Source organism: uncultured Roseovarius sp. (assembly GCF_947489715.1).
Classification (GTDB): Bacteria; Pseudomonadota; Alphaproteobacteria; order Rhodobacterales; family Rhodobacteraceae; genus Roseovarius.
Window position 1 is genome coordinate 1,079,539 of the sequence record NZ_CANLER010000001.1, and the last position, 86,509, is coordinate 1,166,047.

The following is an 86,509-nucleotide window of genomic DNA, read 5'->3' on the forward strand; positions in this document are numbered from 1 at the left end:
GTATCGGAGTCAAATGTCGACGGTCGGGTCAGGCTAATACTCAGCGAGGTGTCCACCCCCTCTGTGTCTCCGCCCAACCCGGCAAATTCGGCCTCGATCCTCAGACGTTCCGCTCCTCCAAAAAGATTACGGTGCATCCAAAAGCCCGACAAGGTAACGCCTTCGGTCGATTCAACCTCTGCACCGAAGCCAAATCGACGGGGTTTGGCATCCACCAGATCCAATTCGATATCCATGGTGTCACCCGCACCAAGCGTCTCGGCCTCGCGAAGCGTGACTGAACTAAACGCGCCTGTTCGCCGCAAGCGTTTGGCCGCACGTTCGAGTTCCAAGGGATCAAAAGGCTTGCCGCGCGGAATCCCCGCAATACGACGAATACGATCCTTTCGAACCTTGCTATTGTTGGGCACATTAATTTGGCCGAATGTCACAGCAGGCCCGGGATCCAGCAACATGGAGACATTCAATTGCGCCTTGGCATGGTTGGCTGTGATGGATTGCTGCACGACCCGCGCCTTGGCGTAACTCAGGTCGCGCCAGCCATCGATGCCTGCGCCCGCAGCATCCGCGATCACACCGGTTCGCGCAGGCTGACCAGGGGCAAAACCCTCCGGCACCACCGTGTCGGGTGAAACTGGTGTGATCTGGGCCTGGCCTAGCTTGAAAGCCGGTCCTGTCTTGATCAGTATCATCACCCGCTTGACCGACTTCAACTGTGCCAAGGGCGGAATGGTCGCCGCTTCACGACCGTCAACCAGGATTTTGACTACGGGGCCGAAATATCCACGAGCATAAAGCTCCGAGACCAGATGACCATAATCTGCTTGTGCGGCTGACAGAATATCCAGTGGCGCAGTGATTTCTTCGCGCTTTGCGGTCAATACAAGAGAGCTCTGGGACAGGCTTTCTCGCAAATCGTCATTCTTCTGAGTTAGATGAAGCTGCGCATCAAAAGACCAGACGGGCATCCCGAAAGCCATGCAGAATACCACGAGTGCGCACCGACATCGGTTAAAGCACGAAACCCTGTCAATCATAAGCAGCCCGTTCTGGCAATCGTTTCGCCCCACACCCCCCAGAACCGTTCCCGGTCAGGTGGCCTTACACGCCAAAACTAGGCCAAGCACGGGGTGCCGTCCATGCGCAATGGTCGAAATACTGTGAAAGAGCGATGTCGCGCTACATTTCCAAGCGCTCAACACCCGTTTTCAGGTAGTGAACAAACAGCTCTTTCGGCCCTTCGACAGCATCAGCCTTCCAGACCACAACCGTCTGCAATTGCTCGGTGACATCCTCAAGCGGAATGATCACAAGGCCCGGCATCACCGATTTGCGCACACTGTCGCTCAGGATTGTCACGCCCATACCGCAAGCAACGAGGCCCAGAATACCTGCGGTGTTGAACGCTTCTTGCACGATCCGGGGAACAAATCCGGCCCGGCGGCATAGAGGTATCAGATAAGAATAGAATTGCTGCCAGTCTTTTGACGATCCGTGCACGAAATCCTCTTGAGCCAGTTCTTCCAGCCGGACGCTGGTACGCCCGGCCAATGGATGGCTTTCATAAAGCACACAGACAAAACTCTCCGACGCAATCGGCCATTGCGCATATCCCGAATGACTTATGGGGCCTGTGACAAAACCGATATCAAGCTCGTCGTCATCCAGTTTCTCTATTTGCGTCACCGTCACACCGTGATGGGGCTGTAAGACGATGTCGGGCTGTTGATCCTGAAACGCCTTCAACAAACTTGGCAGTGGCCCGGCAATTGCCATATCGGTATAGCCGATGCGCAAAGAACCCACCTGACCCAAATACGCGCGTTTCGTATTGTCTACAGCATGTTCGATGGAATTTACGATACCGCGGCATCCTTTGAGGAATGCCTCACCCGCTCGCGTAATCTGCACAGACCGATTGGTCCTATCAAAAAGAACAACCGCCAACTCTCTCTCAAGATATTGAATTGCCCGACTTAAGGCTGGCTGAGCAACACCCAACCGCTCTGCTGCGCGGCGAAAATGCAATTCCTCAGCAACCGCGATGAAATAGCGGATATGTCTTAAACCAAATTTCATGATGCTCTTTCGGTATCATTTCGTGCCAATCTAATATTATACCGGCACCAAAATTTATGCCACTCTTGCCGAATAACAATAAAATCCACGACCAACCCGGAGATCACCATGCGCCCTTTTAACATCTTTGCCCGCAGCGCTTTGGCTGCAACCCTTTCGATCGCACCCCTATCTGCCCTGGCGGCCGATGTGACCATAAACCTTGGCTATGCCGCGGCCGAGGGGAGCTCTTACAGCGTTCTGGCCAACAAGTTTGAAGAGCTGGCAGAAGAATATTCCGGTAGCAGCATTGACGTCAAAGTGCGTTGTTGTGGACAGCTTATGGGGGAGGATGAGGCGTTCAAGGCAATGCAGCTTGGCACTGTCGACATGCACGTGATCACCGGCAATAACATCTCCCCGCATTTCCCGCTTATGGATGCCTTTGTGCTGCCCTATATCTTCGAGGACAAATCACATGCCTACCGTGTCTTGGAAGGTGAGGTCGGACAGAGATTCGCCAGCCAGTTACAGGAAGCGACCGGCGTGCACTTGCTGACCTTCGGCTTTGTTGGCGATCGCGATTTCTACAACTCGCGCAACCCGATCACCAACATGGCGGATATGGCGGGCCTCAAGGTGCGAGTGCCCAAAAACCAGGTGATGATCGACACCTTTACTGAATTCGGCGCCGCCCCGATTCCACTGCCCTGGGCCGACACGCCAACCGCGCTGCAAACTGGAACAGTCGAAGGCGCGGACAATGGCACCTCCTTCATCAAGTCGCAGAAATTCTATGAAATCATGCCGCATTTCACCGCGCTCGAGCATTTCACCTATTTCTCACCCCTCTTCGCCAGCAGCAGGATAATGGGCAAGCTTGACGAGGATCAGCGCGACGCTGTGATGCGCGCCGCCCGCGATGCCGGAATTTTCCAGAAAGAGGAAATGACCAGACAGGTCGATGAAATCCGCGCCTTCCTGACCGGTGAAGGCGGTATGAAAACCGCCGAATTCGATCGCAGTGATTTCATCGCAGCCGGTCAACGCGTTCAAGACAAATACGCGGCCGACAAGGGAGAGGATTTCACTTCTCTAGTCAACGAAATCCGCGCAGCAGCAGAATAGCCACCACTCACTGAACTTTCGGATGGCATCCCAAGTATTGCCTTCCGCTTTCCCCCTCACTTCAAGGGCCGACCTATGCTGAGCAAGCTTGATCGCTATTTCGAAGAGGTGCTGTGCACTGTTTTTCTCAGCGTGGTGGTGGGGTCTGTTCTTATGCAAGTGGTGCTTAGGTTTTTCTTTCATTCTGCCGCTGCCTGGGCTGAGGAAACCGCCGTTTATGGCATGATTTTCGCGGTATATCTGGGGGCTACCATGGCGGTGCGCGATAGGGCACATATCCGGATCACCCTGCTAATAAGCCGCCTGCCCCGCGCATTTCAGATCTTTTCGGTCGTACTGGCCGATGCTCTCTGGCTGGGATTTGTCATTTTCATGATTGTGCAGACAACCACCTATACCCGGCTTCTCTTCAACGTCACCTATCAGACGCCGGGACTGGGGATCGAGCAACGCTGGGTCCAGATGTTCATCCCGATTTTGTTCGGCCTCATGCTGTTCCGCATCCTTCAGGTATACTGGCGCTGGCGCAATGACCGGTTCGAGGGGTTGCCGCTGTGACCCGGCCCGCAATCGAACAGGCCCGCTCCGGGCTGGTCCCCACCGTCATTCTGGGTGTCATGATCGTTGCCGTCCTGCTGGCTTTTGCAGTCGGCGTGAACGGCCCGATTCTCATGGCAGTGGTGTTTGTCGTCACCATGGCAATCGGCGTGCCCATCCCCTTCGCCGCCGGTATCGCGACGGTCGCGGGGCTGTACATCGCCGACATCCCGATGACCCTGATGGCGCAAGCCGCCTGGACCGCGTTCGAGCCGTTCCCGCTGGTTACCATCCCGCTTTTCATCCTGGCGGGCCAGTTGATGGAACAGGGCGGCATGTCGGAAAAGCTGGTGACCATCGCCCAACGCCTTGTCGGTGCCTACAAGGGGGGCTTAGGGTTGGTTACTGTTGTGGCCTGCATGTTCTTTGCCGCGCTGTCCGGTTCCGGCCCCGCCACCACCGCCGCCATCGGTTCGATCACCATCCCTGCGATGCAGGAAGAAGGCTATCGGTCGCGCTTTGCAGGTGCCATTGCCGCCGCGGCGGGGGCACTGGGCAGCATGATCCCGCCGTCGAACCTGCTCATTATCTTCGCACTGGTTACCGACGTGTCGATTCCCCGCCTTTTTCTGGCGGGCATCATTCCCGGTATTTTATTGGGTCTGATGCTGATGGTCGTTGTCTTCATCGTCTCGGTCAGAAACGATTACGGCGGCAGCGGACAAAAATTCCGCTGGGGTCCGCTACTTGAGGCGTTCTGGGACGGCAAATGGGCGGTCATGGCGCCGGTTATCATTCTGGGCGGCATCTATGCGGGCATCTTCACGCCGTCCGAGGCCGCAGGCGTGGCCGTCGCTTACGGGCTTTTCGTGGGCCTGTTTATCTATCACGGGCTCACCCTGGCAAAGCTCTTTCATGCCTTCAAATTCACTGCCATCGTAATTGGCACGGTTCTCTTCATTCTCGGCTCTACCAAGGCTTTCGGACAACTCGTAACTATCTTCGACATACCTGACGCGGTTCTGGGCCTTTTCCGGGGGATGGTTAACTATCCCTGGCTGGTGATGCTGCTGATCGGCGTTTTCTACATCCTTGTCGGCATGTGGCTGGAAAGCATTCCACAAATCATCATCTTCACCGCCGTTTTCTTCCCGCTGGTCACCAGCCTGGGCATCGACCCGGTGGTTTTTGGCATTTTCACAGTAATGACTTGTGAAATCGGCTTTCTTACACCGCCCATCGGTGTAAATCTTTTTGTCGCAGCGCGGATCAGCAAAATCTCGATCGAGGAGATATCGGTCGGTGTTCTACCCCTTCTAATCCCTTATCTGGCGATGATCTTATTGCTTGTCTTCTTCTCTGATTGGGTCACCTTCCTGCCCGATCTTGTTTACGGGCCGATGCGATGAATGAACACACCAAAGAACTGCCCTTGCTGGGCTATGTTGATCGCCTTTCAGCAAGTCCGGGCGAGACCATCGAATTCAAGGTCTCCTCACTTTCCGAGCAACCATTCACGGCACAGCTTATGCGCTCGATCAGCGCTGACCCAAACCCCGAAAGTCCCGGCATCGTGGAAAAAGATGCCACGGCCTACTTTCCGCGCCAAGAGTTCCCATCCGTTCGCCGCCCCTTCACCGCCGGATCGTATGGTATCGGACAAAAGGAAATCTCCGCGCCGCAAGATGCGTCACTCACCTTTGTGGCCAAGATCTATCCCACACTCTTAACTGGCCAGCCGCAAACAATTCTAGGCGCAGGTGACTACCAACTTTTCATCGACGCAAATGGCAGCATCTGCCTGCGCATCGGCTTCACGGTTCTTTCCACTGACAGCAAGATAAAATTGCGCCATTGGCACCAAATCGAAGCACATGTTGAAGGCACGAAGATCACGTTGCGCCAACAACAATTCGGACGCTACGCCGAACATCCCATCACGATTGAGGGCTTCACACCTGTTCCACCGCAACTCGCCGGCATACCGACCGTGGCTGCGGCGTTGAAGAACAACACTGTCACACAGCATTTCAACGGCAAGATCGAGGCCCCTGTTATAACGGCCAATGGTGCGGAAATTTGCGCTTGGGATTTTTCTTGTGACATTCCAAAACAAACCATTCCGGCAATCGCGGGTCCAGATCTCAACCTGATCAACTTTCCCACTCGCGCCACGACCAGCCACGCTTGGGATGGATCCGAGATGAATTGGTCGCACAGACCCGCCCACTATGCTGCCATCCATTTTCACGAGGACGACATCTATGACTTCGGTTGGGATACCGATTTCAGCTTTACTTTGCCAGATAACATGCCCTCGGGCGTTTACATCATGCGATTGTGCTGTGGCACACACAGCGATGCGATCCCGTTTTTCGTTTGCGCATCGAAAGAAAATGGACCTCAGGCCGATCTCTGCGTTCTGATCTCTACTTTCACCTATTCGATCTATGGCAACCACGCCCGCCCGGATTATCATCCCTCGTGGCAAGATCGGATAGACGATTGGGATGCATATCCATACAATCCAGCCAAGTATCCGCATTATGGTCTTTCGACCTATAACACCCATTCTGATGGCTATGGCATCTGCCACGCCTCGCATCACCGCCCATTGTTCAACCTGCGCCCGGGATACCTGACATTTGGTGACGCAACTTGCTCGGGCCTCAGACATTTTCCGGCAGATATGCACCTGATCTCATGGCTACATGCCAAGGGGATCGAATATGACGTTGTGACAGACCACGAATTGCACCGCGAAGGTCATGCCGCGATAGAGGGCTACAAGAGCGTGACCACAGGTAGCCATCCTGAGTATCACACATCTGTGACCCTAAATGCCCTACAAGACTATCGCGATGCGGGCGGGCACCTTATGTATCTGGGCGGAAATGGTTTCTACTGGCGCATTGCAGTTCATTCTGAAAATGACAGTCTTCTGGAGATACGTCGGGCCGAAGACGGCATTCGTGCATGGGCCGCAGAGCCAGGCGAGTATTACAATGCCTTTGATGGCAGCTATGGCGGTCTCTGGCGCCGCAATGGCCGAGCGCCACAGGAACTTGTTGCAATAGGTTTTGCCGCCCAAGGTGAATTTTTCGGTGACCCCTACCGCAGAACCTGTACCGATCCAGCCTATGACTGGGTATTTGAAGGTATTGAGCAGGAAATTCTCGGCGAATTCGGCTATTCCGGCAACGGCGCTGCGGGATTCGAACTGGATCATATGGACGCCCGCTTGGGCACACCTGAAAACACCGTCCTGCTGGCACGGTCCGTCACCCGCGAACAGGGCTTCATGCTGGTTCCTGAGGAACAGCTTACCCACCTGACCAACCTCACAGGCGGATCGGAGTCCGATGCCAAACACGCCGACATGATCTTGGCAGAATATCCCGGCGGCGGGTCTGTTTTCGCCACCGGTTCGATTACTTTCTGCGGAAGCCTGCCTTGGAACGACTACGACAACAATATTTCGCGACTTCTGGAAAATGTGATGCGGCGCAATCTAAACTGAACCCTTTTGGGCGACTTACATCAACCCCAGATCACGACCCAGCATTGCCGCATGTGTCCGGTTGCGGGCCCCAAGCTTGCGCGAGAGTGTTTTGACGTGCAGCTTCACCGTCACTTCCTGGATATCCAGATCGCGGGCAATTTCCTTATTGGACTTGCCCTCGGTGATCCCCAACAGCACATCGCGCTCTCTCGGGGTCAGATTGACATCCGTCTCGTTGGTCTCACCATTGTTAAGAAACTCCAGCGGCATGTAAACTTCGCCGGACAGCATGTGTCGGACCGCGCTGACCAGCGATTGCGGTGCAAGTGTCTTGGGTAAAAAGCCTGATGCCCCGGAAGATAAAGCTCGACGTGCTACATCCGGTGTCGCCGTACCAGACAGGATGGCAACCGGACACCCGGTCTGTGCCCGCATCCGGGCAAGCCCGGAAAGTGCATCCATACCAGGCATCGAATAATCTAGCATCACCAGTTCGAACGGGCCCTTTGCCCGCGCGACCGAGATCGCTTCGTCAAAAGACTGCGCCGTCACCACATCAAACCCGCCCTGTAATCTCAGGAAATCTGCGATGGTTTCGCGCACCAGTTCGTGATCATCTGCGAGTAACAGTTTTTGCATTCGACCCCTCTTTGGTTCAGTACGCATACCCAGACTTGGCTGTTAAATCAGCTAGCAATAGGCAGCCCTTCCCGTCCCGCGCGATGTGGTTCTTGTGAGGCAAATAACTTCTTAATACCAGAGCAATATTACGCGGTGACTATCCGTTTGCATAGGGGGATGGTGAATCGCACCGAAAGCAGTGTTGATAGAGTCGCCGAACGAGTTGGAAAGATTACATAATATGTTCAAGTTAAAAATTGCCGCTCTGGTGATCGTGGCGTTGTATCTGGTTTTCAGCACCCCATACAATTTCCGCGCTAATGCCGAAGAACCAATCCTACTGACAATCGAAATTGAACCTTCCAGCGATGTTGATACCACGGTCTTTACACTAGGCTACTCGGATTTGGTCGCACTTCCATCCGTGGAGTTTTCAACCACCAGCAACTGGACGAGTGGTGTGCAAAACTTCACCGGCGTACCGTTGCTAAGTCTGCTGGAACATGTCGGTGCAAAAAGCGGAAACTTAGAACTTGTAGCAATCAACGATTACAGCATCAACATGCCAATCGAAGACCCCACAAACAGCGGTGCTATCATAGCCTACCTCATGAACGGGCAAACCATGACCCCGCGTGACAAAGGGCCACTTTGGTTGGTCTATAATTTTGATTCCGATGCGATCTACCGAACCGAAACAATCTATTCCCGTAGCATCTGGCAACTGGACCGAATGGTTATTTCGCGTTAGCAAGCAATAGTTGTAACATAAAGGGGCGTATCTTTTGACTGCCCGCAAGATGATCCGACGCATCATGGCCCGTCGCGCACAGCTGACATTGCTGAGCGCAGCAGCAGCCTTTTGTCTTTTTGCGACAGCCATTCTGACAGCGCAGGTCTTTCTCAAGCTTGATGATTATCGCACCGCTTATAGCGACAATATCCAGTGGACGGTTGCCAAACTTGAAGTGGAACACGCCAAATATGTCCATGCCGTTGAAAGGCTGAGCATTGAGCCTGATACCGGTCTGGCTGAGATGCGGCGACGGTTCGATATTTTCTACAGTCGGGTCAACACGATTGAAACCGCGCAGACCTACCGCCAGGTACTCAGTGGTGAACGCGCCCGCAATCTGGTTGCTGTCCTAAGCAAAGGTGTTCGCGAACAGGCTGAGATCGTGGATGCAAGCGATGCGCTGGTTTTGCAAAACCAGCCAGAATTGCTCCGCCTGGCACAAAATCTGACCACATCGGTTGTTCGTCTTTCCAGTATTGGTATCGCCTACGATGTCTCCCGTCGCGAGGAGCAAAGAACCCAGTTGGTCAGCAAGTTAACGCAACTCATCTTGCTCAGTCTTGCGCTCCTAATTACGCTCGCCGCGCTTCTCGCACTCTTCTGGCAACTCTATATCCGGTATCGTCGGCGTGCGATGCAAAACCGCACGACCCTGAACCGTCTTGCGACCATCATCAACACCTCACAGGATGCCATTCTGGTTGTATGTCCAAGTGGCGCAATCCTTGAAGGCAATCGCGTGGCCCATGCCATCTTCGGCCTCCCGCATGACGGCAAGTTGCGTACAAACGTGTCCGATATTTTGTCAAAGTCCAATGAGGTCGGCATAGCAGAAGCGGTCACGGGCGATATGTTGATTGGTTCTTGTGCACAGGGTCCCAACCTCTGCACCAAACTGTCCGCACGTGACAAAACGGGCCGGACGTTCCCGATCGAACTATCGGCCAACATGGCCTCGCGATCCGGCGACAACGTCTGCGTCTGCTTTCTGCGTGATATTTCGCAACGCATCGCTACTGAAGCAGAAATGCACGCCGCCCGCGACAAGGCCCTTTCCGGTGAACGGGCCAAAGCACGTTTTCTGGGTATGATCAGCCATGAAATGCGGACACCACTCAATGGTATATTGGGCGCGTTGGATTTGCTTGATGACACACCACTGACACCTGAGCAGGCGCGCTATACTCAGATCATGCAATCCTCGGGGCAATTGGTACTGAACCAAATCAATGACGCGCTTGATGTGACACAGGCGGATGGTGAACATCTTAGCCTTGTAAGCAATCAGTTCGATCTGGACGCGTTGTTGAATGATCTGATCCAAACTCAGCAAGCGCAGGCCGAACTGCAAAACAGCCATCTTCAGTTGGTGCGCTCTCCAGTTCCATTAGGAACGGTTTTAGGCGACCAGAACCGTCTGCATCAGGTTCTCCTAAATCTCTTGTCTAACGCTATAAAGTTCACCCGCGACGGTCAGATCACCATCGAAGCCACACGCCTTGGCCCGGCTGATGCACTAAGGGACGAAATCGAGTTCCAGATCAGCGACACCGGCATCGGTATCGACGAAGATGACCTGCCCCGCATTTTCGATGATTTCGTTCGCCTTGAGGATCAGAATACTACCGAAGGTACTGGGCTTGGCTTAGGCATTGCAAAGCACCTCGTTACTCTAATGGGGGGCACGATCGGCGCAGAAAGTGTCTATGAAGAAGGCAGCCTTTTCTGGGTGCGCGTCCCGCTTCCACGTGCGCGAAGTACCGAAGCATTGCCACCCCATCACGAGTTGCACACGCTGCCACCACGCGCGCTGAGTGTGCTGGTGGTCGAAGATAACGATACCAGCCGGTTTGTTTTGAATGAAATGCTGTGCAAGGACGGCCATTTTGTAACTCTGACCAGGAATGGGTCAGAGGCGGTCGCCGCCGCCCATAACTGGTGCTTCGATCTGATTCTGATGGATATCAACATGCCCGGCATCGACGGGATTGAGGCCACGCGGCAAATCCGCAATGGAAACGGCGCTTCAAAAGAAAGCCGCATCGTCGCCCTGACAGCACATTTCCGGCCCGAACATAACGAGCGTTTCAAAGGCGTTCAAATTGATGCAATCTGCACCAAACCACTGCGCCGCGCGGCTCTCAGAGATATTCTGTCAGGCGGGCCGGTGCGTGAACGTCCTGCCGGAGCGCAAACCGGCATCGACACCCAGGTTTTGGATCAACTCTGCGCTGTGCTGCCCGCCCAAAATCTGACGCGCGTATTGGATGATTTTATCTCAGAAGGGCAGGATTTCATCGACGGGCTCTCCGATATCAAAGGCCGATCGAAGCCTGATTTTGCCGCGGAACTGCACCAATTCGCCGGTTCCGCTGCGACCTTCGGCGCTGTGGCGTTACAGACAGCCCTTTGCCGTGCGGAAAACGCCATTCTTTCTGGTGATCCCGCAGGTCTTGAGGAGGAACTCAAGGCCCTTCCCGGTTTGTGGAGCGCTACGACGGACGAAATAAACAACCGTCGTCACGCCGCCTAATCCAATCGCACACAAAAGCCCTGAAGGGCATCCCATCAAATCGACAGTTGTCTGCGATTTCAAAGGATCAATGATTGCAGTTTTTTCGAATTTATCGAATATCTAATTACGTAAATTAGAAATTTTCAATCAGCGGCGCATGAAAAAATCCAAACTCAGCCTCAAATGGGTAGAAGTTTTCCAACTGGTCGCGCGCGGTGGGTCTGTCCAGTCTGCTGCAGAACAGGCTGGACTATCGGTCAGCACCGTTTCGCATCATCTCTCAAAACTCGAAGAAACCTTGGGCACGCCCCTTTTCGATCACAGCCGCCGCCCGATGCCGCTGACCTCAGCCGGTGCGGGTTTCCTGCGCAATGCCGGCGCGGCCATGCGCCTTTTGCGCCAGGCCGAGATTGAGGCACAATCGCGAAGTTTTTCCGATACGCGCAATTTAACTCTGGCACTGGTTGAGGATTTTGATAGCGAGATTGCTCCGGAACTGGCCCGTATCCTTTACGCCCATATGCCGAATTGCGCTTTTCGCCACCTGACCCGGCCCAGCCATGAGATACTGACACTTCTGCGCGATCAGGACATCGATATCGGCGTAGCCACCCAACCGCAATTCGACCAACCGGGTCTGATCGGGAAACCTCTGCTGCGGGATCCGTTCGTGTTAGCCGTTCCACTTGAAGACTCTATCGCTCCCGAGGAATATCTGAACGGAAACAGCAAGCTGCCCTTTCTGCGCTACAGCCAAAGCCAGATCATCGGCTCTCTGATAGAGGCACAATTACGTCGCCTGCGTATTACGCTGCCCAACCGGTTCGAATTCGAGAGCAACCAATCAATCATGAACATGGTCGCCGATGGGTGCGGTTGGGCCATCACAACACCGACCTGTTACGCCCGAGCCCGCCGCTTTCATCGCCAACTGCGGCTGGTTCCCTTTCCCGGCAAAGGATTTTCCCGGACGCTTTCTGTATTCACTGCAGAAATTCACGACGAAACGGCAAAGAACACCGTTGTCGCCACATTACGCCAACTAATACAGACCCGCGCGATTGACCCTGCAGTCGCGCAACTGCCTTGGTTGAATGACCAATTCTGCTTGCTGAAGGATCAAGATTCTGTCCCTAGCGTAGACTTTTCAGTCAAGAGCAAGTGAACCACTACGGTGCCAACCTCACAACACTAGACCAAAGCGCACTTACAGACTGATCTCAAAACGCTTGCGGATCGCGGCATCCTGCGCTTCGGTCAAGTAGTTGGGGTGATGCGTGGCTAATACGTCTCTCGCTTTTTCCCGGGCCATGGCCCAAGCATCAGGCGCGCCCTTGTCTGCCCAGGATTTTGGATCATCGCGATCAGCCAGTTCGGGATAGAAGTAATCCCGTTCCATCGCTGCCATGGTTTGCGCTTCGCCTAGAAAATGCCCATCCCCAAGCACTGCCTCGCAGATGGCTTCATAGCCCAAATTTTCCTCACTCACTTCCACACCACGCAGCGCGCGATATGTGGCCGAATGCATCTCGTCATCCAGAATGAACGCCTCGAAACTGGCACCTAAAAGCGACGCTGTCATACCTGATGACTCATAGATGAGATTGCCGCCGGCTAACGCGGCCGCCAATGATGTGATCCCCTTTTCCACTCCGTATTGCGCGTCAATCGCCTTGGCGTCGCTCATCGAGGCGGCCACGCCCGAAGGCAGCCCCAGCCAGTTGCTGAGTTGCGCCGAAGCCGCGTTCAGCACCGCTATTTCGCCGCCGCCCCCAGCAAAGGCCCCGGTGCGCAGGTCGATGACCAGCGGCCAGTTGGAAAAAACCATCGGATGACCGGGCTTGATGGCGTTGACCATCACCAGACTGGCCAGCGTCTCGGCCAGCGACTGCGCCAAAAACCCCGCCAGCGTCGCCGGGGCGGTGGCCCCCGCCTGCGCCGCGGTTATGCAAGACAGGGGGATATTGTGTTTGAGACACTCAAAAGTCACATCAACCGCATCCTCGCCATAGCGCATCGGCGATATCACTGGACTGATATGCGCTTTAACGAAGGGCCGCGCGGCAAAGGCGCCTTTGCCCCCGGCGGCGATGTCGAACATCCCGACAATCGGATCGACATGTTCGGCCAGCGTGAACGCCGTCGCCACCGGCTTGCTGGTGTTCTTCAACAGTACATATGCCGTATTCACATCCAGGTCATACGGGTCCGGCACGTCTGTCGCGATACAGCAGCGGGTGAACCAGCTGACATTGGTCAGTGTGTCCTGCAACCGCGCGAAATCGTGCAGATCCAGCAGGGTCGAAGGGCGATAGGCGCCCGTACTCATGTCCAGCACCTGCACAGCGGCGCCGCCGGTTCCGAAATGCACCGATTTGCCGCCAACCTCGATGGATCGCGCCGGATCGCGGCCATGAAAGGTAAAGGTCTTGGCGGCCATGGCGATCGTTGCCTGAACCAGGGCGCGTGGCAGGCTGATCCGGTCGTTGCCCAGAGCGACCGCCCCTGCCCCGATCAGCACATCGGCCAGCCGGTCGGGAACCTCCCCCATGCCCAGATCTTCCAGCAGGCGCAGCGCCGTGGCGTAGATGCTGTGCATATCCGCCTCTCTCAGGGGAGTGTACTGCCCCCCCGGTTGCCCGGGTGCCGCCGGGTTCGCGGACGGCCCGGCAGCGCGCAGCGCCATCCTTTCACGCCGTCCTGATCTGCGGGTCTGCGATGCCATTGCCGTTCTCCACCATGCTTTCTCTTACTGGACGGCAAGCAGGGCGCGCTCGGCAAGCAGTTTCATCGGCTCCCAGATTATTCGAAAATCTCTTTCGCTAATATCGAAAATCCTATCTTCCCCATTGACCAAACTGCGGTTTCGCCTGCCTCTGATCGCAATCAAGCTAGGAGGTCGCCCATGAAGACCCAAACCCGTTGCGTCGTGATCGGCGGCGGCATTGCCGGCTGTTCGACCCTCTATCACCTCACGCAGGAAGGCTGGACCGATGTCGTTCTGGTCGAACGGGACGAGCTGACCAGCGGCACCACCTGGCATTCCGCCGCGCAGGTCACCAACTTCGGCATGAACCAGACCATGGTCGGCCTCAAGACCCATTCGATCAACCTTTACAAGGGACTTGCGGACGACCCCGAATACCCGATCAACTACCATCACGGCGATGGCGGCATCCGGCTGGCCAATACCGACGAACAACTGGACGGTTACCGCCATTTCGTCTCGATGGCGCGTGGCATGGATGTGCATTTCGAAGTGATCGACGCGCAAGAATGTGCCCGCCGCCACCCGCTGATCTCGACCGACAACCTTTTGGGCGGTCTCTGGGACCCGCTCGATGGCGATATCGACCCGGCACAGCTTTGCCAGGCGCTGGCCCGGCGGGCACGGCATGCCGGTGCCGAGGTCTATCGGAACACGCCGGTGACCGGCCTGACCCAGCACAAGGATGACAGCTGGACCGTGCACACCAGCAAGGGCGATATCCGCGCCGAAATCGTCGTCAACGCCTGCGGCTACCGGGTCAACGAAGTGGGCGCGATGATGGGCGTGCATCATCCCGTCATGTCGATGGAACACCAGTATTTCCTGACCGAGCCGATCCAGGCAATCATCGACGCAGGGCAGCGCATGCCGCTGCTGCGCTGCCCGATCAGCGACTACTACTGCCGGCAGGAAAAAAACGGGTTGCTGGTCGGCTTCTATGAGCAGGACTGCAAAACCTGGGGCATGGACGGGATCGACCCAAATTTTGTCAATGCGCTCTGCCCCGACGATCTGGACCGGGTGACCGACGTGCTTGAAGGCGCGTTCGCCCGCATGCCCGCCCTGATGGAGACGGGCATTCACACGGTGGTAAACGGCCCGATCACCTATACGATCGACGGCGCGCCGCTGGTCGGCCCGATCCCCGGCAAACGCAACGCCTTTTGCATCATCGGCCTGCGCGCAGGTCTGGGCGAAGGTGGCGGCCATGGCTGGCTGCTGGCGCAACAGATCGTGCATGGCGAAGCGTGTTACGACACGTGGCCGCTTGATCCGCGCCGGTTCACCGGTCACGGCAATGTCGAGATGTGCGCGCTCAAGGCAATCGAGGATTATCAGAACGAATTCCGCTTCCATTTCCCGCATGAACATCGCCCCGCGGGCCGCCCGGCCAAGACCACGCCTCTGACCCCGATCCTAGCGGCGGAAGGCGCGGAATTCACCGTTGTGAACGGCTGGGAACGCGCCGACTATTTCAAGCCGTCTCAGGACTTCACGGAAGTACATTCCTTTAAATTCAATGAAGTATTTGACGTTGTTAAAGCAGAAATCGCCACCGTTCAGACCGGCGTCGGCCTCTGCGAGGTGAACGGTTTCAACCGATATGAACTCACCGGCTCGGGAGTGCATGATTTTCTCGACCGGATGATTTGTGGCCGGGTGCCGCGCAAATCCGGCCGCGTCGGACTGGGCTACCTGCTCAACCATCACGGCATGCTCAAATCCGAGGCGACCATTGCTAATCTGCCAAATGGCAGCGTCTGGTACGGCTCCGCTGCTGCCGCTGAATGGCATGACATGGATTGGCTACAAAAGCACCTGCGCGCCGATGAGGACGTGACGATCCGGTCATTGACCAACGATCAGACAATCCTTGTGCTGGCTGGCCCTAAATCGCGCGAGGTGATGCGCGCTGTCAGTCGCGCCGACTGGTCGGATAACGCTTTTCCCTGGCTCTCTGTACGCGAGTGCTTCATCGGTATCGCCCCCGCAACGGTCATGTCGGTCAGTTTCTCGGGTGAACGTGCTTACGAAATACACGTGCCCAACAATCAGCTCTACGCGGCCTATCTGGCTTTGCGCAAGGCCGGTAATGATCACGGCCTCAAACTCTTCGGTGCCCGTGCGGTCGACTCCATGCGTCTTGAAATGGGCTATCTGCACTGGAAGGCGGACATCCTGACCGAATTCGACCCGTTCGAGACTGGCCTAGATCGCTTTGTCAAATTGGAAAAATCCGAATTCATCGGCAAATCGGCCCTTGCTGAGCGCTACGCCAACGGTCCAAGCCGGAAACTGGTGACGCTAGAAGTGCATGGCAATATCGCGCCGGCACATCCGGGGGCATCACTGATGGCGGGCGAAAAGGTGGTTGGCACGGTCACCTCAGGCGATTGGGGGCATCGTGTCGGCAAGAACCTGGCCTATGCTTTCGTCGATCCAGCACTCGCTTCGCCCGGCACGAAATCAACCATCGACATTATCGGTGAACTGACCCCTGCCACGGTGATCGAAACTGGCCCCCACCCGCGACAATTCTAGCGTCCCGGTCAAAAGCGCTTCCGACGCGTAAACCGGCAGATACAACAAGGGGTTAGTGCGCGATACGGCAGTGTTTGCGGTGGCAATTTGATCGATAGATTTCTCCACATTCAAGATGATCAAAAAGATCGGGCCTGACGCGAACGCCAGGCCCTTTTGATCAATGTCTGCACATCCAACTTGGTAAAAACAGAACCCGCTACCCCACCAAACCACCATCATTGCGTTCGATCACCAAGATGGATGATCTCGGTAATTTACCTTCGCCATCCGGAAACGGAGCATCCGGGTGCTGAATCCCGACGAACATCGCGCGTCTGTCTGCCGACCAACAGAGGCCTGTCACCTCACACCCGGTCGGACCAGTCAGAAACCGCTCAATCCGTCCAGTAACCGGATCGCCGACAAGCATCTGGTTGTTCCCCATACCTTCGAAGTCACCTTCATTGCTGTCCTTGCCGTCGGTTTGGATCCACAACAGGCCGGTGGTATCGAATTGCATCCCATCGGGCGAATTAAAGAGGTTCCCCTCGTGGATATTACCGGATCCACCATAAGCATCTTGATGCACCATTGGATTGCCCGCCATCACGTAGAGATCCCAGGTAAATTCAGCGTCCGCATGGTCATCATTCGCAGGATACCAACGCACGATCTGGCCATACTTGTTCTCTGCCCGAGGGTTCGGACCGCCGACAGGTGTTTCATCGCCACCAGCATTCGGTTTCACACCACGGTTCTTGTTGTTGGTCAGGCAGCAATACCCTTCAACGGCAACGGGGTTCACCGCCACCCACTCGGGCCGGTCCATCGTGGTCGCACCCACTTTTGAGGCCGCAACCCGTGTGAATACCGCGATTTCAGCCGCGTCCATGCCAGTCGCTTCGGGGGTCAGGGCAATCCAGGTACCGCTGCCATCCTCGGTAAATTTCGCCACGTGTAGCTGCCCGTCATCCAGCAACTCCTTGGTCGATGCTCCCGGCGCATAAACTCCATTCGAGACAAACTTATACAGGAACTCACCGCGTTCATCGTCGCCCATGTAAACCACCACGCGTCCATCCGGAGCCAGAACCACCTCAGCGTTCTCATGTTTGAACCGCCCAAGACCTGTATGTTTGACGGGTGTTGATTGCGGGTCCGCTGGATCGATCTCTACAACATACCCCATGCGGTGTGGCTCATTCGGGGTTTGCGAGATATCGAAGCGCGCATCGAAACGGTGGTAATCATAGCCCCAGCCGTCAATGCCAATACCATAGCGCTTGTACCCCTCTGGCAGTTCGACATCAGGGTTGGTGGAACCGAAATACCCATTGAAATTCTCCTCGCAGGTCAGGTACGTGCCCCAGGGCGTACGACCCGCACCGCAATTATTGAATGTACCAAGACTGGAAGTGCCGGTCGGATCATCCACTGTTTTTAAAAGATCATGACCTGCCGCCGGTCCAGCGATTGTCATTGGTGTCAGATGAGTGATGCGACGGTTCAGCGGGCTATCCAAAACGACTTTCCAGCCTTCCGCATCACGGGCAATTTCCATCACCGTAACGCCTTGTAGTTTTTGCAGTTTTTGGACATCTTCTGCATTGTCCGGCTGCCCCTCGGCGCGTTGCGGCAGATTGATGTCGCGATTGGCGTATTCGTGGTTGACGGCAATGACCTGGGCATCCCCGACCAGAAAGCTCTCCATCCCGTCGGTATTTTCGCCAAAGATACGATCCGCACCCTCGGCAGCACCGCCAGTTGCATTGTCGAATTTCGGTGCATCAGAAAACAGCGGATCACCCCAGCGGATCAGCAAATCCCAGTCGTACCCTTCGGGCACATGTACGGTCGGATCTGTGTGTATGCCAATCGGTGTGAAAGCAAACCGCCCTTCGGCGCGCGCCGCGCTCGATGACATCAGTACACCCATTGCCGAGGCACCGGAGCCCAGTGCCAAAACTCCGCCTAGAAAACCGCGTCGCGATATTGCCGTCTCAACCACCCGATCAAAATCATTCGTTTCGGGGCGCGGGTCGTTCAACTCGTCCCATTCATCGGCGGAAACATGGTTCAAATCGAAGTCTTTCATGGCGCTTATCTCCTGCAGAATGGTCTTACTTCAACTGTGGACCTAGCTGATTCCTGTAACAACCATGAGACGATGAATCCGGCCAAAATCCGCCTTTGGGAATGGATGCAGGGCATTTCGCGCAACAAATGAAAAGATTTAACCGTAGTTTGCGACATTAATTTCACAAAACACGCTTGACGCCCTTCACCGCCGCCCATAATGTCTCGCACACGCAGCATGAAGGAGCCGTCAGCGTGATCACGCTAGTCGTCATCGTGGGAAATAAGCGCATGGGCCGGTAACGGACACCATAACGGTACCCCATGCGCCCCCGAAAGATCGGGGGCTTTTTTATGTCGCGTAACAAAAGATGAATGTCATGAACGGAGCGAAACAATGACACGTCAGATGACCGGAGCGAAAATGGTAGTCCAGGCCCTTAAGGATCAGGGCGTGGATGTCGTATTCGGATATCCCGGCGGTGCCGTGCTACCGATTTATGACGAGGTTTTTCAGCAAAACGACATTCGCCATATCCTCGTGCGCCACGAACAGGGCGCGGTGCATGCCGCCGAAGGTTATGCGCGTTCCACCGGCAAGCCCGGCGTTGTGTTGGTTACATCGGGTCCCGGGGCCACCAATGCGGTGACCGGTTTGACAGACGCGTTGATGGACAGCATCCCGCTGGTGGTTCTGACCGGCCAGGTGCCCACCTTCATGATCGGCAACGATGCCTTTCAGGAGGCTGATACCGTGGGCATCACCCGTCCCTGCACCAAACATAACTGGCTGGTCAGCGACACCAAGACGCTTTCAGGCACATTGCACCAGGCCTTTCACGTGGCGACCTCGGGCCGCCCCGGCCCGGTTCTGGTGGACATCCCCAAGGACGTGCAGTTTGCCAGCGCCGACTATACGCCGCCGCAGAAGGCGCGGCTGGATCATTACCAACCGCAGGTCAAGGGCGACATGGACGCGATCACCGAACTGGTCGTCGCTTTGGAAAAGGCGAAACGGCCTGTTTTCTACACCGGCGGCGGCGTGATCAATTCCGGCCCCGCTGCTAGCCAGCTTTTGCGCGAACTGGTTGACGCCACCGGCGTGCCGGTTACCTCAACCCTGATGGGCCTTGGGGCCTATCCCGCCAAAGGCAAGAACTGGCTGGGCATGCTGGGCATGCACGGGCTCTACGAGGCCAATATGGCGATGCATGACTGCGACCTGATGATCAATATCGGGGCGCGATTCGACGACCGGATCACCGGACGCGTCGATGCCTTCTCGCCCGGGTCGAAGAAGGCGCATATCGACATCGACCCCAGTTCGATCAACAAGGTTATCCGCGCTGACATCCCGATTGTCGGTGACGTGGGACATGTGCTCGAGGATGTCCTCAAGGTCTGGAAATCACGGGGTCGTAAGATTAACCGCGAAGGGCTGCAAAGCTGGTGGGCCAGGATCGAGGATTGGAAGAAAGTCAATTGCTTAGCTTACTCGCAGACCGGCAAAACCATCAAGCCACAGCATGCGTTGGCGCGACTTGAAGCGTTAACCAAGGATCACGATCGCTATATCTGCACCGAAGTCGGCCAGCATCAGATGTGGGCGGCGCAATACCTGACCTTCGATGATCCCAACCGCTGGATGACCTCCGGAGGGCTGGGCACGATGGGTTATGGCTTCCCGGCCTCCATCGGCGCACAGATTGCCCATCCCGACGCCCTCGTAATCAACGTCGCGGGTGAGGCATCTTGGCTGATGAACATGCAAGAGCTTGGCACCGCAGCACAGTATCGCCTGCCGGTGAAACAATTCATCCTGAACAACGAACGGCTCGGCATGGTCCGCCAATGGCAGGAATTGTTGCATGGCGAACGCTATTCTCACAGCTGGTCCGAGGCGCTGCCTGATTTCGTCAAACTGGCCGAAGCCTTCGGCGCCAAAGGCATCCTGTGCAAGGACCCCGGCGATCTCGATGATGCGATCATGGAGATGCTGAATTACGACGGGCCTGTTCTGTTCGACTGTCTGGTCGAAAAGCACGAGAACTGCTTCCCGATGATCCCATCAGGTGAGCCGCACAACAAAATGCTTCTCGGCGAGGCGTCTACCAAGGACGCCATTGGCTCCAAAGGCGCGGTGATGGTCTAGCAATGGGCAGGTTATGCCCGTCCTTCAATTTGCCCTAAGGGTGGGAAAGACCCACCGCCCCTATATCAATATAAGGCTCTGCAAATGTCTGCGCTAAAAATCAAAAAAGGCTCCACCAAGCATTCCGCCTACAATCTACGCCCAACCTTCTCAGACAAGATCGAATCCCACACACTGGCGATCGTGGTGGATAACGAACCTGGGGTGCTGGCGCGGGTGATCGGGCTTTTCTCGGGGCGTGGCTACAATATCGACAGCCTCACCGTGGCCGAAATCGACCACCAAGGCCACCAGTCGCGCATCACCATCGTCACCACCGGCACACCGCAGGTGATCGAACAAATCAAAGCGCAGTTGGGCCGGATCGTACCAGTGCATGACGTGCATGACCTAACGGTCGAAGGCGCTTCTGTGGAACGCGAACTGGCTCTGCTGAAAGTCGCCGGTGAGGGCGAAAAACGGGTCGAAGCACTAAGGCTTGCCGATATCTTCCGCGCCAATGTGGTCGATAGCACGCTCGATTGTTTCGTGTTCGAGATCACCGGCACACCGGACAAGATCGACGCCTTCGCCGACCTCATGCGCCCCTTGGGATTGGCCGAGATTGCCCGTACGGGTGTGGCCGCCCTGCCAAGGGGGCGCTAATCCGCGTCAGATGGACGTCAGGCCGTATCAGACCTGACCCAAATCAGATCACACGACGTGCGGGTTTGCGAATTCCGATGGAATTTGCAGGCTTTTGCTCGAACGCAATGATCTTTGCGTCACCTGGCTTGTTGGCTTGCACGACCGGCTTTACCGGTTCCGTACGCGCCTCCTTAAGATCTCGCGCCAAGGTTGGATATTCATCTGTAGCTACCAGCCTGGGATTGCAGGCCAGGCGCATATGCCTGTCTACACGCACCTCGAAATGGACAAGATCACCCGGATCCATATCCGCACCATCCAGTGCCCCATTACTGTCGCCATTGAAAAAAGCCAAATCACCATGGTCTTCGCACCAGATCACAGCCCGATTACGAACTTGGTCACTCCACAATACTACGCCAAACATGTCTTCCCCAAAATTGCTGTCTTTGGCCCCCCGATACCGATATTGCGGCCTTAAGAAGGGTTACGACACTTTTAATTTAACCTTGCATCCGAATATCTTGTGTCAGTTAACCAAAAATCTGACGCTAATTAGCATCATTTTTGCTATAACTGCAAAATAGGCAAGGTATTGCCGACTCAATTCAATTTGACCACAAGTCCTACGAGGCTTTTTTACCATGAGGTCAACTTTGGAACGCACGGTTCAACCTAAAGGTCGCGACAGCACCCCTGATCCAGCGGAGTTGCGCGGTATCTTCGGTGACAATCTGCGCAAGCTCAGTGCCGCCTACCCATCGGTCGCGGGCCTTTGCCGTGATCTTGGTATCAACCGCACTCAGTTCAATCGCTATCTTTCCGGTGAGAGCTTCCCGCGCCCGGACGTGCTGCATCAGATTTGCAGTTTCTTCAGCGTCGACGCCCGTATCCTGTTGGAGCCGGTCGGTGACATTGGTCCCGCCGCCCACGATTTGCTGAACCACCCCACGCTCACCGAGTTTTTCGGGCGTGAACCTGTCACCGTCGACGAACGTCTCTTTCCCAGTGGGTTCTACCGCTTTGTCCGGCAGGCCTTCATTGGTGCGGATGATTTCATGTCGGGGCTTGTCTATGTGACGCGCGAAGGTGGCTATACCTTTCTGCGCGGATATGAACCGCGTCAGGCAATCCGTCAGCAGGGCCTGTCCACCAACCCCAAGGCACGCGAATTCCGGGGCATCGTCATGCGTCAGGAAGAAGGTGTGATGGCAATCGTCACCCACCGTAACGCGCTGGCAGCATCCTTCAACTTCCTGACGCCCGAAACCTCGTTCCAATCGAACCTATGGGAAGGCTACGCGACAAGAACTGCCCGCGAGAAGGTGACTGGCCGTCGCGCGACACGGATGGTCTACGAACATCTTGGTAATGATATCAAGGCGGCCTTGCGCACTGCCCGTGCGGCAGGCCTGATCACGCTTGATGACGTGCCGCCTTTCCATGCCCGGTTGCTGCAACCTGACCAACCCTTCATGTAGATCTACCCACATACCTGCCTGTCGCAACGGGAAAACTTACGTCGCGATTTGTCGGTCGATGTTATCCAGATTCAGGCTACGAGATGGTAACCAGTTTCAGGAGCCTGCCATGACACGACCCACCACCGACCTCTCGAATGTCCGCAACAGCATAGAGGCCGCCAACGGTCTGCCCAACGCTCATTATATTGATCCGGGCGTCTATGCCGAAGAGCGTCAGGCGTTGCTTTATTCGCAATGGTCTGGTCTGGCCGTGGCCGCCGACGTGCCCGAGCCTGGCGATGCGATCCCGCTCGAATTCCTCGGCATGCCACTCTTGCTTATTCGCGACAAGGAAGGCCAGGTGCGTGTTTTCCAGAACATCTGCCGCCATCGCGGCATGATCCTGGTGGAAGAACCTCGCAAGATCGAAGGCGCCATCCGTTGCCCCTACCATTCCTGGTGCTACTCGACCAAGGGCAAACTGGTCAGCACCCCCCATGTGGGCGGCCCCGGCCAAAACACGCACGAAGCAATCAAACGCGATGAGCTGGGCCTCAACGAAGTCCGCTCACATATCTGGCGCGACGTGGTTTGGGTCAACGTTTCAGGCACCGCACCCGCATTTGAAAAGGTTCATGCCGACCTGATCAAACGCTGGGCAGATTTCGACAAACCGCTCTACCACGGCGGCGGCGACAGCCGTTTCCAGCTTGAGGTTCAGACCAACTGGAAGCTCGCGGTGGAGAATTATTGTGAGAGCTATCACCTGCCCTGGGTTCACCCGGGCCTCAACAGCTATTCCCGGCTGGAAGATCACTACCACATCGAAGAGCCCGGCCAGTTTTCCGGCCAGGGCACCATGGTTTACCGGCAGCTGACCAACGAAAACGGCGATACGTTCCCCGATTTCGACGACGTCGGGTCCAAGTGGAACGAACAGGCCGAATATATCGCCGTCTACCCCAACGTCCTTTTGGGCGTGCACCGTGATCATGCCTTCACCATCATCCTCGAGGCCAAGGGCACCGAAAGGACACTGGAACATGTCCATCTCTATTACGCGACACCCGACAGCGACGGCGGATTGCGTGACCGCAATACGCGGCTGTGGAAATCGGTGTTCGAAGAAGACGTGTTTGTGGTCGAAGGCATGCAGAAAGGCCGCCATGCGGACATGTTCGACGGTGGACGATTTTCTCCGGTGATGGACAGCCCAACACATGTCTTCCACCAATGGGTTGCTAGCAAGGTCGACGCGCATCGTGCTATGGCGCACGCTGCTGAATGAACGATCTTGACGCGCAAATGATCGCCGCCCACGAGGCAGAGGATCAAGTCGCGCTCATACGGCTTTACACACAGGCGGCGGATCAGGCCAACGACCTGACCGCAGCCTGCTTTTATTTGACCCATGCCTATGTCTTCGCACTTGAGGCTGGTGCGCCCGAGGCCCCTGGCCTCCACGCGCGGCTCAAGGCGCACGGGCGCGAGGAATAAGTTTCACTCCAGCAAGTTACTCAATTCGAACTGTAATGTTGCTCCGCCCCCTCGGGAGCGGGTCTTTTCTGTGTGCTGAAACTCAGTCCAGCGCTGGCGTATCTTGACTGAAGATATTGATCCAGCCAGCAGCCGACCGCCGCCATATCGAACTCACATACATAGCTTCGGGGTCGGCACAATTCGTTCGTACAAAATCGGCGCGATATGCAAAAACCGCATGCTCTTTGTTCAAAGGCAGAATTCTGCAATTCGAAAATTCATAGGAGGCGATCGTTGGACCCTCCTCAAGTTGTCGGACGTGGTCCTCCTTTGCTGCAAAGCCATCTGGATACACGCCAAGGAATCCCTCCGCTAAAGCCTTTGCATCGGCCTCTTTGTCACCCTGAACCAGTGCTTCCCAAACACCTACTTCCTGATTTCGCAATTCTTCCAGAAGACATTCTTCCGGCAATGGAACTTCTTTCAAACCCGCCCCCTCAATTTACCGAAACCTACAACGCGCAAACTTGCCACTGAATAACACGCCAATGATTTCTAAATGACAACATCGCAACAACAAATTCGGAGCCAAAAACAAGAAAGGCGCACCCAAGGGTGCGCCTTTAAATTACCTGATCCTGAGAGAAATCAGTGCGCCGTAGCGCCCGTCCCCTCGCCATCGCCTTTTTTCAGGGCGGCTTCGGCGGCAGCAGCCTCTTCGGCGGCCTCGTCCCAATCCACCGGTTCAGGCGTATCGGTCAGCGCGTATTTCAGAACTTCACGAACATGCTCTACAGGGATGATCTCCAGCCCTTCCTTCACGTTGTCCGGTATCTCTGCCAGGTCCTTTTCATTCTCTGCCGGGATCAGCACGCGTTTGATCCCGCCGCGCAATGCCGCCAACAGCTTTTCTTTCAGGCCGCCGATGGGCAATGCATTGCCACGCAATGTAACCTCGCCGGTCATGGCGATATCCTTGCGCACGGGAATACCAGTCAGCACCGACACGATGGAAGTTACCATCGCAAGCCCTGCGCTTGGCCCATCTTTCGGCGTCGCCCCTTCGGGCACATGCACATGAATGTCCCACTTTTCAAACTTCGGCGGCTTAATCCCGATGGCCGGTGCAATCGACCGGACATAGCTTGATGCCGCATCAATCGATTCCTTCATCACATCGCCCAGCTTACCGGTGGTCTTCATCCGGCCTTTGCCCGGCAGGCGCAGCGCCTCGATGTTCAATAGTTCCCCACCGACCGAAGTATATGCCAGCCCGGTCACGACACCGACCTGATCTGCCTCTTCCGCCAGACCAAATTTGTGCTTTCTGACACCTAGGAAGTCATTGAGATTTTCAGATGTCACCTTGATGGCCTCGGCCTCTTTCTTGATAATCTTGGTGACAGATTTACGCGCCACTTTGGCGATCTCACGCTCAAGGTTCCGCACGCCCGCCTCGCGGGTGTAGTAGCGGATCATATCGGTCAACGCCTCATCGGTCAGCTCGAACTCATTGGCTTTCAGCCCGTGGTTCTTGATCTGCTTGGCCAGCAGGTGCTGCTTCGCAATCTCGCGCTTCTCGTCCTCAGTGTACCCCGCCAGCGGAATGATCTCCATCCGGTCAAGCAGCGGACCCGGCATGTTATACGAGTTCGCCGTGGTCAAGAACATCACGTTACTCAAGTCATATTCGACCTCCATATAGTGGTCGATGAACGTGCTGTTCTGTTCCGGGTCCAACACCTCAAGCATCGCCGATGCAGGGTCGCCCCGGAAATCTTGGCCCATCTTGTCGATCTCATCCAACAGGATCAGCGGGTTGGTTGATTTCGCCTTTTTGAGCGCTTGAATGATCTTACCTGGCATGGAGCCAATATAAGTCCTGCGATGTCCGCGAATTTCGCTTTCGTCGCGCACGCCACCCAGAGAGATGCGAATGAATTCACGCCCCGTAGCCCGGGCTACGGATTTACCAAGTGATGTCTTACCCACGCCCGGCGGGCCGACAAGGCACATGATCGGCCCTTTGAGCTTCTTCGAGCGTTGTTGCACAGCAAGATATTCGACGATTCGCTCTTTGACCTTTTCAAGGCCATAGTGGTCGGCATCAAGCACCTCCTGCGCGCGGTGCAAGTCCTTCTTCACCCGAGATTTGACACCCCATGGGATCGACAGCATCCAGTCAAGGTAATTACGCACCACTGTAGCTTCGGCGCTCATCGGGCTCATATTCTTGAGTTTCTTCAGCTCGGCGTCGACCTTCTCGCGGGCCTCCTTGCTCAGCTTGGTCTCTGCGATCTTGGCCTCCAGCTCGGCCACTTCGCCTTCGCCCTCCTCGCCGTCGCCCAACTCCTTCTGAATGGCCTTCATCTGCTCATTCAGATAATATTCCCGCTGGGTGCGCTCCATCTGCGACTTCACTCGCGTTTTGATCTTCTTCTCGACCTGAAGAACGCTCATCTCACCCTGCATCAGGCCATAGACTTTCTCCAGCCGCTCGCTGACCGAAAGCGTCTCCAGCAGTTCCTGCTTCTGACCCACTTCGATGCCCAGGTGACCGGCCACCAGATCAGCCAGCTTGGCCGGCTCATCGGATTCGCTGACCGCCGCCAGTGCCTCCTCGGGGATATTCTTCTTGACCTTGGCATAGCGCTCGAACTCGTTGGTCACAGTCCTCAACAACGCCTCGATGGTCGTGGCATCGCCCGGCATCTCGGTCAGATACTCAGCGCGCGCCTCGAAAAACTCTTCATTTTCAAGGTATTCTGTGATCCGCACCCGCGCCACGCCTTCGACAAGCACCTTCACGGTGCCGTCGGGAAGCTTCAGCAGTTGCAATACATTGGCCAACACACCTGCCTTATAGATACCGGCGGTGTCGGGATCGTCCACACTTGGGTCAATCTGGCTGCTCAGCAGGATCTGCTTGTCGTCCTGCATCACCTCTTCCAGCGCCCGTACAGATTTCTCACGGCCGACGAAAAGTGGCACAATCATATGGGGAAATACCACGATGTCGCGCAGCGGCAGCACCGGATACGAGGCGTTCAATGGGTCTTGCATGCTCGTTTTTCCTGTTCTTGGCAAAAAGGCACCGGCCCCGATCATTCAGCAGCCCCGACCTTCTCCGTTTCACCAGTCTAATCTGGGTCGCACCCGACCTGATTTCAACCGCGTGGAAAGCACAATGCCTCGCTCACCCAAAAGGGGCAAGCGGCAAATCCGTTAGAAATGATGTAAATGCGCGTCTCTCAGTCCGCGATCAGGCCAGCGTCGTCGCCGCCAACGTCGCAACGGAAAACCAGCCAACGGCAAACATAGCAAATTTTAACATACCAAAACCCCAGATTACTCACACAAACTAAAACCCCTCCCAAAAAAAACCTATGCCGGTTTTCCTGACCTTTTGATAAGAATCCCGGCGTGGGAGACCTCTATTTCACACGATTTTGGCCAAAAAACGAAACATTAAGTCGAAAACAATTTGTTTCCGCATTGAAAAGATCGCTGAAACCAGAATGGGATGGCGGGCGGGGCGACCCGCGCATGCGAGAGCGACGGACCGACATCGCCCTCAAACCGGCTCGATATCCCCTTCAGCCCGCGCTTGATGAAATTCCGCTTCCCAAACGGCAAAATCCCCGTCGGAAATCGCTCGGCGCATCCCGGCCATCAACTCCTGATAATAATGCAGGTTATGCCAGGTTAGAAGCATGCCGCTGATCATCTCCTGAGCGCGGAACACATGGTGCAAATAAGCGCGTGAATAGTTCCGGCAGGCGGGACAGGCGCATGCCTCATCCAGCGGTCGCGGGTCATCCGCGTGGCGCGCATTCTTGATGTTGACCACCCCGTGACGCGTGAAGACCTGCCCCGTACGCCCCGATCGCGACGGCAAGACGCAATCCATCATGTCCACACCGCGCTTGACCGCGCCCACTATATCGTCGGGCTTGCCCACGCCCATCAGGTAACGAGGCCGGTTTTCGGGCAAGAAGCCCGGCGCATAATCCAAAACGCCGAACATCGCCTCCTGCCCCTCGCCCACCGCCAACCCTCCGATGGCATATCCGTCAAAGCCTATTTCGCGCAGCGCCACGGCGCTCTCCTCACGCAGTTCAGGTGTCACCCCACCCTGCATGATACCAAACAGCGCATGGCCGGGCCGATCCCCAAACGCCTCTTTCGACCGCGCCGCCCAGCGCATCGACAACCGCATGCTCTCCGCCACCGCCTCGTTATTCGCAGGTAGTGCCGGGCATTCATCAAAACACATGACGATATCGCTGCCCAGAAGCCGCTGGATCTCCATCGACCGCTCCGGTGTCAGCTCGTGCTTAGATCCGTCAATATGCGATTTGAACGTCACGCCTTCTTCGGTCAGCTTGCGCAGCCCCGCAAGACTCATCACCTGAAACCCGCCGCTGTCGGTCAGGATCGGTCTTTCCCAGTTCATAAAGCGATGCAATCCACCCAACCGGTCGATCCGCTCGGCCCCGGGGCGCAGCATCAGATGATAAGTATTGCCCAGAAGGATGTCCGCCCCGGTCTCGCGCACGCTTTCGGGCATCATTGCCTTGACAGTTGCTGCGGTGCCAACCGGCATGAAGGCAGGCGTACGGATCTCTCCCCGAGGGGTCGAAATCACACCAGTGCGCGCCACGCCATCTGTCGCCTTCAGCTCAAATTCAAACTTCGCGCTCATTTCGCAAGGACCTTATTTGCTTTTGCCCTTCCTTAATCCCAGTTACCATATCTTGTAAAACAGATGATCTGCACCCACATGTATACTATTGCATACAAAAATAAGGAGCATATATGACCGAAGACCAAATCCTGAACCTGCTATCGTCGAACGTACTTTACCTGTTGCTTGCGGCGCTAGTGATCATTGTTATTCTGCGCGCGGTCAAAATCGTACCGCAATCCGAACAATTCGTCGTCGAACGCTTTGGCCGCCTGCACGCTGTCCTGAAACCCGGCATCAACATGATCGTACCTTTTCTGGACAACGCCGCCCACAGAATTTCCATTCTGGAACGCCAGCTGCCCACGGCCACACAGGATGCCATCACCAAGGATAACGTGTTGGTTCAGGTCGATACGTCTGTCTTCTACCGCATCATTCAGCCAGAAAAGACAGTCTACCGTATCCGCGATGTGGATGCTGCCATCGCAACAACTGTCGCCGGGATCGTCCGGGCCGAGATCGGCAAAATGGACTTGGATGAGGTTCAATCGAACCGTGCGCAACTGATCGGCACCATCAAAACCTCGGTCGAAGATGCGGTCGACGATTGGGGAATCGAAGTGACTCGCGCCGAAATTCTTGACGTGAACCTCGATCAAGCCACGCGAGACGCGATGCTGCAACAACTCAACGCGGAACGCGCCCGCCGTGCCCAGGTGACCGAAGCCGAAGGCCAGAAACGCGCTGTCGAACTTAACGCCGACGCCGAACTCTACGCCGCTGAGCAGATCGCCAAGGCCCGTCGCGTACAGGCGGATGCCGAAGCTTACGCCACCAGCGTCGTTGCAGCGGCCATTGCTGAAAACGGGCTTGAAGCCGCGCAATATCAGGTGGCTCTGAAACAGGTTGAGGCCCTTAATGCGCTGGGCAACAGCCCGTCTGCCTCTACCATCCTTGTGCCTGCCAACGCGCTCGAAGCCTTTGGTAATGCCTTCAACATGCTGAAAGGAAAAGCATGATGGAAGATATGGCTCTCTGGTCGCTCTGGTGGGTCTGGCTCGCTGCCGCGCTGATCCTCGCCATACTCGAGGTGCTGGCACCGGGCTTCATCTTCCTGGGCTTCGCCATCGGCGCCGGCATCGTGGGCCTGATGTTGTTGACCCCTTTCAGCCCCGGCCTGCCCGCTTTACTGGCAGTCTTTGCTGTCCTGTCTCTGGTGGCCTGGGGGGGCTTGCGCACGGCATTCCGTCGCGACGACGGTGCCGCCCGACGCATCGACCACGACATCAACGACTGATACACGCAAAGGCTTGACCGAACCCGTTGTTTGCCGGTCTGAATGGCGGGCACTCAAAACTGGGGTTCAAAGCCAAGAGCCTGCACCATCCCGTATTGCAGATCATTTCCCCTCGGAGAATACCGCCTCGAAAGCGCAGACGGCGCCTGCCTCAGAGGCCCAATGCGATACCCTCAATCTTTGATTTTGCATCTACCTATCTGCCAATAACACTTCCAGATGACTGGCATATTTGATTTTTAGACAGAGTGCGGGCAAGCTGTGGTTGATTATACCACAAGGCCTTTCTTCGAATGAGCGACCTGCCCGCAGAAATCCAGCGCGTGAATGCCCTTACCAGCAATGCGCGCAACACCTGGTTTGCCATGTTGGGCGTGCTCGTCTTTGTTGGCATCACGCTCATGGGGGTCAAGCATGTTGATTTTTATGGCGTCAATCGCGCAACCAAATTGCCGCTTGTCGATGTCGCTGTACCAACGCGCTATTTCTTCTACGCCGCCCCAGTTCTGACCGCGGCGATCTACGGCTATTTCCACCTATATCTGCTGCGCCTCTGGGACGCCCTTAGCAAGGCAGAGCCGGAACATGACAACCGACCGCTGGGCGATGTCATTTCGCCCTGGCTGGTAACCGATGCCGCTTTGTTTCAGCGGCGCTGGCTGCGTAGAAAAGAAAAACCCTGCACCACACCGCGCGCCATGGAAACACCTGCCATGCTGCTCAATTTCCTGCTGGCCTGGCTTTTCGGTCTTATCATTCTGGCGCTGCTCTGGAACCAGTCCCTGACAGCCCGCAGTTTCTTCATGTCCGCGATCGCAAGCCTGTCCTTTGCAATCTCAAGCGTGGTCGGGCTGGCAAGCTTCGTGATGCTGTTCCGCAGGATGCGCAGCAAGATCGTGCCGTCGCTGCCGCGGGCCTGGTGGGTGATGACCCAGGCGATCCTGATCTTTATCTGGTGTGGCATTTTGCTCTATTTCAGCCATCTGCGCACCGAAGGCACGCTTGAAGAGCTTGCCGAAATCGACCTCTCGGGCAGAGCATTGGTAGAAAAGCCGTCCGACTGGCTGCCCTATGACGTGGCGCAAAAGGACTTCCTCGCCAAATGGTGCGGACGGGAAAAACCGCAGGATTGCAAATCGCTCACGCCGGACGAAGCCAGCAGGCTGACAGAAGAATGGCGACTTCGCCGCAAAGCGCAAATCGACACGCTGGCCAAACCGGACGTCAACCCGATCTTCCTGGTGCGTTACCGCGGGATGAACGAAGAACAACGCCATATGGCCATCGCGAACAATCTGGACCTGCGCGGTGCCATCCTGCATGACGCCTTCCTGCCCGGCATGAACCTCGCCGCCGCCGACCTGACCGAAGCACAACTCAGCAACGCCATTCTAGAAGGGGTCGACCTCAGATGGGCGATCCTCGAAGAGGCCACGCTGTTCCGGGTCGACCTGAAACGCGCCGATCTCAGCGGCGCTAAGTTTTACGACACCACCTTCCACCGCGCCGACCTGCGCGAGGCTGACCTGGGCCCTGCCTTCATCACCGGCACTCCAAAATCCAGTCTCAAGCTCTTCAAGACCGATCTCCGGGGCAGCGATAACGACAACGGTGCGTTCAGGTTCGTCACGTTCAGACAAACCAAATTCGATGCCAGAACCGATTTTCGCAACGCATTCCTGGATGGGTCGGTCATCCGTCCGGCTGCGTTTGACCGGCAGATGGGATACCCCTGCCAATGGTCACGTGACCCGATCACCGTCGACAAGGAGTTTTTCGGTCGCTGGCGCGGATGGGTCCAACAGAAAGGCAGCCCGCACAGGAACCTCTGGCACGATATCTCTCCGCCCGAATGGCGTGACGTCACCGCCATCCCACCGCCCGAAGGCTGCACCCGCCAAACCGGCCCGATGCAGATCTCAGATGAGTGACCTCCCCGACGAAATCGCCCGCATCAACGCGCTGACCACCAACGCCCGCAACACCTGGCTGGTCCTGCTTGGCGTCCTGGTCTTCGTCGGTATCACCATGATGGGTGTCGAACACATCGACTTCTACGGCGTCGACCGCGCCACCAAGCTGCCGCTTGTAAGTGTAGATGTCCCCACAAGGCTATTCTTTGTGGCCGCCCCGATCCTGACAGCCGCGATCTACGGCTATTTTCATCTCTACCTGATCCGTCTCTGGGACGTGCTTGGAGCTGCCGATGCACGTCACAACGGACACCCGCTTGGGGAGGTCATCACCCCGTGGCTCGTTTCAGACGCCGCTCTGCATTATCGCGCCCGGAAGCGACGAGACTTCTGCGTCACCGCACGCGCGATGGAAACTCCTGCCATGCTGCTCAATATCGTGCTCGCATGGCTGTTCGGCCTGCTGATCTTGCTGTTCATGTGGTGGCAATCCATGCCTGCTCGAAACCTGCTCATCACCGGCATCGCCGCGCTTAGCCTGCTGGCCTCACTTGGCGTAGGCACCGCCAGTTACATCATGCTCACACGTCGCATGCTGCGAAAACCCGTGGATCCGCCTGACCTGAACCGCTCGGTCCCCTTTCTGGCGCTGGTGATCACAGCCGCCTGCCTGATCCTGCCGCTCACCGTGCTGCGTATCACCGGCATCTACGAAAAAAGTCCCTTCGCGTTCTTAAGAATCGCAACACTCTCCATGGTCGACGAAGCCATCGTAGAACGTCCGAAAGACTGGCAACCGTTTGAGTTCGCCCGCAAACAATACCGCGCCGAATGGTGCGATCGGCAAAACATAAATAAATGTAGCGATCTTGGTGAAAGGCAGAGCGACTTTGCACGCGAATGGCAAAGCCGCCACGATACTGTTCTCGAAAGCATGCGCCGCCCGGATTGGCACAAATTCGGTCGAAGTAAACCCAATTTTCGAGAAGCTGATTTAAGAGGAGCCTTCCTCTCAGGCGCAAACTTCTTTGGTGCGAATATGGAAAGTGTTCAGTTTCGTAAGGCACAGATGGAAGGCGCCGATTTCCGTAATGCGAATTTGAGTAGGGCCAACTTTCGTAAGGCCAAATTGCAGCGTGCAAATTTCCGTGCGGCGACGATGGATAGAATTGACCTTCGCCATGCGCAGTTGGATGGGGCGAATTTGAGCTACGCAATACTCAAAGGGGCAAAACTTGAGTACGCGAGAATGGAGGACGCAGTCCTCAACTTTTCCCTTATAACTGGGCAAGACGATGACAAGAGCGATTTTAAAAAAGTTGAAATAAACGCTGTCACAAACAGTGGAGGCGCGTTGAGAAATATTGACCTCTCACGTGCGATCTTCGGCGCTCAGACTGATTTCAGGAATACATTTTTGGATGGCACTGTGAAGCATACCGAAAGGTTCAGAAATCAGATGCAAAACCCGTGTCAATGGATCGAAGATGATTTGAGTGATGTGGAATTCTACGCCTACTGGCATTGGTGGATAGAAATGAACCCCGGAAAAAACTCTCACAACAATTGGGCAACGATAGCCCCACTAGAATGGCGCAACGTGCCCCTGCCCACCGAAGAACAACTCGCCAAGTACAACCTTACAGATTGCGAATGGAAAACTGGGCCAATGCCCGGGGCCACTGACTGACAGCCCTTGCACCTTCCACCGCCACCCGCGATGATGGCCAAAAAGCGGATCAACACGCATTCCGGAGAGGACATTCAATGAACGACGACACCCCCCAGCCTACGCTGCAATTCGGCTGGGAGGAGTGGATTGGCCTGCCTGACCTCGGCGTACCAGCCTTGAGGGCCAAGGTGGATACCGGGGCGCGGACCTCGGCGTTGCACGCCTTCGACATCGAAACCTTCGGCTCGAACGCCAAGCCCAAGGTGCGCTTTACCGTACACCCGATCCCCGGGCGCGATGATCTGGTCATCCCCTGTTCGGCCGAAATCGTCGACCGGCGCGAGGTGACCTCTTCGAATGGCGACAAGGAGTTGCGCTATGTCATCTCCTCGACCCTTTCCGTCAATGGCCAGAGCTGGCCGATCGAGATTACCCTGACCAACCGCGCCAACATGACCTCGCGCATGCTGCTGGGCCGCCGCGCGCTCAAGGATCATATCACCATCGTCGCCACCGATCGTTTCCTGCAGCCCGAGCTTAGCTATGACGTCTACCACACCGCCAAGATGCGTCAGGCTGCGCCAAAACGGGCTCTGCGCATCGCCGTGCTCAGCCGCGAGGATAACTACTCCACCCGCCGTCTTGTCGAAGAGGGTGAAAAACGCGGCCATACGGTTGAGGTGATCAACACCACCCGGTGCTACATGGCGATCAACGCGCTGGCCCCCGAAGTGCATTATGACGGCAAGCGCCTGCCCCGGTTCGATGCCGTGATCCCGCGCATCGGTGCCTCGATCACCCCCTACGGCGCCGCGATCATCCGACAGTTCGAAACCATCGGCACCTATTGCGTCAATGGCAGCGCCGGGATCACGGCCAGCCGCGACAAACTTTATGCCCATCAGTTGATGGCCCGCGCCAAGATCGGTATGCCCAACACCGCCTTTGCCGCCTCGCCCCGCGACACCGGCAATATCATTGGGCTGGTGGGCACCGCGCCGCTAATCGTCAAGCTGCTGGAATCGACCCAGGGCAAGGGTGTGGTGCTTGCCGAAACCAGGAAAGCCGCCGAGTCTGTGATCGACGCCTTCCGCGGGCTCAAGGCCAATTTCCTAGTGCAGGATTTCGTCAAGGAAGCCGCCGGAGAGGACATTCGCTGCCTGGTGATTGGCGGCAAGGTCGTGGCGTCGATGAAGCGTACCGGGGCCGAGGGCGATTTCCGCTCCAACCTGCATCGCGGCGGGTCGGCCAAATCGGTGCGCATCTCAAAAACCGAACGAGACACGGCTATCCGCGCCGCCCGTGTCTTTGACCTGAACAAGGCGGGCGTCGACCTGCTGCGATCAGAGGCCGGGCCGAAAGTGCTTGAAGTCAATTCGTCACCGGGATTCGAGGGGATTGAGAATTCCACCGGCAAAAACATCGTCGGCGCGCTATACGAGATGATCGAAGCCCGTGTCCGGCCAACCCCGATCCGACGCCGGAAATCCACCGCAAAATCCTGATCCAAAAAGCATAAATCAGCAGCGCTTTACGGCGGCAGACAGCATATCATCTGGAAACCCCGACCGATTTGCCGATCCCCACATCGGAATCGGCGCGACAGGATGTGCTCGAAACCTGCATTAGGAATACCCTAACCAAAGCTAAGAAAGACCATTCTTTCGCCGAAGCTACTCTTCGTTGTTTCTTCAAGCAGAGGATCGGACGCCGTTCGCCAAGTGTTGGCATACGTCAGATCAATCCGCATCCGGCGACGCACAGGCTGCGCCCGATTTCAATTGCAGACGACCATAAAGAGAGGCACGAAATGGCGACCGAAACAATAGACACGCTTGTTGTTGGCGGCGGTCAGGCTGGCATCGCGATGAGTGAACATCTCGGCAATGCCGGTATTCCGCATCTTGTTCTGGAAAAAAGCCGCATCGCCGAACGCTGGCGCAGCGGGCGATGGGACGCATTGGTTGCCAACGGCCCGGCCTGGCATGATCGGTTTCCCGGCCTGGAATTCCGCAATATCGACCCCGAGGCCTTTGCCCCCAAGGAGATGGTCGCGGATTACCTGGTGGAATACGCAGAAAAGATCAAAGCCCCCATTCGCTGCGGGGTCGAGGTCAAATGCGCCGAACGGATCGACGGGCGCGCGGGCTTCCGGGTGGAGACATCAGAGGGTGTGATCGAGGCCCGAAACATCGTCTCTGCCACTGGCGCGTTTCAGAAGCCCATCATTCCGCCGGTCGTGCCACAGGATGCGCCCTTCACCCAGATCCATTCCTTTGACTACCGCAACCCCGATCAGTTGCCCGAAGGCGCAGTGATGGTCGTGGGCGCCGGATCCTCTGGCGCGCAAATCGCCGAAGAGCTGATGAATGCGGGCCGCAAGGTGTATCTATCGGTCGGACCTCATGACCGCCCTCCCCGCGCCTATCGCGGGCGCGATTTCTGTTGGTGGCTGGGCGTGTTGGGCAAATGGGATATCGAGGCGATGGAGCCGGGCACTGAACATGTCACGATCGCAGTCAGCGGCGCACATGGCGGCAACACCGTCGATTTCCGCATCCTCGCAGCGCACGGTATGACGCTGGTCGGGCGAACGCAGGGTTATGTCGACGGCGTGCTGTCCTTTGCGCCTGATCTTGCAGCGAATGTCGCGGCCGGGGATGAATACTACCTGTCCATGCTGGACGAATGTGACGCCTATGTCGCCCGCAACGGCATCGACCTTCCGGCAGAACCAGAGGCCCGAGAGATCGCCCCGGACCCGGATTGCCTGACCAACCCCTTGAGTAGCCTGAACCTGCAAGAAGCCGGTGTGACCACGATTCTCTGGGCCACGGGATTTGCGCGCGATTACAGCTGGTTGAAGGTCGATGCCTGCGATCAAGACGGTGTACCGCTCCATCAGCGTGGCGTCTCGGTCGAGCCGGGGATCTATTTTCTGGGGCTGCCGTGGCAATCGCGCCGGGGCTCGTCTTTCATTTGGGGTGTCTGGCACGATGCCAAGCATCTGGCCGACCACATTACCACCCAACGCAAATACCTCGAATATCATGCCGCCGCCCAGCGGCAAGCCGAAGACGCATAGAACGGAGCGCCCGATGACCCATACCCGCATTCGCAAATTCAACACCAGCGATACCTACCCCGAGCAAAATCTGGACAATGATCTGTGCCAGGCGGTGGTGACACAGGGTGGCAAGACCGTCTATCTGCGCGGCCAATGCCCACAGAACCTGGACGATGCCGTCAATATTGACAGCCACGATCCGGTCGAACAGACCCATAAGGTGATGCAGAACATCCGGCAATTGATCCAGGAGGCCGGGGGCGAGATGCAGCATCTGGTCAAGGTCGTTGTCTACATCACCGATGTGCGCCACCGCGAGGCGGTGTACCGGACGATGGGGGAATACATCAAAGGCGTGCACCCGGTTTCGACCGGTCTGGTGGTGCAGGCGCTGGCACGTCCCGACTGGTTGGTTGAAATCGACGGCACCGCCGTCATTCCGGGGTAGTCCGCGATGACATTCTCGCTTGTTGCGCGGTGCAAGGACACCGGGATGTTCGGCCTGGCGATCTCGTCTTCCTCGCCTGCCGTCGCGGCGCGCTGTTCCTACGCACGGGCGGGCGTGGGGGCAGTGGCGTCGCAGAATATCACCGACCCCACACTCGGACCGCTCGCACTGGATTTGATGGAAAATGGCATGAACGCTGTTGAGGCGGTTGCCGAAGTCACCAGGCGCGGCAAGTTCATCGAATACCGGCAGGTGCTGGTTGTCGACAAGACCGGGCAGACCGCAATCCATTCCGGTCCCAACTCGCTGGGCATCTGGACACAGGCGCAAGGGCCTGATGTGGCCTCGGGGGGCAACCTGCTGGCCAACGACGGGGTGCCGCAGGCCATTGTCGATGGTTACCTCTCGGCAAGCGGGCATATCGGGGATCGGCTGATTGCTGCAATGCGCGCGGGTCTTGCCGCCGGTGGCGAGGCCGGACCGGTGCATTCCGCCGGAATGAAGATCGTCGATACGGTCAGCTGGCCCGTGGCCGATCTGCGCTGCGACTGGTCCGATGAGTGCCCGATTGAAAACATCGCAACCGCCTGGGACGTCTACAAACCGCAGCTTGAGGCCTATGTCCAGCGCGCGCTCGACCCGCGTGAAGCGCCATCTTACGGCGTACCGGGCGACCAGTGAAATCAGGGAGATAATGATGCTGGACTATACCCATGAAGATTGGAAAACGCGCGCTGCCGCGCTGAAATTCCGCCATCAGGCCTTTATTGACGGCCGGTTTGTCGACGCGGCCTCAGGCGAAACATTCGACTGCATCAACCCGGCAACCAGTGCCGTGCTGGCTCAGGTGGCATCGTGCGATGCCGAAGATGTGGACCGTGCCGTCACCGCAGCCCGAGAAGCGTTCGAAGCTGGTAGTTGGTCGCGCGCTGCCCCCGCCGATCGCAAGGCTGTACTTCTGAAACTTGCCGATCTGATCCGCGAAAACCTTGAAGAGATGGCCCTGCTCGACAGTCTCGATATGGGCAAGCTGGTCACCGATGCGGTCACGGTGGACGCGCCCGGCTCCGCCCAATTTTTCCAATGGTACGCCGAAGCCATCGACAAGATCTATGATGAGGTCGCTCCCACGGGCCCCGGTGATCTGGCGCTGGTCAGGCGGGTGCCCTTGGGCGTAGTCGGCGCGGTCACGCCATGGAATTTCCCGCTGGACATGGCCACCTGGAAATCGGCAGCAGCACTTGCGGCGGGCAATTCTGTGGTGCTGAAACAGGCCGAACAATCGCCGCTGTCAGCCTTGCGGCTGGCGGAGCTGGCCGCCGAAGCCGGCCTGCCCGATGGCGTGTTCAACGTGGTGCCGGGCTTTGGCACAACAGCGGGCAAGGCCTTGGGGCTACACATGGATGTGGACACACTGGCCTTTACCGGCTCAACCGCGGTGGGCAAGATTTTCATGCAATATTCGGGGCAATCGAACCTGAAATCCGTCTGGCCCGAAACCGGTGGTAAAAGCCCCAACCTGATCTTTGCCGATTGCGAAAATCTGGATGCGGCGGCGGATATGGCGGCCTTTGGCATCTTCTTCAATCAGGGCGAGGTCTGTTCCGCCAATTCCCGGCTGTATGTCGAACGCGCCATCAAGGACGAATTCGTCGAGCGGATGATCACGCGGGCCAAGGGCATGCAACCCGGTGATCCGCTTGATCCGGACTCGAAAATGGGGGCCATCGTGGATGAGGCTCAGACAGCAGGCATCATGTGCCATGTGGAGGCTGGCAGGAAATCGGCCAATCTGGTGGCTGGTGGTGACCGGGTGACCGTGGATGGTAAGGGCTGTTTCGTGCAACCGACGGTCTTTGATGACGTCAGCCATGACAACCCGCTGGCCCGCGATGAGATTTTCGGCCCCGTCCTGTCGATCATCCCCTTTGACACAGAAGAGGATGCCGTGCGGATGGCCAATGACAGCATCTATGGCCTAGCCGCGTCGGTCTGGACCGATAACCTCAACCGGGCGCACCGGGTATCGGACGCGCTGCATGCCGGGACCGTATCGGTCAACACCGTCGACGCCTTGTCGGCCCAGACGCCCTTTGGCGGGATGAAGCAATCGGGTTTCGGGCGCGATTTGTCGCTGCACAGCCTTGACAAATATACCGCCCTCAAAACCACCTGGATCAAGTATCAGGCTTGATATCCAAACGTTAGCAAAGGCATAGTCAGGTCATGCCTTTGCGTTTCACACTTCGACAGCTGGAATATTTTGTTGCCGTGGGAGAGGCAGGATCAATCGCGCTGGCCTCAGAAATGGTGAATGTCTCCTCACCGTCGATTTCCGCCGCGATATCGCAACTCGAACAGGAATTCGGCCTTCAACTCTTTGTCCGCAAACATGCCCACGGCCTGTCACTGACCCAGGCCGGGCGGCAATTCATGGTTCAGGCCAAGATCGTTCTGCAAGAAAGCGAGGCGCTCAACCGGCTGGCCGATAATATCTCGGGCTTCGTTCAGGGGCCGCTGGCCGTGGGCTGTCTGCTGACCTTTGCCCAGATGGTCGTGCCCGGGCTCAGGCGCGCGTTTGAAACCCGCTACCCCGATGTCAGCGTCACCCAGGTGGAACGCGACCAATCCACCCTGATCGAGATGCTGCGCCGCGCCGACATCGACGTCGCCCTGACCTATGATCTTGATATCCCGACCGATCTGACATTCCTGCCGCTGGCCGAACTGCCGCCCTATGCGCTCTTTTCCGAAAACCACCCGCTCGCGCAGCGCGCAACTGTTTCGATATCCGACCTTCAGGAACATCCGATGGTGCTGCTCGACCTGCCGCTGAGTGCCGAGTATTTCCAATCGCTCTTTGCGCAGCTCGGAACCAAACCCATCATCGCCGAGCGGTCGCGCGATCTTGCTGTTCTGCGCAGCCTTGTTGCGAATGATTTCGGCTATTCCCTGCTTAACATCCGGCTCAATTCCGACATGGCCCCGGATGGCCGCAAGCTGAAATACGTCCCGCTCTCAGACAAATTGCGCCCCTTGCGCATGGGGTTGGTGACCTCGCAGGGCGCGCAAAATGTACTGACAGTGCAGGCCTTTATCGAACTCTGCCGTGAAACCATCTCGGGCGAGACCGTGTCCGGCATCAAGTTAAGGGCCTCCGTAGGATCCTGCTAATGCCGACCCGAGCATTGCTTAGACCCACCCTAACCCAAGCTTCCGCAGTGCCGACTTTATTGACCGGTTCAAATCTGGAACCCTAGTGTCAAAACAAAACTCGGGAAGGGAGCTGAACTTGCGCGACCCACGTTATGATATTTTGTTCGATCAGGTGCAGATTGGCCCTGTCACCGCAAAAAATCGGTTCTATCAGGTGCCGCATTGCAATGGCGGTGGGTACCGCGACCCGTCAGCAGCCGCCGCCATGCGCGGGATCAAGGCCGAAGGCGGCTGGGGGGTGATCTTCACCGAACAATGCGAGATGCACCACACTTCCGAAATCACGCCCTTCATCGAACTCCGCCTGTGGGAAGACAAGGACATCCCGCAATTGCGCAAGATGTCCGAGAAAATGAAGGAACATGGCGCGTTGGCAGGCATCCAACTGGCCTATTCCGGCATCAACGGGCCGAACCTTTACACCAAAGAAGTGCCGCTCGCCCCGTCGGCCCTGCCGATCCGTACCTTTACCAATGATCCGGTGCAGGCGCGCGCGCTATCGAAATCTGAGATCAGGGATCTGCGCCGCTGGTTCGTCAACGCCGCCAAACGCTCGAAAGAGGCCGGCTTCGACCTGATCTGCCTTTACGGCGCCCATGGCTTTGGCATCTTCCAGCACTTCCTCAGCCGCGCCACCAATCAGCGCAGCGACGAATACGGTGGATCGTTGGAAAACCGCTCTCGCTTCGCGCGCGAGGTCGTGGCCGATATGCGCGATGCGGTCGGCGATACGATGGCCCTGACCCTGCGCGTAAGCCTGGATGAAACCATCGGCGACCTGGGTTTTTCCAATGCCGAGGTCCGTGATTTTGTCGAGATGAACAAGGATCTGCCCGATCTCTGGGATCTGGCACAAGGCACCTGGGAGGATTGCTCGGGTCCGAGCCGTTTCAAGGAAGAGGCCGCACAGCACGAACTGGTCAAGGGCATTCACGAACTGACCGACAAGCCCATCGTCGGTGTTGGCCGCTTCACCTCGCCCGATGTGATGGTCAAACAGGTCAAATCCGGCGTGCTGGACTTCATTGGCTGTGCCCGGTCGTCGATTGCCGACCCTTTCCTGCCAAAGAAGATCGAGGAAGGCCGGATCGAGGATATCCGCGAATGTATCGGCTGCAACATCTGCATCACCGGCGACATGACCATGTCAATCAGCCGCTGCACCCAGAATCCGACTTTCATGGAGGAATGGCGCAAGGGCTGGCACCCCGAGAAGATGAATACCAAGGGCGACAGCAACAACGTGCTGGTGGTTGGCTCCGGCCCGGCCGGGCTTGAGGCCGCCTGGGCGCTCTGTCGTCGCGGCTATGACGTGGCGATTGCCGAGGCAAAAACCGAAATCGGTGGGCGGGTGACACGCGAACGGCAACTGCCCGGATTATCGGCCTGGGGCCGCGTTGCGGATTATCGTGAATACCAGTTGCAACAGCGCCCCAATGTCGAGATCTATTTCGACAGCGCGCTGGATGCCGACAGCATTCTTGAATTCGGCTTTGAAAATGTGGCCATCGCCACCGGCGCCATCTGGCGGCGCGATGGCGTCTCACGCCAGCACGTGGTGCCGATGCCAATCGCCGAAGGGGCCAAGATCTATACACCCGATGACCTGATGGACGGCACTGTGCCCGGCGGCAATATCGTGCTCTACGATGACGACCACTATTACATGGGCGGCGTTCTTGCCGAGCTATTGGTAAAAAACGGCGCCAATGTCACCCTGATCACGCCCTCGGCTTATGTCTCGGACTGGACGAATAACACGCTGGAACAGGGCTCCATCCACGCCCGACTGGTCGAAATGGGGGTTGAGATCGTTTTAAACCGCGGCGTTTCCCAGATTGCCGCCGATCACGTGGTCAGCAATTGCATCTACACGGGTCGCACCCAGACCTATGCCGCCGATGCGGTTGTCATGGTTGCCTCGCGCACCTGCAATGACACGATCTACACCGATCTGACCGCATGTCAGGCCGATTGGGCCGATGCGGGTATCAAATCCGTCAAGATCTTTGGCGACGCCGAGGCCCCGGGGCCGATTGCCTGGTCCACCTATGCCGGCCACCGCTATGCCCGCGAACTCGACGGTGCCGATATCGGGGACGATCTGCCCTTCCGCCGCGAAATCACCGAACTGGCAGTGGATTGAGATGTCTCGAAATACCTGGGTTCAGCTATTGCTTCGCACTACCCATAATAGATTAGTCTGAACCTAATGTTCGCTAAGGGACTCATTTCTTAGCTTAGACAGGTACAGGCAGTATCGTTCATCCAAGGGACAAAAAACAGCGGGAGAGGACATGTCGGACAAGGATACCATCGCCGTCGACGTGCGGGATGCGGTCAAACGCTATGGCGATTTCACCGCACTTCAACGAATTTCGCTGTCGATCTACGACAATGAATTCTTCACCCTGCTTGGCCCCTCGGGCTGCGGCAAGACCACCCTGCTCAGGATGATCGCCGGGTTCGAGGATGTCACCGAAGGGGCGATTTTCCTCTTTGGCGACGAGATCGAGAAACTGCCGCCCAACAAACGCCCGGTCAACACGGTGTTCCAGAACTATGCGCTCTTTCCGCACATGACGGTCACTGAAAACGTGGGCTTTGGTCTTGAGATGCGTGGCAAATCCAAATCCGAGGCCCGCCAGCGCGCGGGCGAAATGCTTGAACTGGTGCAGCTCTCGCAATTTGCAGACCGTAAACCCGCCCAGCTCTCCGGTGGTCAGCAACAGCGTGTGGCTCTGGCCCGTGCGCTGGCGCCACAGCCCAAGGTACTTTTGCTGGATGAACCCCTCTCGGCGCTCGATCTGAAACTGCGCCAGGCAATGCGGTTCGAACTGAAAGAGTTGCAGCGCGAGACCGGCATCACCTTCATCTTCGTCACACACGATCAGGAAGAGGCACTGACCATGTCGGACCGGATTGCGGTGATGTCGGCGGGCAAATTGCAGCAACTGGGCGAGGCCAAGGAAATCTATGAACGGCCTCACAACATGTTCGTGGCCGATTTCATCGGTGAAACCAACCTGCTCGAAGTTTCCGTCGACAAGATCGCGGATGGCCGCGCCATCTGCCATCTGGGCGGCGGGCATGAACTGACCTGCAATGAGGTGCCGGGCGTCGGCGTCGGATCCAAGGTGCATATGTCGGTGCGTCCCGAACGCCTGTTCCTATCGGATGAACCTACCGAATCCGAAAGCCTCAAGGGGCAGGTCCGCGACAACATCTTCGTCGGCACCGATATCCAGACCATCATCGACCTGGCCGACGGGCCGCAAATGATCGTGCGCACGTCGAATTCCGATCGCGGCAACAAACGCATTTTCGAACCCGGTGCACAGGCCTATGTCAACATGGAGCAGGAGGCCGCCCGCCTCCTGGTTGACTGATGGCAGCGGGGGCGGCAAGCGGCGGCAGCGCCAAATCCGACACCTACGCCGAGGCACGCACCTGGCTGTTGCTTCCGGCCTGGGCCGTGCTGGGCATATTCGTGCTGGCACCGGTGTTGATGATGCTGGTCTATTCTTTCCTGACCAAGGAATTTCGCGGCGGCGTGATCTGGGACTTCAGCTTTGCAGCCTATGATCAGTTCTTCTGCAATCGTGGGCTGTTCGGGGATGAACCCTGTAGCATTGAATGGACCTATATCAACATCTTCTGGCGCTCGATCTGGCAGGCCGGTGCGGCCACGTTGCTAAGCCTGGTGATCGGCTTTCCCACCGCCTATTTCATCGCCACCCGGCCCGAAAAGGTGCGCCCGATCTGGGTGTTCCTGATCACCATCCCCTATTGGGTCAACCTGCTCATTCGCACCGTCAGCATGAAATTCATGCTGCGCGATCAGGGTCCGCTCAACGATTTCCTGATCTCGACCGGGCTGATCGACACGCCGATCCACATCGTGAACACCAATTTTGCGGTGCAGCTTGGCCTGTTCTACTCCTACCTGCCCTTCATGGTGCTGCCGATCTATGCATCGGTCGAGCGATATAATTTCAACCTTTCCGAGGCTGCTGCCGATCTTTACGCCAGCAAATGGGTCACGCTTCGACGCATCCTGCTGCCCGCGGTCAAGCCCGGCGTGATTGCCGGCTGTATTCTGGTCTTCGTGCCTTCACTGGGTTCGTTCCTGGCGCCGGACCTGCTGGGCGGGGCCAAGAACTTCATGATCGGATCGCTGATCGAAGAGCAGTTCAAGGGCAATGCCGGGAACTGGCCCTTCGGTGCGGCCGCATCAATGATCCTGCTGACGATGGTGCTGATCATCCTGCTGATCTTTGCCCGGCAACAGGCCAAAGCGGAAAAGGGGACAGGCTGATGGCACGCGGAAAAAACGACATCAAATCCTTCCCCGGTTTCCTGCCAATGACAATCCTGTGTCTGGTGATCCTCTATGCGCCACTGGTGGTGGTGACGATCTACTCGCTCAATGACAGCAACTCGATCACCAATTGGGAAGGCATCAGCTTTCGCTGGTACGCGGATGTGTTCACCGGGCCTGAATCCGAAAAATTCAAGATCGCCGCCTGGAACAGTTTCACCATTGCCATCATCGCTGCCACCGTGTCGACCACCATTGCCACACTGGCAGCCACGGCAATGGTGCGCGGGGGGCGGTTCAGACTACGCACCGTGTCCTTCGGCCTGATCTCCCTGCCCCTCATGGTGCCCGAGATCGTGACCGCCGTCGCCACGCTGATCTTTTTCAACTCCATCGGCTTCACTCGCGGCTACCTGACCATCCTCATGGCTCATATCGCCTTTTGCATCCCGTTTGCCTACATGCCGATCTCGGCCCGGATGCAGGGGATCGAGGACAGCTATGAACAGGCGGCAATGGACCTTTATGCCACCAAGCGGCAGGCCTTCACCAAGATCCTGATGCCGCTGATGCTGCCGGGCATCATCTCGGGCTATATCCTGGCCTTCATCATCTCGCTTGACGATTTCATCATCACCAACTTCGTCAAGGGTGCGGGCGTCGAAACCCTGCCCACCGCGATCTTCGGATCGGTCAAGCAAGGGATAAAACCCAATATCATGGCCATTTCGACCATGCTGCTGGCGGTGTCGATCATCATGGTCACGATCTCATACTTCGTCAGCAAATCGGACAATACCAAATGACACGGCATCCGCCTTGCGACATTCTCTTCGAGCCCGTGAACATTGAACCTGTCACACCCCAAAAACAGGTTCTTTCAGATACCCCTTTGCGCGGTCATTTAGGACAATGCGCCAGATACAAATACGCAACCGAGTTTCTGGACGCGGGCATCAGATTGATCTCGCGCATTGGCGATTGTGGAGCGTCAGGTAATACTGCGGCAGCGGTGCATTCCGACAGCACATGGGCTCACAACCTTGATCAGGACGGTGTTTCAGGTCCACCTTACCTTCCAATGCCACTGGCATAACTCAAAAAAACCAACAGAGGAGAACGCAAATGAAATCGATTGCTAAACTGGGGGCGACGGCCATCGCGCTTGCACTGGCCGCCAATGCCGCCAGCGCCGACGGCAAACTGGTGATCTATCACTGGTTCGAATACATCCCGCAGGAATTGCTGGACAAGTTTGCCGAAGAACACGGGGTCGAGGTTGTCATGGACACTTACGATTCCAACGAGGCACTGCTGGCCTCGCTCAAGGCCGGTGCCATCGGCACCTATGACGTGGCCGTACCGGGCGATTACATGGTGTCGATCATGGCCAATCAGGGCCTGCTGGATACGATTGCCGAGGGCGAACTGGCCAACAAGGGCAATATCGCCGATGAATGGGCCGATCCCAGCTTTGATCCGGGTCGCAAACATTCGATCCCCTATCAGTGGGGTTCGACCAGCTTTTCGGTGAACCGCGATGTCTATGATGGCGACATCAACACCACCGATATCCTGTTCAATCCCCCCTCCGAGCTTTCGGGCAAGATCAACATGCTCGACAGTCAGGGTGAGGTGCTGGCCATGGCCTCGCTGCATATGGGCATTCCGCAATGCTCGACCGACCGCGAACAGCTCAAGGCACTGAACGCGATGTTGCAGGACGCCAAGGGCCACTGGGCCTCCTTCAACTCCGACACGGCCAAGGAAGTGCTGGTCTCGGGCGATGCCGCCGTGGGCCAGATCTATGACGGTTTCGGCGCCAAGGCGCGTGAGGAAGGCGCGAACCTGGAATACGCCTTTCCGGCACAGGGTTACGTGGTCTGGATGGACAATGTCGTCCTGCTCAAGGACGCGCCAAACCGCGACAACGCCCTCAAATTCATGGATTTCCTGCTGGAACCTGAAAACATCGCCGCCGTGTCGAACTATGCGCGCTATGGCGCGGGGGTGAAGGGCGTGTCCGATCATCTTGACCCGGCTTTGGCAAAACTGCCGGAATCGAACCCGCCCGCCGATGCAGGTACCGGCGTGTTCATCGAAGTCTGCGATCAGGAAACCCAGGCCGTCTACGACACGATCTGGACCAACCTGAAAAAATGAGGGGCTGATCACCTCAACAATGTTCCGGGGCGTTGCAAAATGCCCCGGAAGCCGGACTATGCGGCTAGTGCCGCAGACCTGCCAGCTGCTCTCATCAAGCTCCGTTCCCTTGCCATGGATTCCGTCCAGAGCCGATTTCACCTGCCAGAAATCAACGGTTTTCAAGTGATAGCGCCGAAAAATCGGCCCGGCGGCACCCGGGCGGGTTGCCCTTCGCACCGGACGGAAAAACCGACCACAGGAGGTTCTGCGATCGGCGCACCCCTTACCACACTCCCGTTATCACTTCTCTTTCGGTGCTTCGAAGTTCACGGTCTTCATGTCGTAATTCGGGTCGTTTTCGCATTCTTCCCGAATGACTGTAACCGTTTCGGTGAATTCATCGCCGCGCGGGGCATCGACATTCGTCACCTCGTCGGTTTCGACCTGAACCGTGCCGTCACTGCTGGCATCTTCCTCAAGTGGGGTGTCTTCGCGCACAGCGGCTCCGGCCTCGTTTGCCATGTCGTTCACGGCCTGCATCTGTCCTTCCTCATCCAAAGCCTGAAAGTCAGCGCAGGTCATTGCCGCTGCCGGTTGCGCCAGAAGGGCGACGGTGCCAATCGCGGTCAGTTGTGACAGTACGATTTTACTAAAGTTCATATTTACTCTCCTATCAGAGGCTTCTCCGGACATCAGCGACACGCTGACATCGCCCGAGCCCTGACTGGGAAAACATTGTCGCCCGGGAAAGGTTCCCGACTACCTTGTCAATCACGGCTACGTGATGCGCCACTCAGCCAACGCAGCGACCACGGATCATCGGTCCGGCTCCGGTAATCCGAGACCCTAATCCGAGCATTCACCCGCATTCCCGTCCCGGGTGCGACAAAATAATTGATCTGCGTCAAATTCTGACATTGCCCCGCCCCCCTCCTCGTTCTAAAACCAAAAGGGATCACGGGCGTGTGAAAGAATGTTGCGCGCCTCGCAAATATTAAGTCAGCAGGAGGCACCAATGGCAGATGCAGCCATTCACGGCCACGATCATCATGACGAACGTGGGTTCTTTACCCGCTGGTTCATGTCCACCAACCACAAGGATATCGGTATCCTCTACCTGGTCGTTTCGGCATTTGTCGGTCTGATCTCGGTCGCGTTTACCGTTTACATGCGCCTCGAGCTGATGGAGCCCGGCGTGCAGTACATGTGTCTCGAAGGCGCGCGCTTCTTCGCGGCGGCCGCGGGCGAATGTACGCCAAACGGGCATCTCTGGAACGTGATGATCACCTATCACGGCGTCCTGATGATGTTCTTCGTGGTGATTCCGGCGCTTTTCGGCGGTTTCGGCAACTATTTCATGCCGTTGCAGATCGGCGCGCCCGATATGGCCTTCCCGCGGATGAACAACCTCAGCTTCTGGCTCTATGTCGCCGGGACGTCGCTGGGCGTCGCCTCGCTGCTCAGCCCGGGTGGTAACGGACAGCTTGGCTCGGGCGTGGGCTGGGTGCTCTACCCGCCGCTTTCCACGACCGAACAGGGCATGTCGATGGACCTGGCGATTTTTGCCGTGCACGTGTCGGGCGCCAGCTCGATCCTGGGCGCGATCAACATGATCACCACCTTCCTGAACATGCGCGCACCGGGCATGACACTCTTCAAAGTGCCGCTATTCTCGTGGTCGATCTTCGTGACTGCATGGCTGATTCTGCTGTCGCTGCCGGTTCTGGCGGGCGCCATCACCATGCTGCTGACAGACCGCAACTTCGGGACCACCTTCTTTGATCCCGCAGGCGGTGGCGACCCGATCCTCTATCAGCACATCCTGTGGTTCTTCGGCCACCCCGAGGTATATATCATCATCCTTCCAGGCTTTGGCATCATCAGCCACGTGATCGCGACTTTCTCGCGCAAACCGGTCTTCGGCTACCTGCCGATGGTCTGGGCTCTGATCGCCATCGGCTTCCTGGGCTTCGTCGTCTGGGCGCATCACATGTACACCGTCGGCATGTCGCTGACCCAGCAAAGCTACTTCATGCTGGCGACGATGGTGATCGCGGTGCCCACCGGCGTGAAGGTGTTCAGTTGGATTGCCACCATGTGGGGCGGCTCGATCGAATTCAAGACGCCGATGCTCTGGGCCTTTGGTTTCCTCTTCCTCTTCACCGTGGGCGGCGTAACCGGCATCGTTCTGTCGCAGGCCGGTATCGACCGCGCCTATCACGACACCTACTACGTCGTGGCGCATTTCCACTATGTGATGAGCCTGGGGGCCGTCTTCGCCATCTTCGCGGGCATGTATTTCTACTTTCCCAAGATGACCGGACGGATGTATCCCGAATGGGCTGGTAAGATGCATTTCTGGGCGATGTTCATCGGTGCGAACCTGACCTTCTTCCCACAGCACTTCCTGGGACGTCAGGGCATGCCGCGCCGCTACATCGACTACCCCGAGGCCTTCGCGCCCTGGAACTGGTGGTCGTCGATCGGCGCCTTCCTCAGCTTCGCGTCCTTCGTGTTCTTCTTCGGAATCGTCGCCTACACGCTGCTGCGTGGAGCACGCGTAACCGAGAACAACCCGTGGAACGAATACGCAGACACGCTGGAATGGACCCTGCCCTCGCCCCCGCCCGAACACACGTTCGAAATCCTGCCCAAGCAGGAAGAATGGGACAAGGGCCACGCCCACTAGGCAAAGGTCTCATGAAAACGAAAAGCCCTCGGTATCACCACCGGGGGCTTTTTTCATGCCAATTTCTGTCGGATCTGATCCGAATGTGGTCCCGGTGCAGGCGGAATTAATGCCGTTCTTCAGGACGTCATAAGCCAAAAGCGACACGCCCGTCGAATTCGCGCGCGCTACAAGCGAAGTCTTCGTATTACGTTGGACTATCCTACCAACTGCGCGAAATTTATTTGACACAAGCAACCTCAGAGAACCAGGGAACGGTCCCAGGCGCGACAATGCGTGGAAATGCCATTTGCATGATGGCAGTGGCGCTTTTCGCAACAGGATTTCCCGCCGCTGAGGTGCTTTTGGAAACCTGGGGTCCGATTTCACTGATTACGGCGCGGATCGTGCTTGCATGCGCCCTGTTGGCGCCTTTTTGGCTTCTGGTGGATGGATGGCAGAGGGTCGTCAATGCACCCTGGCTGCGGGCGCTCGGGATCGGAGCATTGGGCTTTGGTACCGGGACCGTATTGCTGCTGGTGCTTCAGGATTTCACAGATCCGATTACCGCTGTGCTAATTGCCGCCACCATGCCGGTCAGTGCTGTCGCTCTTGAGATATTGTTCGACGGACGGCGGATAACAAGAAACTTCCTACTGGGAACAGTTATGGTCTTGGTGGGCGGGTTTCTGGCAACCGGGGCTGATCTGCGCCAAGGAACATTCAGCGGTGGTGTGCTCTTTGGCGTACTATCCTCCGTGACCTTTGCCTGGGGGTCTCGAAAGACGGTCAAAGGGTTGCCGGAAATGTCTACATTCGGGCAAGGCACGTTGACGCTGATCGGGGCGATGCTGTTTTGCCTGGCCACGTTTGCAGTTTTTTGGGCGCTCGGTTTGTCCGGCACCGAGACGTCCAAACTCGGGCTTAAAGGCTGGTCAATGCTCCTGACCTACTCCTGGGCGGCGATGGCTGTAAGCCAGGCATTCTGGATTTTTGGTGTAACGCGCTTGGGCGTTGGCGTCGCTTCATTTCATCTCAACGCAGCGCCCTTCTACGTAATGCTCATCATGCTTGCCATTGGTGGCAGTTGGGACTGGAACCGAGCCTTCGGCGCGGCAGTGCTGGGTCTTGGTGTCATATTGGCGCAACGGCAAAGAGCTGGGTGAAAATCAACCAGAATAGACGAATGGCAGTTCTGCGCCCCTCGCGGACAAGTTAGCTTTCGTCTTCAAATGCCATTGCCATGCCATCAGCCTCACGTGTTAGTCTTGTTTTGGCTGACATTCATAAATAGGAGCCCACAACGTGCTTTGGCTTGAAGCAATGAGTTACATCGTTACGATCTTGGGTTTTCCAGCCGCAGTATTCGTGATTTGGCGCGAAGAACGGCTGCGCCGAAAAAACGAAATGAGCGAACTTCACCGAAATCTTTCCGAAGAATACGACAATTTCTTGCGGCTAGTGATGGAAAACTCTGACCTCCTTTTGCTGAGCCGTTCGAGTTTGCCAGAGCCTGTCTCTGATGAGCAGCAGGAACGGACTGAGGTGATTTTCAGAATGTTGGTCTCGTTGTTTGAGAAGGCATTTATTATCCTGCACACGGACGACATGGAGGGTGACGCCAGAAGGCGTTGGTCATCGTGGGAAGATGATATGATCGAATGGTGCCAGCGACAGGATTTTCGACAATCATTGCCCGGTTTGTTGGAGGGTGAAGACAAAGAGTTTACGCGATATCTGCTGAAGTTGTCCGAAACGTATGCCAAGTGAATTTTGGCGACGGTTTCGATAGCGAATTGATCGTTTAACGGCAGCAAAATCCGCATCGCTGACATGAGGAAACAACCGGTCGAGGTCCAAAGCGGGCATAATTGTTTGCTAGCCGGTTAGGGACGTTCAGGGTTATTTTGCGAGCACATCTATGACGGCAGTGAGAGCCTTGTCTTCAAGACCTTCATCCATGCCCTTTTGCGCCATCTCAACGAATAGACGAGGCAATTCGTCCCGAGCGCCAAGTGCCTCAAAACTAGCGAGAACATCCTCTAGCGCTGCGGCATAGGTCCGCATCGTTGCAGGTGGATCGTCATAGGTGGCTTGCGGCGCTGTTGCAGCGAAGTAGTCATAATAAGGCTTCATCATTCCCATAGAAATGGGCACGAGGTCTGCGAAGGTTTGAATTGGAATCCCCGCCTTCTTTGCGGCCAATGCGCCGTAAATCATGCCCCACATGAACCCCTGGCGAACCGTGAAAAGGCCTGCGAAAAGAGCCGCCAGCATTCCGGCTTGATCGCCTACATGGACTGAACCGCCGCCCATGGCTTTGATGATTGGGCCATGCGTCTCCCATTGTTCATCCGTTCCAACGACCGAGAGCACGGTGTCCCCATCTCCGATCATATGAGGGTAGGCGTTAATGATCCCGACCATCCATTGAGCGCCCGCGTCTTCTAGCAGTTGCGCCAAGTCTTCCGCTTCCTTGGCACCTCCGGTTGAGAGTTCAATTATGGTTTTACCCGGCAGAGCATTCGCGGCATTCGCCAGCAGTTCTATCGTCTGCGGATGCGACTTAACGCAGGTGATTGTGACGGGGCTGGCAGATATGGCCTCAGAAACTGTGGCAGCGGCAGTTGCTCCTTCAGAAACCAGAGCGGTCGCTTTTTCGGGTGTCCTATTCCAAACCGTTACTGAACGGCCTGCCTTCATCTGTGCTCGTGCCAGTGCTGTACCCATGGCCCCCAAACCGACTACTGAAATGTCCGTCATGCTCAACTCCCCAAGATAAATTACGCACCAAAAGCGGCGCGGTTTTGAATTACTGAGACGCCGTAAGTGTCTCTAAAAGGATCACCCTATTCGACAAATGGTTTGATTTCCTAAGTGTTTCTGTAGCGAGCCCCATCTAGAAACAGTGTACCAATTAATTGATATCGTCCTGAACAACTACTCTTTCCGCAAAGCAGAAGTCAGACTGGCTTACGGGTACGGCACTGCGGCGAACGCCAGCAAAACCCGCATAGCAGTCAACGGCTACAATGAGCCCATTTTGACAAATGCTGCATCAGGCACAAAGATCCGCTTCCAATCTAAATCAACAAGTGGACGGCTCTTTGGCACAAGGTGGATACTCGGATACGGGCTATCCAGCGCCACTTTCAGATTGAGATGTTTCGCGCTTTTTCGCGCAGGGCGAATTTCTGGATCTTGCCTGTCGATGTTCTGGGCAGATCCTGAAACACGAAGCGTTTTGGCGCTTTGAATCCCGCCAGGTGTTCCCGGCAAAAACCGATTAGCGAAGCTTCTTCGACGTTCGCGTTCTGCTTCAATTCAACGAATGCGCAGGGCACTTCGCCCCATTTGTCATGTGGCATGGCGACAACGGCGGCAACCGCGACAGCGGGATGACGATAGAGCGTTTCCTCAACTTCGATCGACGAAATATTCTCGCCACCTGAATTGATCACATCCTTTGAGCGGTCCTTGAGCTGGATATACCCATCAGGGTGTATCACCCCCAGATCGCCCGAGTGGAACCAGCCACCGGCAAAGGCGTCCTCGGTGGCAGCGAGATTGCGGAAATAGCCTTTCATCACGACATTGCCGCGAAACATGACTTCGCCCATGGTCTGACCATCGCGTGGCGCGGGCTGCATCGTTTCGGGGTCCAGAACGTCGAGCCCTTCCAGCGGCAGATAACGCACACCCTGGCGGGCTTTCAGCGCGGCCTGCCGTGCGGGTGGCAGATCCGACCAACCTTGGTGCCAATCATTGACGACCGCAGGGCCGTAGGTTTCCGTTAGCCCGTAAAGATGGGTGACATCGAACCCGGCCTCTTTCATATCCGCCAGCACCGATTCCGGCGGGGGCGCTGCGGCGGTGAAAAACTGAACCGGTTGATCAAGGTCGCGTTTGACGTCATCGGGTGCCGTGATCAGCAGCGACATCACGATGGGCGCGCCGCACAGATGGGTGACGCCTTCTTCGGCCAGCGCTGCCCAGATCGGTGAAGCCCGCACCTGACGCAGACACACATGGGTGCCGATGAGCGCCGACAGGGTCCAAGGGAAGCACCAGCCGTTGCAGTGGAACATCGGAAGGGTCCACAGATAGACTGCATGTTTGCGCATCGAGGTGGTTAGCGCATTGCCCTGTGCCAGCAGGTACGCGCCGCGGTGATGCGAAACAACACCCTTGGGGTCGCCGGTGGTGCCTGAGGTATAGTTGATCGAGATCGCATCCCATTCGTGAAGCGGCATCAACCAGTCGAAATCCGGGGTGCCTCGGGTCAGGAATTCCTCGTAATCGACGGCCTCGGCATCCGCCCGCTGACCGTTATATTCCGGATCGTCGTACTGGATCAGGATGGGCTTGACCGTGTTCAGCGCCAGAGCTTCTTGCATCAGCGGCATTAGTTCGCTGTCCACGATCACCAGTTTGGCCATTCCATGGTCAAGCTGGAACGCGATGATCGCTGCATCCAGCCGGATGTTGATCGAATGCAGCACCGCGCCACACATCGGGACGCCGTAGTGGCATTCCAGCATCGCGGGCGTATTGTGCAACAACACCGAGACCGTGTCACCGCGCCCGATCCCGTTCTTGGTCAAGGCCGAGGCAAGTTGCCGTGAGCGCGTGTAGAATTCCGCATAGTTGCGCCGCAGGCCCCCATGCACAATTGCCGCGTCGTCGGGGAAAACGCTGGCCGCGCGCTCAAGAAATGTCAGCGGTGTCAGCGGCTGGTAATTCGCCGGGTTGCGGTCCAGGCCGGTGTTGTAGGGGTTTTCAATACTCTGACTTACTTGTCCTGCCACAGGGGTGCGCGTTTTTCGATGAAGGCCTCGATACCTTCGGCGGCGTCTTGGGCCAGCATGTTTTCCACCATCACGCCCGAGGCGTAATCATAAGCCTCTGACAGGGGCATTTCGCGTTGCGCATAAAAGGCACGTTTGCCGGTGGCCAGCGTCATGCTCGATTTCGACGCGATCTTGCGCGCCATCTCCAGCGTGGCATCCTGGAGGGCTTCGGGCGCGACCACGCGATTGACCAGTCCGATTTCTGCAGCACGGGAGGCAGATGTCATGTCGCCGGTCAGCAGCATTTCCATCGCGTGTTTGCCGCTCACATTACGCGACAATGCGACCATCGGAGTCGAACAGAACAGCCCGATATGAACACCCGGCGTGCTGAACTGCGCCGTATCGGCAGCAATGGCCAGATCGCTGCTGGCCACCAGTTGGCATCCGGCTGCGGTGGCCACGCCTGTGACCTCGGCGATCACTGGCTTGGGGCAGTTGACAATCGTCTGCATCATCGCTGAACACATTGTCATGACCTTGGTGAAATAGGCGCGCCCACGATTCGAACCTGCCCGCCCGGCGGTCATTTCCTTGATGTCATGCCCAGCACAGAAAGCCGGGCCATTTGCGGCCAAAATGATGACCCGCACCGCTGGATCGGCGCCTGCTTCAACAAGCGCGGACCCGAGTTTTGCAAGCATCGCCTCGGACAGCGCGTTGCGCCGCCCCACATCGTTCAGGGTCAGGCGCAGGATGCCCTGGTCGTTCAGTTCACGCAGCAACATCTTGTGCGCCCTCTCGGAAATGCCTGACGGTCGGGCTGTGCAGGATGTTCACCTCTACGCTGTCGGCAAGCGTGTTGGCGATGAAACAGTATCGATGCGCGCGGTCCTGCATCTGCTCCATTTCCGCGTCACTGACCCGAAAACCGGTGTCGAACCGCACCACAGGGTGCAGGTCGATGCGGTTCACCGACATCTGCCCTTTCGGGTTCTTGCCCAGATGGGCCACGGCATAGTCGTGATAGCTGGCCACCGGCCAACCAGCCTTGGCGGCCAGCGCGAGGAAGGTCAGCATGTGACAGCTGGACAGCGCCGAGGCGAGGGCCTGTTCGGGGTTGGTACAGGCAGGATCGCCACCGTAATCCGGGGCGGCATCCACCTGAACGTCATAATTGTTGTTGAACTGAACCGAATGCGCGGCAGTGTAGGCGCCGGGCTTCAGATCGGGCTCTATGCGCTGCCAATGTAGCTCTATCGAGATATCGGACATGTCTTTGGTTCCTTGTCCCGGCCATCAGGCAGCGGCGAGCGATTTCTTGGGGTCGTAGAACGGGCGCTCCACGATGGTGGCGCGTTCCGTTCCGGCGTCGTTCACAACGCCCGATCTGTTCACCACTTCGACTTCGGCACCCAAATTGACATGCTCTGCCGCGACCATCGCCAACGCGATGTTCTGTCCAAGACGCGGCGAATAGACGGCAGACGTAACCTTGCCGATGATCACGCCATCCTTCTTGATCGCCCAGAACGAGGTGTTCGGCCCTTTCAGCGGTTCGCCGTCGATGATCAAACCGACCTGTTTGCGGCTCACGCCTTCTTCTTTGATGCGGCGCAGCGCAGACTTTCCGATGAACTCCGCGTCGATATCAAGGTTCACCAGCCGGTCGAGGCCCAATTCATAGGGGTTGGTGTTGATGTCGGCATCCGCATGATAGGACAGCATGCCGCCCTCAATCCGGCGGATCGAAGAGGTATGGCCGGGTTTCAGATCGAAAGGCGCACCTGCCGCCATGATCTTTTCCCACAGCTCATCGCCGCGCGATCCGTCCTGCAGGTAGAGCTCGTAGCCCAGTTCGCTGGACCAGCCGGTGCGTGACACGATGAGCGGGATACCGTCGAGTTCAACTTCGCGCAGCCAGTAGTATTTCAGATCCATGATGCTGTCGCCGAAAAGTGCCTTCATCACCTCGCCCGATTTTGGACCCTGCAGTTGCAGCGGCGAGACATCCGGTTCGCAGATTTTGACATCCATGCCAGAATGCACTGCCACGCCCTGCGCCCAGAGCAGAATGTCGCTGTCGGCCAGTGAAATCCAGAAATGGTTTTCCGCAAGGCGCAGAAGGATCGGGTCATTCAACAGGCCGCCATCGGTATTGGTGATCAGGATGTATTTGCATTGCCCGACAGACATTTTCGACAGGTCACGCGGGGTCAGCATCTGCACGAAACGCGCCGCGTCCGGGCCGGTGATCTCGACCTGGCGCTCGACGGCAACGTCACACAGGATCGCATCATTCACAAGGTTCCAGAAGTTCTGTTCCGGATTGCCGAAATCACGCGGAATATACATGTGGTTGTAAACAGAGAACCCCTTGGCACCCCAGCGAACAGTAGCGTCGAAATAGGGGGATTTACGGATCTGTGTGCCGAAGCCGAAGTCTTCTGAATTGGTCATGATGTTCGCCTTAGAAATCGCGTGGTCCGTCCGGCCATCGCATGTTGGAAACTGGCGATTATCTATGCCGGGACGATGCAAAAAAGTGGGCTGAAAACGCGTGGCTTTCAGACCGAACGGACCAATTTTGAGGCTTCGGAAAGACCGTTTGGACGCTTGGTGTTACTTACCTGCGTTGGCCACTAGTGTTGCAAGATTCGGCTGGCTGGATTTGACCTGCCTGGTGGCGATGTATGTCATGTAGCGGTCAATCTCGACATCCGCCGACAGCAGGGTCTCCATCAGAGTCTGAAACGCCGCAAGACTGGGAGTCGCCGTCTTCATCACATAGTCCATCCCACCCCCCGTGGCGATGCATTCCGTCACCTCGTCCAGACCCCTGATAGCCGCCTCGAAACGATCAAAATCCGCCTTGCGGTGATGGGTCAGAGAAACGGTCACGATAACTTCGGTGAAATCAACGATCTGGTCCAATGCGAGGTCTGCGTGATATCCGCGGATGTACCCCGCAGCCTTCAACTTGTCCAAGCGCGCCCAGCATGGCGTTGGCGACAGGTTCACAAGCTCAGCCAGTTTGGTCTTGCTCAGCTGCCCATGCTGTTGAACCGCGTTTAGGATGCGAATATCCGTCGCGTCAAGGCCGGTCTTTTTCATTCGCTCTCAACTTTCGCTTCGTCTCTCGACAACCGAGCCCACCGACAGACCACGGCTTTGATAATCTAATCTTCGCTGCAGATAAACTGTGATTCGACATTCGAAGCTTCTACAGAAAGTGCCGACAATCGTGCAATCTCAATAACAGCGCGCCTCGGTTCCAAATAACTGCCATTGGGGCTTACGCAGCGAACAATCAGTTTGTCCCGCAAAGCCGGCACCCGATGATCGAAGCTACGACGTTAGCGCGTTCTACCGTTGCCCCAATTGAACGCTGGCAACGGCCCGGACGTCCACGTTCCGTATCTGACCCAACGGTCCGGAGCTTATGTCCGCCACGCCTGTGCCCTCGTTCAGCTATCGCCCGCACCCGGTCCGCCGGGGCGGAACCAGACCCGCGGGCCACCCAACCCGAAACCGCCATGGGATTCGTCATTCACGATCTGGCGCGGGAAATGGATCACCGGCGCCAGCGTGGCGTCGCTCGCGCGCCAGGGCCGCTTGGTCACGGTGCAATTCGCCTCTTGCCCAGCGTAATCTGCCGCTGGATCAACCCGCCTCATATAGAGGAAATTACCCAGGATACGCTCGCGCCCCATATAGATCGACCCGGTGCCCAACACCTGATGTTCGGCCAGCTTGGTCAATGCCGATTGCTCGCGGCTCATTGCCCAGACGCCACAGACCTGGGTCAGCCCGCCCGCCTCGCGCACATCCGCCGCCACGCTCAGGCCACCCCCGGAAGTATAGGTGCCGCCACCGACCGAGGGCGTGCTGCTCAGACGCGCGACCGAATCCATGCGCGGGCTGGCGCAGGACGCGCCGATCAGCGCAATCGCACAAAATACTATGCTGCGAAGTCTCATCCGATCCCTCTGGTCCACACGGCATCATCGCCACGTTTCAACCTAACGCAATTGGCGTGATCTTCAATCGGATCAGCAAACACCGGACCCCCCGGGGCATCGCCGCCTCTAGGGGCACATGATCGGCACCATGTAGCCCGCCGGCATGCGCTTGTGCCCCATCACCGAGGCCGGGCGCGAGGTATCGACCACGCAACCGGTTGAATCGCGCATATATTCCGAAAACCCACGGCTGTTGAGGTGGCGCAGCCGGGGCAAATCCGCCCCGCGTCCTGCCGGAGACACGCTCATATAGGTCGAATAGGGTGACGGGTGCGTGAGTTTCAGATCGTAGGAGCGGAACTGAGGCTCTTGCGATGTGCCAGCACAGGCCGATACCGCGAAAAGAGCGGGATAAACGATATGCCGGGCCGAAATCACCAGTCACCTCCGAAACAAGCTGAAACTACGCTTCAAGGCTACGGCATCCCCCTGCCCCGCACAACGACTAGGTAAATACATCGTTAACGCCGACAGACCGGCCAGAGGCATGCATCACCCCTCTTGCCTTTTGGTAAGTAATTACTTACGGTAAGTTATGACTTACGTTAATACATTCACGGCCCTCGCCGACCCGACCCGCCGTGCGGTATTCGAAGCGGTGGCCAGACAGCCGCAAAGTGTCGCTGAGCTGGCGCGCGATCAACCGGTCAGCCGCCCGGCCGTGTCACAACACCTTAAAGTGCTGGTCGAGGCCGGGCTGGTCAAAGCCACGCCGCAGGGCACAAGGCGCATCTACACGCTGGACCGGACCGGGCTGACCTCATTACGCAACTACCTTGATCAATTCTGGACAGACACGCTTGGCGCCTATGCCGCCGAAGTGCACCGCCAATCCACCAAACACTGAAAGGCCATTTCATGCTCGACCCCGTTGTCAAAACCATCGACGTCCCCTGCCCGCAGCAACGCGCGTTCGAGATCTTTGTGGACATACCTTCATGGTGGCCTCTCGATAAACGCTCGATGTCGCTTTACCAGGCCGGCGGCCCGGCCAAATCGCTGAGTGTCGAGGCGCATCAGGGCGGCCGGATTGTCGAACTGGCGGCGGATGATGTCGAACATCACTGGGGCACGTTCCGGGTGTTCGACCCGCATGCCCACCTGCAACTGGATTTCCACATGGGGCTTCCGGCCGATCAATGCGGGCAGGTCGATGTCACCTTCACCCCAATTGATACCGGCACCACGCGCGTCGAACTGGTGCATAGCAACTGGGAGGGTTATGGCGACATGGCCGAGATGATGCTCAACGGCTATGGCAGCAGCTGGGGCATGCTCTTTGGCGAACATTACGCCGCCGCCTGCACAGGCTGACGCGGCCTTATTCCACCGTCACATGGCCGCTGAAACGGTCGCGCGCCACGCTGCGAATGACGTCTGCCACCCGCGCGATCACCGCACCGTGGGCCGAGCGTCTGCGCCAGACCAGTCCGATCGACCGGGTGAACCGATTCCGGCGGAACGGCAATACCGCCACATCCCCCAACTCTAGCGGAATCTCCGACAGCACGTACAGTGATGGCAACAGGCAGACGCCCATATTCAGCGCCGTCATCTGCCGCAGCGCATCCAGACTGGTGCCCTCGTAATCCTGCCGCAACGTGGCACCCACCTCGTCACACAGGCCGCGAATTTGCTCATGCAGCACATAGGCGTTCGACAGCGCCAGAACATCCTGCCCCGACAGGTCGGCATCTTCGGCAGATGTCCGCCCCGCCAACGGATGATCCTGCGCCACCACCAGTTTGAGCGGTTCGCGAAACAGCCGCCGGGCCTCCACGTCTCCGGAATTCACCGGCAGCTGCGTCAGGATCAGATCGTGCCGTCCCGCCAGCAACTCATCACGCAGGACCAGCGGGGCGGCATCCCGGATAATGATCTTGAGGCCCGGAAATTCCCGCCGCAGCCGCCGCACGGCAAAGGGCAGGATGTACGGCCCCAGCGTCGGCGTCGAGCCCAGCCGGATCGTGCCCCCGGCCCCGTGCCGCAGCGCCTCGGGCACGGCCTCCAGCGCTGAAACCTCGTCCAGCACGCGGCGCGCATGGGTCAGCACTTCGCGCCCCGCCGGGCTCAGCACCGCACCGCGCCGGCCCCGTTCGACCAGCTCCAGCCCCATCGCCGCCTCCAGGTTGACAATCTGCTGGCTCAGCGACGGCTGACTGACCCCCATCCGCTCGGCCGCACGCCGATAATGCCGCGCCTCGGCCAGCGCCGCGAAATACCGCAACTGCCGCAATGTGATCTCATCTGCCATGCTGTCCTCCGGCCACTTGCCAGTAAGATAGGTTTTTCAAATCAAACTTTCACGTTCAATAGGATTAAAAAATTCCAAATCATCCCGATATCTACTGCACAAGGGCGCAATCCCGCGCCCCACCCCAAGACAGGAGACTGCCGATGCCCGAGAGGAAAATCTCACACCGTTCCCTTGCCACCCGGATCGAAGCGCTGCGCCGCCGCCACCGCGAACTGGATGACAAGGTTTCACGCGAACAGGTGCGAAACTGGTCCGACCCCTCTCTGATCAAACGCCTCAAACAGGAACGCCTGCACCTGCGTGACGCGATCCGGGGCGCACAGGCGCTCTTGTCACGGGCAACATCACGCCCTCCGCAGACGGCCATCTGATCGCAACCACGATCGGTCCAACAGGGAGAACGACACCGATGATTTGGCCCTTCTACATGGGCGTGATGTCTGCCCGTTTCTTTCAAAGCCGCGACATCGACGGGTTGTCCGAAGCACTGACCGACCCACCCGACCCTCTGCCCGGTAAGGTATAGCCCTCACTTCCCCGAACCGGGTCGGACCGCGCGGGTGCTGACATATACTGCGGACATCGCGCCGCCTGCCGGACAACCCGGCGCACATGCCAGCACCCGCGCTCTCGCGCAAACCGAAATTCATGTCCCCCCTGACCCCGGTACTCCGGGGTCTTTTTTTGTCTGCCCCCGCCGCCAAAACAGCCGCAGACACCTGCATACCTGTCGGAAATCGCCTTTTACGTGCCCCCCGCCCCATGCTAAGCCGCGCAGGCACCATGAGTGGAGTGGGCAAGATGAGCAATGAAATCAGACTGGCGTTCGAACATCCCGCCGAACGCGCAGACGCCACGGCCCCCGACGGACCGCTGGATCGCATCTCCTTGCGCGACCACATTGTCGAGGTCGAGATCGGCGCGTTCCAGGCCGAACGCGGCACCACGCAGCGCATCTGCTTTAATGTCGTGGTCGAGGTACGCCCGATCACCGGTGCCGTCGATGACGACGTCGATCGTATCCTGTCCTATGACCGGGTGACCGAAGCCATCGCCGCCGAACTGGCCGAAGAGCGTCTGAACCTGCTCGAAACCCTTGCCGGTCGCATCGCCGAACGGATCCTGCTGGAACCGCAGGCCGTGCGCACCTTCGTGCGGATCGAAAAACTCGATCGCGGACCGGGCGCGTTGGGCGTTGAGATCGTCCGTTCCGTGGATGACCTCGCAACCAAGCCGGTGGCGCATCACGCCGATACCACGCCGCACCCGCATGTGGTGTTTCTAACCAATACCGCGATCCGCTCGCCCAATCTGGCCTCCTGGCTCGATCAGCTCGAAGCCCGAGCTGAACCGGTGATCCTCTGCGTCGGCTTGCCCGATGTCGAAAGCCCGAAAACCGGCCACAAGATGACCCAGCGGCGGGTTGATCTGCTGGCCATCGAACAAAATGCCTGGGTGCTGGCAGGCCGCGATGACCGCTGCGTGGTGGTCGACACGCGGACAGAGCTGGACTGGGCGATGAAAAACGGTCAGATCAGCGTCTGGGCCCCGTCAAAGATCGTGCTGGATGCGGTTGACGGGCCGACCATAGGCCCCAACGACCCGGTCGCACTTGCCGCATGGTTCTCGGGCCATATCGAGGCATCCGACTTGCTTCTGATCGGTGAACGCCCGCCCATGCAATCGCCCGTGCCCGTGCTGGTGCAGGACATCGCCCAATCGGGGCTATGAAAAATCTCTGGCACCGTTTGCCCGGCTTGTCCGTCTTGTCCGGGTCGCGGCCTTCCTCTCTGCGCGCGGCTGATAAATGATGACCTACTACCGACCCATTGCCCGCACCGATCACGCCCGACCAGATGGTGCCCTTTCGCTTGCCGGGGGCTGGACCTGGTTCGACATGGCCGAGGCAATCACCCGTGATGCCCCCTCGCGTCTGATCCCTGCGTCCAGCTTGCCCGAAAAGGTGCGCCAGCGTCTGACTGCCGCGCGTGCGCCGATCTGCGGTCTCAGTTTCGGTCGGCCGCGCCTGATGGGCATCCTCAACGTCACGCCGGACAGTTTCTCGGATGGTGGCCGCCACAACGCTCCCGATCAGGCCATCGCCCATACCGGTATGATGGTGGCCGCCGGGGCCGATATGATCGACGTGGGCGGCGAATCCACCCGCCCCGGGGCCGAACCGGTGCCGATTGACGCCGAAATCTCCCGAACCGCGCCGGTGATTGCCGCCATCCGCGCGGCACATGATGTGCCGATCTCCATCGACACCCGCAAGACCCCGGTGGCGCAGGCCGCATATCAGTCAGGCGCCGCGCTGGTCAACGATGTGGCGGGCTTCACCTTCGACGACACGCTTGCCCCCTTCTGTGCGGCGAATGACCTGCCGGTCTGCGTCATGCATTCCCAGGGCCGCCCCGAAACGATGCAGATCGACCCGCGCTACGATCATCCCGCGCTCGATATCTACGACTGGCTATCCGAGCGGGTCGAGGCGTTGGTGGCCACAGGTATTCCCCGCGATCAGATTATCGTCGATCCCGGCATCGGCTTCGGCAAGACCCGTGCGCACAATCTGACGCTGCTGCAAAACCTGTCGCTTTTTCACGGTCTCGGCTGCCCGGTTCTGCTGGGCGCGTCGCGCAAACGCTTCATCGGCGATCTCTCTGGTGTCAGCGAGGCATCGGAACGTATTCCCGGCTCACTCGCCGTGGCCCTTGCCGGGGTCGCTCAGGGGATGCAGATACTGCGTATCCACGATGTCGCCGAAACCGCCGCCGCGATCAAACTCTGGCGTGCCGCGACCCAAGGCGTTAGCGAATAGTTACCCCCACCGCACGGTTAGGGCCTAATCCGGGGCCCGAGTTACAACAATCCGCGTACACAATGTACACAGTTGCAACTTCAGCCGCGCCCGAAGAGCCGCCGAAGCTTGCCCAACTGGCTCAGTGCCACACCACCCAGAATCAGCACCATCCCCAACAGCAGGCTGGGTGGCAACGGCTCGGCCAGAACAAGGGCGCCCAGCACGACCGACCAGAGCGGCACCTGGTAATTCACAAGGCTCATAAAGACCGGCCCGGCATCGCGGATCACCTGCGTCAACAGCAATTGCGCCACGCCCGTGGGCAGGATACCCAGGTAAAGAAGTGCTAGAATAACTTTTAAATTCAACGCACTAGGCGAACCCTCGTAGATCAGTGCCAGCGGTAATGAGACGACGCTCGCGACGCAAAGTGCGGCGGCCGACAGCGACAGCATGTTGACCTCGGGGCACAGCCGGGTCGAGATGGAACCGATTGCATAGCAGGCCGAAGCTGCGACACAGGAAAATCTTGCCAGTGATTCCAGATCATTACCGGTCGAAGCGAAGGCATTTGGGCCGATCAGGATGATCACCCCTATTGTGCCGATGGCAAAGCCGATCGACCGCCGCAATGTCATGCTTTCTCCTGGCACGAACACATGCGCCAGCGGCAGAACCAGCAGCGGTACCACAGCCATGCAGACCCCGGCGAAACCCGAGGCAACCGAAAGCTGCGCCCAGGACAGCATCGTGAATGGGATTGCGTTTGAAAACAGCCCCATGACGATTGCGAAAATCCAGATTTTACCGCCATTCTCGGCCCGTGGAGATGGCAGGCCGATCCCCTTAACACCACATAAGATAACAAGAAAAACAGCACCCAGGGTCAGGCGCGTCGCCACCAGCGTTAAGGGCCCCACCCCCTCCAGAGCGATACTCACAAACATGAAGGACGCGCCCCAAATCATGGCCAGCACGACGATTTTCAACCAGTTGATGGGACGTATGGGGATCATTTACTCGGCTCACCTAAGACGGAAAAGACCCCAGCCACAGGCCGGGGTCACTCCAATTCGCTTCGATACAGATAGAACTATTGTCAGGTGGGTGAAACCACCAAAATCAGTTCTTTTCCTGATCGACGAGTTTACCGGCGGAAATCCAAGGCATCATCGCCCGCAGCTTGCGGCCAACCTCTTCAATCTGATGTTCGTCATTCAGGCGACGCGTCCCCTTGAAGAACGGCTGCCCAACCGCATTTTCCTGCATGAAATCACGTACAAACGCGCCTTTCTGAATGTCGGTCAGGATGGCTTTCATCTCTTTCTTGGTCTGCTCATAGGGCAGAACGCGAGGACCGCTGACATATTCGCCATACTCGGCCGTGTTCGAGATCGAGTAGTTCATGTTGGCAATGCCGCCTTCATAGATCAGGTCGACGATCAGCTTCACCTCGTGCAGACATTCGAAATAGGCCATTTCGGGCGCATAACCTGCCTCAACCAGCGTTTCAAAGCCACAGCGGATCAGTTCGACCAGGCCGCCACACAGAACCGCCTGCTCACCAAAGAGGTCGGTTTCGCATTCCTCGCGGAAGTTGGTTTCGATCACGCCCGAGCGTCCGCCACCGATGGCCGAACAGTAAGAAAGCCCTATTTCCAATGCCTTACCGGACGCATCTGTGTTAACCGCTACAAGGCAAGGCACGCCGCCGCCTTTGACATATTCGCCGCGCACGGTGTGACCGGGGCCCTTGGGCGCCATCATGATCACGTCAACGCCTTCCTTGGGTTCGATCAACCCGAAATGCACGTTCAGACCGTGGGCAAAGGCAATCGCCGCGCCGGGTTTGATATTGTCATGTACGTATTTCTTATAGGTTTCGGCCTGCAATTCGTCAGGCATCGTGAACATGATGACGTCGCACCACGCCGCCGCCTCGGCAATGCCCATGACGGTCAGGCCTTCGCCTTCGGCTTTCTTGGCACTGGCCGAACCTTCACGCAGGGCAACAACAAGATTTTTTGCCCCTGAATCCCGTAGGTTAAGAGCGTGGGCGTGGCCTTGGGAACCATAGCCCAAAATAGCTACTTTCTTGTCCTTGATCAGGTTGATATCGCAATCGCGGTCGTAATAAACGCGCATCGGTGTCTCCTTCAGAGTGTGTCTGACGTCAATCTACTCTTCGCCACAGGATTTTCTGGACAAAAGACATTTAAATTTTCGATTTTGTGTAATATTCATTCGTCAAATTGCTAATTTGGTAAAATTACATGCTTGATGATACGGATCGACGCATATTACGGCACTATCAGCATGACGCCAGCCTCGGCCCTGCCGAACTGGCCGAGCTTGCCGGTGTCACGCCCGCCACCTGCACACGACGGCTGGACCGGATGGCTGACGCGGGTTTCATCAAGGCCAATCGTGCAGTGATCGACTGGCGCGCGTTGGGCTATGAGGTCGAGGTTTCCCTGCGCGTCACGCTGGACAAGACTCAGCCCCGTGCCTTTGATGAATTCATGTCCGCCGCTCGGGATGTCCCGGATGTTATTGAGATTCAGACATTTTTGGGACGGGTCGATGTGCGTTTGTCAGTCATTGCCCGCGACATGGCGCATTATCAGCAGATCTATCGCAGCGCCATCCTGACCCTGCCCCATATCGCCGATATCGAGGCGCTGATGCATGTCGCACGCATCAAGTCGGACGAGGTTCTGCCCCTATGATCGAGCTGGACACAACCGACCGCCTGATTCTGCGCGCGCTCACTCAGGACGCCACCCAAACCGCCAGCGCCCTTGGCCGCAGCTTGGGTCTGTCACAGCCCGCCACCTGGCGGCGCATCCGCAGGCTTTACGATAGTGGTGTGATCAATGGTCAACGCCTGGATCTCGATCGCGAAAAACTGGGATTTGGTGTCACTGTCTTTCTGGGCGTGAAGCTGGCCACCAAGGGCCGGGTCAGTCTTGAAGATTTCGAACGCGCCGTCACAGCCATCCCCGAGGTGCAAACGGTGGAACATATACTGGGCGTTTATGACTATCGCTTACGTATCGTTGCTCGCGACATCTCTGATTTCGAACGTATTTTGCGTCGCCGTATCATGATGTTACCGGGCGTTGGTGATGTTGAGGCAAACGTGCTTCTCAGCGAAGAACGCCGCCCGGGTCCCATCGGCTGAATTGTCGAAAACTTGGCTCAATCTGGCGGCTTTTCGGGGTGCCCCTACAAGCGCAGTCTGATATGCGAAGTAAAACGCCTGCGTGTAGGAGAAACCGCCATGACCGCCCTTCTTGACCACATCGACCCCGACGGATTGCTGGAATATTCGGTGGTATTCACCGACCGCTCGCTCAATCACATGTCCGCCAGCTTTCAACAGGTCATGCGGGATATCTCGGGCATATTGAAGGATGTCTATAACGCCGATGCAGTTGCTTTGGTTCCCGGTGGCGGCAGCTATGGGATGGAAGCTGTCGCCCGTCAATTCGGCGCCGACGCCCATGCGCTGATCGTTCGTAATGGATGGTTTTCCTACCGCTGGACCCAGATTTTCGACGCTGGTCAGTTCACCGCCGATACCACGGTCTGCATGGCCCGTCAGACTGGCAACGGCGATGTCGAACCCTTCACCCCTGCCCCGATTGAGGAAGTCACCGCCAAAATCCGCGAAGTGAAGCCCGACGTCGTCTTTGCCCCGCATGTGGAAACTTCGGCCGGACTTATCCTGCCTGATGATTACGTGACCGCGATGGCGGACGCGGCGCATGAGGTCGGCGCGTTGATGGTGTTGGATTGCATCGCCTCGGGCTGCGCTTGGATTGACATGAAGGCCACCGGCGTTGACGTTTTGATCTCGGCCCCGCAAAAGGGTTGGTCAGCCTCACCCTCAGCCGGGTTGGTGATGATGTCCGACCGTGCTGTAAAGCGCATGGAAAGCACCAGTTCCAACAGTTTTGCGATTGATCTGAAAAAATGGCATTCGATCATACAGGCTTATGAAAACGGCGGCCATGCCTACCATGCCACCATGCCCACCGACGCGCTGCGCGCTTTCCGTGATACGATGCTGGAAACCCGCGAATACGGGTTCGACAAACTGCGCGATGCCCAATGGGCATTGGGGAATGGCGTGCGCGCTATGTTGGCCGGGCGCGGCATCAGATCGGTCGCGGCAGAGGGCTTCGGCGCACCGGGTGTTGTGGTCAGCTATACCGATGATCCCGACATTCAGAACGGCAAAAAATTCGCTGCTGAAGGAATGCAGATCGCCGCGGGCGTTCCACTGCAATGTAACGAGCCTGAGGGTTTCCGCACCTTCCGTCTGGGCCTGTTCGGGCTAGACAAGCTTTATGACGTGCCCGCAGCCCTGAAGCGTCTCGAAGACGTTTTCGACAAGGTGCTTTAGCCCCGCGCGCCAAGCCCCAGTTGCATGATCGTCTTGCGCACCGGCGCCAGAGAATAGATCGCGTTCAACGCCATCGCACGCGCATCTCGCAAGGGCTGCGCGCGCATCATCGACGCCCGGTTCAGAAGGTCGATCCCCGTGACCCGCGCCAGTATTTCAGCGTGGCGGCGGCGATGATAGGTCTCAAGCATGGTCAGATCACCCAAACGATCTGGTGCGGCCTCGGCCAATTCCAGCAACACCCGCATATCCCCCAACGACATGTTCAGCCCCTGCGCTCCGATGGGCGGCACCACATGGGCCGCCTCGGCCACCAGGGCCAGGCGTTCCGCATAAAGCGTCGAAGCGATCTGACTGATGATCGGCCAGACCGTACGACGCGACGCCAATGTGAGCGGACCGAAAAGGTGACAGGACCGCTGGTTCATTGCGCCCTCGAAATCAGCCTGCGGCAGAGCGGAGAGGCGTTGCACTTCTGCCCCTTCCTCCATCCAGACTACTGCCGAGGACGGGCGCCCTTCATAATCAGGTAGCGGGACCAGCGTAAAGGGCCCACCTGAGCGGTGGATCTCGGTTGAGACATTGCCATGCGGAATTGGGTGCGTCACGGCAAAGGCCAGCGCCTTTTGCCCGTAATGGGTTGTTTTCACGTCAATTCCCGCTGCTTCGCGCATCGGCGAATTCCGACCATCAGCGGCAATCACTAGACGGCAGCGCACCCGGCGGCCATCGCTCAGGCCTACACGAGCCTCACCCTCCCTGGTGAAAAGCGATGTGGTGCCCTTACCGGGGAGAAAGCTAACATTGGGCAGGCTTTCCAGATGGGCGACCATCTCACGCCGCAAAAGCCAATTGGGCAGGTTCCAGCCAAAGGGCTTGTCCGAGATATCGGAGGCGTCGAATTCCTTGGTGATGCGCGGCTCGGGCTCGATCCCACCGGCATCAACGATCCGCATCACCTGCAGATCGGCAGCATGTGGTTCCAGCCTTGCCCACAACCCCGACTTTTCCAGCAACGCCTGCGCCGGTTGTAAAAAAGCCGTTGTGCGCAGATCCGATCCGGCCTGATCACGCGTCGTGACCGGAGGTGCCGGATCAAGGCACAGAACCGTAAACCCCGCCGATCCAAAGACGCTGGCCGCGGTCAGCCCTGCAACCCCGCCGCCCGACACGACGATATCGTATTCAAAACCGATCATTGCGCGGCCCTCCTGTCAGACAGATAGGCGTGAACCTGGACGATTTCCAAGTGGCAGCGCGTCACAGCAGCCTCTCCAGAAAACGGGCCAGATCATCGGTGTGATGGTGGATATGCGCGTGATCCTCTGCCTCGGGTGCCACATGAACGGTGCGCATTCCCATTGCATGCGGCGCCTTGAGGTTGCGCGCTTCGTCTTCGAACATGGCCGACCGGCGCGGGTCTACACCGTCTCGCGCGAACACGGCATCGAACGCCTCTTGCTGCGGTTTGGGTAGAAACCCTGCGTGTTCAACGCCATAGACCGAATGAAATACACCCGCAAGACCACGCTGTGCGATGACACGCTCGGCATAAGGCGCGCAGCCATTGGTGTAGACAATCTTGCGCCCCGGCAAAGCGTGGATGCAAGACCTGAGTTCTGGGTCGGGATCCAAGTGATCCAGCGAAATCTCGTGCACCGCGACCAGATAAGGATCGGGGTCGATATCATGCTCATTCATCAGCCCGGCCAGGGTTGTGCCGTGTTCATGCCAGTATTTGGTGCGCAACCGGTCCGCTTCGGCCCGGTCAACGCCCAACGCACCCATCACGTATTGCGTCATTTTCACCTCGATCTGATCGAAAAGACGCGCCCGGGGTGGGTAAAGCGTATTGTCGAGGTCAAAAACCCAAGTGTCGACGTGGTTGAAATACTGCTTTGGCATAGCCTCAAACTAGGCACCTGCGACAAGAGTCGCAATCGCCAAGGCTTGATTGCGGCACCAAAGCGCGGCTAGGGTCGTGGAATCATAGTGCATGAGGGATATCCACCGCATGAAAACACCGCAAAAAGACGCCTATACGCTGATACTCGAAGCGATTGACATGGGAACCTACAAGCCCGGCGACCGCTTGGTGGAAAGCGATTTGGCTGATCAGTTCGGCGTGTCCCGCACCCCCATTCGCGAGGCGCTTCAGCGGTTGGAAACACAGTCATTGCTGACCCGGGACGGACGCAGCCTGATCGTGTCATCGCTGGATCACAATCAACTTGCCGAACTTTATGTCGTACGCGCTGAACTTGAGGCGCTGGCCGCCAATCTGGCCGCCCGGCACGCCACCGACGAAGAGGTGCGCGTGTTGCAGGACATGGTGGAGGATGATCGTGCCCTGATGGGCAATCCGACGGCACTGGCGCGCGCCAACCGACGGTTTCACAAACAAATTCACCTGGCGTCTCACAACCGCTTTTTGGTGCAGCAGTTGGGATTGGTACATCAGTCGATGGCGCTGATGGCAACCACCTCACTGGCCGCCGCGGGCCGTGATCAGGACGCATTGGATGAGCATCAGGCGATTGTAACCGCCATTGCCGAACGCAATCCCGAAGCGGCTGGCAATGCTCTCAAAGCGCATATTTCAAAAGCTTTCGTGACGCGGCTCAAGCTCGATTCCGGAGAGGTCAGCAGCATCGTCTGATCTCGGTGGCGCCACTGCAACAAGCGACAACCCGTGCGCGGTCTTATCCCAGAAAAATGGTTTTAGAACAAGCTCGTAAAGGGCTTTGTACGCCGCTATTGCGCCCAATGGAGAGTAAAAATGCATGGTTGGAGCCCAAGCAATAAGATGCTTGTGCCTGCGTCCCGAAACAGCGGTTGCATGGATTGCGATATTCAGCACCTCAACCGATAGGAACATACTCCCCAAAGCGACCAGAGCCGAATAAGGCAAAATGGCTTCCAACGGGTGATAGAAGCCGAAAAGAACCAGCCAGAAGGACCAAAGGAACGGTGCCAGAATGAACTGTGAAAGCGCTGTCAGGAAATGTGCCTGAAATCCCCAGAATTTCCACGCGCCAAGCTGCCGATATAACAACCCGGGCTGCCGCATATGCACAAGATATGTCGTCATATAACCCTTCAACCATCGTGACCGCTGCTTGATCCAGGGCCAAGGGCGGCAATTGGCTTCTTCCTCGGTCACGGTGTCGATCATCTCGGTCCGGTAGCCGTGGCGCGCCAGTCGGAAACCCAAATCGGCATCTTCTGTCACATTATGCGCATCCCAACCGCCCAGCTCTTCCAGCACTTTACGGCGGAAATAGAGAGTCGTGCCGCCCAATGGGATGGCGAAGCCAAGCCGTGCCAAGCCCGGCAGCATCAAGCGGAACCATGTCGCATATTCAATGGTAAAGCAGCGCGCCAGCCAATTCTGACGTGGATTATAGTAATCCAGCACCCCTTGCAGGCAGACAACATCCGGCGGGGCGGATTGAAACCTGCGGGCGACAATGGTGATCTGATCCGGATCAGGCGCATCTTCGGCGTCAAAAATACCGATGATATCCCCCTGGCAGAAATCCAGTGCATAGTTCATCGCCCGCGGCTTTGTTCGGGGTGAACCTTCGGGCACGATGACAGGGCGGATCCAGGGTGGCAGGTCGATGCCAGCCAGTGTTTTACGCGTGGTCTCGTCCTCCTCTTCCATCACCAGGATCACATCCAGAAGACACTTGGGATAGGTCAACCGCGTCAGACGGGCAATGAGAGCATGGGCGATTTCGGTCTCCCGGAAAAGCGGCACGAGGATTGATACCTTGGGCAGTCGTTGCTTGGGTTTGTTAACCACTTCTGGTTTTTCACGATTGGTGACACTGGCAATGAAGGCGGATGTTTTCAGCACGGCGGCTACGGCAAGGGTAAACGCAGCCCATAAAACAAAGGCGATTATATACTTAACAAAGCAGGCCGAAAATGGTAGAGAAAAACGGACAGGCCGGTATAGATGATCCCTTTGAGAGGGCGGTGTGGAGTTGGTTTGGTGAAGTCGAGTCCGACTACGCCAATGATGGACACTTGGATGTTTCATTGCTTCGCGAGCGCCTTGAGGATTTTGGCGTAGTCATCAATGTCGCGGTTGGTAATGCCAGCAATCTCTTGGAACGCGATAGCGGCATCAGTTAGGTCATTGATGCGGTCACGAAGTTTTTCGGCATCCATATCACGCCCTTTGACTTTGAGGCCGTTCGAAATATCTCGCTTATCGAATTCCACATAGGTCCAGTCGTTGTTGCAGCCAATGATGCTGTGAAATACGTGATTGCGTGCTGCGATGTTCAGAACTTTACGCAGCGCCTTTATGATTTCGTCGTGGTTCTCAGGTTTTATGTCTAAGGTAAGCGATATGGCAATCTCATGCTTTGCCTTGGCGCCCAGGGATGCAAATATGATATGGTTGTGTTTAGGTGAGATACCGAGCAGCCGCATGCAGTGGACCTCTACGGCAATCTCAAAAGATGACCACGAGATATGGAGTAACCCGATGAATGGCGGTACGTCCAAGGGCTTTGAAGATACAGTCAAGAGCCTTCTCCGAATGAAGCCTAAACCCCACAAGGGAAAGGCGGATAACGAGAAGGAGGGCGACGGAGCAGACCGCCGCCCTCCCGCTAGCAGCACCTCAAAAGAGGATAACTAGCACTTACGGGGCTTCCGACGGGTATGTTTAGTAACCTTCACCGTCTTAGTCCCGCCTTTGGGTTTGGTTTTGCAACCGCACCCACCTTTGCGTTTAGTCGCCATTGGATTTGCTCCATAGGTTTCTAGGGTGGAAACAGCCACCCGCTCCGAGGGTGCCGGATTGCACCGTCAATCCATAAACCGATGCGAATCGGCTCTCGGAGAACGCAAAGGGAACATAGCAGATTGTGGGCGATATTAGGAGTCGCCCGCATCATCTAGTAGGGATTTGAGAAATTTCTGAAACGCTTTGCGGGACCAGACCTGATTAGGTACTCGCCCGTGCGTCAGTCCGCCGATAGGTGAGGCGCTTGCCTTCTGCACCTTTCAGGATCGAATTAGCGCGCGTCGTATCGTCAATATCGTTGGCAATACGGTTGTTGTAACGGAACTCAAACTCAGCCGCGTAACGGTGCAGGTGTTGACGGCCACAGTGCTGATAGACGCCTTTCATGCCACGCTTGAAAACGGAGAAATAACCCTCAATCGTGTTGGTGTGTACGTCACCGCGAACGTATTCGCCTTTGCCGTGGGCCGTGAAATCATGGTGCGCAAATTCATTCTTGAGATTGCGATACTGACCAGCCTCATCGGTGTAGACTACGGCCTCTTTGGCAATGTTCTCACGCAGGATAGGCAGCAACGTAGTTTGCTTAAGGTCATCTACCACGATTGAACGTGCTTTGCCGGTGGTGCGATCCACCAGCGACAGGATTTTGTACTTGTGGGCGTATCCGCGTCCCTTCTTGGTGCCTACGGGCTTCCTGGACTTGTCGCGGCCAATGAATGTCTCATCGACTTCGACAGTGCCACCACCGCCGCCAAACGACACGGGATCGTCATTGCGCATTGCCTCACGGATGCGGTGGAACATGAACCACGCGGTTTTATACGTCACACCTATGGTGCGATGCAGTTGATGGGCTGAAATGCCCTTCTTGGACGAGGCCATAAGGAAGGTGGCCAGCAACCACTTATTGAGCGGAACCTTGGAGCGCTCGAAAACAGTGCCGACAGTCACGGTGAATTGCTTGCGGCAGTCACCACACTGGTAGAGGCCGGGGCGGTGCTTGGAGCCTTCCAGCTTCTTACACTTCTCAGTCCCGCCACAATGGGGGCAGAACACGCCGTCAGACCAGCGCGAGGCTTCAAGATACTCGCGGGCTACGTCTTTGTCGGTAAAGATGGGGTCGGTTAGGTTCATGACTTCAACTCCTTGATACTTATATGGGAATCAAGGGTTGCTTTGTCAAGTATATAATCGCCAAAACAAACGCCCCCAACATGATTGTAGGAAACGCCAGGGCCAGCCCCACCAAGCCCATCAGAAAAGTGATCGTCATTCCCAACCTTCTACCAAATGTATTTCCCCAGGTGCGGCAGCTTTCGATGGTGGGAACGCGGGCCTGAGCGGCCTCTGTCAGCACCTCGCGATGGCGCTCTGCCACCGTTTCAAGGATGGTATCGCGCGGTCCGATGACCAGGTTTGCACTTGCTATTTCAATCGGTAAATCCGGCGCGACAGCTCTGAACTCTTCAGGATTACTGACCGCAACCGCTGTCCGGCCCTTGCCCTCGGCAAAAGGTAGAATGCCATATTTCAGTAATTTTTGTGGCTCCAGCGACGTAATGGCTGGCTTTGTTTCAGCCAGTTCGCTCGCGCTTAGCGTTCGGGTTGTTAAACGTTTGGCATGGATTTTCAACAAATCCTGTTCCGACGTCAAACCCTCGGCGCGCAGAATACGATCAAGTGATGTGTCACAATGCCGGCCAACCAGTTGCGCAAGTGCGGCATCCGATTGAGATATCGCGCCGGCCTGCACCAAATCACTTTCCAATGAATTGTGCGGGCCGGCAACCTTCAGCGACTGCGTGTCCAGCTGCCGCAGCTCCGAAATACCCATAGGTTACTCCTTACCGACTTCACCGGCGAGGAGTTTCGTTCACGTAGGTTAATGACGCGTAAACAATAAGTTAACCGAACCTTAAAAATTTTCGGAAAACTCAGTTCATAGATGCAGCAAACCGTTCAAAAAGGTAAAAGCTGTCCTGTGGTCCGGGGCTGGCTTCGGGGTGGTGCTGGACCGAAAAAACCGGGCGGTCGCGCATCCGAATTCCACAATTCGATCCATCAAACAGTGACACATGGGTCTCGACCACATCATCTGGCAGGGTCTGACTATCGACGGCAAACCCATGATTCATCGACGTGATCTCGACCTTGCCGGTCTCGACCTCCTTCACCGGGTGATTGGCCCCGTGATGGCCGTGGTTCATCTTGATCGTCTTGGCCCCAAGCGCCAGTGCCAGCATCTGATGACCAAGGCAAATGCCAAAAACTGGTATGTCCTTGTCCAACACGCCCTTGATCATCGGCACAGCATATTCGCCGGTTGCCGCCGGATCGCCAGGACCGTTTGAAAGAAACACACCGTCGGGCGCGTGGGCCAGAACATCCTCAGCCGTTGCCGTAGCGGGCAATACCGTCACTTCGCATCCAGCACTGGCAAGGCAACGCAGGATGTTGCGTTTTGCACCATAGTCCACCGCTACCACCTTGTGTTTGGGACTCTCCTGACGGGTGTAACCCTCGGGCCAGGCCCACCGCATTTCATCCCAACGATAGGATTGCGCGCAGGTAACCTGTTTGGCCAAATCCATGCCTTCCAGACCGACAAAGCTGCGTGCTTTTTCAACCAATCCGGCAGCATCGAAATTGCCGTCAGGGTCATGGGCCAAGGCCACATGTGGCGCGCCCTGATGCCGGATGGCGCGGGTCAGGCGACGTGTATCCACCCCACCGATGGCGATCCGGCCGCGGCCCGCCAGCCATTCAGACAGATTTTGCGTTGCACGCCAGCTACTTGGCTCGGTCGGGTCCCATTTTACCACCATCCCTGCCGCAACCGGATCGGCGGTCTCGTCATCTTCGGCGTTGACGCCGGTATTGCCGATATGGGGAAAGGTGAAAGTGACGATCTGACCGGCATAGGATGGGTCGGTCATAATCTCCTGGTAGCCAGTCATGGCGGTGTTGAAACAGAGTTCCGCGGTGGTTTCGCCCGTCGCGCCAAAGCCGCGACCAAAGAATAACGTCCCGTCCGCGAGGGCCAGACAAGCGGTCGGGTGAGGCTGCGGGGCATGCGCCATGATAGGGAATCTCCGGATGTGCAAATTGTCGCGAAACTAAGGGGGTGCCCGGCGCGGGTCAAGAGCCAAGATACATTGGATAAAGCCAATAAAATAAGGGGTAACGTTAGGTGACAGGTGGTTGCCTCTTTTCTCGGATTTCGATAGGGTGAATGACTTATGACCAACCATGGGGATGGAACGGTATGGACATGCGCGAACGCGTCAACTCGGCCCTGAAACAGGCCATGAAGGACAAGGCGGCCGACCGTCTTACGACGCTGCGGCTGATCAACGCCGCGATCAAGGATCAGGAGATTGCCCTGCGCGGAGCAGATGGCGACACACAGATCGGAGATGCGGAAATCCTTGCAATCCTTGGGAAAATGACCAAGCAGCGCAAGGAAAGTGCCAGTGCCTACGAAGAAGGCGGACGTTTGGATCTGGCGGAGCGGGAACGGAATGAGATCACGGTGATCGAGGAATTCCTGCCGCGCCAGATGGATGACGAGGAAGTCGACGCGGCGATCGAAAAAGCCATCAGCGACATCGGCGCAAGTTCGATCCGGGACATGGGCAAGATCATGGGCACGCTCAAGGAAAGTTACACCGGCCAGATGGATTTTGGTGCGGTGGGACCAAAGGTCAAAGAGAAGCTCTGCGCGAGCAGCGCGTAAGCTTCGACGCCCCCGGACACGTTTTCAGGAAAGAACAGCAATACGTACAAAGCGTACGTGTCGTACGCTGATTGCGTACGTTTTCCATCATTGGTGTCCGGATGCGCAGCCCGACCTGTCAAGAGGCCTCTGCCGGGCGCAATGCGTCGGTGAGTTCACCGAAGAGCGCCACACGCTCCTCTTCGGACAGGAACGATCCGATCTCGACCTCGCGGTCACTGCCCTTAAGCGTCAGATAATGATCGACCGGCCCACCAGTGGGATGCATCAGAAGGCGCGTCCAATACCGGTTGCAATCCCATTCCTGCCGATCGCCCTTGGGATTGGTCCGCACCAGATGGACCTGAGTTTCGCCGATTGTCAGCTCTTCGTGCAGACGGGCATCGCGGTAGGATTTTTCCAGCGCCCACCACAGCCCCGCCACCGCCAAAAGCAGGAATGGCAAGAGACCCCAGAGCACAACAGTGCCCAACAGGGGGTATAGCGGGATGGTAATCAGGGTGAATGTGCCCAGAATGAACGCGGCAAATCCACGTCGGGGTAACGACCGGTGCGGCCAGAGCGTCAGACACGTCTGCGGCACCGGATCGGAATGTGTGGTCCATTCGTAGGGCATAACTCTATCTTAGCGCAGTCCGTCGCTGAAGGAAGTGCGGCCAAACGAAACGTGTCCGCAATTTCTTGCGAACACGTAAATCATCGGGCCTTAACCCCTAGGTTCTGGCGTGTGTCAGATCAGTTCAGGGTAACGCGCGTCGGCGGACGATAGAAATGGTGCTGTCCGATCGACGTGGTGCGGGTGAACTTGCGCGACCAGCGCGGGTTGACGGCGCGGGTGTGATAGAAGGTGGCACCATCGGTCAGTTTGCGCGGTGCGCCGCTGACCATCATTTTCGCGACCTTGCCGACCCGTTTGAAGGCACGCGGTTCGTTGATGATTTCCTTGAAACCATCGCAAGTATAGGTGAACTGACACTGGTATTTGCGGCCTGTGCCCTGATTGATCACGTCACAGACGGTATCGGGGAAGCGCGGGCTGTCGACGCGGTTCAGGATCACCTCTGCCACGGCAAACTGACCCTTCACGCTTTCACCGCGCGCTTCGAAGTACAGCGCTTCGGCGAGGCAGGCCCATTCATCGCCGCCTTTGACGGCAGGTTGTGCATCCAGCCATTCGCGGGAATACCCGATTTTAGTGTCTTCAACATAAACATAAGTGGCAAGGCGTGTTTCGGAATAAAGATTTCCATTGGCATGCGCTTTCTGCTCCAACTCATTGGTTGGGGCTTCGGCCGACGCGGCGGTCGCAGATGCCATAAAAAAGGCTAAAAGAATTCTAAACATTGACTTCTCTCCGTGCACTTTAGGCTTTACGCCCATAAGCATCCGGGGCAATTAACGAAATCTTAGGCCTGCGTCCACCCCGACACAGGGCCCGGTTTCGTGCCGAGAAATTTTCGGAAAGGTTTTGTGGCCAAAATGTGGCCGATGTTGCGCGGGATTGCCCGTTCGCTACCCGATCTTGCTATGGACCGCAAGCTGTGCGGCAGCAAGTCGCGCCACCGGAACCCGGAACGGAGAGCAGGATACATAGTCAAATCCTGCTGCACGGCAAAATGCGATTGATTCGGGGTTACCGCCATGTTCCCCACAGATCGACATGACCACATCCGGATTGGCCGCGCGGGCACGATCTGCGCCGATCTGCAACAGCTCTCCCACCCCATCGACATCAAGCGTATGGAACGGATCTTCGGGGTAGACGCCCTGGCGCACATAATCCGACATAAACCGGCCCGCGTCATCGCGCGACAGCCCATAGGTCATCTGGGTCAGGTCATTGGTGCCGAAGCTGAGGAAGGACACCAGCGGCGCGATTTCGGCGGCGCGCAGGGCAGCACGCGGGGTTTCGACCATGACGCCCAAGCGGTAGGTGAAATCCTCGCCGGTCTCATTGCGCACGGCGGCGGCGGCGGAATCGATCCGGGTCTTGACGATCTCGACCTCCCGCCGGGCTGAAACCAGCGGGATCATGATTTCGGGCACGATCGGATCGGGGCCTTTCTGACTGGCCTCGACCGCGGCCTCAAAGATTGCACGGGCCTGCATGTCGTAAATCTCGGGCACGGTAATACCCAGACGCACCCCGCGCATGCCCAGCATGGGATTGTATTCACCCAAGGCCTCGACCCGGCGGGTCACGGTCGAAAGCGGCAAATCAAGCGCCTCGGCCAGTTGCAGGTGCCCCGTGCGATCTGTGGGCAGGAATTCGTGCAAGGGCGGGTCAAACAGACGGATGCAGACCGGTTTGCCCCGCATGATGCGGAAAAGCTCGATAAAGTCGGCACGTTGCATCGGCAGCAGCAATTCGAGCGCTGCGGCCCGGTCGGCGCTTGTGTCGGCAAAGATCATCTCGCGCATGACTGTCAGACGATCTTCTTCGAAGAACATATGCTCGGTCCGGCAAAGGCCGATGCCCTGCGCCTTGAAGCTATGGGCCAGATCGGCGTCAGCGGGCGTATCGGCATTGGCCCGTACCGAGATGTCGCGGATATCGTCGGCCCAGGTCATCAGTTTTTTCAGCGCGTCGTCGCGGGCGGATTCCAAGAGCGGCGTTTCGCCTGCCAGAACCTCGCCGTCGGTGCCGTTCAGGGTAAGGGTCTCACCTTCTTTCACGATCCGCCCATCGGGGAAGGTCAGTTGTTTCTTGCGTGGTTGAAAGCGGATATCCGAGGCCCCTACAACGCAGGGCAGGCCGATGCCGCGCCCGATCACAGCGGCGTGGCTGGTGATGCCCCCGCGTTCGGTCAGCACGCCGACGGCGGCATGCATGCCGCGCACATCTTCGGAACTGGTTTCGCGGCGCACCAGGATGCAAGCCTCGCCCCGTGCGTCATAGGCCTGTGCCTCGGTCGCGGAAAAGACGATGGCACCGGCGGCGGCCCCCGGGCTGGCGGCGATGCCCCGGGCCAGCACGTCACGGTCGGCCTCGGGATCGACCTGCCGGTGCAGAAGTTCATTGAGCGCGCGCGGTTCGACCCGCATCAACGCCTCTTCGCGCAGGATGATACCGTCATCGGCAAGCGCCACGGCGATGGCCACGGCGGCACGGGCGTTACGCGCTACACGAACGCCATCCAGCAGGTAGACCTTGCCGTTCTCGATGGTGAATTCGGCCTGCATTTCCTCGCGCAGCTTGGTGCGCATCAGGTCGGTATGCTTGCGCAATTCTTCGAACGCATCGGGGCACTGATCCTCAAGCGAGGGGCCTCGCGGATCACGGGTCAGGTAGATGGCATCGCCATTGGCGGTCAGCGCCTCGCGCCCCTGGGATTGCGACAGGTAACGCCCGGTAATCTGGCGCACGCCGGTTTCACTGTTAACCAGTTGCATCACGCCCGAGCCGCATTCGCCCGCGCCCAGCCCAAGTGCCAGCGACTGCACCACAAGGCCCAGTCCGGCATCGGCGGGCGCCCCCTTGGCCTGACGGAGCAGCCGGGCGGTCGTGCCTTCCCAGGCGCGGGCCATCGAGCGCAGCACCTCGGCCAATTGAGTGGCGGCGTCTTGCGGGAACTCTTCGTCGGTTTCTTCGGCATAGGCGTGCAAAGATTGCCTGAGACCCCTGACCGGATCCTCGGAGACATCATCGAACATATCGGGGTCGAGCCGGGCCACGTGAATGGCGTAGGACTGGATGAAGCGCAGATAGAGCGTGGCGGCGGGTTCTTTGCCGATGCTTTCGCAGAGCTGGCGGTAGAGCGTATCGTTCATGCCGATGTTGAGAACGGCACCGGGACCGCCCCAATCCGGGCTTTCCGAGGATGGCCGCACACAAAGCAGCGGCGCTCTATCAAAATGGGCCAGCAGGGCCAGCATATCGGGCATATCGCCTGATGCGATACCATGCACCGCGTTGAAAGAGAGCGCCACCGCTCGCGGCACCGGCAGTTCAAGCCGCGCCAGACGTTGCAGACATTTAGCCCGGCCGCCATGGGTTTCGGCCGCCATCGGCGCGTCTGGCGTGATCAGGGTGATATCCGGGTCGTTTTGCTGCACTGCGGCACCTTTTCTGCTTCGGTGCAGCATAAGCCGGATGCCGCACAAGGCAAGCCCCACAAATCAGCCAGAGTTACCCCGGCGGCACCCTGCCCCGCGCCTACCCTTCGATCCGGGTCAGATCGGCGGCTTGCAGGCAGATTTGCCGGATGCGGGACAGCAGGTTCAATCGGTTGCGGCGAATGATGTCGTTTTCTGTATTGACCTGGACACCCTCGAAAAAGGCATCAATCGGCGCGCGCAGGGCGGCCATCGCAGCCATCGCCCCGGCAAAATCCTCGGATTTGAGCGCAGTTGTGATCGCCGGTTCGCCGGTGTCGAGGGCCTTGAACAGCGCTTTTTCCACGTCCGTCTCGGCAAATTTCGCATCCGCGCCATAGGAGTATTCGACGCCGTCCTTCTCTTCCGCCTGCGTGAGGATGTTGTTGGCGCGTTTGAAGCCTTGGAGAAGGTTCTCGCCATCCTCGGTCTTGAGGAAATCACTGAGCGCGGTGGCGCGTTTGACCAGCAGGGCCAGATCGTCATTTCCCGTCATCGTGATGCAGGCGTCGATCACATCGTGACGGATACCCTTGTCACGCAGATAGACCTTGAGACGATCATGGAAGAAAGACAGCAGGTCCGTCGCCACCATGCTAGCATCCGCGGTGGTGATGCCGAGATCCTGGTAGATAATCTGCGTGACTTCTTCCGGCGCATGGTTATCGCCCTTGAGCGATTCAGCGACCTCTTTGATCTTGCCCAGGAAACTTGCGGGGTCTGCGGGCACCGGGTCCGAGCGCCCCCGGATCCAGTTGGCCAAAACGCCACCCTGATGGCTGTTGTTATCGCGCGCAGCATCAAGCCAATGGCGTTGTGCTGCGGCCTGCGCGTTCTGGACATTGCGGGCAAGAACCGGCGTCAAGGGCAGGGTCAGATTGTTTTCCAGGATCAGGCGAGTGGCGCCAAGGGCGGCACGGCGCAGGGCAAACGGGTCTTTCGAGCCGGTTGGCTTTTCGTCGATGGCCCAGAAACCGGTTAGAACATCAAGTTTGTCTGCCAAAGCCACGGCGACTGAAACCGGCGCGGTGGGAACAACATCGGACGGGCCCAACGGCGAATAATGTTCTTCGCTGGCCTGCCCCAAATCGTTGGGCAGGTCGGCCGCGTCGGCATAATAGCGGCCCATGAGGCCCTGAAGTTCGGGGAATTCATAGACCATCTCGGAACTCAGATCGGCCTTGGCGACGCGGGCAGCCTGCTGCGCCAGATCGGCGTCGGCCCCGACCACGGGTGCGATCTCACGGGCAAGTGCGGCGATGCGGTCGATGCGCTCAGCCTGAGAGCCCAGTTTGTTGTGGAAGGTGACGTTGGCGAGGCTGTCGGTCCATGTCTCCATCCCCGATTTGGCCACGCGCAGATCATTCTCCCAGAAGAATTTGGCATCGGCCAGCCGGGCCGAAAGCACCTTCTGGTTGCCCGCCAGAATGGTCGCGCCATGATCGGCGGTCTGGGTGTTGGCGACGGTGATGAAGCGCTCAATCTTGCCGGTCTTGGGGTTCTTGACCGAGAAGAATTTCTGATGCTCGCGCATGCTGGTTTGCAGCACTTCGGGCGGCAGGTCGAGGAATTCAGCGTCAATCGTCCCCATCAGAACCACGGGCCATTCGACAAGTCCTGCAACCTCAGCCAACAGTCCCTTGTCCTCAACCACCTCCAGCCCGGCGGCGAAAGCCTGATTTGTGGCGTCTTGCCAGATGTGATCGGCGCGTTCGGTAGCATCAAGCACCACATGCGCGCGTTTGAGTTTTGACTGATAGTCATCGAAACTGGTGACAGCGACGGTGTTGGGTGCAAGAAAACGGTGACCCCGGGTGGTGTTGCCCGCGATCAGCGTGTCGATCTCAAGCGGGACGGTCTGTACCTCACCAGCGTCATCGGTGAGAATGCAGAGGATCGAATGAAGCGGGCGAACCCATCGCAGACTGCCCGCGCCCCAGCGCATGGATTTAGGCCAGGGAAAGTTGCGGATTACCTGCTCCAGCACCTCGGCCACGATGTCCGAAGCGTGCCGACCGGGTTTGGTGATGGTGGCAAAATAGACCTCGCCCTTCTTCTCGGCGCGCACTTCAAGATCGTCGCGGGAGACCCCGGCCCCGCGCAGAAACCCTTCGATCGCCTTTTCCGGCGCGTCGGTGCGGGGACCTTTGCGTTCTTCCTTGACCGTGGGGCTTTCTGCCAAGAGGCCCTGGACCGTCAGCGTCAGGCGGCGTGGTGTGGAAAACGCGGCGACCCCTGCATAGGTCAGGCCGGCCTCGACCAGACCATCGGTCATGCGCGATTGCAGGTCCGCCGCCGCGCGCGATTGCATGCGGGCGGGAATTTCCTCGGAGAAGAGTTCGATCAGAAGATCAGGCATATCGGTCAGTACCCATTTGGTGGTTCGGGGCAGTTTTCAGGGGCGCGGTTGCCGTCAAAGACGACCTCGCCGCATTCATTGATCTGGTGCCAAGCATAGCCGCGGCCATCGTCGGTGATGGCAACGACCCGGTCGATGCCATACTGGACATCCTTCTGGCCAAGAAAGGCCAGTGCGGTGCCGGCCTCAAGCTCGGCCCCCAGGGCTTCTGCATCGAAACACTCGAACCAGTCGGGCGCGGTCAGAGGTTCGGCGGCCTCATAAAGCTCGTAGGTTTCGGTCAACATCGCGGTGCTCATGCTGGTGGTGAAGCAGGCGCGATAGCGAATGGGTGAGCTGGTGGCGTCGATGGCCTGAAAACCCTCGTAAAGCACCGGCTCGGACTGGCCCGTGACCAGCGAGACCATCTGCACGTCATCGGTGCCGGTCGCTGCGACCTCATCATAGAAATGATACACCTGAAGGTAATACATGGCCGCTCCGGCCACCAAGGCTGTAATCAAGATCGCCCCCGCTAGGATTTTTCCGGTCACGCTGCGGCGCCCCCGGCATCGGTCTGAACGAAGGCGTCGGCGCATTGTTTGGCCAGCGCACGGACGCGGCCAATATAGGCCTGGCGTTCGGTGACCGAGATCACGCCACGCGCATCCAGCAGATTGAAGATGTGGCTGGCCTTGATGCACTGATCATAGGCAGGATGGGCCATTATGATGCGCTTGCCGGTTTTCGGATCGTTATGGTCCTGTTCAAGTATGGCCTTGCACTCAGCCTCTGCCTCTTCGAAATGCCTGAGCAGCACCTCGGTATTGGCGACGTCGAAATTCCAGCGCGAATATTCCTGCTCGGTCTGACGGAAGACATCGCCGTATTTGAGGGCAATCGGCGCGTCAGGGTCGTTGAAGGGCATGTCCATCACGTGGTCGATGCCAAGCACATACATCGCCAGACGTTCCAGCCCATAGGTCAGCTCACCCGAGACCGGGTGGCAATCATGTCCGCCGACCTGCTGGAAATAGGTGAATTGGCTGACTTCCATACCGTCGCACCAGACCTCCCAACCCAAGCCCCAGGCGCCCAGGGTGGGGCTTTCCCAGTCATCCTCGACAAAGCGGATATCATGCATCTCCATGTCGATGCCGATGGCGCGGAGCGAGCCAAGATAAAGCTCTTGCAGATCGGGCGGGCTGGGTTTGATCAGCACCTGATACTGATAGTAATGCTGCAACCGATTGGGGTTTTCGCCGTACCGCCCGTCGGTGGGGCGGCGTGAGGGCTGGACATAGGCCGCGGCCCAGGGTTTGGAGCCCAGCGAGCGCAGGGTTGTCGCGGGATGGAAGGTACCGGCACCGACCTCCATGTCGTAGGGCTGCATCACGGCGCAACCTTTGCCGGCCCAATAGGATTGAAGCCTCAGGATGATTTCCTGAAAACTGCGTGGTTTGTCGGTGGTCCCAGACATGGCTGCCCCTTGGGTTTTCCCCTGAAATTGCCGCCCTTACCTACGGTCCCGGCGCAGAAGGGTCAATTGCGCGAATGTGCATATTTTGGGTGCGTCTGCTGGTAGATTTGGTAAAACTCTGTCAGTGAGGAAAACAGGACGTTCCGGGCAAGGACAAGAGTAGGTTATGACGCGCATTTTTATCGCGGTAGTTTTCGCCATAGGTCTGGCGGTGCCGGCAGCATTTTCACAAGGTCAGAACCTGGCCTGGGTACAGATCGAGGCGCAGCCCAGTCTGGCGCGGGCGCAGGCCAGTATCCGGCGTTACGCGGCAGAGTTGCAGGATGTGAGTGGTTTCACCATTCGCGGCGGCTGGTACGCGATTGCCCTTGGGCCATATACACCTGAGGATGCCGAACGTGTGCTGGAGGTCTATCGCTTTGAACGTGTGATCCCGCGTGACAGCTATATCGCGCGCAGTTCCGATTACGGGCAGCAATTCTGGCCCGTGGGGGCGAATGTGCTGAACCGCCCTGCCCTAACAGCCCCTGAGGCGGCCCCTGATCCCGACCCACAGATCACCATCGCCGAGCCGGATACGATGCCCGACCCGGTGATCGAACCTGCGCCAGCAGACGAAACCCTGCGCGAAGCGCGCGCCAGCGAACGCCTGCTGAGCCGCGAGGAGCGCGCCGAGTTGCAGGTGGCGCTGAAATGGGCCGGGGTTTACGAGGGCCGGATCGATGCCGCCTTTGGCCGTGGCACCCGCGCCTCTATGGAGCGCTGGCAGGAAGCCAACAATTATGACCCCACGGGCGTGTTGACGACCAATCAGAGGGCCGAGCTTTTCCGTCAGTATAATGCGGTACTTGAAGGGCTGGATCTGAAATATGTGCGCGACGAAACCATGGGCATCGAGATGAAACTGCCGATGGGTGTCGTCGAATTCACCAGATACGAACCTCCGTTTGCCCATTTCAACTCCACCGGTGACGTTGATGCGAGGGTCTTGCTGATCTCGCAGGAGGGGGATGAAAACACACTGATCGGTCTTTACGATATCATGCAGACGCTTGAAATCGTCCCTGAGACCGGGCCGCGCAATCTGGAGCAGGACAGCTTTACGCTGATCGGTGAAGGGGCGCTGATGATCTCGCACACGCAGGCCTGGCTGGAGGATGGCAAGATCAAGGGTTTCACGCTGATCTGGCCTGCCGGAGACGAAGAGAGGCGCACTCGTCTGCTGGCAGAGATGCAGGCCAGTTTCAACCGGCTGGGCGGTGTATTGGACCCCGCTGCCGGGTCGACCGAAGACCAGAGCATTGATCTGATCGCCGGGCTAGAAGTACGCAAACCGCGCCTGACACGGTCAGGTTTTTTCGTAGACAATGACGGCACGGTGGTGACAACCACGGATGTGGTCGAAAGCTGTGGACGGATCACGATCGACCAGGATTATGATGCAGAGGTTGCGATCAGCAACACGGCCCTTGGCGTTGCCGTGCTGCGCCCACAAGAAGATCTGGCCCCGATCTCGGTCGCACGGTTCCAAAGCGGCACGCCGCGATTGCAATCGGTCGTCGCGGTGGCGGGATATTCCTATGGTGGTATTCTGGGCGCGCCGACGCTGACCTTCGGCCAACTGGCCGATCTGCGCGGTCTGAACGGCGAAGAACAGATGAAACGTCTGGCCCTGGCACCGCTTTCGGGCGACGCCGGCGGACCGGTGATCGACGCCGGCGGCGCGGTTCTGGGAATGCTGCTGCCCGAACCGGCGGGCGGGCGGAAACTGCCCGAAGGCGTCAGCTTTGCTGCGGATGCGGAGGCGGTACAAGAGGTGCTGGACGCGGCAGGTATAGCGGCAACAGCCATTTCAGGAACCGGCGACGTCGCCCCCGAAGTGCTGACCCGTAACGCGTCGGACATGACAGTATTGGTCAGCTGCTGGGAGTGAACAGCGTTTCGTCGCTGATCCAACAACCGGTACCAGCAGCGCCTACCCTTTTCAGTTCTTTAGAACGTATGGGTTTCACCCACTCTACGGTGTTGATCGCAATCGACGCTCTGCGGGACATAGCGGGCTTCCCTTGATTTTCTATCAACGTCAGCTTCGGCTGATTGCTCATTGGCTATTGCCTTACTCATT

75 protein-coding genes and 1 pseudogene (1 of these 76 cut by a window edge) are annotated in these 86,509 nt (G+C 57.6%); 42 read left to right on the forward strand and 34 right to left on the reverse strand.

What is annotated here, in order from left to right; all coding sequences use genetic code 11:
- On the reverse strand, positions 1-980 hold the 5' portion of the coding sequence (locus Q1B27_RS05240; protein WP_299844586.1) for an autotransporter assembly complex family protein. The gene continues 763 nt to the left of window position 1, outside the view; 980 of the gene's 1,743 nt are visible here — the first part of the coding sequence; it begins with the start codon at positions 978-980; its stop codon lies beyond the left edge, outside the window.
- 199 nt (positions 981-1,179) lie between these two features.
- Complete coding sequence (locus Q1B27_RS05245; protein WP_299844589.1) at positions 1,180-2,079, reverse strand: LysR family transcriptional regulator; 900 nt, start codon at positions 2,077-2,079, stop codon at positions 1,180-1,182.
- Between the two features lie 108 nt (positions 2,080-2,187).
- Between Q1B27_RS05245 and Q1B27_RS05250 the strand changes: the two genes are divergently transcribed.
- The 4 genes from Q1B27_RS05250 (at position 2,188) to Q1B27_RS05265 (ending at position 7,243) form a co-directional block, all read left to right on the forward strand.
- A complete protein-coding gene (locus Q1B27_RS05250) occupies positions 2,188-3,186 on the forward strand; it encodes a TRAP transporter substrate-binding protein (RefSeq protein ID WP_299844592.1) in 999 nt (332 codons plus the stop codon).
- A gap of 75 nt (positions 3,187-3,261) precedes the next feature.
- Positions 3,262-3,744 (forward strand): TRAP transporter small permease, encoded by a 483-nt coding sequence (locus Q1B27_RS05255; RefSeq protein WP_299844595.1) that lies wholly within the window; start codon positions 3,262-3,264, stop codon positions 3,742-3,744.
- A complete protein-coding gene (locus Q1B27_RS05260) occupies positions 3,741-5,132 on the forward strand; it encodes a TRAP transporter large permease (RefSeq protein ID WP_299844597.1) in 1,392 nt (463 codons plus the stop codon). The genes Q1B27_RS05255 and Q1B27_RS05260 overlap by 4 nt, the downstream gene beginning before the upstream one ends.
- A complete protein-coding gene (locus tag Q1B27_RS05265; RefSeq protein WP_299844600.1) occupies positions 5,129-7,243 on the forward strand; it encodes a N,N-dimethylformamidase beta subunit family domain-containing protein in 2,115 nt (704 codons plus the stop codon). The genes Q1B27_RS05260 and Q1B27_RS05265 overlap by 4 nt, the downstream gene beginning before the upstream one ends.
- A 15-nt stretch (positions 7,244-7,258) precedes the next feature.
- On the opposite strand, the gene Q1B27_RS05270 is transcribed toward Q1B27_RS05265, so the two are convergent.
- Positions 7,259-7,864, reverse strand: coding sequence for a response regulator transcription factor (locus Q1B27_RS05270; RefSeq protein ID WP_299844603.1), 606 nt, complete (start codon positions 7,862-7,864; stop codon positions 7,259-7,261).
- Positions 7,865-8,087: 223 nt separating this feature from the next.
- On the opposite strand from Q1B27_RS05270, the gene Q1B27_RS05275 reads away from it, so the two are divergent.
- The 3 genes from Q1B27_RS05275 (at position 8,088) to Q1B27_RS05285 (ending at position 12,322) form a co-directional block, all read left to right on the forward strand.
- Entirely contained in the window at positions 8,088-8,597 is a 510-nt protein-coding gene (locus tag Q1B27_RS05275; protein ID WP_299844606.1) for a molybdopterin-dependent oxidoreductase, read from the forward strand.
- A gap of 34 nt (positions 8,598-8,631) precedes the next feature.
- Complete coding sequence (locus Q1B27_RS05280) at positions 8,632-11,175, forward strand: ATP-binding protein (protein ID WP_299844609.1); 2,544 nt, start codon at positions 8,632-8,634, stop codon at positions 11,173-11,175.
- A gap of 139 nt (positions 11,176-11,314) precedes the next feature.
- Complete coding sequence (locus Q1B27_RS05285; protein ID WP_299844612.1) at positions 11,315-12,322, forward strand: LysR family transcriptional regulator; 1,008 nt, start codon at positions 11,315-11,317, stop codon at positions 12,320-12,322.
- A gap of 42 nt (positions 12,323-12,364) precedes the next feature.
- Here the strand turns inward: Q1B27_RS05285 and Q1B27_RS05290 are convergent, their stop codons facing one another.
- Positions 12,365-13,882, reverse strand: coding sequence for a trimethylamine methyltransferase family protein (locus tag Q1B27_RS05290; RefSeq protein ID WP_299844615.1), 1,518 nt, complete (start codon positions 13,880-13,882; stop codon positions 12,365-12,367).
- A 180-nt stretch (positions 13,883-14,062) separates the two neighbouring features.
- On the opposite strand from Q1B27_RS05290, the gene Q1B27_RS05295 reads away from it, so the two are divergent.
- Positions 14,063-16,468, forward strand: coding sequence for an FAD-dependent oxidoreductase (locus tag Q1B27_RS05295; RefSeq protein WP_299844618.1), 2,406 nt, complete (start codon positions 14,063-14,065; stop codon positions 16,466-16,468).
- Positions 16,469-16,667: 199 nt separating this feature from the next.
- Here Q1B27_RS05295 and Q1B27_RS05300 read toward each other — a convergent pair whose 3' ends face one another.
- On the reverse strand, positions 16,668-18,545 hold the full coding sequence (locus tag Q1B27_RS05300) for a PhoX family phosphatase (protein WP_299844621.1): 1,878 nt from the start codon (positions 18,543-18,545) through the stop codon (positions 16,668-16,670).
- Positions 18,546-18,923: 378 nt separating this feature from the next.
- On the opposite strand from Q1B27_RS05300, the gene Q1B27_RS05305 reads away from it, so the two are divergent.
- Together Q1B27_RS05305 and ilvN are read left to right on the forward strand one after the other, a co-directional pair.
- Entirely contained in the window at positions 18,924-20,678 is a 1,755-nt protein-coding gene (locus tag Q1B27_RS05305; RefSeq protein WP_299844624.1) for an acetolactate synthase 3 large subunit, read from the forward strand.
- An 84-nt stretch (positions 20,679-20,762) separates the two neighbouring features.
- Complete coding sequence (gene ilvN / locus Q1B27_RS05310; RefSeq protein ID WP_299844626.1) at positions 20,763-21,323, forward strand: acetolactate synthase small subunit; 561 nt, start codon at positions 20,763-20,765, stop codon at positions 21,321-21,323.
- A gap of 43 nt (positions 21,324-21,366) precedes the next feature.
- Here ilvN and Q1B27_RS05315 read toward each other — a convergent pair whose 3' ends face one another.
- A complete protein-coding gene (locus tag Q1B27_RS05315; protein ID WP_299844628.1) occupies positions 21,367-21,732 on the reverse strand; it encodes a hypothetical protein in 366 nt (121 codons plus the stop codon).
- A 217-nt stretch (positions 21,733-21,949) separates the two neighbouring features.
- On the opposite strand from Q1B27_RS05315, the gene Q1B27_RS05320 reads away from it, so the two are divergent.
- The 3 genes from Q1B27_RS05320 to Q1B27_RS05330 all read left to right on the forward strand — a co-directional run bounded on the left by Q1B27_RS05320 (position 21,950) and on the right by Q1B27_RS05330 (position 24,265).
- Positions 21,950-22,786, forward strand: coding sequence for a helix-turn-helix transcriptional regulator (locus Q1B27_RS05320; RefSeq protein ID WP_299844631.1), 837 nt, complete (start codon positions 21,950-21,952; stop codon positions 22,784-22,786).
- Positions 22,787-22,895: 109 nt separating this feature from the next.
- Positions 22,896-24,056 carry an aromatic ring-hydroxylating dioxygenase subunit alpha gene (locus tag Q1B27_RS05325; protein WP_299844634.1) on the forward strand — a complete coding sequence of 387 codons (1,161 nt, stop codon included), beginning with the start codon at positions 22,896-22,898 and terminating at the stop codon, positions 24,054-24,056.
- On the forward strand, positions 24,053-24,265 hold the full coding sequence (locus Q1B27_RS05330; protein WP_299844636.1) for a hypothetical protein: 213 nt from the start codon (positions 24,053-24,055) through the stop codon (positions 24,263-24,265). Before Q1B27_RS05325 ends, Q1B27_RS05330 begins: the two co-directional genes overlap by 4 nt.
- 82 nt (positions 24,266-24,347) lie before the next feature.
- Here Q1B27_RS05330 and Q1B27_RS05335 read toward each other — a convergent pair whose 3' ends face one another.
- The 3 genes from Q1B27_RS05335 to tgt form a co-directional block, all read right to left on the reverse strand.
- Complete coding sequence (locus Q1B27_RS05335; protein WP_299844639.1) at positions 24,348-24,734, reverse strand: nuclear transport factor 2 family protein; 387 nt, start codon at positions 24,732-24,734, stop codon at positions 24,348-24,350.
- A gap of 161 nt (positions 24,735-24,895) precedes the next feature.
- Positions 24,896-27,310 carry an endopeptidase La gene (gene lon, locus Q1B27_RS05340; RefSeq protein ID WP_299844642.1) on the reverse strand — a complete coding sequence of 805 codons (2,415 nt, stop codon included), beginning with the start codon at positions 27,308-27,310 and terminating at the stop codon, positions 24,896-24,898.
- A gap of 511 nt (positions 27,311-27,821) precedes the next feature.
- Positions 27,822-28,952, reverse strand: coding sequence for a tRNA guanosine(34) transglycosylase Tgt (tgt, locus tag Q1B27_RS05345; protein WP_299844645.1), 1,131 nt, complete (start codon positions 28,950-28,952; stop codon positions 27,822-27,824).
- A gap of 113 nt (positions 28,953-29,065) precedes the next feature.
- Between tgt and Q1B27_RS05350 the strand changes: the two genes are divergently transcribed.
- The 15 genes from Q1B27_RS05350 to Q1B27_RS05420 all read left to right on the forward strand — a co-directional run bounded on the left by Q1B27_RS05350 (position 29,066) and on the right by Q1B27_RS05420 (position 47,034).
- Positions 29,066-29,956: an SPFH domain-containing protein gene (locus Q1B27_RS05350; protein ID WP_299844648.1), complete on the forward strand. Its 891-nt coding sequence runs from the start codon at positions 29,066-29,068 to the stop codon at positions 29,954-29,956.
- Positions 29,956-30,234 carry a hypothetical protein gene (locus Q1B27_RS05355; RefSeq protein ID WP_299844651.1) on the forward strand — a complete coding sequence of 93 codons (279 nt, stop codon included), beginning with the start codon at positions 29,956-29,958 and terminating at the stop codon, positions 30,232-30,234. The genes Q1B27_RS05350 and Q1B27_RS05355 overlap by 1 nt, the downstream gene beginning before the upstream one ends.
- Before the next feature lie 293 nt (positions 30,235-30,527).
- On the forward strand, positions 30,528-32,165 hold the full coding sequence (locus Q1B27_RS05360) for a pentapeptide repeat-containing protein (RefSeq protein WP_299844654.1): 1,638 nt from the start codon (positions 30,528-30,530) through the stop codon (positions 32,163-32,165).
- A complete protein-coding gene (locus tag Q1B27_RS05365; RefSeq protein ID WP_299844657.1) occupies positions 32,158-33,837 on the forward strand; it encodes a pentapeptide repeat-containing protein in 1,680 nt (559 codons plus the stop codon). The genes Q1B27_RS05360 and Q1B27_RS05365 overlap by 8 nt, the downstream gene beginning before the upstream one ends.
- A 77-nt stretch (positions 33,838-33,914) precedes the next feature.
- Positions 33,915-35,324 carry a 30S ribosomal protein S6--L-glutamate ligase gene (gene rimK, locus Q1B27_RS05370; protein WP_299844660.1) on the forward strand — a complete coding sequence of 470 codons (1,410 nt, stop codon included), beginning with the start codon at positions 33,915-33,917 and terminating at the stop codon, positions 35,322-35,324.
- 305 nt (positions 35,325-35,629) lie between these two features.
- On the forward strand, positions 35,630-36,904 hold the full coding sequence (locus Q1B27_RS05375) for an NAD(P)/FAD-dependent oxidoreductase (protein WP_299844663.1): 1,275 nt from the start codon (positions 35,630-35,632) through the stop codon (positions 36,902-36,904).
- 13 nt (positions 36,905-36,917) lie between these two features.
- Positions 36,918-37,334, forward strand: coding sequence for a RidA family protein (locus tag Q1B27_RS05380; protein WP_299844665.1), 417 nt, complete (start codon positions 36,918-36,920; stop codon positions 37,332-37,334).
- A gap of 6 nt (positions 37,335-37,340) precedes the next feature.
- The gene (locus Q1B27_RS05385; protein WP_299844667.1) at positions 37,341-38,015 is read left to right on the forward strand and encodes a DUF1028 domain-containing protein; all 675 of its coding nucleotides are present in this window, start codon (positions 37,341-37,343) and stop codon (positions 38,013-38,015) included.
- A 16-nt stretch (positions 38,016-38,031) separates the two neighbouring features.
- Complete coding sequence (locus Q1B27_RS05390; RefSeq protein WP_299844670.1) at positions 38,032-39,528, forward strand: aldehyde dehydrogenase; 1,497 nt, start codon at positions 38,032-38,034, stop codon at positions 39,526-39,528.
- Positions 39,529-39,560: 32 nt separating this feature from the next.
- Positions 39,561-40,508, forward strand: a complete 948-nt coding sequence (locus tag Q1B27_RS05395) for a LysR family transcriptional regulator (protein WP_299844673.1) — start codon at positions 39,561-39,563, stop codon at positions 40,506-40,508.
- Positions 40,509-40,626: 118 nt separating this feature from the next.
- On the forward strand, positions 40,627-42,696 hold the full coding sequence (locus tag Q1B27_RS05400; protein ID WP_299844676.1) for an NAD(P)-binding protein: 2,070 nt from the start codon (positions 40,627-40,629) through the stop codon (positions 42,694-42,696).
- Between the two features lie 151 nt (positions 42,697-42,847).
- Positions 42,848-43,939, forward strand: coding sequence for an ABC transporter ATP-binding protein (locus Q1B27_RS05405; protein WP_299844680.1), 1,092 nt, complete (start codon positions 42,848-42,850; stop codon positions 43,937-43,939).
- Entirely contained in the window at positions 43,939-44,868 is a 930-nt protein-coding gene (locus Q1B27_RS05410; protein ID WP_299844683.1) for an ABC transporter permease, read from the forward strand. The genes Q1B27_RS05405 and Q1B27_RS05410 overlap by 1 nt, the downstream gene beginning before the upstream one ends.
- A complete protein-coding gene (locus tag Q1B27_RS05415) occupies positions 44,868-45,677 on the forward strand; it encodes an ABC transporter permease (RefSeq protein WP_299844686.1) in 810 nt (269 codons plus the stop codon). Before Q1B27_RS05410 ends, Q1B27_RS05415 begins: the two co-directional genes overlap by 1 nt.
- Positions 45,678-45,996: 319 nt before the next feature.
- A complete protein-coding gene (locus tag Q1B27_RS05420) occupies positions 45,997-47,034 on the forward strand; it encodes an extracellular solute-binding protein (protein WP_299844690.1) in 1,038 nt (345 codons plus the stop codon).
- 282 nt (positions 47,035-47,316) lie between these two features.
- Here the strand turns inward: Q1B27_RS05420 and Q1B27_RS05425 are convergent, their stop codons facing one another.
- Positions 47,317-47,676: a hypothetical protein gene (locus tag Q1B27_RS05425; protein WP_299844693.1), complete on the reverse strand. Its 360-nt coding sequence runs from the start codon at positions 47,674-47,676 to the stop codon at positions 47,317-47,319.
- 355 nt (positions 47,677-48,031) lie between these two features.
- On the opposite strand from Q1B27_RS05425, the gene ctaD reads away from it, so the two are divergent.
- The 3 genes from ctaD to Q1B27_RS05440 all read left to right on the forward strand — a co-directional run bounded on the left by ctaD (position 48,032) and on the right by Q1B27_RS05440 (position 51,454).
- On the forward strand, positions 48,032-49,705 hold the full coding sequence (ctaD, locus tag Q1B27_RS05430) for a cytochrome c oxidase subunit I (RefSeq protein ID WP_299844696.1): 1,674 nt from the start codon (positions 48,032-48,034) through the stop codon (positions 49,703-49,705).
- A gap of 272 nt (positions 49,706-49,977) precedes the next feature.
- Positions 49,978-50,850: a DMT family transporter gene (locus Q1B27_RS05435; protein ID WP_299844699.1), complete on the forward strand. Its 873-nt coding sequence runs from the start codon at positions 49,978-49,980 to the stop codon at positions 50,848-50,850.
- Positions 50,851-50,989: 139 nt separating this feature from the next.
- Complete coding sequence (locus Q1B27_RS05440) at positions 50,990-51,454, forward strand: hypothetical protein (protein ID WP_299844702.1); 465 nt, start codon at positions 50,990-50,992, stop codon at positions 51,452-51,454.
- Positions 51,455-51,586: 132 nt separating this feature from the next.
- Here the strand turns inward: Q1B27_RS05440 and Q1B27_RS05445 are convergent, their stop codons facing one another.
- From Q1B27_RS05445 to Q1B27_RS05480, 8 genes are all read right to left on the reverse strand, one after another.
- Positions 51,587-52,453 carry an NAD(P)-dependent oxidoreductase gene (locus tag Q1B27_RS05445; protein WP_367181333.1) on the reverse strand — a complete coding sequence of 289 codons (867 nt, stop codon included), beginning with the start codon at positions 52,451-52,453 and terminating at the stop codon, positions 51,587-51,589.
- 383 nt (positions 52,454-52,836) lie between these two features.
- A complete protein-coding gene (locus tag Q1B27_RS05450) occupies positions 52,837-54,492 on the reverse strand; it encodes an acyl-CoA synthetase (RefSeq protein ID WP_299844708.1) in 1,656 nt (551 codons plus the stop codon).
- Positions 54,477-55,262: an enoyl-CoA hydratase gene (locus Q1B27_RS05455; RefSeq protein WP_299844711.1), complete on the reverse strand. Its 786-nt coding sequence runs from the start codon at positions 55,260-55,262 to the stop codon at positions 54,477-54,479. The genes Q1B27_RS05450 and Q1B27_RS05455 overlap by 16 nt, the downstream gene beginning before the upstream one ends.
- On the reverse strand, positions 55,249-55,749 hold the full coding sequence (locus Q1B27_RS05460; protein WP_299844714.1) for an OsmC family protein: 501 nt from the start codon (positions 55,747-55,749) through the stop codon (positions 55,249-55,251). Before Q1B27_RS05460 ends, Q1B27_RS05455 begins: the two co-directional genes overlap by 14 nt.
- Before the next feature lie 24 nt (positions 55,750-55,773).
- Complete coding sequence (locus Q1B27_RS05465; RefSeq protein ID WP_299844717.1) at positions 55,774-56,934, reverse strand: glycine cleavage T C-terminal barrel domain-containing protein; 1,161 nt, start codon at positions 56,932-56,934, stop codon at positions 55,774-55,776.
- A gap of 162 nt (positions 56,935-57,096) precedes the next feature.
- On the reverse strand, positions 57,097-57,588 hold the full coding sequence (locus tag Q1B27_RS05470) for an Lrp/AsnC family transcriptional regulator (RefSeq protein WP_299844720.1): 492 nt from the start codon (positions 57,586-57,588) through the stop codon (positions 57,097-57,099).
- Between the two features lie 353 nt (positions 57,589-57,941).
- Positions 57,942-58,454, reverse strand: a complete 513-nt coding sequence (locus Q1B27_RS05475; RefSeq protein WP_299844723.1) for a hypothetical protein — start codon at positions 58,452-58,454, stop codon at positions 57,942-57,944.
- A 108-nt stretch (positions 58,455-58,562) separates the two neighbouring features.
- Positions 58,563-58,874: a hypothetical protein gene (locus tag Q1B27_RS05480; protein ID WP_299844726.1), complete on the reverse strand. Its 312-nt coding sequence runs from the start codon at positions 58,872-58,874 to the stop codon at positions 58,563-58,565.
- A 157-nt stretch (positions 58,875-59,031) separates the two neighbouring features.
- On the opposite strand from Q1B27_RS05480, the gene Q1B27_RS05485 reads away from it, so the two are divergent.
- Together Q1B27_RS05485 and Q1B27_RS05490 are read left to right on the forward strand one after the other, a co-directional pair.
- Positions 59,032-59,343, forward strand: a complete 312-nt coding sequence (locus tag Q1B27_RS05485) for a helix-turn-helix transcriptional regulator (protein WP_299844729.1) — start codon at positions 59,032-59,034, stop codon at positions 59,341-59,343.
- Positions 59,344-59,354: 11 nt separating this feature from the next.
- A complete protein-coding gene (locus Q1B27_RS05490) occupies positions 59,355-59,810 on the forward strand; it encodes an SRPBCC domain-containing protein (RefSeq protein ID WP_299844732.1) in 456 nt (151 codons plus the stop codon).
- A gap of 7 nt (positions 59,811-59,817) precedes the next feature.
- On the opposite strand, the gene Q1B27_RS05495 is transcribed toward Q1B27_RS05490, so the two are convergent.
- Positions 59,818-60,750, reverse strand: a complete 933-nt coding sequence (locus Q1B27_RS05495) for a hydrogen peroxide-inducible genes activator (protein WP_299844735.1) — start codon at positions 60,748-60,750, stop codon at positions 59,818-59,820.
- Between the two features lie 143 nt (positions 60,751-60,893).
- Between Q1B27_RS05495 and Q1B27_RS05500 the strand changes: the two genes are divergently transcribed.
- From Q1B27_RS05500 to folP, 3 genes are all read left to right on the forward strand, one after another.
- A complete protein-coding gene (locus Q1B27_RS05500) occupies positions 60,894-61,124 on the forward strand; it encodes a YdcH family protein (protein WP_299844738.1) in 231 nt (76 codons plus the stop codon).
- A gap of 430 nt (positions 61,125-61,554) precedes the next feature.
- Positions 61,555-62,484: a dihydroneopterin aldolase gene (locus tag Q1B27_RS05505; RefSeq protein WP_299844741.1), complete on the forward strand. Its 930-nt coding sequence runs from the start codon at positions 61,555-61,557 to the stop codon at positions 62,482-62,484.
- 79 nt (positions 62,485-62,563) lie between these two features.
- Positions 62,564-63,574, forward strand: coding sequence for a dihydropteroate synthase (gene folP, locus Q1B27_RS05510; RefSeq protein ID WP_299844744.1), 1,011 nt, complete (start codon positions 62,564-62,566; stop codon positions 63,572-63,574).
- 80 nt (positions 63,575-63,654) lie between these two features.
- Here folP and Q1B27_RS05515 read toward each other — a convergent pair whose 3' ends face one another.
- Together Q1B27_RS05515 and ilvC are read right to left on the reverse strand one after the other, a co-directional pair.
- Positions 63,655-64,572, reverse strand: a complete 918-nt coding sequence (locus tag Q1B27_RS05515; protein ID WP_299844747.1) for a DMT family transporter — start codon at positions 64,570-64,572, stop codon at positions 63,655-63,657.
- Between the two features lie 106 nt (positions 64,573-64,678).
- On the reverse strand, positions 64,679-65,701 hold the full coding sequence (gene ilvC, locus Q1B27_RS05520) for a ketol-acid reductoisomerase (protein ID WP_299844750.1): 1,023 nt from the start codon (positions 65,699-65,701) through the stop codon (positions 64,679-64,681).
- A 128-nt stretch (positions 65,702-65,829) separates the two neighbouring features.
- On the opposite strand from ilvC, the gene Q1B27_RS05525 reads away from it, so the two are divergent.
- The 3 genes from Q1B27_RS05525 (at position 65,830) to Q1B27_RS05535 (ending at position 67,967) form a co-directional block, all read left to right on the forward strand.
- Complete coding sequence (locus Q1B27_RS05525; RefSeq protein WP_299844753.1) at positions 65,830-66,285, forward strand: Lrp/AsnC family transcriptional regulator; 456 nt, start codon at positions 65,830-65,832, stop codon at positions 66,283-66,285.
- Complete coding sequence (locus Q1B27_RS05530; RefSeq protein WP_299844756.1) at positions 66,282-66,740, forward strand: Lrp/AsnC family transcriptional regulator; 459 nt, start codon at positions 66,282-66,284, stop codon at positions 66,738-66,740. Before Q1B27_RS05525 ends, Q1B27_RS05530 begins: the two co-directional genes overlap by 4 nt.
- Positions 66,741-66,839: 99 nt before the next feature.
- Positions 66,840-67,967: an aminotransferase class V-fold PLP-dependent enzyme gene (locus Q1B27_RS05535; protein WP_299844759.1), complete on the forward strand. Its 1,128-nt coding sequence runs from the start codon at positions 66,840-66,842 to the stop codon at positions 67,965-67,967.
- Here the strand turns inward: Q1B27_RS05535 and Q1B27_RS05540 are convergent.
- Both Q1B27_RS05540 and Q1B27_RS05545 read right to left on the reverse strand, forming a co-directional pair.
- A complete protein-coding gene (locus Q1B27_RS05540) occupies positions 67,964-69,166 on the reverse strand; it encodes a UbiH/UbiF family hydroxylase (protein WP_299844762.1) in 1,203 nt (400 codons plus the stop codon). The two genes, Q1B27_RS05535 and Q1B27_RS05540, sit on opposite strands and share 4 nt — an antisense overlap.
- Positions 69,167-69,227: 61 nt before the next feature.
- Positions 69,228-69,872, reverse strand: a complete 645-nt coding sequence (locus tag Q1B27_RS05545; RefSeq protein ID WP_299844765.1) for a pyrimidine 5'-nucleotidase — start codon at positions 69,870-69,872, stop codon at positions 69,228-69,230.
- 109 nt (positions 69,873-69,981) lie between these two features.
- Here Q1B27_RS05545 and Q1B27_RS05550 point away from each other — a divergent pair, with 109 nt between their 5' ends.
- Positions 69,982-70,626 carry a GntR family transcriptional regulator gene (locus tag Q1B27_RS05550; RefSeq protein ID WP_299844768.1) on the forward strand — a complete coding sequence of 215 codons (645 nt, stop codon included), beginning with the start codon at positions 69,982-69,984 and terminating at the stop codon, positions 70,624-70,626.
- Here Q1B27_RS05550 and Q1B27_RS05555 read toward each other — a convergent pair.
- The 5 genes and pseudogenes from Q1B27_RS05555 to carA all read right to left on the reverse strand — a co-directional run.
- Positions 70,567-71,862: pseudogene (locus Q1B27_RS05555) on the reverse strand (glycosyltransferase); the annotation flags it as partial. The gene Q1B27_RS05550 and the pseudogene Q1B27_RS05555 sit on opposite strands and share 60 nt — an antisense overlap.
- 149 nt (positions 71,863-72,011) lie before the next feature.
- The gene (locus Q1B27_RS05560; protein ID WP_299844771.1) at positions 72,012-72,509 is read right to left on the reverse strand and encodes a hypothetical protein; all 498 of its coding nucleotides are present in this window, start codon (positions 72,507-72,509) and stop codon (positions 72,012-72,014) included.
- Between the two features lie 424 nt (positions 72,510-72,933).
- Entirely contained in the window at positions 72,934-73,869 is a 936-nt protein-coding gene (locus tag Q1B27_RS05565; RefSeq protein ID WP_299844774.1) for an IS1595 family transposase, read from the reverse strand.
- Positions 73,870-73,888: 19 nt separating this feature from the next.
- Entirely contained in the window at positions 73,889-74,488 is a 600-nt protein-coding gene (locus tag Q1B27_RS05570; RefSeq protein WP_299844904.1) for a hypothetical protein, read from the reverse strand.
- Between the two features lie 181 nt (positions 74,489-74,669).
- Positions 74,670-75,815: a glutamine-hydrolyzing carbamoyl-phosphate synthase small subunit gene (gene carA, locus Q1B27_RS05575; protein WP_299844777.1), complete on the reverse strand. Its 1,146-nt coding sequence runs from the start codon at positions 75,813-75,815 to the stop codon at positions 74,670-74,672.
- A gap of 185 nt (positions 75,816-76,000) precedes the next feature.
- On the opposite strand from carA, the gene Q1B27_RS05580 reads away from it, so the two are divergent.
- Complete coding sequence (locus Q1B27_RS05580; RefSeq protein ID WP_299844907.1) at positions 76,001-76,471, forward strand: GatB/YqeY domain-containing protein; 471 nt, start codon at positions 76,001-76,003, stop codon at positions 76,469-76,471.
- Between the two features lie 118 nt (positions 76,472-76,589).
- Here the strand turns inward: Q1B27_RS05580 and Q1B27_RS05585 are convergent, their stop codons facing one another.
- The 6 genes from Q1B27_RS05585 to Q1B27_RS05610 all read right to left on the reverse strand — a co-directional run bounded on the left by Q1B27_RS05585 (position 76,590) and on the right by Q1B27_RS05610 (position 84,384).
- A complete protein-coding gene (locus tag Q1B27_RS05585; protein ID WP_299844780.1) occupies positions 76,590-77,087 on the reverse strand; it encodes a DUF2244 domain-containing protein in 498 nt (165 codons plus the stop codon).
- A gap of 119 nt (positions 77,088-77,206) precedes the next feature.
- Entirely contained in the window at positions 77,207-77,815 is a 609-nt protein-coding gene (locus Q1B27_RS05590; protein WP_299844783.1) for a cell wall hydrolase, read from the reverse strand.
- 168 nt (positions 77,816-77,983) lie between these two features.
- Positions 77,984-80,557 (reverse strand): putative PEP-binding protein, encoded by a 2,574-nt coding sequence (locus tag Q1B27_RS05595; protein ID WP_299844786.1) that lies wholly within the window; start codon positions 80,555-80,557, stop codon positions 77,984-77,986.
- 70 nt (positions 80,558-80,627) lie between these two features.
- On the reverse strand, positions 80,628-82,925 hold the full coding sequence (gene glyS, locus Q1B27_RS05600; protein WP_299844789.1) for a glycine--tRNA ligase subunit beta: 2,298 nt from the start codon (positions 82,923-82,925) through the stop codon (positions 80,628-80,630).
- 5 nt (positions 82,926-82,930) lie between these two features.
- Entirely contained in the window at positions 82,931-83,458 is a 528-nt protein-coding gene (locus tag Q1B27_RS05605; protein WP_299844791.1) for a DUF6446 family protein, read from the reverse strand.
- Positions 83,455-84,384 (reverse strand): glycine--tRNA ligase subunit alpha, encoded by a 930-nt coding sequence (locus Q1B27_RS05610; protein ID WP_299844793.1) that lies wholly within the window; start codon positions 84,382-84,384, stop codon positions 83,455-83,457. The genes Q1B27_RS05605 and Q1B27_RS05610 overlap by 4 nt, the downstream gene beginning before the upstream one ends.
- Positions 84,385-84,550: 166 nt before the next feature.
- Between Q1B27_RS05610 and Q1B27_RS05615 the strand changes: the two genes are divergently transcribed.
- Positions 84,551-86,317 (forward strand): trypsin-like peptidase domain-containing protein, encoded by a 1,767-nt coding sequence (locus Q1B27_RS05615; protein WP_299844795.1) that lies wholly within the window; start codon positions 84,551-84,553, stop codon positions 86,315-86,317.
- Positions 86,318-86,509 lie beyond the last annotated feature (192 nt).

Coding starts and splice junctions, on each gene's coding strand:
- Q1B27_RS05375 (WP_299844663.1), top strand. CDS start 35,630: ATGGCGACCGAAACAATAGACACGCTTGTTGTTGGCGGCGGTCAGGCT.
- Q1B27_RS05425 (WP_299844693.1), bottom strand. CDS start 47,676: ATGAACTTTAGTAAAATCGTACTGTCACAACTGACCGCGATTGGCACC.
- Q1B27_RS05285 (WP_299844612.1), top strand. CDS start 11,315: ATGAAAAAATCCAAACTCAGCCTCAAATGGGTAGAAGTTTTCCAACTG.
- Q1B27_RS05385 (WP_299844667.1), top strand. CDS start 37,341: ATGACATTCTCGCTTGTTGCGCGGTGCAAGGACACCGGGATGTTCGGC.
- Q1B27_RS05290 (WP_299844615.1), bottom strand. CDS start 13,882: ATGGCATCGCAGACCCGCAGATCAGGACGGCGTGAAAGGATGGCGCTG.
- Q1B27_RS05500 (WP_299844738.1), top strand. CDS start 60,894: ATGCCCGAGAGGAAAATCTCACACCGTTCCCTTGCCACCCGGATCGAA.
- Q1B27_RS05380 (WP_299844665.1), top strand. CDS start 36,918: ATGACCCATACCCGCATTCGCAAATTCAACACCAGCGATACCTACCCC.
- Q1B27_RS05590 (WP_299844783.1), bottom strand. CDS start 77,815: ATGTTTAGAATTCTTTTAGCCTTTTTTATGGCATCTGCGACCGCCGCG.
- Q1B27_RS05330 (WP_299844636.1), top strand. CDS start 24,053: ATGAACGATCTTGACGCGCAAATGATCGCCGCCCACGAGGCAGAGGAT.
- Q1B27_RS05485 (WP_299844729.1), top strand. CDS start 59,032: ATGACTTACGTTAATACATTCACGGCCCTCGCCGACCCGACCCGCCGT.
- Q1B27_RS05545 (WP_299844765.1), bottom strand. CDS start 69,872: ATGCCAAAGCAGTATTTCAACCACGTCGACACTTGGGTTTTTGACCTC.
- Q1B27_RS05325 (WP_299844634.1), top strand. CDS start 22,896: ATGACACGACCCACCACCGACCTCTCGAATGTCCGCAACAGCATAGAG.
- ilvC (WP_299844750.1), bottom strand. CDS start 65,701: ATGCGCGTTTATTACGACCGCGATTGCGATATCAACCTGATCAAGGAC.
- Q1B27_RS05405 (WP_299844680.1), top strand. CDS start 42,848: ATGTCGGACAAGGATACCATCGCCGTCGACGTGCGGGATGCGGTCAAA.
- Q1B27_RS05390 (WP_299844670.1), top strand. CDS start 38,032: ATGCTGGACTATACCCATGAAGATTGGAAAACGCGCGCTGCCGCGCTG.
- Q1B27_RS05320 (WP_299844631.1), top strand. CDS start 21,950: ATGAGGTCAACTTTGGAACGCACGGTTCAACCTAAAGGTCGCGACAGC.
- Q1B27_RS05525 (WP_299844753.1), top strand. CDS start 65,830: ATGCTTGATGATACGGATCGACGCATATTACGGCACTATCAGCATGAC.
- Q1B27_RS05505 (WP_299844741.1), top strand. CDS start 61,555: ATGAGCAATGAAATCAGACTGGCGTTCGAACATCCCGCCGAACGCGCA.
- Q1B27_RS05470 (WP_299844720.1), bottom strand. CDS start 57,588: ATGAAAAAGACCGGCCTTGACGCGACGGATATTCGCATCCTAAACGCG.
- folP (WP_299844744.1), top strand. CDS start 62,564: ATGACCTACTACCGACCCATTGCCCGCACCGATCACGCCCGACCAGAT.
- ctaD (WP_299844696.1), top strand. CDS start 48,032: ATGGCAGATGCAGCCATTCACGGCCACGATCATCATGACGAACGTGGG.
- Q1B27_RS05495 (WP_299844735.1), bottom strand. CDS start 60,750: ATGGCAGATGAGATCACATTGCGGCAGTTGCGGTATTTCGCGGCGCTG.
- Q1B27_RS05550 (WP_299844768.1), top strand. CDS start 69,982: ATGAAAACACCGCAAAAAGACGCCTATACGCTGATACTCGAAGCGATT.
- Q1B27_RS05595 (WP_299844786.1), bottom strand. CDS start 80,557: ATGCTGCACCGAAGCAGAAAAGGTGCCGCAGTGCAGCAAAACGACCCG.
- Q1B27_RS05490 (WP_299844732.1), top strand. CDS start 59,355: ATGCTCGACCCCGTTGTCAAAACCATCGACGTCCCCTGCCCGCAGCAA.
- Q1B27_RS05460 (WP_299844714.1), bottom strand. CDS start 55,749: ATGTCCGATATCTCGATAGAGCTACATTGGCAGCGCATAGAGCCCGAT.
- Q1B27_RS05540 (WP_299844762.1), bottom strand. CDS start 69,166: ATGATCGGTTTTGAATACGATATCGTCGTGTCGGGCGGCGGGGTTGCA.
- Q1B27_RS05610 (WP_299844793.1), bottom strand. CDS start 84,384: ATGTCTGGGACCACCGACAAACCACGCAGTTTTCAGGAAATCATCCTG.
- Q1B27_RS05365 (WP_299844657.1), top strand. CDS start 32,158: ATGAGTGACCTCCCCGACGAAATCGCCCGCATCAACGCGCTGACCACC.
- Q1B27_RS05245 (WP_299844589.1), bottom strand. CDS start 2,079: ATGAAATTTGGTTTAAGACATATCCGCTATTTCATCGCGGTTGCTGAG.
- Q1B27_RS05615 (WP_299844795.1), top strand. CDS start 84,551: ATGACGCGCATTTTTATCGCGGTAGTTTTCGCCATAGGTCTGGCGGTG.
- tgt (WP_299844645.1), bottom strand. CDS start 28,952: ATGAGCGCGAAGTTTGAATTTGAGCTGAAGGCGACAGATGGCGTGGCG.
- Q1B27_RS05275 (WP_299844606.1), top strand. CDS start 8,088: ATGTTCAAGTTAAAAATTGCCGCTCTGGTGATCGTGGCGTTGTATCTG.
- Q1B27_RS05355 (WP_299844651.1), top strand. CDS start 29,956: ATGGAAGATATGGCTCTCTGGTCGCTCTGGTGGGTCTGGCTCGCTGCC.
- Q1B27_RS05580 (WP_299844907.1), top strand. CDS start 76,001: ATGGACATGCGCGAACGCGTCAACTCGGCCCTGAAACAGGCCATGAAG.
- Q1B27_RS05395 (WP_299844673.1), top strand. CDS start 39,561: ATGCCTTTGCGTTTCACACTTCGACAGCTGGAATATTTTGTTGCCGTG.
- Q1B27_RS05305 (WP_299844624.1), top strand. CDS start 18,924: ATGACACGTCAGATGACCGGAGCGAAAATGGTAGTCCAGGCCCTTAAG.
- Q1B27_RS05455 (WP_299844711.1), bottom strand. CDS start 55,262: ATGTTGCTGCGTGAACTGAACGACCAGGGCATCCTGCGCCTGACCCTG.
- carA (WP_299844777.1), bottom strand. CDS start 75,815: ATGGCGCATGCCCCGCAGCCTCACCCGACCGCTTGTCTGGCCCTCGCG.
- Q1B27_RS05435 (WP_299844699.1), top strand. CDS start 49,978: ATGCGTGGAAATGCCATTTGCATGATGGCAGTGGCGCTTTTCGCAACA.
- Q1B27_RS05530 (WP_299844756.1), top strand. CDS start 66,282: ATGATCGAGCTGGACACAACCGACCGCCTGATTCTGCGCGCGCTCACT.
- Q1B27_RS05300 (WP_299844621.1), bottom strand. CDS start 18,545: ATGAAAGACTTCGATTTGAACCATGTTTCCGCCGATGAATGGGACGAG.
- glyS (WP_299844789.1), bottom strand. CDS start 82,925: ATGCCTGATCTTCTGATCGAACTCTTCTCCGAGGAAATTCCCGCCCGC.
- Q1B27_RS05565 (WP_299844774.1), bottom strand. CDS start 73,869: ATGAACCTAACCGACCCCATCTTTACCGACAAAGACGTAGCCCGCGAG.
- Q1B27_RS05295 (WP_299844618.1), top strand. CDS start 14,063: ATGAAGACCCAAACCCGTTGCGTCGTGATCGGCGGCGGCATTGCCGGC.
- Q1B27_RS05315 (WP_299844628.1), bottom strand. CDS start 21,732: ATGTTTGGCGTAGTATTGTGGAGTGACCAAGTTCGTAATCGGGCTGTG.
- Q1B27_RS05475 (WP_299844723.1), bottom strand. CDS start 58,454: ATGAGACTTCGCAGCATAGTATTTTGTGCGATTGCGCTGATCGGCGCG.
- Q1B27_RS05515 (WP_299844747.1), bottom strand. CDS start 64,572: ATGATCCCCATACGTCCCATCAACTGGTTGAAAATCGTCGTGCTGGCC.
- Q1B27_RS05535 (WP_299844759.1), top strand. CDS start 66,840: ATGACCGCCCTTCTTGACCACATCGACCCCGACGGATTGCTGGAATAT.
- Q1B27_RS05250 (WP_299844592.1), top strand. CDS start 2,188: ATGCGCCCTTTTAACATCTTTGCCCGCAGCGCTTTGGCTGCAACCCTT.
- Q1B27_RS05420 (WP_299844690.1), top strand. CDS start 45,997: ATGAAATCGATTGCTAAACTGGGGGCGACGGCCATCGCGCTTGCACTG.
- rimK (WP_299844660.1), top strand. CDS start 33,915: ATGAACGACGACACCCCCCAGCCTACGCTGCAATTCGGCTGGGAGGAG.
- ilvN (WP_299844626.1), top strand. CDS start 20,763: ATGTCTGCGCTAAAAATCAAAAAAGGCTCCACCAAGCATTCCGCCTAC.
- Q1B27_RS05255 (WP_299844595.1), top strand. CDS start 3,262: ATGCTGAGCAAGCTTGATCGCTATTTCGAAGAGGTGCTGTGCACTGTT.
- Q1B27_RS05415 (WP_299844686.1), top strand. CDS start 44,868: ATGGCACGCGGAAAAAACGACATCAAATCCTTCCCCGGTTTCCTGCCA.
- Q1B27_RS05360 (WP_299844654.1), top strand. CDS start 30,528: ATGAGCGACCTGCCCGCAGAAATCCAGCGCGTGAATGCCCTTACCAGC.
- Q1B27_RS05265 (WP_299844600.1), top strand. CDS start 5,129: ATGAATGAACACACCAAAGAACTGCCCTTGCTGGGCTATGTTGATCGC.
- Q1B27_RS05350 (WP_299844648.1), top strand. CDS start 29,066: ATGACCGAAGACCAAATCCTGAACCTGCTATCGTCGAACGTACTTTAC.
- Q1B27_RS05270 (WP_299844603.1), bottom strand. CDS start 7,864: ATGCAAAAACTGTTACTCGCAGATGATCACGAACTGGTGCGCGAAACC.
- Q1B27_RS05465 (WP_299844717.1), bottom strand. CDS start 56,934: ATGACCAATTCAGAAGACTTCGGCTTCGGCACACAGATCCGTAAATCC.
- lon (WP_299844642.1), bottom strand. CDS start 27,310: ATGCAAGACCCATTGAACGCCTCGTATCCGGTGCTGCCGCTGCGCGAC.
- Q1B27_RS05410 (WP_299844683.1), top strand. CDS start 43,939: ATGGCAGCGGGGGCGGCAAGCGGCGGCAGCGCCAAATCCGACACCTAC.
- Q1B27_RS05585 (WP_299844780.1), bottom strand. CDS start 77,087: ATGCCCTACGAATGGACCACACATTCCGATCCGGTGCCGCAGACGTGT.